Annotated in this window: 107 protein-coding genes and 1 pseudogene (2 of these 108 cut by a window edge); 74 read left to right on the top strand and 34 right to left on the bottom strand. The window is 73.1% G+C overall.

Annotation, left to right across the window (positions count from 1 at the left end; genetic code table 11):
* The 4 genes from KDN32_RS15065 to KDN32_RS15050 all read left to right on the top strand — a co-directional run.
* Positions 1–1,149 carry the 3' portion of a glycosyltransferase gene (locus KDN32_RS15065; protein WP_211733048.1) on the top strand. Its footprint begins 882 nt before the window's first position, so 1,149 of the gene's 2,031 nt are visible here — the last part of the coding sequence; its start codon lies beyond the left edge, outside the window; its stop codon occupies positions 1,147–1,149.
* Complete coding sequence (locus tag KDN32_RS15060; RefSeq protein ID WP_307854127.1) at positions 1,146–2,117, top strand: ABC transporter permease; 972 nt, start codon at positions 1,146–1,148, stop codon at positions 2,115–2,117. Before KDN32_RS15065 ends, KDN32_RS15060 begins: the two co-directional genes overlap by 4 nt.
* The gene (locus tag KDN32_RS15055) at positions 2,117–2,929 is read left to right on the top strand and encodes an ABC transporter ATP-binding protein (protein ID WP_211733047.1); all 813 of its coding nucleotides are present in this window, start codon (positions 2,117–2,119) and stop codon (positions 2,927–2,929) included. The genes KDN32_RS15060 and KDN32_RS15055 overlap by 1 nt, the downstream gene beginning before the upstream one ends.
* A gap of 252 nt (positions 2,930–3,181) precedes the next feature.
* Positions 3,182–5,950 (top strand): FG-GAP-like repeat-containing protein, encoded by a 2,769-nt coding sequence (locus KDN32_RS15050; protein WP_211733046.1) that lies wholly within the window; start codon positions 3,182–3,184, stop codon positions 5,948–5,950.
* 15 nt (positions 5,951–5,965) lie between these two features.
* Here the strand turns inward: KDN32_RS15050 and KDN32_RS15045 are convergent, their stop codons facing one another.
* Genes KDN32_RS15045 through cofD form a run of 4 tightly spaced genes read right to left on the bottom strand, consistent with a single transcriptional unit; the run spans position 5,966 to position 9,538 of the window.
* Complete coding sequence (locus tag KDN32_RS15045; protein WP_211733045.1) at positions 5,966–6,691, bottom strand: TIGR03089 family protein; 726 nt, start codon at positions 6,689–6,691, stop codon at positions 5,966–5,968.
* 18 nt (positions 6,692–6,709) lie between these two features.
* Positions 6,710–7,450, bottom strand: a complete 741-nt coding sequence (locus KDN32_RS22550; protein WP_211733044.1) for a DUF3105 domain-containing protein — start codon at positions 7,448–7,450, stop codon at positions 6,710–6,712.
* A 49-nt stretch (positions 7,451–7,499) separates the two neighbouring features.
* Positions 7,500–8,498, bottom strand: a complete 999-nt coding sequence (locus KDN32_RS15035) for a coenzyme F420-0:L-glutamate ligase (protein WP_211733043.1) — start codon at positions 8,496–8,498, stop codon at positions 7,500–7,502.
* Positions 8,495–9,538 carry a 2-phospho-L-lactate transferase gene (gene cofD / locus KDN32_RS15030; RefSeq protein WP_211733042.1) on the bottom strand — a complete coding sequence of 348 codons (1,044 nt, stop codon included), beginning with the start codon at positions 9,536–9,538 and terminating at the stop codon, positions 8,495–8,497. The genes KDN32_RS15035 and cofD overlap by 4 nt, the downstream gene beginning before the upstream one ends.
* A gap of 141 nt (positions 9,539–9,679) precedes the next feature.
* On the opposite strand from cofD, the gene KDN32_RS15025 reads away from it, so the two are divergent.
* From KDN32_RS15025 to KDN32_RS15015, 3 genes are read left to right on the top strand one after another with little or no spacing between them, the layout of a single operon-like run.
* On the top strand, positions 9,680–9,937 hold the full coding sequence (locus KDN32_RS15025) for a WhiB family transcriptional regulator (RefSeq protein WP_211733041.1): 258 nt from the start codon (positions 9,680–9,682) through the stop codon (positions 9,935–9,937).
* Between the two features lie 59 nt (positions 9,938–9,996).
* Positions 9,997–12,894, top strand: a complete 2,898-nt coding sequence (locus tag KDN32_RS15020) for a glycosyltransferase family 2 protein (RefSeq protein ID WP_211733040.1) — start codon at positions 9,997–9,999, stop codon at positions 12,892–12,894.
* Positions 12,887–14,278, top strand: coding sequence for a DUF5719 family protein (locus tag KDN32_RS15015; RefSeq protein WP_211733039.1), 1,392 nt, complete (start codon positions 12,887–12,889; stop codon positions 14,276–14,278). Before KDN32_RS15020 ends, KDN32_RS15015 begins: the two co-directional genes overlap by 8 nt.
* On the opposite strand, the gene KDN32_RS15010 is transcribed toward KDN32_RS15015, so the two are convergent.
* On the bottom strand, positions 14,275–14,721 hold the full coding sequence (locus KDN32_RS15010; RefSeq protein WP_307854126.1) for a metallopeptidase family protein: 447 nt from the start codon (positions 14,719–14,721) through the stop codon (positions 14,275–14,277). The two genes, KDN32_RS15015 and KDN32_RS15010, sit on opposite strands and share 4 nt — an antisense overlap.
* 49 nt (positions 14,722–14,770) lie before the next feature.
* On the opposite strand from KDN32_RS15010, the gene KDN32_RS15005 reads away from it, so the two are divergent.
* From KDN32_RS15005 to KDN32_RS14995, 3 genes are read left to right on the top strand one after another with little or no spacing between them, the layout of a single operon-like run.
* On the top strand, positions 14,771–15,139 hold the full coding sequence (locus tag KDN32_RS15005; protein ID WP_211733038.1) for a DUF3499 domain-containing protein: 369 nt from the start codon (positions 14,771–14,773) through the stop codon (positions 15,137–15,139).
* 14 nt (positions 15,140–15,153) lie between these two features.
* Positions 15,154–15,330: a Trm112 family protein gene (locus KDN32_RS15000; protein ID WP_307854125.1), complete on the top strand. Its 177-nt coding sequence runs from the start codon at positions 15,154–15,156 to the stop codon at positions 15,328–15,330.
* Positions 15,331–15,361: 31 nt separating this feature from the next.
* Positions 15,362–16,393 (top strand): SIS domain-containing protein, encoded by a 1,032-nt coding sequence (locus KDN32_RS14995; RefSeq protein WP_211733037.1) that lies wholly within the window; start codon positions 15,362–15,364, stop codon positions 16,391–16,393.
* Here KDN32_RS14995 and KDN32_RS14990 read toward each other — a convergent pair.
* From KDN32_RS14990 to KDN32_RS14980, 3 genes are read right to left on the bottom strand one after another with little or no spacing between them, the layout of a single operon-like run.
* Positions 16,390–17,256: a GNAT family N-acetyltransferase gene (locus tag KDN32_RS14990; protein ID WP_211733036.1), complete on the bottom strand. Its 867-nt coding sequence runs from the start codon at positions 17,254–17,256 to the stop codon at positions 16,390–16,392. The two genes, KDN32_RS14995 and KDN32_RS14990, sit on opposite strands and share 4 nt — an antisense overlap.
* A gap of 34 nt (positions 17,257–17,290) precedes the next feature.
* Positions 17,291–17,635, bottom strand: a complete 345-nt coding sequence (locus tag KDN32_RS14985) for an HIT domain-containing protein (RefSeq protein WP_307854123.1) — start codon at positions 17,633–17,635, stop codon at positions 17,291–17,293.
* 2 nt (positions 17,636–17,637) lie between these two features.
* Positions 17,638–17,976 carry a VOC family protein gene (locus tag KDN32_RS14980; protein ID WP_211733035.1) on the bottom strand — a complete coding sequence of 113 codons (339 nt, stop codon included), beginning with the start codon at positions 17,974–17,976 and terminating at the stop codon, positions 17,638–17,640.
* Between the two features lie 35 nt (positions 17,977–18,011).
* On the opposite strand from KDN32_RS14980, the gene KDN32_RS14975 reads away from it, so the two are divergent.
* Entirely contained in the window at positions 18,012–18,668 is a 657-nt protein-coding gene (locus KDN32_RS14975; protein ID WP_211733034.1) for a hypothetical protein, read from the top strand.
* Positions 18,669–18,705: 37 nt separating this feature from the next.
* On the opposite strand, the gene KDN32_RS14970 is transcribed toward KDN32_RS14975, so the two are convergent.
* A complete protein-coding gene (locus KDN32_RS14970; RefSeq protein WP_211733033.1) occupies positions 18,706–20,379 on the bottom strand; it encodes an HNH endonuclease signature motif containing protein in 1,674 nt (557 codons plus the stop codon).
* Positions 20,376–20,798: a hypothetical protein gene (locus KDN32_RS14965; RefSeq protein ID WP_211733032.1), complete on the bottom strand. Its 423-nt coding sequence runs from the start codon at positions 20,796–20,798 to the stop codon at positions 20,376–20,378. The genes KDN32_RS14970 and KDN32_RS14965 overlap by 4 nt, the downstream gene beginning before the upstream one ends.
* A 22-nt stretch (positions 20,799–20,820) precedes the next feature.
* Between KDN32_RS14965 and KDN32_RS14960 the strand changes: the two genes are divergently transcribed.
* The 11 genes from KDN32_RS14960 (at position 20,821) to secA (ending at position 34,774) form a co-directional block, all read left to right on the top strand.
* Positions 20,821–21,333: a GNAT family N-acetyltransferase gene (locus tag KDN32_RS14960; protein WP_211733031.1), complete on the top strand. Its 513-nt coding sequence runs from the start codon at positions 20,821–20,823 to the stop codon at positions 21,331–21,333.
* A 38-nt stretch (positions 21,334–21,371) separates the two neighbouring features.
* Entirely contained in the window at positions 21,372–22,430 is a 1,059-nt protein-coding gene (locus KDN32_RS14955; protein WP_211733030.1) for a DUF808 domain-containing protein, read from the top strand.
* Between the two features lie 90 nt (positions 22,431–22,520).
* Positions 22,521–23,963: an adenosylhomocysteinase gene (gene ahcY / locus KDN32_RS14950; RefSeq protein WP_211733029.1), complete on the top strand. Its 1,443-nt coding sequence runs from the start codon at positions 22,521–22,523 to the stop codon at positions 23,961–23,963.
* 71 nt (positions 23,964–24,034) lie between these two features.
* Complete coding sequence (gene mtrA, locus KDN32_RS14945) at positions 24,035–24,733, top strand: MtrAB system response regulator MtrA (protein ID WP_211733028.1); 699 nt, start codon at positions 24,035–24,037, stop codon at positions 24,731–24,733.
* 3 nt (positions 24,734–24,736) lie between these two features.
* Positions 24,737–26,362 (top strand): MtrAB system histidine kinase MtrB, encoded by a 1,626-nt coding sequence (mtrB, locus tag KDN32_RS14940; protein ID WP_211733027.1) that lies wholly within the window; start codon positions 24,737–24,739, stop codon positions 26,360–26,362.
* Positions 26,359–28,101 (top strand): LpqB family beta-propeller domain-containing protein, encoded by a 1,743-nt coding sequence (locus tag KDN32_RS14935; protein WP_211733026.1) that lies wholly within the window; start codon positions 26,359–26,361, stop codon positions 28,099–28,101. The genes mtrB and KDN32_RS14935 overlap by 4 nt, the downstream gene beginning before the upstream one ends.
* 64 nt (positions 28,102–28,165) lie before the next feature.
* On the top strand, positions 28,166–28,858 hold the full coding sequence (locus KDN32_RS23380) for a ComF family protein (RefSeq protein WP_307854122.1): 693 nt from the start codon (positions 28,166–28,168) through the stop codon (positions 28,856–28,858).
* 432 nt (positions 28,859–29,290) lie between these two features.
* Positions 29,291–29,905, top strand: coding sequence for a ribosome hibernation-promoting factor, HPF/YfiA family (gene hpf / locus KDN32_RS14925; RefSeq protein WP_211733025.1), 615 nt, complete (start codon positions 29,291–29,293; stop codon positions 29,903–29,905).
* A 112-nt stretch (positions 29,906–30,017) separates the two neighbouring features.
* Positions 30,018–30,653, top strand: a complete 636-nt coding sequence (locus KDN32_RS14920; protein WP_307854120.1) for a response regulator — start codon at positions 30,018–30,020, stop codon at positions 30,651–30,653.
* A 38-nt stretch (positions 30,654–30,691) separates the two neighbouring features.
* A complete protein-coding gene (locus KDN32_RS14915; RefSeq protein ID WP_307854118.1) occupies positions 30,692–31,921 on the top strand; it encodes a winged helix-turn-helix domain-containing protein in 1,230 nt (409 codons plus the stop codon).
* Positions 31,922–31,936: 15 nt separating this feature from the next.
* A complete protein-coding gene (gene secA, locus KDN32_RS14910) occupies positions 31,937–34,774 on the top strand; it encodes a preprotein translocase subunit SecA (protein ID WP_211733024.1) in 2,838 nt (945 codons plus the stop codon).
* A gap of 6 nt (positions 34,775–34,780) precedes the next feature.
* Here secA and KDN32_RS14905 read toward each other — a convergent pair whose 3' ends face one another.
* Both KDN32_RS14905 and KDN32_RS14900 read right to left on the bottom strand, forming a co-directional pair.
* Positions 34,781–35,311 carry an Rv3235 family protein gene (locus KDN32_RS14905; protein ID WP_211733023.1) on the bottom strand — a complete coding sequence of 177 codons (531 nt, stop codon included), beginning with the start codon at positions 35,309–35,311 and terminating at the stop codon, positions 34,781–34,783.
* Entirely contained in the window at positions 35,308–35,997 is a 690-nt protein-coding gene (locus tag KDN32_RS14900) for a LysM peptidoglycan-binding domain-containing protein (protein ID WP_211733022.1), read from the bottom strand. The genes KDN32_RS14905 and KDN32_RS14900 overlap by 4 nt, the downstream gene beginning before the upstream one ends.
* Before the next feature lie 96 nt (positions 35,998–36,093).
* Between KDN32_RS14900 and KDN32_RS14895 the strand changes: the two genes are divergently transcribed.
* Positions 36,094–36,651, top strand: a complete 558-nt coding sequence (locus KDN32_RS14895; protein WP_211733021.1) for a hypothetical protein — start codon at positions 36,094–36,096, stop codon at positions 36,649–36,651.
* A gap of 13 nt (positions 36,652–36,664) precedes the next feature.
* Here KDN32_RS14895 and KDN32_RS14890 read toward each other — a convergent pair whose 3' ends face one another.
* Genes KDN32_RS14890 through KDN32_RS14875 form a run of 4 tightly spaced genes read right to left on the bottom strand, consistent with a single transcriptional unit; the run spans position 36,665 to position 40,042 of the window.
* Positions 36,665–36,997, bottom strand: a complete 333-nt coding sequence (locus tag KDN32_RS14890; protein WP_211733020.1) for a sec-independent translocase — start codon at positions 36,995–36,997, stop codon at positions 36,665–36,667.
* Between the two features lie 30 nt (positions 36,998–37,027).
* The gene (locus tag KDN32_RS14885; protein ID WP_211733019.1) at positions 37,028–38,188 is read right to left on the bottom strand and encodes an Mrp/NBP35 family ATP-binding protein; all 1,161 of its coding nucleotides are present in this window, start codon (positions 38,186–38,188) and stop codon (positions 37,028–37,030) included.
* A gap of 31 nt (positions 38,189–38,219) precedes the next feature.
* Positions 38,220–38,753 carry a DUF1003 domain-containing protein gene (locus KDN32_RS14880; RefSeq protein WP_211733018.1) on the bottom strand — a complete coding sequence of 178 codons (534 nt, stop codon included), beginning with the start codon at positions 38,751–38,753 and terminating at the stop codon, positions 38,220–38,222.
* Positions 38,750–40,042, bottom strand: a complete 1,293-nt coding sequence (locus tag KDN32_RS14875) for a magnesium transporter MgtE N-terminal domain-containing protein (RefSeq protein WP_211733017.1) — start codon at positions 40,040–40,042, stop codon at positions 38,750–38,752. Before KDN32_RS14875 ends, KDN32_RS14880 begins: the two co-directional genes overlap by 4 nt.
* 169 nt (positions 40,043–40,211) lie before the next feature.
* On the opposite strand from KDN32_RS14875, the gene KDN32_RS14870 reads away from it, so the two are divergent.
* The 11 genes from KDN32_RS14870 to KDN32_RS14820 all read left to right on the top strand — a co-directional run bounded on the left by KDN32_RS14870 (position 40,212) and on the right by KDN32_RS14820 (position 55,262).
* Complete coding sequence (locus KDN32_RS14870; protein ID WP_211733016.1) at positions 40,212–41,393, top strand: exonuclease/endonuclease/phosphatase family protein; 1,182 nt, start codon at positions 40,212–40,214, stop codon at positions 41,391–41,393.
* Positions 41,390–41,806 (top strand): hypothetical protein, encoded by a 417-nt coding sequence (locus KDN32_RS14865; protein ID WP_211733015.1) that lies wholly within the window; start codon positions 41,390–41,392, stop codon positions 41,804–41,806. The genes KDN32_RS14870 and KDN32_RS14865 overlap by 4 nt, the downstream gene beginning before the upstream one ends.
* 175 nt (positions 41,807–41,981) lie before the next feature.
* Positions 41,982–43,367, top strand: a complete 1,386-nt coding sequence (locus KDN32_RS14860; RefSeq protein WP_211733014.1) for a phospholipase D-like domain-containing protein — start codon at positions 41,982–41,984, stop codon at positions 43,365–43,367.
* 1 nt (position 43,368) lies between these two features.
* Positions 43,369–46,437 (top strand): RCC1 domain-containing protein, encoded by a 3,069-nt coding sequence (locus KDN32_RS14855; RefSeq protein ID WP_211733013.1) that lies wholly within the window; start codon positions 43,369–43,371, stop codon positions 46,435–46,437.
* 60 nt (positions 46,438–46,497) lie between these two features.
* Positions 46,498–48,090: a LicD family protein gene (locus KDN32_RS14850; protein WP_211733012.1), complete on the top strand. Its 1,593-nt coding sequence runs from the start codon at positions 46,498–46,500 to the stop codon at positions 48,088–48,090.
* Positions 48,087–49,397 carry a DUF6752 domain-containing protein gene (locus KDN32_RS22540; protein WP_249217065.1) on the top strand — a complete coding sequence of 437 codons (1,311 nt, stop codon included), beginning with the start codon at positions 48,087–48,089 and terminating at the stop codon, positions 49,395–49,397. Before KDN32_RS14850 ends, KDN32_RS22540 begins: the two co-directional genes overlap by 4 nt.
* Entirely contained in the window at positions 49,394–49,624 is a 231-nt protein-coding gene (locus KDN32_RS14840; RefSeq protein ID WP_211733011.1) for a hypothetical protein, read from the top strand. The genes KDN32_RS22540 and KDN32_RS14840 overlap by 4 nt, the downstream gene beginning before the upstream one ends.
* Positions 49,621–50,673, top strand: coding sequence for a glycosyltransferase family 2 protein (locus tag KDN32_RS14835; RefSeq protein ID WP_249217064.1), 1,053 nt, complete (start codon positions 49,621–49,623; stop codon positions 50,671–50,673). Before KDN32_RS14840 ends, KDN32_RS14835 begins: the two co-directional genes overlap by 4 nt.
* Complete coding sequence (locus KDN32_RS14830) at positions 50,670–52,967, top strand: putative glycosyltransferase family protein (protein ID WP_211733010.1); 2,298 nt, start codon at positions 50,670–50,672, stop codon at positions 52,965–52,967. Before KDN32_RS14835 ends, KDN32_RS14830 begins: the two co-directional genes overlap by 4 nt.
* A 52-nt stretch (positions 52,968–53,019) precedes the next feature.
* Entirely contained in the window at positions 53,020–54,213 is a 1,194-nt protein-coding gene (locus KDN32_RS14825) for an acyl-CoA dehydrogenase family protein (RefSeq protein WP_211733009.1), read from the top strand.
* Positions 54,214–54,236: 23 nt separating this feature from the next.
* Positions 54,237–55,262 carry a hypothetical protein gene (locus KDN32_RS14820; protein ID WP_211733008.1) on the top strand — a complete coding sequence of 342 codons (1,026 nt, stop codon included), beginning with the start codon at positions 54,237–54,239 and terminating at the stop codon, positions 55,260–55,262.
* A gap of 1 nt (position 55,263) precedes the next feature.
* Here the strand turns inward: KDN32_RS14820 and KDN32_RS14815 are convergent, their stop codons facing one another.
* Positions 55,264–56,454, bottom strand: a complete 1,191-nt coding sequence (locus KDN32_RS14815; protein ID WP_307854113.1) for an ROK family transcriptional regulator — start codon at positions 56,452–56,454, stop codon at positions 55,264–55,266.
* 95 nt (positions 56,455–56,549) lie between these two features.
* Here KDN32_RS14815 and KDN32_RS14810 point away from each other — a divergent pair, with 95 nt between their 5' ends.
* The 7 genes from KDN32_RS14810 to KDN32_RS14780 all read left to right on the top strand — a co-directional run bounded on the left by KDN32_RS14810 (position 56,550) and on the right by KDN32_RS14780 (position 64,492).
* Positions 56,550–58,070, top strand: a complete 1,521-nt coding sequence (locus KDN32_RS14810; protein WP_211733006.1) for a sugar ABC transporter ATP-binding protein — start codon at positions 56,550–56,552, stop codon at positions 58,068–58,070.
* Positions 58,067–59,164, top strand: a complete 1,098-nt coding sequence (locus tag KDN32_RS14805) for an ABC transporter permease (RefSeq protein ID WP_211733005.1) — start codon at positions 58,067–58,069, stop codon at positions 59,162–59,164. The genes KDN32_RS14810 and KDN32_RS14805 overlap by 4 nt, the downstream gene beginning before the upstream one ends.
* A gap of 67 nt (positions 59,165–59,231) precedes the next feature.
* On the top strand, positions 59,232–60,305 hold the full coding sequence (locus tag KDN32_RS14800; protein WP_211733004.1) for a substrate-binding domain-containing protein: 1,074 nt from the start codon (positions 59,232–59,234) through the stop codon (positions 60,303–60,305).
* Between the two features lie 11 nt (positions 60,306–60,316).
* Positions 60,317–61,504, top strand: a complete 1,188-nt coding sequence (locus KDN32_RS14795; protein ID WP_211733003.1) for a Gfo/Idh/MocA family protein — start codon at positions 60,317–60,319, stop codon at positions 61,502–61,504.
* A gap of 22 nt (positions 61,505–61,526) precedes the next feature.
* A complete protein-coding gene (locus KDN32_RS14790) occupies positions 61,527–62,540 on the top strand; it encodes a sugar phosphate isomerase/epimerase family protein (protein WP_211733002.1) in 1,014 nt (337 codons plus the stop codon).
* A gap of 10 nt (positions 62,541–62,550) precedes the next feature.
* Positions 62,551–63,372 (top strand): DUF1707 SHOCT-like domain-containing protein, encoded by an 822-nt coding sequence (locus KDN32_RS14785; RefSeq protein ID WP_211733001.1) that lies wholly within the window; start codon positions 62,551–62,553, stop codon positions 63,370–63,372.
* 76 nt (positions 63,373–63,448) lie between these two features.
* Positions 63,449–64,492 (top strand): MaoC family dehydratase, encoded by a 1,044-nt coding sequence (locus KDN32_RS14780; protein ID WP_249217063.1) that lies wholly within the window; start codon positions 63,449–63,451, stop codon positions 64,490–64,492.
* Positions 64,493–64,546: 54 nt separating this feature from the next.
* Here the strand turns inward: KDN32_RS14780 and KDN32_RS14775 are convergent, their stop codons facing one another.
* Positions 64,547–65,668, bottom strand: a complete 1,122-nt coding sequence (locus KDN32_RS14775) for a hypothetical protein (RefSeq protein WP_211732999.1) — start codon at positions 65,666–65,668, stop codon at positions 64,547–64,549.
* Positions 65,668–66,681 (bottom strand): hypothetical protein, encoded by a 1,014-nt coding sequence (locus KDN32_RS14770; RefSeq protein WP_211732998.1) that lies wholly within the window; start codon positions 66,679–66,681, stop codon positions 65,668–65,670. The genes KDN32_RS14775 and KDN32_RS14770 overlap by 1 nt, the downstream gene beginning before the upstream one ends.
* A gap of 33 nt (positions 66,682–66,714) precedes the next feature.
* Here KDN32_RS14770 and KDN32_RS14765 point away from each other — a divergent pair, with 33 nt between their 5' ends.
* On the top strand, positions 66,715–67,536 hold the full coding sequence (locus tag KDN32_RS14765; RefSeq protein WP_211732997.1) for a class I SAM-dependent methyltransferase: 822 nt from the start codon (positions 66,715–66,717) through the stop codon (positions 67,534–67,536).
* Positions 67,537–67,612: 76 nt separating this feature from the next.
* On the top strand, positions 67,613–67,798 hold the full coding sequence (locus KDN32_RS14760; protein ID WP_211732996.1) for a DUF5302 domain-containing protein: 186 nt from the start codon (positions 67,613–67,615) through the stop codon (positions 67,796–67,798).
* A 15-nt stretch (positions 67,799–67,813) separates the two neighbouring features.
* Here KDN32_RS14760 and KDN32_RS14755 read toward each other — a convergent pair whose 3' ends face one another.
* The gene (locus tag KDN32_RS14755) at positions 67,814–69,001 is read right to left on the bottom strand and encodes an MFS transporter (RefSeq protein WP_211732995.1); all 1,188 of its coding nucleotides are present in this window, start codon (positions 68,999–69,001) and stop codon (positions 67,814–67,816) included.
* Positions 69,002–69,049: 48 nt separating this feature from the next.
* On the opposite strand from KDN32_RS14755, the gene KDN32_RS14750 reads away from it, so the two are divergent.
* Positions 69,050–69,619 (top strand): histidine phosphatase family protein, encoded by a 570-nt coding sequence (locus KDN32_RS14750; RefSeq protein WP_211732994.1) that lies wholly within the window; start codon positions 69,050–69,052, stop codon positions 69,617–69,619.
* A 1-nt stretch (position 69,620) separates the two neighbouring features.
* On the top strand, positions 69,621–70,469 hold the full coding sequence (locus KDN32_RS14745; protein WP_211732993.1) for a PHP domain-containing protein: 849 nt from the start codon (positions 69,621–69,623) through the stop codon (positions 70,467–70,469).
* Here the strand turns inward: KDN32_RS14745 and KDN32_RS14740 are convergent.
* Genes KDN32_RS14740 through KDN32_RS14730 form a run of 3 tightly spaced genes read right to left on the bottom strand, consistent with a single transcriptional unit; the run spans position 70,418 to position 72,047 of the window.
* On the bottom strand, positions 70,418–70,795 hold the full coding sequence (locus KDN32_RS14740; protein ID WP_211732992.1) for a hypothetical protein: 378 nt from the start codon (positions 70,793–70,795) through the stop codon (positions 70,418–70,420). The two genes, KDN32_RS14745 and KDN32_RS14740, sit on opposite strands and share 52 nt — an antisense overlap.
* Entirely contained in the window at positions 70,795–71,298 is a 504-nt protein-coding gene (locus KDN32_RS14735) for a GNAT family N-acetyltransferase (protein ID WP_211732991.1), read from the bottom strand. Before KDN32_RS14735 ends, KDN32_RS14740 begins: the two co-directional genes overlap by 1 nt.
* Positions 71,295–72,047, bottom strand: a complete 753-nt coding sequence (locus tag KDN32_RS14730; RefSeq protein WP_211732990.1) for an SDR family NAD(P)-dependent oxidoreductase — start codon at positions 72,045–72,047, stop codon at positions 71,295–71,297. Before KDN32_RS14730 ends, KDN32_RS14735 begins: the two co-directional genes overlap by 4 nt.
* Before the next feature lie 60 nt (positions 72,048–72,107).
* On the opposite strand from KDN32_RS14730, the gene KDN32_RS14725 reads away from it, so the two are divergent.
* Positions 72,108–72,956, top strand: coding sequence for a ParA family protein (locus tag KDN32_RS14725; protein WP_211732989.1), 849 nt, complete (start codon positions 72,108–72,110; stop codon positions 72,954–72,956).
* A 1-nt stretch (position 72,957) separates the two neighbouring features.
* Here the strand turns inward: KDN32_RS14725 and KDN32_RS14720 are convergent, their stop codons facing one another.
* Complete coding sequence (locus KDN32_RS14720) at positions 72,958–74,349, bottom strand: DEAD/DEAH box helicase (protein ID WP_372446546.1); 1,392 nt, start codon at positions 74,347–74,349, stop codon at positions 72,958–72,960.
* Positions 74,350–74,494: 145 nt separating this feature from the next.
* On the opposite strand from KDN32_RS14720, the gene KDN32_RS14715 reads away from it, so the two are divergent.
* On the top strand, positions 74,495–75,184 hold the full coding sequence (locus KDN32_RS14715) for a ferritin-like fold-containing protein (protein WP_211732988.1): 690 nt from the start codon (positions 74,495–74,497) through the stop codon (positions 75,182–75,184).
* Between the two features lie 9 nt (positions 75,185–75,193).
* Here the strand turns inward: KDN32_RS14715 and KDN32_RS14710 are convergent, their stop codons facing one another.
* The 3 genes from KDN32_RS14710 to KDN32_RS14700 all read right to left on the bottom strand — a co-directional run bounded on the left by KDN32_RS14710 (position 75,194) and on the right by KDN32_RS14700 (position 76,445).
* Positions 75,194–75,535, bottom strand: coding sequence for a GlsB/YeaQ/YmgE family stress response membrane protein (locus KDN32_RS14710; protein ID WP_307854111.1), 342 nt, complete (start codon positions 75,533–75,535; stop codon positions 75,194–75,196).
* Between the two features lie 25 nt (positions 75,536–75,560).
* Entirely contained in the window at positions 75,561–75,779 is a 219-nt protein-coding gene (locus KDN32_RS14705) for a DUF3107 domain-containing protein (protein WP_211732987.1), read from the bottom strand.
* A 78-nt stretch (positions 75,780–75,857) separates the two neighbouring features.
* Positions 75,858–76,445, bottom strand: a complete 588-nt coding sequence (locus KDN32_RS14700) for a TetR/AcrR family transcriptional regulator (RefSeq protein ID WP_211733197.1) — start codon at positions 76,443–76,445, stop codon at positions 75,858–75,860.
* 208 nt (positions 76,446–76,653) lie between these two features.
* On the opposite strand from KDN32_RS14700, the gene moeZ reads away from it, so the two are divergent.
* The 8 genes from moeZ (at position 76,654) to KDN32_RS14660 (ending at position 82,986) form a co-directional block, all read left to right on the top strand.
* Positions 76,654–77,853, top strand: coding sequence for an adenylyltransferase/sulfurtransferase MoeZ (gene moeZ, locus KDN32_RS14695; RefSeq protein ID WP_211732986.1), 1,200 nt, complete (start codon positions 76,654–76,656; stop codon positions 77,851–77,853).
* Positions 77,854–77,921: 68 nt separating this feature from the next.
* A complete protein-coding gene (locus KDN32_RS14690) occupies positions 77,922–78,722 on the top strand; it encodes a DUF4129 domain-containing protein (RefSeq protein ID WP_211732985.1) in 801 nt (266 codons plus the stop codon).
* On the top strand, positions 78,719–79,162 hold the full coding sequence (locus KDN32_RS14685) for a hypothetical protein (protein WP_211732984.1): 444 nt from the start codon (positions 78,719–78,721) through the stop codon (positions 79,160–79,162). The genes KDN32_RS14690 and KDN32_RS14685 overlap by 4 nt, the downstream gene beginning before the upstream one ends.
* Positions 79,155–80,144, top strand: coding sequence for an AAA family ATPase (locus tag KDN32_RS14680; protein WP_211732983.1), 990 nt, complete (start codon positions 79,155–79,157; stop codon positions 80,142–80,144). Before KDN32_RS14685 ends, KDN32_RS14680 begins: the two co-directional genes overlap by 8 nt.
* Positions 80,141–81,418, top strand: a complete 1,278-nt coding sequence (locus tag KDN32_RS14675; protein ID WP_211732982.1) for a DUF58 domain-containing protein — start codon at positions 80,141–80,143, stop codon at positions 81,416–81,418. The genes KDN32_RS14680 and KDN32_RS14675 overlap by 4 nt, the downstream gene beginning before the upstream one ends.
* Positions 81,415–81,924 (top strand): hypothetical protein, encoded by a 510-nt coding sequence (locus tag KDN32_RS14670; RefSeq protein WP_211732981.1) that lies wholly within the window; start codon positions 81,415–81,417, stop codon positions 81,922–81,924. Before KDN32_RS14675 ends, KDN32_RS14670 begins: the two co-directional genes overlap by 4 nt.
* 18 nt (positions 81,925–81,942) lie before the next feature.
* Positions 81,943–82,284: an MGMT family protein gene (locus KDN32_RS14665; protein ID WP_211732980.1), complete on the top strand. Its 342-nt coding sequence runs from the start codon at positions 81,943–81,945 to the stop codon at positions 82,282–82,284.
* 33 nt (positions 82,285–82,317) lie between these two features.
* Complete coding sequence (locus KDN32_RS14660) at positions 82,318–82,986, top strand: lysophospholipid acyltransferase family protein (protein ID WP_211732979.1); 669 nt, start codon at positions 82,318–82,320, stop codon at positions 82,984–82,986.
* 1 nt (position 82,987) lies between these two features.
* Here the strand turns inward: KDN32_RS14660 and KDN32_RS14655 are convergent, their stop codons facing one another.
* From KDN32_RS14655 to KDN32_RS14645, 3 genes are all read right to left on the bottom strand, one after another.
* Entirely contained in the window at positions 82,988–84,406 is a 1,419-nt protein-coding gene (locus KDN32_RS14655; protein WP_211732978.1) for a YlbE family protein, read from the bottom strand.
* Entirely contained in the window at positions 84,403–85,899 is a 1,497-nt protein-coding gene (locus tag KDN32_RS14650; RefSeq protein WP_211732977.1) for an AllF/FdrA family protein, read from the bottom strand. Before KDN32_RS14650 ends, KDN32_RS14655 begins: the two co-directional genes overlap by 4 nt.
* Before the next feature lie 95 nt (positions 85,900–85,994).
* Positions 85,995–86,768 (bottom strand): oxamate carbamoyltransferase subunit AllH family protein, encoded by a 774-nt coding sequence (locus tag KDN32_RS14645; RefSeq protein WP_249217173.1) that lies wholly within the window; start codon positions 86,766–86,768, stop codon positions 85,995–85,997.
* A gap of 83 nt (positions 86,769–86,851) precedes the next feature.
* Between KDN32_RS14645 and KDN32_RS14640 the strand changes: the two genes are divergently transcribed.
* On the top strand, positions 86,852–88,105 hold the full coding sequence (locus tag KDN32_RS14640; protein ID WP_211732975.1) for a PucR family transcriptional regulator: 1,254 nt from the start codon (positions 86,852–86,854) through the stop codon (positions 88,103–88,105).
* A 104-nt stretch (positions 88,106–88,209) separates the two neighbouring features.
* Here KDN32_RS14640 and KDN32_RS14635 read toward each other — a convergent pair whose 3' ends face one another.
* Both KDN32_RS14635 and KDN32_RS14630 read right to left on the bottom strand, forming a co-directional pair.
* Positions 88,210–88,395 (bottom strand): hypothetical protein, encoded by a 186-nt coding sequence (locus tag KDN32_RS14635; RefSeq protein WP_211732974.1) that lies wholly within the window; start codon positions 88,393–88,395, stop codon positions 88,210–88,212.
* A gap of 14 nt (positions 88,396–88,409) precedes the next feature.
* Positions 88,410–88,952 carry a GNAT family N-acetyltransferase gene (locus KDN32_RS14630; protein WP_211732973.1) on the bottom strand — a complete coding sequence of 181 codons (543 nt, stop codon included), beginning with the start codon at positions 88,950–88,952 and terminating at the stop codon, positions 88,410–88,412.
* A 162-nt stretch (positions 88,953–89,114) separates the two neighbouring features.
* Between KDN32_RS14630 and KDN32_RS14625 the strand changes: the two genes are divergently transcribed.
* The 11 genes and pseudogenes from KDN32_RS14625 to KDN32_RS14575 all read left to right on the top strand — a co-directional run bounded on the left by KDN32_RS14625 (position 89,115) and on the right by KDN32_RS14575 (position 103,902).
* Positions 89,115–90,539: a uracil-xanthine permease family protein gene (locus KDN32_RS14625; RefSeq protein WP_211732972.1), complete on the top strand. Its 1,425-nt coding sequence runs from the start codon at positions 89,115–89,117 to the stop codon at positions 90,537–90,539.
* Positions 90,536–91,402, top strand: a complete 867-nt coding sequence (locus tag KDN32_RS14620) for an FAD binding domain-containing protein (RefSeq protein ID WP_211732971.1) — start codon at positions 90,536–90,538, stop codon at positions 91,400–91,402. The genes KDN32_RS14625 and KDN32_RS14620 overlap by 4 nt, the downstream gene beginning before the upstream one ends.
* A complete protein-coding gene (locus KDN32_RS14615; RefSeq protein ID WP_211732970.1) occupies positions 91,399–91,923 on the top strand; it encodes a (2Fe-2S)-binding protein in 525 nt (174 codons plus the stop codon). The genes KDN32_RS14620 and KDN32_RS14615 overlap by 4 nt, the downstream gene beginning before the upstream one ends.
* Positions 91,920–94,304 (top strand): aerobic carbon-monoxide dehydrogenase large subunit, encoded by a 2,385-nt coding sequence (gene cutA / locus KDN32_RS14610; RefSeq protein WP_211732969.1) that lies wholly within the window; start codon positions 91,920–91,922, stop codon positions 94,302–94,304. The genes KDN32_RS14615 and cutA overlap by 4 nt, the downstream gene beginning before the upstream one ends.
* A gap of 121 nt (positions 94,305–94,425) precedes the next feature.
* Positions 94,426–94,794 (top strand): annotated as a pseudogene (locus KDN32_RS23555) (SRPBCC family protein); the annotation flags it as partial.
* A 268-nt stretch (positions 94,795–95,062) separates the two neighbouring features.
* Positions 95,063–96,454 (top strand): amidase, encoded by a 1,392-nt coding sequence (locus KDN32_RS14600; protein ID WP_211732968.1) that lies wholly within the window; start codon positions 95,063–95,065, stop codon positions 96,452–96,454.
* A gap of 503 nt (positions 96,455–96,957) precedes the next feature.
* Positions 96,958–99,060 carry a hydantoinase/oxoprolinase family protein gene (locus tag KDN32_RS14595; RefSeq protein WP_211732967.1) on the top strand — a complete coding sequence of 701 codons (2,103 nt, stop codon included), beginning with the start codon at positions 96,958–96,960 and terminating at the stop codon, positions 99,058–99,060.
* Complete coding sequence (locus KDN32_RS14590; protein WP_211732966.1) at positions 99,057–101,057, top strand: hydantoinase B/oxoprolinase family protein; 2,001 nt, start codon at positions 99,057–99,059, stop codon at positions 101,055–101,057. The genes KDN32_RS14595 and KDN32_RS14590 overlap by 4 nt, the downstream gene beginning before the upstream one ends.
* Position 101,058: 1 nt before the next feature.
* Complete coding sequence (locus KDN32_RS14585; protein ID WP_211732965.1) at positions 101,059–101,739, top strand: NAD(P)H-binding protein; 681 nt, start codon at positions 101,059–101,061, stop codon at positions 101,737–101,739.
* Between the two features lie 315 nt (positions 101,740–102,054).
* Entirely contained in the window at positions 102,055–102,897 is an 843-nt protein-coding gene (locus KDN32_RS14580) for a BTB/POZ domain-containing protein (RefSeq protein WP_211732964.1), read from the top strand.
* 66 nt (positions 102,898–102,963) lie between these two features.
* Entirely contained in the window at positions 102,964–103,902 is a 939-nt protein-coding gene (locus KDN32_RS14575; protein WP_211732963.1) for a hypothetical protein, read from the top strand.
* A gap of 3 nt (positions 103,903–103,905) precedes the next feature.
* Here KDN32_RS14575 and KDN32_RS14570 read toward each other — a convergent pair whose 3' ends face one another.
* Together KDN32_RS14570 and KDN32_RS14565 are read right to left on the bottom strand one after the other, a co-directional pair.
* Positions 103,906–104,550 carry a response regulator gene (locus tag KDN32_RS14570; RefSeq protein ID WP_211732962.1) on the bottom strand — a complete coding sequence of 215 codons (645 nt, stop codon included), beginning with the start codon at positions 104,548–104,550 and terminating at the stop codon, positions 103,906–103,908.
* A complete protein-coding gene (locus tag KDN32_RS14565) occupies positions 104,547–105,509 on the bottom strand; it encodes a sensor histidine kinase (protein ID WP_211732961.1) in 963 nt (320 codons plus the stop codon). The genes KDN32_RS14570 and KDN32_RS14565 overlap by 4 nt, the downstream gene beginning before the upstream one ends.
* A gap of 86 nt (positions 105,510–105,595) precedes the next feature.
* Here KDN32_RS14565 and KDN32_RS14560 point away from each other — a divergent pair, with 86 nt between their 5' ends.
* The 7 genes from KDN32_RS14560 to KDN32_RS14530 form a co-directional block, all read left to right on the top strand.
* Positions 105,596–106,147: a hypothetical protein gene (locus KDN32_RS14560; protein WP_211732960.1), complete on the top strand. Its 552-nt coding sequence runs from the start codon at positions 105,596–105,598 to the stop codon at positions 106,145–106,147.
* Positions 106,144–106,629 carry a TrkA C-terminal domain-containing protein gene (locus KDN32_RS14555; protein WP_211732959.1) on the top strand — a complete coding sequence of 162 codons (486 nt, stop codon included), beginning with the start codon at positions 106,144–106,146 and terminating at the stop codon, positions 106,627–106,629. The genes KDN32_RS14560 and KDN32_RS14555 overlap by 4 nt, the downstream gene beginning before the upstream one ends.
* Positions 106,626–107,918, top strand: a complete 1,293-nt coding sequence (locus KDN32_RS14550; RefSeq protein ID WP_307854110.1) for an ArsB/NhaD family transporter — start codon at positions 106,626–106,628, stop codon at positions 107,916–107,918. Before KDN32_RS14555 ends, KDN32_RS14550 begins: the two co-directional genes overlap by 4 nt.
* A 20-nt stretch (positions 107,919–107,938) precedes the next feature.
* On the top strand, positions 107,939–108,667 hold the full coding sequence (locus KDN32_RS14545; protein ID WP_211732958.1) for an SDR family oxidoreductase: 729 nt from the start codon (positions 107,939–107,941) through the stop codon (positions 108,665–108,667).
* A 99-nt stretch (positions 108,668–108,766) separates the two neighbouring features.
* Complete coding sequence (locus KDN32_RS14540) at positions 108,767–109,714, top strand: carbamate kinase (protein ID WP_211732957.1); 948 nt, start codon at positions 108,767–108,769, stop codon at positions 109,712–109,714.
* Between the two features lie 49 nt (positions 109,715–109,763).
* Positions 109,764–110,870 carry a barbiturase gene (bar, locus tag KDN32_RS14535; RefSeq protein ID WP_211732956.1) on the top strand — a complete coding sequence of 369 codons (1,107 nt, stop codon included), beginning with the start codon at positions 109,764–109,766 and terminating at the stop codon, positions 110,868–110,870.
* Positions 110,871–110,959: 89 nt separating this feature from the next.
* Positions 110,960–113,354, top strand: partial view of an ATP-dependent helicase gene (locus KDN32_RS14530; protein ID WP_307854107.1) — the 5' portion only. The gene runs 839 nt beyond the window's last position; the window shows 2,395 of its 3,234 coding nt (coding positions 1–2,395); it begins with the start codon at positions 110,960–110,962; the stop codon falls past the right edge of the window.

The following is a 113,354-nucleotide window of genomic DNA, read 5'->3' as shown; positions in this document are numbered from 1 at the left end:
GTCGTCTGCGAGCCCGAGGGCATCATCCGCGCCGTCACCTTCGGCGACCTGGCCAAGCGGCCGACCATCGTCGGCGGCCACATGTTCAACCTCTACAGCCGCTCCGAGCTGCACTCCTTCGGCGAGATCGTCCAGCCGTGGCGGTTCTGGTGGCAGACCCGTCTCGACGGTTACTCCCAGTGGGACTTCGGCGCCCGCAACCTGCGCTCCTCGCGCTGGTTGCACAAGCGCGCCGACGTCGACTTCAACGGCTGGTTCATGTGCCTGATCCCGCGGGTCGTGCTCGAGGAGGTCGGCCTGTCGCTGCCGGTCTTCATCAAGTGGGACGACTCGGAGTTCGGGCTGCGCGCCAAGCAGGCCGGCTACCCGACGGTGTCCTTCCCGGGCGCCGCGGTCTGGCACGTGCCGTGGACCGACAAGAACGACGGCCTCGACTGGCAGTCGTACTTCCACCACCGCAACCGGATCATCGCCGCGCTGCTGCACTCGCCCTACGAGCGCGGCGGACGGATGGTGCGCGAGAGCCTCAACCACCAGGTCAAGCACCTCGCGTCGCTGCAGTACTCCACCGCCGAGCTGCGCCACCTCGCGATGGAGGACGTCCTGCGCGGCCCGCACGCCCTGCACGGCGAGCTGGCCACCAAGCTCGCGGACATCAACACCTTCCGCAAGCAGTGGTCCGACGCGCAGCTGCACACCGACCGCGACGACCTGCCGCCGGTACGCCGCAAGAAGCCGCCGAAGAAGGGCAAGTCCGACATCGAGATCCCGGGCCGCAAGGCCACGCTCGTCGCCGCGGCCCTGGCGCCGCTGCGCCAGCTGCGCCCGGTGCGCGAGCTGGCGGGGGAGTACCCCGAGGCCGAGCTGAGCTCGATGGACGCCAAGTGGTGGAACCTCGTGAAGTACGACTCCGCGATCGTCTCGATGAACGACGGCAGCTCGGTGGCGCTCTACCAGCGCGACCCGGCCCACTACCGCGACCTGCTGAAGCGGACGATCGAGATCCACCGCCGCTTTCACCGCGAGTGGCCGCAGCTGGCCCAGCAGTACCGCGACGCCCTCGGTGAGATCACCTCGCCGGAGGCGTGGGAGAAGACCTTCGCCCCCTGGTCCGACGCGACCGACGCCGCCGACAGGGACGACGCGTGAGCCAGGCTGGCGCCGCGTCGGGCTCGGTCGAGGTGCGCCACGACCTCGCCCACGTCCCGCTCGCACCACCCTCGCGTACCTCGGGCGTGCTCGAGGTCTTCCGGCGCCGCTACCTGCTGCGCCTCATGGTGCGCCGCGAGATCCAGGCGCGCTACGCCGGCACCGCCTTCGGGCTGCTCTGGTCCTACATCAACCCGTTCACGCGGTTCCTGACCTTCTACGTCGTCTTCGGCCTGCTCCTCGGGCGCGGCCTCGGCATCCAGAACTTCGCCATCCACCTGTTCGCCGGGATGGTGCTGGTCAACTACTTCACCGAGTCGGTCACCGCCGGCACGCGGTCGCTGCTGTCCAACCGCGGCGTGATCACCAAGATGGCGTTGCCGCGGGAGATGTTCCCGGTGGCGTCGATGCTGGTGTCGCTCTGGCACGCCCTCCCGCAGCTGTTCATCCTCATCGCCGCCTGCATCGCCACCGGGCTGATCGGTGACGGTCCGGTCTGGGTCCCCGACGCGGTCGGCATGGGCGCGGCGCTGCTCGGCTTCGTGCTGATGATGATCTACGGCACGGCGTTCGGGCTGATGTTCTCCTGCGTCAACGTGCTCTTCCGCGACTTCCAGCGCATCGTGCAGACCTTCATCAACATGGTCCCGTTCACCGCGCCGATGATGTACCCGTACTGGATCAGCTACGACCGGTTCGGTGGCGGGGTCTGGCACGAGATCTACGTGTCCAACCCGGTGGCCGAGGCGGTCCAGCTCATCCAGCGGGGTTTCTGGTACCCGACGTGCGACGGCCCGTGCGCGATGATGCCGAAGTCGGCCACCGACCCGACGCTGGTGCCTGCCCCGGAGTTCGCCGACCACCTCTACACCCGCGGGTTCGTCATGCTGGCCGTCGGTCTGGTCCTGCTCGTCGTCGGCCAGTGGGTCTTCGCCCGGCTCGAGAAGTCGATCACGGAGCGGCTGTGATGACGACCTCGATCGTGGTGGACAACGTCACCAAGTCCTTCCGGTACCAGTACCAGCGCACCCTCAAGCAGATGCTGCGTCCCGACCGGCGCAAGCGGTCCGCCGAGGAGGCGGCCGACAAGCCGTCCGGCAAGGACATGTTCAAGGCACTCGACGGCGTGTCCTTCGAGGTGCAGCAGGGGGAGTCCATCGGCCTGATGGGCCTCAACGGATCGGGCAAGTCCACGCTGCTCAAGATGGTCAGCGGCGTGATGGTGCCCGACGAGGGGCAGGTGCTCACCCGCGGCCGGATCTCCGGGCTGATCGCCACCGGTGCCGGCTTCCACAACGAGCTGACTGGTCGCGACAACATCTACATGAACGCCGCGATGCTCGGCATGTCGAAGGAGGAGACCGACGCGAAGTTCGACGACATCGCGGCCTTCGCCGACGTCGGCCGCCAGCTGGACATGCCCGTCGGCAACTACTCCTCGGGCCAGTTCGCCCGCCTCGGCTTCGCGGTGGCCGTCCACGTCGACTGCGACATCTTCATCGCCGACGAGGTGCTGGCGGTGGGGGACCGGCCCTTCAAGCGCAAGTGCCTCAAGCGGATGAAGGAGATCCGCGAGTCCGGGATCACGATGTTCTACGTCTCGCACTCCGCGGGCTCGGTGAAGCGGATGTGCGACCGCGCCATCGTCCTGGAGAAGGGGCGGGTCGGCTTCGACGGCGACGTCGACGAGGCGATCAGGTACCTCCACTACGACGGTGACGAGGAGGACGACGGCGAGGAGGTCGACGAGCGCGACGACGCGCTCGCCAGCGACATCTGAACGCGTCACTCCCTGCGTACCCACGAGCGGTGCGTGAGGCGGATTCCGAGCTCCGGAAACCCTCCTCACGCACCGCTCGCGGCGTGTTGAGGGCCACAAACCGCGGCAATCGGTGAGAATTACACCTATGTAACGGCGTGTCGACTGGAAATTACACCGTTGTAGTTACTCAGAACCCCTTCCGTGACTGGTGTGACTGGTGTGAACTTCTGCCTGTGTGACCTTCCCCCACACAGGAACAGGTTTTGTCTCATGCGCCCTTCCCAGGCTCGTCTCGTCACGTTCTGCCAGCAGGTGCTGGCGCTCGGCGTCGTGCTCGTCGTGCTGACCCCGGCCTCCGGTGTCGTGTCCCTCGACATCATCGGCGACCGCTCGGCCGGGTCGTCCGGCACCGGCGCGGTCGGTCGGCCGCTGCCGGCCGAGCTGACGTCGGCGACCGTGCCGCTCAAGGCGGTCGCCCCGCACGTGACCGAGGTGCCGCTCACCGCGACCGGCGGTGGCTTCGCCGGGCTGCAGGGACGCACCGTCGCCGGTGGCGCCACGAGCTCCCGGGTCACCAGCAAGCCGCAGGCGGTCAGCGGCTTCGCCGCGATCGGTGTGACCTGGCAGCACGGCGAGGACCTCGACGAGGACCAGATCACCCTCCGCGTCCGCACCCGCGAGGGCGACGACTGGAGCGACTGGGAGGCGCTGGAGTACCACGACGAGCACGGCCCCGACGCCGGGAGCGCCGAGGCGGCGAAGGCCCGTCCGGGCACCGAGCCGATGTTCGTCGGCGAGGTCGACGACGTGCAGGTCCAGGCCCGCACCGATGGCGCGACGCTGCCCGACGACCTCTCCCTCGCTCTCGTCGACCCCGGGTCGGCGAAGGGCAGCGAGACCGAGGCGCCGGCCGACCGGGGCGACGACGCGTCCGGCACCGCCGGCTACGAGCAGGAGTACGAGGACCAGGGCGCCCTCGAGCAGTCGGAGGGCGACGACCTGATCTCCCTGCAGGCCGCCTCGACCAGCGGCCGGACCAGCGGCCGCATCGCCACCAGCTCGCAGCGCACCGCTGCCCAGCCCACGATCTTCTCCCGCGCCCAGTGGGGTGCCGACGAGTCCATCCGCGACAAGAGCTCGCTGCGCTACGGCTCGATCAACGCCGGCTTCGTGCACCACACGGTCAACGCGAACGACTACACCGAGGCCCAGGTCCCGGCGATCATCCGCAGCATCTACGCCTACCACGTGAAGTCCCGCGGCTGGAGCGACATCGGCTACAACTTCCTCGTCGACCGGTTCGGGCGGATCTGGGAGGGCCGCTACGGCGGCATCGACAAGCCGGTCGTCGGCGCGCACACGCTGAACTACAACGACTACTCCTTCGCGATGTCCGCGATCGGCAACTACGACGTCCAGGCGCCGAGCGACGCGATGCTGCGGGCCTACGGCCAGCTCTTCGCGTGGAAGCTCTCGATCTCCGGCGTCGACCCCGCGTCCATGTCGCAGAAGGTGGGCCGCTCGACGTTCGCCGCGATCAACGGCCACCGCGACGCGGGCTCCACGGCCTGCCCCGGCAAGTACCTCTACGCCCAGATCCCGCTCATCCGGACCTACGCCTCCCAGGCGGCTCCGACGACGACCGGTCCGACGCCGATCGCCGTGTCGGCCCCGAACCCGCAGAACAACCTCGACGCCTCGCCGTACCCCGACCTGGTCGTGCGGCGCGCGTCCGACGGTCGCGGCGTGGTGCTGCCGACCGGCGGCCTCACCTCGTTCCAGAAGCGCACGGTGGTGGGCAAGAAGGGCTGGGACAAGGTCGCCGACGTGCTCGTCTCGCCGGACCTGACCGGTGACGGCACGCCCGACCTGGTGACGGTCGACAAGCGCGGCACCGTCCGGATCCGCGAGGGCCGGTCGAACGGCAAGTTCGGCAAGACCGTCCGCAAGATGGACCTGCGCGGCTACTCGCTGTTCGCGGCCGCCGGCGACGTCAACGGCGACGGCCGCAACGACCTGGTGGCCCGCTACAAGGGCCGGCTCGTCGTCCTCACCGCGACCGGCAAGGGCGGCTTCTCCCGCAAGGTCACCCGCAAGGGCTACAGCAGCTACAAGCAGATCATCGGCGCCGGCGACCTCAACGGCGACGGGCGTGCCGACCTGCTGCTGCGCACCAAGAACCGGCTCTACCTCCAGACCGGCTACGGCACGGGGCTGTTCGCCCGTCCGCAGCGGGTCGCGGGGGCCTGGAGCAAGGTCAACCGGATCGTGACGGGTGACTTCAACCGCGACGGTCGCACCGACCTGGCGGCCCGCACCTCCACCGGACGCATGATGGTCTACCCCGGCCACGGCAACGGCAGCTTCGGCGCCCCGGTGGGTCCGGCGACGAACGTGCGGACCATGCGCGCCATCACGAGCGCCAACCTGGTGGGTGGCCCGGGCGCCGACCTGGTCGGCATCGCCGGCAAGCAACTCGTGATCGTGGCCAACCGCGACACCTTCGAGCTCGGCGCGCCGGTCGACACCGGCGTCTCGTTCGCCGGGATGGACCTGCTGCTCAACGCCGGCGACGTCAACCGCGACGGCTTCGGCGACGTGGTCACGCGCAACACCGCGGGTCAGCTGTGGCTCTTCACGGGCAACGGCACGGGCGCGCTGGCCCAGCCCACGCTGCTCGGCTCCGGCTTCGGCGCGGTCTCCGGCCTGACCGCCGTCGGCGACGTCACCGGCGACGGGGTGCCGGACCTGATCGGCACGACCGCCGGCAGGCTCGCGGTGTGGGCCGGCAACGGCCGGGGCTTCAACGACCCGGTCCCGGTGAAGGGCGGCGTCCCGTCCCGAGCAGGCCTGCCGAGCGACCTCTCCGGCTTCGACTGGGTGCTGGGCGTGCAGGCGATGACGCTCAAGGGCGGCGGCGACTACATCGTGCGCGACCGCGCCAGCGGAGTCGTCTACGTCTACGGCGGGCGCCGGTCCGGGGTCTCCCGGCCGCGCGTGCTCGGCGAGGGACTGGGGGGCTACGACCTGGCCGGGTAGGCCGGGGTCGCGCGGTCAGGACCGTGCGGTCGCCCGCTCCGCGTCGAAGACGGCGTCGAGGCGACCGGGGTCGGGGTTGCGCACGAGGACCAGCGAGCCTCCTCGTCTGAGGGGCTCGGTGAAGGTGGCCGTTCCTGGTGGGGAAGCCGGGTCGGCCACCGAGAGGAGACGGCCGCCGTCGGTGAGAGACCTCCCGACGGCGGCCGTCAGCTCGTCCGCGGGGCTCGCGCCGAACACCTCGTCGTGGGTGAGCGCGTCGGTGGCGGGGTCGGACCCGGACGGCGGGTCCCAGGCGGTGAACCTGTCGGGCTGCGACCAGATCTCCACGCCGACGTCGAGGACCCCGGAGGGGAGCGGCTCGGCGAACCGCACGCCCAGGGGGCGCAGGCTGCAGGCGAGGACGGGCACCGAGCCGGCGAGCGACGACCAGCGCTCGAGGCCGTCGGGTCCGCAGACCACGGCGTCCGGTGCGTCCGACGTCGTCACGCGCAGGCCGACCGTCCAGGCGGCGCCCAGGAAGACCGGCGACAGCCAGTGGGGCGGCAGGTCGATGCGCAGCGTCGCGCCGCGCTCGAGGTCGCACTCCTCGACGAGCAGCCCGGCCGCCTTGGCCACCCAGTTGGCGTACGTCGTCACGGACAGCTCGACCCGCTCGTCGGTGGCGTGGTCGTAGAAGGTCACCAGGGGGCGACCGGGGTCACGACGGAGCTGGGCGGACAGGACCTCGGCGAAGGTGGTCACGTGCGTCCCCGGCCGGGGTCAGACGACCGTCGGCTCCGGCGAGTCCATGTAGGGGTAGTCCTCCATGAACTGCTCGAGCGCGCTGCCGCTCAGGTCCGAGCAGTACTGCCAGACGCCCACCTGCTTGGAGGCGTCGGTCTGGCCGACACCGCCCACCGACCAGTGGGTGAAGGCGACGTGCTGGCCCTCGGGGAACGGGTCGCCGTCCTCAGAAGTCCACGGCACGGCCTTGAACTTGTCGCGCAGGTTGGTCGTGCCCTGGAGCTTGGAGGCGATGCCGCGCAGCTCGTCCATGGCCGAGGAGCTGTCGGCGATGGTCTCGTCGTACCAGAGGATCGTGTAGCCGTGCTCGAGGTTGTGGACCAGCTCGCCGAGCTCGGGACGGTCCGAGGTCGTGTAGAGCTTGCGGTCCATGCTGTCCCACATGTTCCAGTGCTGGCCGAAGGCCGGCGGCGAGTCCGGGTAGGTCATCGGCGTGCCGACCTCGACGTGGTCCTGGTTGCCCTCGGCCTTCTTGGTGGTGACCTTCTGGCAGGTCGAGGCCTTGGCGCCGATCTCGCCGAGCGAGTCGTTGGCGTAGGCCCGCAGGTCCCACCAGTCCCGGAGCGGCTTGAAGGCCGCGGCGCCGACGATGAGCACCGCCACGAGGACGCACACGCCCACGATCGCCAGGCCGCGCCGGTTCTCGGAGCGCGACTGCTGGGAGCGGATGGAGTCGATGACCGCCTGACGGTCGGTCTTCTTCGGCTGCTTGGCCACGGTGGTGGTGTCTCTCGTGAAGGGGCGTGCGGTGGGACGTCGGCAGAGTCTACGTAGTCACGGGTGACACGCGGCACACGACGCCCGATCCGGCGTCGACGACCCCGGGCTCCCAGGCGTCGAGGCGCCACCCGTGCGCGAAGAGCACCGCCGCGACGGCCGTCCGGTCGGCGTCGGCGGGCAGGGCCAGGCCGGCCGCGCCCGGCTCGCCGGTGACGGTGCCGACGACGGCACCGAGCGACGACCTCAGCTCGGCGGGCGTGGCGGGTGAGCCGAAGGGGGCGCGGTCGCCCGCGTCCCCGGCCAGGGCACGCACGACGGCCTCGCGCGCTCCGTAGCCGAAGAAGTCGGCACCCTCCGCCCGGACCAGCGACGTCGCCCCCGGTCCGTGCTCACCGGCCGGCAGCACCAGGTCGGCGCGTCCCCGCACGATCGCGAGGGGGCGGGCTGCGAGCTTGCCCTGGGCGAGCTCCGCGGCGCCGGCGATCTCGTCGGCCACGGCGGGGAGGGTGACGGCGAGCGGGTTGCCGTAGGGGTCGGTGCGACCGGCGTGGTCCTCGGCGACCACGAGGCCGGCGGCGCCGACCGCGAGGTCGGTCTGGCCCTCGCGCCAGGCCCGGCCGGAGGTGTCGGTGACGACGACGGCGACGTTGACCCCGGCCCGCTCGAGCAGCCCTGCGCGGAGGTCGCGCGCCGAGGCGTCGGGGTCGAGCGGCAGCAGCACCACCGAGCCGACCTCGACGTTGGACGCGTCCACCCCGGCCGCGGCCATGGTGAGACCGAGGCGGTTGCGCACGATGCGGGTGGCGCCGCGGCGGGCGACGACCCGCACGGTCTCCTCCTCGATCGCCTCGTCCCGGTCGCCCCGGCGTACCCGGCCCTCGGCCTTGCTGACGACCTTGCTGGTGAGGCACACGACGTCGCCGTCGGCGAGGTCGCTGCCGCCCCCGGTCGCGGCCAGGACGAGGGCGACGAGGTCGTCGCCGGCAGTGACCTCCGCGACGCCGTCGGGCGCCCAGACCTCGATCCGGTGCGCGCGCCCGCTCATGCGGGGCGCGGCTCGCGGGCCAGCGCGACGGCGGCCGCAGCCATCGCCGCGGTGGCGTCGTGGTCGGTCATCATCAGCGGGACCGCGCGCGCCCGGAGTCCGGCGGCCTCGAGCACGGCGACCTGGTCGGCGTCGCGCTCGTCGACGAGCCAGCCGTCGAGCACGCCGCCGGCGGAGCGGGCGCCGAGGTGGAGGCCGACCGCGGCTGCCGAGACCTCCACGCCGATGGCGGCCAGCACCTGGGCGGCCATGCCGCGCACGTGGTCGCCGCCGACGATGGGGGAGAGGCCCACGACGGGGGCGGGCGTCGACCGGAGCGCCTCGCGGACGCCGGGCACGCCGAGGATGGTGCCGACCGAGACGACCGGGTTGGACGGCGGCAGCACGACCAGGTCGGCCTCCGAGATCGCCTCCAGCACGCCGGGCGCGGGAGTCGCCTGGTCCTGCCCGACGACCAGCACGGCCTCGGCGGGGACGGCGGCGTGCATCCGCACCCAGTACTCCTGGAAGTGGACCACCCGCCGGCCGCTCGGGCTGTCGGGGTCGGCGACCGCGATGTGGGTCTCGACCCGGTCGTCGCTCATCGGGAGCAGCCGCACACCGGGCTGCCACCGTCGGCAGAGCGCCTCGGTGACCTGCGAGAGCGTGTAGCCCGCCTCGAGCATCTGGGTGCGGACGAGGTGGGTGGCGATGTCGCGGTCGCCCAGCCCGAACCAGGTCGGCTCGACGCCGTAGGCCTCCAGCTCGGTCTTCGCGCTCCAGGTCTCCTCGCGCCGGCCCCAGCCGCGCTCGTGGTCGATGCCGTCGCCCAGGGTGTACATCACGGTGTCGAGGTCGGGGCAGACCTTCAGCCCGTGGATCCACCAGTCGTCGGCCGTGTTGGCCACGACCGTGACCTCCGTCTCGGCCGTGCCGCCCGGCACCAGGCCGTTGCGCAGGCCGTGCAAGAGTCCCTGGAGGAAGCGGGCGCCACCCACCCCTCCGGACAGCACCGTGATGCGCCGGACGGCGCCTGCGGACGGGGGGTTCGGGGTGGGCATCGCGCCGGATGATGACATAGGTGACAGCCTGCCCGAAGGGGAATGGCCATATCAGATCCGGGCTTGACTTGCGGTGTACGACAGGCATGTAATTCCCACAGTGTCGTTCAGCTTCCACCAGGGTCGAAAGGGCGAGAAGACATGAGAGCAGAACTGTTTCTCCTCGAGCCCGAGGGCGAGGAAATCGGTTGGCAGGACCGCGCCCTGTGCGCGCAGACGGACCCCGAGGCGTTCTTCCCCGAGAAGGGCGGCTCCACCCGTGAGGCCAAGAAGGTCTGCCTGACGTGCGAGGTCCGCGACGACTGCCTCGAGTACGCGTTGATGAACGACGAGCGGTTCGGCATCTGGGGCGGCCTGTCCGAGCGTGAGCGCCGCAAGCTGAAGAAGCGCGCGGTCTGACCCGGGCGGCCCCCGCCGCCGTTTTCGGACCCCGCGGAGCCCCTCGCTAAGGTGCTCCGGTGTCCGTCGCAGCGCTTCTCGTCACCCATGACGGAGCGCGGTGGCTCCCCGCGGTCCTCGCCGGCCTGACCGGGCAGACCCTCCCGGTCGACCGCGTCGCGGTGGTCGACACCACCAGCCGCGACACCTCCGTCGAGCTCGTCCGTGACGGCCTCGCCGTCCTCGGCGAGCGGCTGGTCGTCGACGTCGTGCACGGGTCGACGAGCTATCCGGCCGCGGTGCGCCACGGCCTCTCGCTCCTCCCCCCCACGGGTGGGACCGACGAGTGGATCTGGTTGCTGCACGACGACAGCAACCCCGACCCCGGTGCCCTCGCCGCGCTGCTCGCGGCCGCGCAGGAGCACCCCGACGCCGCGGTCCTCGGTCCCAAGCTGCGCGAGTGGCCCTCGCTGCGCCGGCTGCTCGAGGTCGGCCTCACGATCTCCGGCACCGGTCGCCGCGAGACCGGCCTGGAGCGCGGCGAGTACGACCAGGGCCAGCACGACGCCGTGCGCGAGGTGCTGGCGGTCAACACCGCCGGCATGCTGGTCCGGCGCGAGGTGCTGGAGTCGCTGGGCGGGCTCGACGAGGAGCTGCCGATCTTCGGCAACGACCTCGACTTCGGCTGGCGCGCCGCGCAGGCCGGCCACCGCACCCTGGTGGTGCCGCAGGCCGTGGTGTTCCACGCCGAGGCGGCGCACCGCGGCGTGCGGCGCACCCCGCTGACGGGGCGGCACACCCACTACCAGGAGCGCCGCGCCGCGCTGTTCACCTCGCTGGCCAACGTCTCCTCCCGGGCCCTGCCGTGGCAGTACGTCCGGCTCTTCTGGGGCTCGCTGCTGCGGGTGCTCGGCTTCCTCGCGGTGCGGTCGGTGGGCGAGGCCCTCGACGAGCTCGCGGCGGCCCTGTCGGTGCACGGCCGGCCGCGCCAGGTGCTGGCCGCGCGCCGCGACCGGGCGTCGCGCCGCGACGGCGACCCGGCGGACGTACGCCACCTGCTGGCACCGCCCTGGCTGCCCTACCGGCACGGCCTCGACCTGGTGACCGACCTCGCAGCGGCGGCCACCAGCCAGGCCGCCGACGTCGCCGAACGGCGCCGGCAGGCCAGGGAGCCGGAGGCGGTGCGGGTGAGCGAGCAGCGCCGCTCCTCCACGGAGGACGACGAGGAGGCCTACCTCACCGACACCGGCCTGGTCGCGCGCTTCTTCACCAACCCGGTCGCCGTGGTGCTCGTGCTCTTCGGCCTGCTCGCGCTGCTCGCCGGCCGCGAGGCGTTCGGCTCGATCACCGGGGGCGCCCTGTCACCGGTGCCCGCCGCCGCCTCCGACTGGTGGTCGCTGCACGTCGCCTCCTGGCACCCCCTCGGCACCGGCACCGACGTGCCCGCCCCGGCCTACGTGCTGCCATTCGCGGTCGCCGCCTCGGTCCTGCTCGGCCACACCGGCGCGGTCGTCTCGGGGCTGATGCTGCTCGCGGTCCCGATCGCCGCGTGGGGAGCCTGGCGGCTCCTCGCCGTCGTCGGCCGCCTCGTCGACCCGCTCGGGCTGCCGCGCTGGCTGGTCGTCTGGGGCGCGCTGACCTACGCCCTCGTCCCGGTCACGTCGGGCGCGTGGAGCGAGGGCCGCTTCGGCACGGTGGCGGTCGCCGCGCTGCTGCCGTGGGCCGCCCGCGCCGCGCTCGGGTTCGTCGACCCCGACCGCGACCGCCGGTGGCGCGCCGCCTGGCGCACCGCCCTGTTCCTCGCCCTGGGCGCCTCGTTCGTGCCGGGACTCTGGCTGTTCGCCCTCCTCGCGACGGCCGTCGTGCTGGGGTCGGCCGCCTTCATCGCCCCGCGGCTGCTGCGCGACCGCGACAGCTGGGGCCCGCCGGTCGTGGCGGTCGCGGCCACCCCCGTGCTGCTGGCCCCCTGGCTGCTGCCGCTGCTGACCACCGGCTCGGCCGCCGGCCTGCTCCTCGAGGCCGGCCGGCTCACGGTCGACCAGGTCACCTTCCAGGGGCTGCTGACCGGCCGGCTCAACGACCTCGGCGCCCCCACCTGGCTCGGTGCCGTGCTGGTGGTGCTGGCGCTGGCGGCGCTGCTGCCCCGGCGCACCCGGGTCCCGGTGGTGATCTGCTGGCTGGTCGCCCTGGCCGCGGCGCTCGTGTCCGGCGTGGTCTCGCACGTCACCCTCGACCTGCCGTCCGTCTCCACCCGGCCCAGCCTGGGTCTGTTCGTGGTGATCCTGCAGGGCACCTCGATCGTCGCGGTCGTGCTGGGGGCCGACGCCTACCTCCGCCGCCTCGACGAGCACCACCCCGTCTGGCAGCGGTCCCTCGCCGGGGTGCTCGCCTTGGTGGCCGCGGCCGTGCCGCTCGGCGGGCTCGGCTGGTGGCTGACGACGCCCGAGAACGCGATGACGCGCGACGCCGCGCAGACCGTCCCGGCCTACATGGAGCAGAGCTCGCTGCTGGGGCAGGAGCACGGGGTGCTCGTGCTCGACGGCTCGGTCGACGACGGCATCACCTACCGCATCCGCCGCGACGACGGCACCACGCTGGGGGAGGACGAGATCCTCACCCTGGCCGACGAGGACACCGGGCTCACCGACGAGGTGCGCACGCTGGTCTCCGCCCCGACGCCCGGCGTCGTGGCCTCGCTGGGCGCCCGCGGCATCGAGTACGTCGTCCTCAGCTCGCCGGCCGACGGTCGGGTCTCGGCGCTGCTCGACGCGACCGCCGGCCTCGACCAGGCCAGCGCGGAGGACCGCTCCACGCGCGCATGGCGCGTCGACCGCCCGCTCGACGCCGACGCCGTGGACGGCTCGGGACAGTGGTGGCGGCCGGCCCTGCTGGTCCTGCAGGGCCTGGCCATCCTGGTGGCGCTCGTCCTCGCCGCCCCGACCATCCGACCGCGCAGGGGAGGCCGCGACGATGACTGACCCCACCGCTCCCGCCCCGAGGCGCCGCCGCGTCGCCGAGGTCCGCAGCCGCCGCCCCTCGCCGCTGACGCTGCTCGCCGTCGTGATCCCGCTGCTGACCGTCGCCGCCCTCGCTCTCGTGCGACCGGCCGACGTGCCGGCGAGCACCTTCGGACCGACGTCCGCGACGCTCGACCGCTCGACCGCGGTCTGCCCGGCGCAGCTCCCCGGCGCCGACGACGTACGCCTCGGCAGCACCTCCCTGGCCTCCGGCGAGCTCGCGCTGCGGATCGGTCGCGAGGACGACACCGAGGACCTGACCGACGGCGTCGCCTCGCGCACCGAGCGCGGGACGGTCGTCGTGTCCGGGTCAGGCGAGCTCGCGCCCGGCCTGGTCGCCACGCGATCCGGCTCCGGCTCGGCGTTCGGGTGCGACCAGCCGGCACCCGAACGCTGGTTCACCGGCGTCGGCGCCTCCGCCCAGCACGCCTCCACGCTCACCCTGGTCAACCCCGACAAGGGCCCGGCGGTCGCGGACGTCACCGTCTGGGACGGCACCGGTGTGGTCGACGTCCCCGCCCTGCGCGGCATCCGGGTGCCCGGCGCCCGGTCGGTCTCCTTCGACCTGGCGGAGGTCGCCCCCAACCGCGACGCGCTGGCGCTGCGCGTGCAGGTCTCGCGCGGCCGGCTCGGCTCCAGCGTGGTCGACGTGGTCGACCCCCTGGGTCGGGACCGCCCGGTCCGCGAGTGGCTGCCGGCCCAGGACGCCCCGGCCACCACGTCCTACATCGCCGGCGTCGGCACCGGCGCGGCCGACCGCACCCTGACCCTGGCCAACCCGGGTGACGACGAGGTCCGGGTCGAGCTCCGGCTGGTCAGCGACGAGAGCGAGTTCGCGCCGGCCGGGTTCGAGGAGGTCACCCTCGCGCCTGCCTCGGTCGCCGAGGTCGACCTCGGCGGCGTGCTGCGCGGACGCACGGCGGTCGGCGTGCAGGCGCTGCGCCTCGACGCGACGGGGCCCGTCACCGCAGGCCTGCGCACCCGTACGCCCCGCGACCTGGCGCTGTCGGTCGCCGGACCCGTGGTGGAGTCCTCGACGGGGGCCGCCCTGCCGGCCGGCTCCAAGCGGCTGGTGGTCGTCGGCGCCACGGCCCCGGGCGTCGTCGTCCTGCGGGCGTGGGACGCCGACGGCGCGGCGGTCGTGCGGGAGCGACGCGTCGAGGTCGATCCCGCGACCGCGGCGCGGATCCGTCTGCCGGACGACGCGGTGCTGGCCCAGGTCGAGCTCGAGCGCACGACGGCCGTGGTCTCGCTCGAGACCGACGACGGCGGGCTGTCGTTCCTGCCCCTGGGGCAGCTGGTCGACACCAGCGAGGTGCCGGACGTGCGGCCGGCGCAGCGCTAGTCGGCGTAGCGCTCGTCGATGTCGCCGGGGGTGAGGTCCAGCAGCTCGGCGAGCTGCTCGACGACGACGAGGTGCACCATCGCCCGCAGCTCGTCGTGGGTCGTCGCCCGGTGCTCGATCGGCCGCCGGAACACCACCAGGCGGGTCGGTCCGGTGCCCTTGCCGCGCACCAGCGACGACAGCGGGACGGTCTCGTCGCCCCAGTCGTCGGGGAGCATCGGCGTGTCCTCGACGGCGTACTCGACGAGGCCGAGGTGGCGCTGCCACCGCTCGTCGAGCGGGGCGACCACGTCGAGCACGAGCTGGTCGAAGCGCTGACGCGCCGTCCGGAGCGCCGGGGTTCCGGGGCGCTCGGGCAGGACGCCCGGGCCGCGCATCCCGCGCCCGCGCCGGTCGCGGGTGCGTCGGCGCTGTCCCTCTGCGGCGGTGCTCACGTCGTCCACGCCGCGAGCCTAAGCGGCGCGCGTGCGTGCGGCGGGTAGCGTCGGGGCCGTGAGCCTTGCCCGTCGTTGTTCGCGAACGGCGTGTGGCCGTCCCGCGGTCAACACGCTGACCTACGTCTACGCCGACCAGACCGCCGTCCTCGGTCCGCTCGCGACCTACGCCGAGCCGCACGCCTACGACCTGTGCGACGTGCACAGCGAGCGGCTGTCCGCCCCGCGCGGCTGGGAGGTGCTGCGCCTGGCGTCCGACCAGAAGGCGCCGGGCCCGAGCAGCGACGACCTGCTGGCCCTCGCCGACGCGGTCCGCGAGGCCGCGCGACCGGCCCCGACGCAGGCGGCGGTGCCGCTGCACTCGACCGACGACCCCACCCGGGGCGCGAAGCGCGGCCACCTGCGGGTGCTCACCCCGACCGACTGACTAGGATCCGGGACGTGAACATCGACCCGCAGCTGTTGAGCATCATCGTCTGCCCGGCCTGCCACGGCGAGCTGGTCGCGGCCTCCCTCGACGGGGCCGACGAGCTGGTCTGCCAGGGGTGCGGCAACGCGTACCCGGTGCGCGACGACATCCCGGTGCTGCTGGTCGACGAGGCCCGCAAGCCCGCCTGACGACAGGCCGACGACAGGGGAGGAGCTCGCCGTGGCGACCTGGTTCGACGAGGCCCGGCTCGACGACGCGGTGGCGCTCGAGTCAGCCGACCTGCGCCTGCGCACGCTCGCCGAGAGCGGGGCGCGGGTGCGGCGCGAGGCGCACGAGGCGGCGACCGCGACCGCGGAGCTGATCGCCCGCGGCCGTGACGAGGCGCGTCCGCGCGCGGTGATCGCCGCCGGCCCGGACTCACGCCTGCTGCGCGCGGTGCTCGAGCCGTGGTGCCCGGTGCCGTTCGTGGCGTGGCCCAACCCGGGCCTGCCCGGCTGGGCGGGGTCGCTCGACCTGGTGGTGATGCTCGCGCCGGAGGGCAACGACCACGGGTCCGCGTCGACGGTGGCCGAGGCGGTGCGCCGCGGCGCCCAGGTCGTGGTGGCCTGCCCGCAGAAGTCGCTGGTCGGCGAGCACGCGGCCGGGCGGCACGTCACGGTCCTCCCGACCGTCACGGGTGACCAGCTGGCCACGGCGGTGGTGGTGCTGGACTACCTCGCCCACGTCCACCTCGGTCCGCGGGCCGACGCCGAGTCGGTCGCCTCGTCGCTCGACGAGGTCGCCACCAGCTGCTCGCCGCACCGCGACCTCGCGGTCAACCCGGCGAAGATGCTCGCGATCGCGATGGCCGACACGAACCCGCTCGTGTGGGGCGGCTCGGTGCTCGCCGCCCGCGCCGCGCGCCGGCTCGCCGAGTCGCTGCGCCGGACCTCGGGTCGCTCCGCGATCGCCGGCGACGCCGAGCACCTGCTCCCGGTCATCGAGGCGACCCGCCCCCAGGACCTGTTCGCCGACCCGTTCTCCGAGGAGGGCGCGGAGCTCCGGCCGCTGCTGCTGGTCCTCGACGACGGCGCCGACGACCCGATGGTGCGCGAGCAGGCCGGCACTCTGCGGGCCGCGGCCGCGCGCCACGGCGTACGCGTGGAGACGCTGGAGACCGACGCGGACGCGGAGGTCGCGCGCTACGCGTCGCTGCTGCTGACCGGCACCTACGCCGCGGAGTACCTGCGGATCGGGCTGGTCGAGGACTAGCGCCCCGCGGCGAGCCTGGTGCCGAACACCAGGGCGTCGCCCCCGTGGACGTGTGCCGTCCGCTCGAGCTCCATGTCGAGGTTGCGGGCGACGCCCTGGCTCGCGACGTTGTCGGGTCGGATGAGGGCGACGAGGTGGTCGACGCCGTGGGCGGCGGCCCAGTCGCGCACGGCCCGGGCCGCCTCGGTGGCGTAGCCGCGGCCGCGCATCGGCTCGACGAGGTGGTAGCCGACCTCGACGTGGGGCGTGCCCTCGACGTCCTGGACGGTGAGGCCGCAGTCACCGACGAACTGGCCGTCGTGGGTCTCCAGCACCCACAGCCCGAAGCCGTGGTCGGCGTAGTTGCGCGCCTGCCACTCGATCCAGCGCTGCGCGTCGGCCGCCGAGCTGGGCGGTCGGTCGCCGCGGTAGGGGTCGAAGTCGACGAGCATCGCAGTGACGTCGTCGAGGTCGTCGGCGGTCATCCTGCGGAAGCGGAGCCGCTCGGTCGGACCGGGCAGGCGGGTGCCGGGTGGCGGGTCTTGGTCGACCTCGGCCCACACCTCGACGAGCTCGACGAGCAGGCCGTCGCGGACCTCGGCGAAGCTCGCGACGGCGAACAGCTCGTCGTCGCCGTTGCCGTCGGTCCCGACGACCGTGGCCCGGAGCACGCCGCGCCCGCCGTCGACCACCAGGTCCTTGAGGTGCATCCGCTGGAAGCCGGGGTAGTCGGCGTTGAACGCCACCCAGTCGTCGCGGTCGAAGACCTCGCCGGTGTGGACCAGGCGGCAGGTGAAGTCGGGGTGGAGCAGGCCGGGCAACGACGCCCAGTCGTGGGCGTCGATGACCTCGACCAGCCTGGTCATCACGGCGGTGGTGTCCATGCCCCCACTGTGCCGCGGGGGACCGACAACCGGTTCAGGGGCGCAGCGGCGGACCCGAGCTGACGTGCACGTGCAGGTGCTTGGAGTCCTGGTAGGTCCCGAGGTTGGTGAGCACCGCGGCCGCACCGCGGTCCCGCTCGACACTGGCCGCCACGTGCTGGACGACCTCGAGCACGGCCCGTACGTCGGACTCGTCGTGGGTCGTCACTGACGTCAGCGAGGCGATGTGTCGCTTCGGGACCACGACCAGGTGGACCGGCCAGAACGGCCGGGTGTGGTGATAGGCCAGCACCAGCTCGTCCTCGTGGACCACGTCGAGTGGCACGACTCGGGGGATCGCCACGTCGCAGTAGAAGTCGTTGCCCGTGTAGGTGTCCACTGTCAGGCCTCCAGGCAGAACTCGTTGCCCTCGGGGTCGGCCATCACCACGAGGTCGCCGCGATCGTCGAGCACGCGCGCTCCGAGCCCTTCGAGTCGCGCCCGCTCGTCGGAGACCGGACCCATGGCGCGCAGGTCGAGGTGCTGGCGGTTCTTCGCCTGCTTGCCCTCCGGGACGCGCTGGAACCAGATGCTCGGTCCGCCCCACCCGGCCGGCTCGACCCACGCCCGGTCGGGCGTGCTGTCCTCGTCGACGTCGGATCCGAGGGCGGCCGCCCAGAAGGCGGCGACGGCCAGCGGGTCGTGGCAGTCGAAGGTCAGGGACTTCACGAAGGAGGTCATGGAGGGGACGCTAGTGCGCGGCTACGGTGCGGTGGGTGAGGTACTACGTGCACGGCGCCGGCCGCTCAGGTCGAGCGGCGTGGCCCGAGCAGGATGGGGCGCGGGCCGTCTTCGCCGACCACGGCTCGGTCGCCCGGATGGCCGACAAGGCGGCGCGGTTGGCCGCGGGGTGCCCCGACGACGTGGGTGTCGTGGTGTCCCACTCGCTCGGCGCGGTGGCGGTCGCGCTGGCGCACGCGGCGGGATCCCTTCCGGCGGTGCCGCACGTGCTGGTGGAGCCGGCGCTCTACGACGTGGCCCGCGGGGACGCGGCGATCGAGGCGCACGTGGGGCCGATGGAGGCCGCCCGTGCCCGCGCCGCTGACGGCGACCTCCACGGCTTCTGGCAGGTCTTCGCGCCGATGATGATGGGACGGGACGCGACCCCCGGCACGTGGGCGGAGGACCGACCGGTCGCAGAGCGCTTCGCCGCGATGGAGCCGCCCTGGGGCCACGGCCTCGACGCGGACGTACTGGCCGACGTCCCGACCCTGGTGGTCACGGGGGCGTGGAACGAGGAGTACGAGGTGATCGCGTCCCGGCTCGCGCAGTCGGGTGCGCGCCACGTGGTGCTGCCCGGTGCCCGCCACCGGCCGCAGGACCTCCCCGGCTTCGAGGACGCCGTCGCGGACTTCCTCGCGACAGCCCGCTGACCCCGCTACCGGGTGGGTGGCGGGGTGTGGGGCGGGGTCATGGTCGGCTGTCGCTGGGCTCGCTGGGCTCGCCGGGCTCGTCGTGCTCGTTGGTCGAGGAGGGACGAAGTCCCGTCACGAGACCTGGTGGCCCGATCGTCACCGCGGGTGGGTCGAGGGCGGTGGTGCCGTGGTGGTCGCGGAGGTAGTGGTGGCCGTGGGGGCTGGTCCACTCGAAGACGCCGGGGCGCAGGTGCTCATAGCGCCAGAGGGTGTGGGTCTTGAGGCGGTGGTGTGACCTGCAGAGGGCGGCGAGGTTGGAGGTGGCTGTCGGTCCGGGCTGTGGTCGGCCGTCGGCATCCCCGTCGGCTGCAGCGTCGTGGTCGTACGGGATCACGTGGTCGATGTCGCAGGCCCGGGCGGGGCGGGTGCACCAGGGGAAGACGCAGGTGCGGTCGCGGAGGACGACTTGTTCGCGGATCCGGTCGGGGACGGGGTAGCCGGGGCTGGTGAGCTCGGCGTCGAGGTCGATGACGGGACGGATGGTCACCTTGGTGCGCGAGGTCGCGCACCAGGTCTGGACCTGCTCGAGCAGCGCGAGCCGCTGGCGGTTGTCGAGCCTCGCGGTGGGGCCGAACACGGTCTCGACGACCTGGCCGGTGTCGTCGGTGAGCAGGTGGGCGTCGAGGTGGACGTGGAGGACGACCTCACGCGCGGCGGGGAGGTCGTCGCTCGCCGGCTCGGTGGGCTCATGCTGGGTCGACTCGGGCTGCTCGCGCTGCTCGGGCTGCTCGGGCTGCTCGGTGTGCTCGGTCGGCTCGGGCTGGGCCGGCTGGTTCTGGGACTGCTCGGGCTGTGGGGGCCGGCCGGTGGCCTGGCTCTGGTGGTGGAGGTCGAGGGCGGTCTGGGTGCGGGCGAGGTCGCCGAGCGCGGCGGCGCGTCGGGCGTCGAGGGGTGCGGTGGAGCCGAGGGCCTTGAACACCTCGGCGCGGTGGGCGAGGGCTTGATCGAGGTCGAGGGCGTCGGCGAGGTCGAGCATCGCCTCCATGCGCATGAGGCCGTCGTAGTGGAGGTGGCGGGAGTCGATGGTGGCGTGGCGGGCGTCGGTGGCGAGGTGGCGGTCGGCCGCGAAGTCGGCGTCGTCCTCGCCGTGGGCGGTGTCGGGTCGAGACGCCGGGTCGAGGTCGTGACGCTTGATGGCCTCGGCGACGAGGCGGTCGAGCTGGGCGGTGCCGAGTTTCCCGGCGACGGCCGCGACCTGGGTGTCGACCCACCCGGCGGCCTCGCGGGTGAGGGTGGGGACGGCGTGGATGGTGGTCTCGGCGACCATGCGGGCACGCCAGGCGGGGACGTGGCCGGCGTGGACGAGTGCCCAGAGGCGGGGGAGTCGGTGGCGCAGCTCGAGGGCCTGTCCGATGAGCCGCTTGGCGGCGGTCGTGGAGATGCCGAGGACGGCGCCGAGCTCGGGGATGCAGAACTCGGCGACGAGGGGGCAGCCGTCGCCGGCGATGGGTTCGCTCTGCTCGGTGCCGGCGCCGGAGCTGGTGAAGGTGGCGGCGTGGTGGATCGACTCGGGTGGGTGGAGGTCGGCCCAGCGGGCGGCGAGGGCGAGCTGTCGGGCGGCTTCGGCGTGCTCGTGGCGGCGGGAGTCGCGGATCGAGGCGAGCAGCGTCGAGGCGTCGAGGTCGTCGACGGTGACCTCTTCCTCGGGTGCTGCCAGCGTCTCGCTCATGTGTTCGATTGTATCGGCGGGCACCGACACTCGGCCACGGTCGGACGGGGATCTGTGGACAGCCCGGCGACCCGGGGTGGGCGGGTCTCGTGACGGTCGCTGCGCGACCTCCTCGACCAACAGGGTGGGCGGGTCTCGTGACGGGACTTCGTCCCTCCTCGACCAGCGAGTGGCGCGACCTCCTCGACCAACAGGGTCGCGGCCGCCAACGCGTTGACGCGCGGCACGATGCCGCGGACGTAGGCCGACTCGCGCACGAAGAACGGCACCAGGTCGACCACGACGAGTGCGGTCCGGCCGGGGTCGAGGCGCTCGTAGGCGTGCCTCCGGCCGCGCCGCGCCTCGTGCCGGGCGTACTCCCGCTCCTCGACGAGCCACACGTGGTCGGCGGTGGACGTCCGGTCGGCGGCGGGCGGCATCCCGCGAGGCTACTGTCCGCACATGACCACCTCCGGGAGGCTGCTCCGCGACATGCGTCCCGACGACGTCGCCGCGGTGATGGCGGTCCAGGAGCCCGCGTCGATCGCCGGGCTCTCCGTGGTGTTCCCGCAGGACCGGTACCCCTTCCCGCGCGAGGTCCTCGCCGAGCGGTGGCGGTCGGAGATCGCCGAGCCGGGGATCGAGTGCTACGTCGTCCTGCGCGAGGACCGGGTCGCGGGCTTCGCCGCCACTCGCGGGTCGGAGGTCATGCACTTCGGCATCGCGGTCGACGAGTGGGGGAGCGGCCTCGCGGTCGCCGCCCACGACGAGCTCGTGCGGCGCCTGCGTGCTGCCGGTGCGGAGCGGCCCTGGCTGTGCGTCTACGCCGCGAACCCGCGGGGCCGGGCGTTCTGGGAGAAGCTCGGGTGGGTCCACACGGGCGAGCGTCGCCGCGGTCCCCTGCCGCCCCACGCCGAGCTGCTGACGTACGCGCTCGACGACGTCGCGGCCAGGAACCGCGACGCACGCCGATAGGCTGCCCCCTCACCGACCCACGACCCGGAGGACCACCCATGGCCGGCGGACTGTTCGCCCTCCTCGACGACGTCGCCGCCCTGGCGCGGATCGCCGCCGCCAGCGTGGACGACGTCGGTGCGGCCGCCGGCCGCGCCAGCGCGAAGGCCGCGGGCGTCGTGGTCGACGACACCGCCGTCACGCCGCAGTACCTCCACGGCTCGGCGGCGGAGCGCGAGCTCCCGATCATCAAGCAGATCGCGATCGGCTCGCTGCGCAACAAGCTGCTCTTCATCCTCCCGGCCGCGGTGCTGCTGGGGCAGTACCTCCCGCAGCTGCTGCCGGTCATCCTCATCTTCGGCGGCGCGTTCCTCGCCTACGAGGGCGCCCACAAGGTCCACGAGCGCCTCAGCGGCCACGGATCCGAGGCGGAGGCGGCGGTCTCCGAGCAGGGCGAGTTCACCCCGGAGCACGAGAAGCGCACCGTGGCGCAGGCCGTCCGCACCGACTTCATCCTCAGCGCCGAGATCATGGTCATCGCGCTGAAGGAGGTGGTCAGCTCCGACGCCGACGCCAGCATCTGGATGCGGGCGATCGTGCTCGCGGTCGTCGCCGTGCTCATCACCGTCCTCGTCTACGGCGTCGTGGCGCTGATCGTGAAGATGGACGACGTCGGCCTCCACCTCGCGGAGAAGCCGTCCAAGGGTTCCCAGCGGGTCGGGCTCGCCCTCGTCGCCGCGATGCCGCGGCTCCTCGCGGCCATCTCCTTCATCGGCACCCTTGCGATGCTCTGGGTAGGTGGCCACATCTTCCTGGTCAGCCTCTACGAGATCGGTGGCCACGACGGCCTGCTCGAGGGCACCGGGATCGGCCACGCGCTGCACGCGCCGTACGACCTGGTCCACCACTGGGAGGTCGCCGTCCACGACGCCGTCGGCGGGGCCCTCGGGGCGCTGACCGGGTGGCTGCTCAACACCGTCCTGTCCGCGGTCGTGGGCCTCGTCGTGGGCTTCGCGATCCTCTTCGCGCTCCGCCCGCTGGGCATCGGTGGGCACGGCGACGAGGGGCACCACGAGCAGCCGACCGACGAGCTTCCCGAGGATTCTCCGAAAGCCTGAGGATCGACCTACCCTCGATGTGTCCGCGCGGGAGATCCCGACAGCGCACAGATGTGCGGCGCAGACGTCCTCACCACCAGGAGACATCCGATGGACTTCAAGGTCGCTGACCTCAGCCTTGCCGCGTACGGCCGCAAGGAGATCGAGCTCGCCGAGCACGAGATGCCCGGCCTGATGGCGATGCGGGAGCGCTACGGCGCGGACCAGCCGCTGAAGGGCGCCCGGATCGCCGGGTCGCTGCACATGACGATCCAGACGGCGGTGCTGATCGAGACCCTCGCGGCTCTCGGCGCGGACATCCGCTGGGCCACCTGCAACATCTTCTCCACCCAGGACCACGCCGCCGCGGCGGTCGTCGTCGGCCCGAACGGCACCCCCGAGGACCCCCAGGGCGTCCCGGTCTTCGCCTGGAAGGGCGAGAGCCTCGCGGAGTACTGGGACGAGGCGGAGAAGGTCTTCGACTTCGCCGAGGGCGGGCCCAACATGCTGCTCGACGACGGCGGCGACATCACCATGCTGCTGCACCTCGGTGTCGAGTACGAGAAGACCGGCGAGGTCCCCTCGCAGGACTCGACCGACAACCACGAGTTCAAGGAGGTGCTGCGCGTCCTGGCCCGCTCGCTCGAGGCCGACCCGCAGCGCTGGACCAACCGCGCGCCGATGATCAAGGGCGTCTCCGAGGAGACCACCACCGGTGTGCTGCGCCTCTACGAGCGCTTCAAGGAGGGCACGCTCCTCTTCCCGGCGATCAACGTCAACGACTCGGTCACCAAGTCGAAGTTCGACAACAAGTACGGCTGCCGCCACTCGCTCGTCGACGGCATCAACCGCGCCACCGACGTGATGATCGGCGGCAAGGTCGCGGTCGTCTGCGGCTACGGCGACGTCGGCAAGGGCTCGGCCGAGTCCCTGCGCGGCCAGGGCGCCCGCGTGATCGTCACCGAGATCGACCCGATCTGCGCGCTGCAGGCCGCGATGGACGGCTACGAGGTCCGCCGCCTCGAGTCGGTCGTCGAGACCGCCGACATCTTCATCACCACGACCGGCAACTTCGACATCATCACGGTCGAGCACTTCCACAAGATGAAGCACCAGGCCATCGTCGGGAACATCGGCCACTTCGACAACGAGATCAACATGGCCGGCCTGGCCAAGATCCCGGGCATCGTCAAGGACGAGATCAAGCCGCAGGTCCACCAGTGGATCTTCCCGAGCGAGGACGGCAAGCCGGGCAAGAAGATCATCGTGCTGTCGGAGGGTCGCCTGCTCAACCTGGGCAACGCCACCGGCCACCCGTCGTTCGTGATGTCGAACTCCTTCACCAACCAGGTGCTGGCGCAGGTCGAGCTGTTCTCGAAGGCCGACGACTACGAGCTGGGCGTGCACGTGCTGCCCAAGCACCTCGACGAGGAGGTCGCCCGGCTGCACCTCGACGCCCTCGGCGTCGAGCTCACCGAGCTGACCAAGGAGCAGGCCGCCTACCTCGGCGTCCCGATCGAGGGTCCCTACAAGTCGGACCACTACCGCTACTGAGCCAGCCAGCGCTCCCGGCCGGGGCCCCGTTCCACGTTCGTGGGGCGGGGCCCCGCCCTACACTTGGCGCCATGACTGACCTGGTCGAGCCCGCGCGCGGCAGCGTGCTCGTCGTCGACGACGACGCCTCGCTCGCGGAGATGCTCTCCATCGTGCTCCGCCAGGAGGGTTTCGACAGCCGGATCGTGGGACGTGGCGACCTCGCCATGGACGCGTTCCGCGACTACAAGCCCGACCTGGTCCTGCTCGACCTCATGCTGCCGGGCAAGGACGGCATCGACGTCTGCAAGGAGATCCGCGCCGAGTCCGGCGTCCCGATCGTGATGCTCACCGCGAAGGGCGACACCGTCGACGTCGTCGTCGGGCTGGAGTCCGGCGCCGACGACTACGTCGTGAAGCCGTTCAAGCCCAAGGAGCTCGTCGCCCGGATCCGCGCCCGCGTACGCCGCAACGACGCCGCGCCGGCGGAGGGCCTGACCATCGGCGACGTCAGCATCGACGTCGCCGGCCACACCGTCACCCGCGACGGCGAGCCGATCAACCTGACGCCGCTGGAGTTCGACCTCCTCGTGTGCCTGGCCCGCAAGCCGTGGCAGGTCTTCACCCGCGAGGTGCTGCTGGAGCAGGTCTGGGGCTACCGGCACAGCGCCGACACGCGGCTGGTCAACGTCCACGTCCAGCGCCTGCGGTCCAAGGTCGAGCACGACCCGGAGAACCCCGAGGTCGTGGTGACCGTGCGCGGCGTGGGCTACCGCGCCGGCAAGTCCTAGGACATGGCCAGGATCCCGGTGGCCCCGGGAGGCCTGCTCGACCGCCTCCCACCGATCCTGCGCCGCGGCCCCGCCTTCTGGCGCCGCTCGGTGCAGGCCCGCGTCGTGGTGAGCACGGTCCTGCTCTCCGCGGCGGTCGTGGGCGTCGTGGGCTGGTTCCTCATGCAGCAGACCCGCGACGGCCTGCTCGACCAGCGCGTGGACGCGGTGGTCGCCGAGGCGGAGAGCGAGACCGAGGCCGCGCGCGAGGCGCTGGCGGCCACCTCGGGCCTCGACGCCGACGAGTCGCGCCAGCAGCAGGACCTGGTCGAGCCGATCATCGCGCGCGGCGCCACCCGCGGCTTCGCCGTCGTGCTCTCGCCGCCGGTCGGCGAGGGCAGCAGGCTGGCCGACGGTGGCGCGAAGTTCACCCAGGGCCTCGACCTCGCCAGCGTGCCCGAGAGCCTCGAGGCCCGCTTCGACGAGGTGTCGCCCACCGCCTGGACGTTCACCGACATCAGCACCCGCCGCGACATCCCGGGCCTGCCGAACGGCCCCGGCATCGTCGTCGGCAGCCAGGTGCGGCTGCCGGCCGACGACAACCTCTACACCCTGTACTACCTCTACTCCCTCGACGAGCAGAGCGAGACCCTCGCGCTGGTGTCGCGGGCGATGCTCGTCGCGGGGGTGCCGCTGCTCCTGCTGGTCGCCGGCCTGACCTGGCTGGTGACGCGTCAGGTCGTGACGCCGATCCGGATGGCGCGACGCGTGGCGGAGCGGCTGGCCGCCGGGCAGCTCCAGGAGCGGCTGCGGGTGCGCGGCGAGGACGACCTCGCGCGCCTCGCGACGTCGTTCAACCAGATGGCGTCCAACCTGCAGAAGCAGATCCGCCAGCTCGAGGAGCTCAGCCGGCTGCAGCGCCGCTTCGTCTCCGACGTCTCCCACGAGCTCCGCACGCCGATCACGACGGTCCGGATGGCCAGCGACGTCATCCACGACGCCAGGCCGTTCCTCGACCCGGTCACCGGGCGCGCGGCCGAGCTGCTGCAGAAGGAGCTCGACCGCTTCGAGACGCTGCTCGCGGACCTGCTCGAGATCAGCCGGTTCGACGCGGGCGCAGCGGTCCTCGACGCCGAGGACGTCGACCTCGTCGACGTCGCCCACCGGGTCGTCGACATGACCTCGGTGCTGGCCGCCCAGCGCGACACCCGCGTGGTCGTCCACGACCCCGGCCGGCCGTGCGTGGCGGAGGCCGACGTGCGCCGGGTGGAGCGGATCGTCCGCAACCTGGTCACCAACGCCATCGACCACGCCGAGACCCGCGACATCGAGGTGTTCATCGCCTCCGACCAGCAGGGTGCGGCGATCGCCGTGCGCGACCACGGCGTCGGCCTCGGCCCGGGGGAGTCCGCGATGGTGTTCAACCGGTTCTGGCGTGCCGACCCCGCGCGTGCGCGCACCAGCGGCGGCACCGGCCTCGGGCTCTCGATCTCGCTCGAGGACACCCACCTGCACGGCGGCTGGCTCCAGGCGTGGGGCCGGCCGGGGGAGGGCGCGCAGTTCCGGCTCACCCTGCCCCGTCGCCTCGGCACCCAGCTGCGGCACTCACCGCTGCCGCTGGTCCCCGACGACGCCCGGGAGTCGGCGTGAACGCCCGGGCACGCGGCGTACGCGCGGTGCTGGTCGTGGCGGTCTGCGGGCTGCTCGCCGGCTGCGTGCAGATGCCGACCAGCGGTCCGGTCGTGGAGCCGCCGGTCTCCGCCGACGTCGACGACGCGCCCGGCATCTCCTTCGACCCCCGGCCGCCGCAGGCGGGGGAGACGCCGGCCGAGATCGTCGCCGGCTTCCTGGAGGCGATGAAGGCCACCCCGATCAGCACCACGGTCGCCCGGCAGTTCCTGTCGCGGGACGCGGCCGAGGGCTGGACGCCCGAGCGCCAGATCATCACCTACGCCGAGCTCGGCACCGAGCAGGGCGAGTCGTCCGTGCGGATCCCGATGACCGACGTCAACCTCTACGACGACCGCGGCGCCTGGCAGCGCACGCGGGCCAGCCGCGACCTCGACCTCGGGCTGGTCGAGGAGGACGGTGAGTGGCGCATCGACGAGGTGCCCGACGCGCTGGTCGTGCCGGACTCGTGGTTCGACGACTGGTACGAGCGGGTGTCGCTCTACTTCTTCGACCCCACCTCGCAGGTGCTGGTCCCCGAGCCCGTCTTCGTGCCGCGCGGCGAGCAGTTCGCCTCCTCGCTCGTGCGCGGGCTGCTGGCCCAGCCGACGGGGGAGTCCGCCGACGTCGCCCGCACCTACTTCCCGCCCGGCACCACCCACGGGCTGTCCGTGCCGATCAACGCGGCGGGCATCGCCGAGGTGTCCCTGTCAGGCGACCCCGACTCGGTCGACGACCAGACCGCCCGGCGGATGCTCGCCCAGCTCACGTGGACCCTGCGCCAGGACGCCAGCATCCGTGCGGTCCAGCTGAGCATCGGTGGCCGGATGATCAGCTACCAGGGAGGCTCCACCCAGGTCGGGCTCGACGCGGGCAGCGCCTACGACCCGAGCGGCCCGGGCACGACCCGCTCGCTCTACGCCCTCGACCGCAACCGGGTGATCGCCGGCGACATCGGCCAGCTCGAGCCGACCGTCGGCCCGCTCGGTGCGACCGACTACGGGCTGCGCTCGATCGGCGTCTCGCTCGCCGGCACCCGGGTGGCCGCCGTCACCGGCGACGGCACCCAGGTGGTCGTCGCCCCGATCGACGCGCCCGAGGGCGACGTCGCCACCGTGCTGTCCGGGGCGGTCGACCTCGCGGCGCCGACGTTCGACGCCCGTGACCGGATCTGGGTCCTCGACCGCGCTGCCGGGCGCTCCCGCGTCCTCACCGTGGTCGACGGCGTCGCGAGGGAGCAGGTGGTTCCCGGCGTGACCGGACGCTCCGTCACCAAGCTGCTCGTCTCCCGCGACGGCACCCGCCTGGTGGCGGTCGTCCGCGGCGCCTCGGCCGACCGGATCGTCGCCACGCGGGTGCGGCAGGCCTCCGACGGTGCCGTGCTGGGCTTCACCCCGGTGCGTACGCTGCCGCTGCCCGCCGAGGGCAGCACCCGGATCCGGGACGTCGCGTGGCGCTCGCCGACCACCGTCTCGGTGCTCGGCGACATCACCGACGACTTCTCCCAGGTGCGCACCCTGTCGGTCGACGGCGCGCCCGGACTGATCGCCACCGGCGGCACGACCCGCCTGCGCGGACGGTTCCGGGCGCTGGTGTCCGCTCCGGTGGAGGACCCCGAGGTGTTCGCGCTGGGCGGTCGCGAGGTCAGCGACCTCAGCCGACCGGAGCGCACGGTGCCGGACCTGCCACCCGGCGTCACGTCGGTGACCTACGCGGGCTGACCGGTCGTCCACAGCCGCGACCGGGGGCGTTGCCCGTCGAGGTCGGCGCTGGTGCGATGGGCGGGTGCTCGACGCGGCGCTCGACCTCTTCCTCGGCAGCCGGTGCGTGGGCTGCGACGCTCCCGGGCGGATGCTGTGCCACGCGTGCCGGGCGGGGCTGTCGCGCGGTGCCGGCATCGCCTGGCCGACCCCGACGCCGCCGGGACTGGCCACCCCCTGGGCGTGCGAGACCTACGACGGCGCCGTGCGGGCGCTCGTCGTGGGGCACAAGGACCGCGGCCAGTGGGGCCACCGGCGGGTCCTCGCCGGCCTGCTGGCGACCGCCGTGCGGGCGGCGACCGAGGGCCTCGACCCACGGGTGCCGCTGCTGCTCGTCGCGGCGCCGTCCCGTCCCGGGGCGGGCCGGCAGCGGGGCTACGAGCCGACCGCGGCCCTGGTCCGCACGGCTGCACGCCTCCTGCGCGACGAACGGGCGGTGCTCGCCGCACCGCTGCTCGTCTCGCGCGGCGCCCGCGACCAGGCGGGGCTCGACGCGTCCGGTCGCGCGGCCAACGTGCGGGGGTCGATGCGCTGCTCGGGCGCGGCCCTGCGGCGGGTCGCGCGGCGCCGGCGGGTGGCTCACGTCGTCGTCTGCGACGACGTCCTGACGACCGGGGCGACCGCGCGCGAGGCCCAGCGCGCCCTCGCCGCGGTGGGCCTCGACCCGGTGGCGATCGCCGTCGTGGCGGCCACCCGCAGGGCGTCGGCGCCGGCGTGAGCGACCAGACCCGCCGACAGGCGGTCCCACAGTTGGCCCGGAGCCGTCGAGGGGCTAGCGTCTTGTCATGGAGTCCGCCCGGGTCCGTGGTTGCGTCACGGAGAGGGGTGTGCGACGTGCCGATCGGCTCGTCGCCCGGTCCGAGCCGTGGCTAGCCGATGCCAGTCGCAGGCGAAACGGTCCACGTAAGTCCCCGGGTGCTGCCCGCGGGACGATCACGGTGCGGCTTAGAGGTAAGTCCTGCCCCGTCCCCGGCACCAGATGTGCCGGACGCCGGGAGAAGGCCAGTAGTGGCGGAGAAGCTGCGAACGCTTCAGCAGGCGGTTGTGGGGTCGAAGACCAGGTCGGCCGGGCGGACTCCATCCCACCCTGCCCCGGTTCGCTCCGGGGCCCATGGACGGGTGCGGCCGCTCGCTAGTTGAGGAGGTTCACATGGAGGTTGTGGTCACGGGACGGCACTGCGAGGTGTCCGACCGGTTCCGCGAACATGTCTCGGAGAAGCTCAGCCGCCTGGAGAAGCACGACCACCGGATCATGCGTGTCCAGGTGGAGGTGGAGCTCGAGAAGAACCCCCGTCAGGCCGACCGAGCGACACGGGTCGAGCTCACCGCGTTCTCCAAGGGGCCGGTGATCCGCGCCGAAGCGGCAGCCGAGGACAAGATGGGCGCGCTGGACCTCGCGCTGGACAAGATGCAGTCGCAGATGCGACGTGCCGCGGACCGGCGCCGGGTGCACAAGGGGCGCAACGAGCACGTCTCGGTCGGCCAGGCTCTGGCCGGCCTGGAGACGGCCGAGGAGACGGCCGAGGACGACGACGTCATCGAGCGCAAGGTCGGGCCGACCACGGTGACCGGTGACGGACCGCTCGTGGTGCGGGAGAAGTCCTTCGCGGGGGCGCCGATGACCCTCGACCAAGCGCTCTACGAGATGGAGCTCGTGGGCCACGACTTCTTCCTGTTCGTCGACAAGGAGAGCGAGCGCCCGTCGGTCGTCTACCGCCGCCGCGGCTACGACTACGGCGTCATCTCGCTCGACGTGAACGACTGATCCACGCGACCACCACACCTCGGTCACGCGCGCATGACATGATGCGCGCGTGACCGAGGCAACTGGAAGTCCAGCTGGCGCACCAGGTGGCAGCGAACCCGTCCGAGTCCTGGTGGTCGACGACCAGGAGCTGTTCCGTCGCGGCCTGATCATGCTGCTCAGCGGTGACGCCGACATCGAGGTGGTCGGCGAGGCGGCCGACGGCGTGACCGCCACGGAGCTGGCGGTGAAGACCGCCCCCGACGTGATCCTGCTCGACGTGCGGATGCCGCGACGCACCGGCGTCGAGGCCTGCTCGGCGATCAAGGAGGTCGTCCCGTCGGCCAAGATCATCATGCTGACGGTCTCGGACGAGGAGGCCGACCTCTACGAGTCGGTGAAGAACGGCGCCTCCGGCTACCTCCTCAAGGACTCCTCCATCGAGGAGGTCGCGCAGGCGATCCGCGTGGTCAACGAGGGCCAGTCGCTGATCAGCCCGTCGATGGCGGTCAAGCTGATCGACGAGTTCAAGCAGATGTCCAAGCCCGAGCGCGAGCAGGGCCCGGGCCTGCGGCTCACCGAGCGCGAGCTCGAGGTGCTGCGGCTGGTGGCCAAGGGGCTCAACAACCGCGAGGTCGCCAAGGAGCTCTTCATCTCCGAGAACACCGTGAAGAACCACGTGCGCAACATCCTCGAGAAGCTCCAGCTGCACTCGCGCATGGAGGCGGTCATGTACGCGATGCGCGAGAAGCTGCTCGACCTGCCGTAGGGCCGCGGCTGTCGGCCGTCTCTGGTTGAGTGCCACCCGTGACGGAGACCCTCACCCAGCTCCAGGCGCGCCGCATCGCGCTCGCCGCGCAGGGCTTCACCGACCGTGCGCACGCCGTGCCCTCGATGAGGACGCTCGAGCGCACGGTCGCCCGCACCGGCGTGCTGCAGGTCGACTCGGTCAACGTCCTCCAGCGCGCCCACTTCATGCCCCTCTACTCCCGGATGGGCCCCTACGACACCGACCTGCTCCGTCGCGCCCAGGACCCCGGGGGGCGTCGGCCGCGTCGGGTCGTGGAGTACTGGGCCCACGTGCAGGCCCTGATGCCGGTCGAGCTGTGGCCGCTCATGCGTCACCGGATGGAGCACTACCGCTCCGAGCGGGGCAAGTGGGGCTTCACCGCCGACGCGACCCTCGAGCCCCGGGTGCTCGACGCGGTCCGCGAGCGCGGCCCGGTCACCGCCCGCGACCTCGAGGCCGAGTTCGCCACCGGTCCGCGCACCAAGGAGCACTGGGGCTGGAACTGGTCGGAGGCACGCAAGGTCCTCGACTACCTCTTCCTCGTCGGTGACGTGGCGATCGCCGGTCGCACCAGCCAGTTCGAGGTGCGCTACGACCTCGCCGAGCGGGTGCTGCCGCGCGCGGTGCTCGACGCGCCCACCCCCACGCCCCAGGAGGCGGTCACCGAGCTGGTCCGGCGTGCCGCCCGCTCCCACGGCGTCGCCAGCGCCGCCTGCCTCGCCGACTACTACCGCCTCCGGCTGCAGCCGGCGCCCGGGCGGGCCAGCACCAAGGTCGCCGTCGACGAGCTGGTCGAGTCCGGCGAGCTGCTGCCGGTGCGGGTGCAGGGCTGGCAGCGCCAGGCCTACCTCCACCGCGACGCCCGGCTCCCGCGCCGGGTGGGCGCCCGCACGCTGCTCAGCCCGTTCGACCCGGTCGTCTGGGAGCGCGCCCGGGCCGAGGCGCTGTTCGACTTCTTCTACCGCATCGAGATCTACGTCCCGGCCGACAAGCGGGTCCACGGCTACTACGTCCTGCCGTTCCTGCTCGGCGACCGGCTGGTCGCGCGGGTCGACCTCAAGGCCGACCGCGGGAGCGGCACGCTCCTCGTCCCGGGGGCGTTCGCCGAGCCCGGAGCACCCGAGGAGACCGCCGACGAGCTGGCCGCCGAGCTGCGCCGGCTCGCCGGCTGGCTGGGCCTCGACGACGTCGTGGCGGGGCAGAAGGGTGACCTGTCACACGCATTGGGAGCAGCGTTGGCGAGGTAGGTACAGTTACCACTCGTGCCTGCCATCATCGACAAGTTGCTCCGCATCGGCGAGGGGAAGATCCTCCGCGAGCTCGAGGCCATCTCCAAGGCCGTCAACGCCATCGAGGACGACTTCGTCGCGATGAGCGACGACGAGCTGCGTGGCATGACCGCGGAGTTCCGCCAGCGGCTCGAGGACGGCGAGACCCTCGACGCGATCATGCCCGAGGCGTTCGCCACCGTCCGCGAGGCGAGCAAGCGCGTGCTCGGCATGCGTCCGTTCGACGTGCAGGTCATGGGCGCCGCCGCGCTCCACCTCGGCAACATCGCCGAGATGAAGACCGGTGAGGGCAAGACCCTCGTCGCAGTGCTCCCGTCCTACCTCAACGCGCTCGCCGGCAAGGGCGTGCACGTGGTGACGGTCAACGACTACCTCGCGAAGTTCCAGTCCGAGCAGATGGGCCGCGTGCACCACTTCCTCGGCCTCACCACCGGCGTGATCCTCCCGTCGATGCGACCTGCCGAGCGCCGCGAGGCCTACGCCTGCGACATCACCTACGGCACCAACAACGAGCTCGGCTTCGACTACCTCCGCGACAACATGGCCGACTCGGTCGAAGAGTGCGTCCAGCGCGGCCACAACTTCGCGATCGTCGACGAGGTCGACTCGATCCTCATCGACGAGGCCCGGACCCCGCTCATCATCAGCGGCCCGACCCAGGACGAGGTCAAGTGGTACGCCGAGTTCGCGAAGCTCACGCGGACCCTGGTCAAGGACACCGACTACGAGGTCGACGAGAAGAAGCGCACGATCTCGGTGCTCGAGCCCGGCATCACCAAGGTCGAGGACCACCTCGGGATCGACAACCTCTACGACTCGGTCAACACCCCGCTCATCTCGTTCCTGAACAACTCCATCAAGGCCAAGGAGCTGTTCCGCAACGACAAGGAGTACGTCGTCATGGACGGCGAGGTGCTCATCGTCGACGAGCACACCGGCCGCATCCTGGCCGGTCGCCGCTACAACGACGGCCTGCACCAGGCCATCGAGGCCAAGGAGGGCGTGACCGTCCGCGAGGAGTACCAGACCCTCGCCACGATCACCCTGCAGAACTACTTCCGCCTCTACGAGAAGCTGTCCGGCATGACCGGCACGGCCATGACCGAGGCCTCCGAGTTCGACAAGATCTACAAGCTCGGCGTGGTCCCGATCCCGACCAATCGGCCGATGCAGCGCATCGACAACGTCGACCTGGTCTACCGCACCGAGGAGGCGAAGTACGAGGCCGTGGCCGACGACATCGCCGAGCGCCACGACCTCGGCCAGCCGATCCTGATCGGCACCGTGTCGGTCGAGAAGTCGGAGTACCTCTCCAACCTGCTCAAGAAGCGCGGCATCCCGCACACCGTCCTCAACGCCAAGCAGCACGCCGACGAGGCGAAGGTCGTGGCGCTGGCCGGTCACAAGGGCGCGGTCACCGTCGCCACCAACATGGCCGGTCGAGGCACCGACATCATGCTCGGCGGATCCGTGGACTTCCTGGCCGACCAGGAGCTGCGCAAGCAGGGCCTCGACCCGGTCGAGGCGCCCGAGGACTACGACGCCGCCTGGCCGGCCATGGTCGAGCGGATCAAGGCCCAGGTCGCGGCCGAGCACGACGAGGTCCGCGAGCTCGGCGGGCTCTACGTCGTCGGCACCGAGCGCCACGAGTCGCGCCGCATCGACAACCAGCTGCGCGGTCGCTCCGGCCGTCAGGGCGACCCGGGCGAGTCCCGGTTCTACCTGTCGCTGCAGGACGAGATGATGCGGCTGTTCAAGTCCGAGTGGGTCGACCGGATCCTGACCGTCCTCAAGGTCCCCGACGACGTGCCGATCGACGCCAAGCGCGTGAGCAACGCGATCGCCGGCGCCCAGGCCAACATCGAGTCGCAGAACTTCGAGTCGCGCAAGAACGTCCTGAAGTACGACGACGTGATGAGCCGCCAGCGCGAGGTCATCTACGCCGAGCGCCGCCGCGTGCTCGAGGGCGCCGACCTCGGTGAGCAGATCCGCGGCTTCATCGACGACGTGGTCGCCGGCTACGTCCGCGGCACCACCGAGGGCTACGCCGAGGACTGGGACCTCGAGGGCCTCTTCACCGCGCTCAACCAGCTCTACCCGGTCGGCCTCACCCAGGACGGGATCGTCAAGGAGGCCGGGGGACTGGCCAACATCAGCCGCGAGAAGCTCGTCGAGGACCTGCAGAAGGACGCGCAGGAGGCCTACGACCGCCGCGAGGCCGAGATGGGCGAGGAGGTGCAGCGCGAGCTCGAGCGTCGCGTCGTCCTGTCGGTCCTCGACCGCAAGTGGCGCGAGCACCTCTACGAGATGGACTACCTCCGCGAGGGCATCTACCTGCGTGCCTACTCCCAGCGCGACCCGCTCGTGGAGTACCAGCGCGAGGGCTTCGACATGTTCGCCGCCATGATGGACGGCATCAAGGAGGAGTCGGTCGGCTTCCTGTTCAACCTCCAGGTCGAGGTCGACGAGGAGGAGCAGGCCCCGGCCCCGCAGATCTCGGTGGCGACGCCGCAGATCGACTTCGCCCAGGCTGCCGCGCACGCCCCGGGCGCCGACGGCGAGCCGCAGCAGGCGCAGGGACCGACCATCCGGGCCAAGGGGCTCGACAAGCCGAAGCGCCCCCAGAACCTGTCCTACAGCGCGCCGTCGGAGGACGGCGAGGCCGAGGTGGTCACCGCGGCACCCGCCGAGGACGACGAGTTCGCCGGCGTGGGTCGCAACTCGCTGTGCCCGTGCGGCTCGGGCCAGAAGTTCAAGCGGTGCCACGGGGCGCCGGGCGGGGCCACCGGCCGCGCCACCATGGGCGGCTGAGGCGGCTCAGCCCCACACGAGAGCGACGCACTGCCAGCGGTCCCGCACGAGCTCGAAGCGTGCGGCGACCGCTCGGGAGCGCCGTCCGTAGCGCACGTGGGCGCTGGCCTCGACCGCGTCGTCGCGGATGAGGGCGGTCCGGACCCCGACCACGACCGGGCGGGCGGGATTGGGCGAGCGGACCACGCCCTGCGCGGGTCCGGCGACGGTCGCGACGGCGCGAGCGCGCTCGGCCAGCCGGTCGTAGACCTCCGGCACCGTGTGCCGCAGCACCTGGGTGACCGGACGGTCGCCGGCCGCCACCTCGACGGCCGCCTGGAGGTAGCGCCCGACGAACGCGTCGACCTGCGCGCGGGTCGCGGTCGCCACGACCACGAGGTCGTTGGTGCGCGCGCTGCGCAGGCGGGGTCGCGGCGGGGCGCTGCGCGGGGTGAGGTCGAGGGCGAGCGACCCCTGGACGCTCGCCACCGGGACGGTGGGGCGTCCGGTCGCGCGCAGCGCGATCACCTCGGCTCGGCTGGGCTGCGGGCTGGTCATCGTCGGTCTCCGTCCTGCTGGGTGCGCTCGGTGCTGTCGGGGCTGGCCGCGGGCAGGCGGAGTGCCTGCCCGGGGTGGATCAGGTCGGGGTCGTCGCCGACGACGGCGCGGTTCGCGCGCCAGAGGGCACGCCAGCGCGCGTCGGTGTCGGTGTCCGCGGGCGCGGCGTCGGCGGGGTGGGCGAGGGCGATCGACCACAGCGAGTCGCCCGGCTGCACGACGTAGTCCTCGGCGGGGGCGGCCGCAGGCGTGGACGGTTGCCCGGGCGGCTGCGTGGAGGCGGGTGCCCCCGCGACCGGCCGCTCCGGCAGCGCGAGGCCGGCGACGACCTCGCGCCCGTCGTCGCCGGCCGCCGCGGCGGGGGTGGCCACGCCGGCGGAGACCGCCACCCCGCACGCGAGCAGGACCAGGCGCCGGGTGGTCCCGGGGTGCCCGCGCACGGCGCGCGCCGACCCGGCGACCACCTCTGCGACGGTGACCGTGGTGACCAGCCAGATCCGCACCAGCGCCAGGGCCAGCACCACCGCGCAGAGCGCGACCAGGACCGCGGACACCCCCGCGGCGCCGGTGCCGGGCGGTGCGGCATCGCGCACCAGCCCCTCGGCCGCCCGCACCGCGCCGGCCGCCACCGCGCTGGCCAGCAGCCAGACAAGGCCGGCGCGCACCGTCGTGATCCCCCGAGACATCTCGAACCTTTCGTTTGCGTCCGTTTGCATCATCAAACGAACATTTGCGGCAGGTGTCAACGCTTTCTCCACAGCCGGGGTCGTAGGCTCGCGCCCATGTCCTGGGAGCACGAGCTGTTCGCGCTGTTCGACGACCTCGAGGGGCAGGCCGCCGCGCTGTGGGAGGCCGACCGCGAGGCGGAGCTCGCGGACCGGGCCCGGGCGGAGTACGCCTCGGTGACGCTGGCCAGCCGGCTGATGGCCTCGCGGGGCGGGGAGGTGCGCCTCGACCTGCCGCACGTCGGACGGGTCGAGGGACGTCTGGAGCGGGTGGGGGAGTCCTGGTGCCTGCTGGGCGGTCGCGGGCAGGACTGGATCGTGCCGCTGCGCCACGTGGTCGCGGTGCACGGCGCGTCGTCGCGCTCCGTCCCGGAGGTGGCGTGGTCGCCGGTGGACCGGCTCAGCCTGCGTGCGGCACTGCGCCGGCTGTCGGAGTCGGGGTCACGCTGCGTGCTCCACCTGGCCGACGGTGCGTGGCACGCCGGTCGGGTCGAGCGCGTCGCGGACGACTTCCTCGAGTGCCGGCCCGACGTCGAGCCCGGGGCGGTGGACGCCGGAGCGCCGCTCCTGGTGCCCTACGCCGGCCTGGTGGCCGTGCAGAGCCGCGAGGAGTAGGGGCGTCGCCGGGTCAGGTCGCCTCGACGTCGTAGGGCGGGACCTGGCCCTCCGGGAGCTGGGACCGACGCGCCGCGCGCTCGGCCTCCTCGCGGTCCACCTCGGCCATCGCCTCGGTGATGTGCTTGCGCACGATCGTGCGCGGGTCGAGGTCGCGCAGCTGGAGGTCGGAGTACTCCGGGCCGAGCTCGTTGCGCAGCTCGTCGCGGGCGTTGTGGGCCAGGCCCCGGGCGCGATGGAGCAGCTGGGCGGCCTGCCGGGCGAGGTCGGGCAGCTTGTCGGGTCCGAGCACCACGACGGCCACGAGGGCGATCACGGCCAGCTCCATGAACCCGATGTCGAACATGACGCAGAACCTACCGGGCGCCCGCGGAGGTCAGAACCGGTTCGCCGGGGTGAGGCCCAGCTGCATGCCCGCCAGGCCTCGTCCGCGGCCCGACAGGGTGCTGGCGACGCCGGCCAGCTCACGCGCCGCGGGGGCGGTGGGGTCGGCCTCGACGATCGGCTTGCCGACGTCGCCGCCCTCGCGGAGCGAGACGTCGAGCGGGATCCGCGCGAGGACCGGCACGTCGTAGCCGAAGCGCTCGGACAAGGTGGCCGCGACCCGGTCGCCGCCACCGCTGCCGAACACCTCGAGGCGGTGGTCGTCCTCGGGCGGGCAGTGCGGGCAGGGGAGGTAGCTCATGTTCTCCACGACGCCGACGACCCGCTGGTGCATCATCGAGGCCATCGTGCCGGCGCGCTCGGCGACCTCGGCGGCGGCCTCCTGCGGGGTGGTCACGACCACGACCTCGGCGCTCGGCAGGTGCTGGCCGAGGGAGATCGCGACGTCGCCGGTGCCGGGCGGGAGGTCGAGGAGCAGGGCGTCGAGGTCGCCCCAGTAGACGTCGGCGAGCATCTGGACGAGGGCCCGGTCGAGCATCGGGCCGCGCCAGGCGACGACCTGGTCGCGACGCGGCTTGAGCATGCCGATCGAGATCACCGAGACGCCGCTGGCGGTGGGCACCGGCATGATCAGGTCGTCGACCTGCGTCGGCCGGGCGTCGGCGATGCCGAGCATGGCCGGGACGGAGTGGCCGTAGATGTCGGCGTCCACGATGCCGACCTTGAGGCCCTGCGCGGCGAGCGCGAGGGCGAGGTTGACCGTGACCGACGACTTGCCGACGCCGCCCTTGCCGCTGGCGATCGCGTAGACCTTGGTGAGCGAGCCCGGCTGCCCGAAGGGGATCTCGCGCTGGGCGCGCCCGTCGCTGAGGACCTCCTTGAGGCCCGCGCGCTGCTCGGCGGTCATCACCCCGAGGGTCAGGTCGACCGACGTGACACCCGGGACCGCCGACACCGCGGCCGTCACGTCGCGGTTGATGGTGTCCTTGAGCGGGCACCCGGCGACGGTGAGCAGCACGTGCACCGCGACGGCGCCGTCGTCGGCGACCTCGACCGAGTCCACCATCCCGAGCTCGGTGATGGGGCGCTTGATCTCCGGGTCGTTGACGGTGGCCAGCGCGTCCGTCACCTGCTGCTGCGTGGGGGTGCTCATGATGCCCCAGTCTACGAGCCGCCCCGCGAGGTCACGGCGCCGGCCGTGGCTCCTGCAGCCCCTGCTCGTCCGGGGCGTCGGGACGCGCGAGCTGCTCGATGTCGCCGAGCAGTCCGCGCAGCTCCGAGCGGAGGAAGTCGCGCGTGGCGACCTCGCCGACCGACATGCGCAGCGAGGCGACCTCGCGGGCCAGGAACTCCATGTCGGCGTGCGCCCGCGCGTTGGCCTGGCGGTCCTGCTCGGCGACCACCTTGTCGCGCTGCTCCTGGCGGTTCTGCGCCAGCAGGATCAGCGGTGCGGCGTAGGACGCCTGGAGGCTGAGCATCAGGGTCAGGAAGATGAAGGGGAACTCGTCGAAGCGCAGCTCGCGCGGCGCGAGGACGTTCCACACGATCCACGCCGACACGAAGAGCGTCATCCACAGCAGGAACTTCGCGGTGCCCATGTAGCGCGCGAACGACTCGGCGAAGACGCCGAACGCGTCGGCGTCGAGGGCCGGACGGCGCACGATCTGGCGGCGGGTGTCGCGAGGCGTGTCGAGGCGGGTGCGGCGGCTCTCGCTCATCGCGCACCCCCGGACCGGGCGCCGGTGATCGGTCCGGGACGCGGGGCGCGGTCACGCCATCCCTCGGGGAGCATGTGGTCGAGCAGGTCGTCGACGGTCACGGCGCCGATCAGCCGGCCCTCGTCGTCGACGACGGGCGCGGCCACGAGGTTGTAGGTCGCGAGGTGGGCGGCGACCTCGTCCATCGACGCGTCGGGACGCAGCGGGTCCATGGACTCGTCGAGCGCGGCCGCGACGAGGGTCGAGGGCGGCTCCCTGAGCAGGCGCTGGATGTGGGCCGCCCCGAGCAGCTTGCCCGTCGGCGTCTCGAGGGGCTGACGGCAGACGTAGACCAGCGCCGCGAGCGCCGGGGTGAGCTCGGGGTTGCGCACGTGCGCCAGCGCGTCCGCGATGGTGGCGTCGGGGGACAGGATGATGGGCTCGGGCGTCATCATCGCGCCGGCGGTGTCGTCGTCGTAGGACATCAGCCGCCGCACGTCCTCGGCCTCGTCGGGCTCCATCAGGCCCAGCAGGGTCGCCGCGGTCTCGGGGTTGAGGTCGGCGATCAGGTCGGCGGCGTCGTCGGCGGACATCTCCTCCAGCACGTCGGCCGCGCGCTCGGAGTCGAGGTGCTCGAGGATCTCGACCTGGTCCTCCTCCGGCAGTTCCTCGAGCACGTCGGCCAGCCGCTCGTCGTCGAGCGCCGCGACCACGGCCGTACGCCGCTCCGGTGGGAGGTCGTGGATCATGTTGGCCGCGTCGGCCGGCCGCATGTCGTTGAGCGCGGCGATGAGGTGGGTCGCCCCCTGGGTGGGCTCGGGGCGGGTGAGCCCGACGACGTCGCGCCACTCGACGACGTGGGTCTGGCCACGCCGCCGGAAGCCCTTGCTCGGCTCCTGCACCGCCACGCGCGACAGCACCCAGTCCCGGTTGCGGGCCTGCTCCATCGCCACGTCGTAGACCACGCCGGTGACGTCGGCGTCCTTGCCCGGGTCGTGGATGGTGACGGTCCGGTCGAGCACCTGGCCCATCACGAGGGTCTCGGTCGAGCGCTGCTCGAAGCGACGCATGTTGAGCAGGCCGGTCGTGTGGACCTGCCCGCTGTCGATGTTGGTGATGCGCGTCATCGGCACGAAGATGCGGCGCCGGCCGAAGACCTCGGCGACCATGCCGAGCACGCGCGGCTGGCTCGTCTCGGTGCGGATCGCGACGACCAGGTCGCGGACCTTGGCCACCTGGTCGCCCTGGGGGTCGAAGATCGGCAGTCCGACGAGCCGGGCCACGAAGACGCGGGTCGGCGTGGTGCTCACGGCCGCAACGTTAGCGTGCGGTCCGCTCCGTCGGCGTGGCCGCCGGGGCGGTGGGCCGGTTCCGCCGAAGACATGAGGGCGGGGCCGCTGATGGGTTACCCTCGATCCGGCCCCGCACGCCCCCAGGGGCCTCGCTCACGCTGTCGACGTCGAAGGGTCCCCCTCCTCCGTGTCCTCCCACCGCGCTGCCCGACGCCGGGCGACGCCGCCGCGCCAGGCCGGTGCGGCGTGGTCGACCTGGCGCCTCCTCGTCCCCGCCTGCGTGGCGACCGGGGCGCTGGTGGCGTCGCTCTTCCTCGTCCCGTCCGGGGGTGACGACACCCAGGACGTGAGCGGGACGACCAGCATCGCCGCGGCCGAGATCGCCGCGACCCACACGCCGCAGGCGTCGCGCGCCCGCACCCGCCCCGACCGCGTGGCCGGGCTGGGCAAGGTCGGTGTCCGCCGCGCGGTGCCGATGGACAACGCCGCCGCCCGCGAGGCGGTCAGCACGCTCCACGAGCGCGAGGTGAGGGCGAAGGCCCGCGCCCGGGCGGCGAGGCTGAAGGCGAAGAAGCTGCGCATCGCGGCGCGCCGCGAGGCCCGCCTGGCCGCGATGCAGAAGACGTCGAACTTCCGCGTCGGCGCCCTCAACATCCTCGGCAGCCAGCACACGGCCGGCCCCGGTGGCTACGGCCCCGGCACCGAGCGCGCAGCGATCAGCGCCGGCATCATCATGTCGCGCGGTGTCGACGTGGTGACCCTCTCCGAGGTCCAGGACGACCAGCTCGGCGTGCTGAACGCCCGCCTCGGCGGCTACTCGATCTGGCCCCAGCAGTCGCTCGGCAACAACGGCCAGCGGCTCCAGATCGCCTGGCGCTCATCGCGCTTCGAGATGGTCGACGGTGGCTCCGTCACCTTCACCTTCGCCAGCCAGGCGATCCCGATGCCCTACGTGCTGCTGCGCGACCTGCAGACCGGCGCGGAGTTCTGGGTCATCTCCATCCACACCTCGGCCGGCAACCTCGAGGGGGAGCGCGACTCCGGCACCGCCATCGCGATCTCGCTGATGCAGCGGCTGATGGCCGAGTCGGGCAAGCCCGTGATCATCGGCGGCGACGTCAACGAGCACGAGGAGTTCTTCTACAAGGTCTGCCAGGCCACCGGCTTTCTCGGCGCCAACGGCGGCGGCGCGGGCTGCACGCTCCCGCCGCCCCCGCTGCGGGTCGACTGGATCATGGGCGGCGGTTCCGGTGGTGCCGGCGTCGGGTTCTCGGGCTACATGCAGGACGGGTCTACGCTGGCCAGAGCCAGTGACCACTACTTCATCCACGCGGATGCCAGTGTCGTCGACCCGGGGGACCAGCCATGACACGCACCAGCCGAGCACCACTCATCGCCGCACTCGCGCTCGTCGGCCTCGCGCTCACCGCCTGCGGTGACCAGGAGCCCGACGCGGCCGCCGACCCGTCGCAGGACCCGAGCACCAGCACCAGCGAGAGCCCGTCCGAGAGCCCGTCCGAGACCTCCTCCGAGGCGCCGGGACCGGACTGCGCGAGCGTGTGGGTCGCGGGCCAGACCCTGCCCCAGAACTACCAGGGCTGCCAGGACGCCGAGAAGGGCAGGTGGGTCCAGGCGATGGTCTACCGCTGCTCCTCCGACCAGCAGCTGGTGACCTTCGGCACCACCTTCTACGCGGCCAAGGGTGAGGTCGTGAACGAGTCCGACGTACCGTTGCGTCGCAACAAGGACTTCCAGAAGGCCCTGGCCTCCTGCGGGGCCTGACCCGTCCCGTCCGGGACGGTCGTTCGGTCACGATCCAGCCACAAACCCGCTGTGTGACTGGTGTGACTGATGTGAAAACTGAGATACAGTCGACAACCAATCGTCACGGGGAGCGCCCCGGCATGCCCACGCAGGCCGCGCCGCGCCCGTGACACACACCATGTGGGGAACTGCCGTGCGCAAGATCATCATGCTCGTCGCGACCGCCCTGGTCGCCGTGACGCTCACCGGGGCTCCGGCCTCGGCGAAGGGGACGCCGGACAAGTACGTGCCCAAGGCCGGGCCGGCCTTCAACAACCCCTACGGCAGCAAGTCCGCGGTGCGCCGGCTGATCAGCCAGGTCAACCGGACCGTCGACTCGGTCCCGCGCGGCGGCAAGATCCGCATCTCCGCGTGGAACGTGCGCAGCGCCGCCATCACCAACTCCCTCATCCGCGCCCACCGCCGCAACGTCAGCGTGCAGGTCGTGATGGACCGCGCCAACTGGAACCCGAACAACCCCAACGTCGACGCCGCGCGCCTCAAGGCGGCGCTGCGGGTCGGCAACAAGGACCGCGCCAAGGAGAAGAAGAGCTTCCTGCGGCGCTGCATCGGCTCGTGCCGCGGCAAGCACGGCATCCCGCACTCGAAGTTCTTCCTCTTCAACAAGGTGAAGACCAAGAAGGGCAAGAAGGTCAAGACCGTGCGCTGGGTGACCATGTACGGCTCCTACAACGCCACCGAGCTCGGCGCCACGATCCAGTGGAACGACCTGTTCACGATGAAGAACGACGAGGCGCGCTACGACCAGTTCCTGTCGGTCTTCGACGAGATGGTCAAGGACAAGCCGATCAAGAACGCCTACACCGGCTACTACGACGACGGCGCCGTCGCCACCGCCTTCTACCCCTACGTCGGCAAGAACGCGGGCAACGACCCGATCATGGACGTCCTCAACCAGGTCACCTGCAAGGGCGCCACGACCAACAAGAACGGCACCACCCGCATCCGCATCGCCCAGACCGCGATGTACGGCGACCGCGGCCTCGCGCTGGCCCGCAAGATCGCCCAGCTCCAGCGCTCGGGCTGCAACATCCGCCTCGTCTACGCCATGTTCGGCGGCGAGGTGCTGCGGATCCTGCGCGCTGCCAAGGTGCCGCTGACCCACCTCGCCTACGACAACAACGAGGACGGGCTCTACGACCGCTACGTCCACATGAAGTCGATGGCCATCTCCGGCTACTACGGCGGCAACCCCGGCGCCCGGATGGTCTGGAACGGCTCGGCCAACTGGACGTCGGTCGCCCTGGCCAGCGACGAGGTCGTCGGCGTGGTCAACAAGAAGTGGGTCACCAACAAGTACATGCAGTGGATCGACTACATGTTCACCCACCGTCCCGCCGCGTGGGGCCCCGAGCACCCCGGCAACAACGTCGCCGCCCCGACCGGTCGGTTCGCGGTCGGCGCGATGGACACCTACGAGGCCCGCGCGGCCGCGCAGGACCAGTACGACGCCCAGGTCGAGGCCCGCGCCCGCAAGCGCGGTGTCGACCCCTACGCCCTCATCAAGGAGGAGAACTGACATGACGCTGCTGCGAACCCGGTCCCGAAGAATCCGCGAGGACTCTCCACCAGCCGGGTTCGCGGTGGCGTCGTCGTCGCGCATCGCCCGCATCGCCTCGGTCGGCCTCGTCGCCGGCCTGCTGCTCGCGGCCAACGGCCAGCAGTCGCCGGCCCCGGCTGACGCCACCGCCTCGGGCGACCTCGTCCCGGCCGCCGCCCAGGCGCGCCGCAGCGGTGCCTGCACCGACCTGCTGGTGGTCGCGATCGACGGCAACGGGCAGGGCAAGGGCGGCAAGCCCGGCCAGGTGGTCTCCGCCATCACCAACAAGGTGGAGAAGAAGGCGAAGCGTCAGGGACGCACCGTCACGCTCAAGCGTGTGCGGCTGAAGACCCCCGGCGCGGTCGTGACGCTGCGTACGAAGCGCGGGCCCGCTGCGGGGGCGGTCTCGCGCGCTGGTCTCACGCGCTGGAAGAAGCCGGTCCGCTCGGGCATCAAGGCGACCCGCAAGCAGGTCAACCGGCAGCTGTCGGCCTGCCCCGAGCAGCAGGTGCTGCTCGTTGGTTACGCCCAGGGCGCCGCGGTGGCCCACCAGGTCGCCCAGGACCTCGACAAGCGCGACTCCCTCGGTGGGGTCCCCGCGGTCGTGACGATCTCCGACCCAGCCCGCACCAAGAAGTCGTCCGCGGGCCGCCCGCTCGGCAACCCGGGCGCCGGGCGCGCCTCGGAGGGCATCCTGACCCGCTTCACCCGCTCGGCGGGCGACGTCCCCGCCGCCACCGGCACGTTCCGCGTGATCTCGGTGTGCCACAAGGGCGACCTGGTCTGCAACCCGGGCAAGACCGCGGCGCGCAAGGCGCTCGGCCTCTCCCTCTCCTACGCCTCGAAGAAGTCGCGTGCCGCGATGCGCACCGCCGCGAGCCGCGCCTTCGACCAGGTCTCGCTGTGGCCGGTGGTGTCGACCGAGCAGGTCGTCGCCGGCATCGGCGAGCCGATCGCGACCCAGGTCGCCGTGCAGGGTGGCTCGCCGACCGGACAGGCCGCGCGCTTCACGCCCGTCTCCGTCCCGGCGGGTCTCACCCTCAGCGACACCGGCGCCCTCACCGGCCGGATCGACGCCGCCGGCATCTACGAGCTGCGGTTCACCGTCGCGGGCGTCTCGCCGGCGACCTCCGCGCGGACCGCGAGCGTGCTCGTCAACGTCCGTGCGCCGTCGGGCGGCTCGGCCGCCGGCGGCCAGTCGTCGTGCGGCGTACGCGCCGACACCACGCTGTGGTGCCAGGGGCGCAACGACTTCGGCCAGCTCGGCGACGGCACGACGACCCTGCGGATCAACCCGGTCCAGGTCGCGGGCGGTGCGGGGTGGGCGAAGGTCGCCACGGGCGGCAGCTTCACCTGCGGCGTCAAGACCGACGGCACCCTGTGGTGCTGGGGCCTGAACAACTTCGGCCAGCTCGGCGGCGCCGACAAGGCCACCTCGATCCTGCCGCGCCAGGTCGGCACCGGCACCACCTGGCGCGACGTGTCGGCCTCGTGGCAGCACGCGTGCGCCACCCAGACCGACGGCTCGGCGTGGTGCTGGGGACAGAACCAGCGCGGCCAGCTCGGCGCCGGCAACCAGACCACGCGCAGCAACGGCCCGGTCCGCGTCCTCGGGACCGTGCAGTGGACGTCCGTGTCGGCCGGCGGCTGGCACTCCTGCGGCACCACCACGTCCGGCACCGCGTTCTGCTGGGGTGACAACGCCTTCGGCCAGGTCGGCGACGGCACCATCACCAACCGCAGCGCCCCGACCGCGGTCGGCGGCGGGCTCCAGCTGGTGCAGGTCTCGACCACGTGGGGCCGCAGCTGCGGCGTCACCGCCGGCGGTGACGCGTGGTGCTGGGGCGAGAACGCCAACGGAGAGCTCGGCAACGGCACCCGTACGAACTCCGCCAAGCCGGTCCAGGTCAGCGGCGGCAGCTTCACCTCGGTCGGCACGGCCGTCACCGCCACGTGCGGCACGCGGTCCGACTCCGCGGTCGTGTGCTGGGGCGACAACCGCTACGGCCAGCTCGGCCCGGCCGCCTCGGGCTCCGGGTCGGCGACGCCGGTCGGCTCCGGCCTCTCGGCCACCGGTCCCGTGACCGGCGGCTGGCTGCACCTGTGCGCCGAGGGCGCCGGGTGCTGGGGCGCCAACGACGCCGGCCAGCTCGGCGACGGCACCATCGTGGCGCCGCGGATGCCGGCCGAGGCGGCCCCCTCGTGGGGTCCGGGCACGGCCGTCACCACCAAGCAGGTCAAGCAGTGGTCGGCCAGCAAGGTCGCCCAGAAGGCCATCTCCTCGCGTCCGAGGACCAATGGTCGGGCGAAGCGCGGCTCGACCGCGGTGCAGGTGATGACGTTCAACGTCCTCGGCAGCCAGCACACCGCGCCGGGCGGCGCTCGTCCGAACTTCGCCCCCGGCCGGGTCCGCGCGGAGTGGGCCAAGACGCTGATCAGCCAGCGGGGCGCCACCCTCGTGGGGCTGTCGGAGCCGCAGCCGGACCAGATCACCGCGCTCGACGTGGCGACCAACGGCGACTTCTCCTTCTACCCCGGCAACACCATGGGCTACGACGCCGCACCCCAGTCGGTGATGTGGAAGGACTCCGAGTGGTCGTTCGTCTGGGGCAACACGGTGCAGATGCCGTTCATGGGGTCCTCGCGTCCCCAGGCCCTCGTGCGGCTGCGCAACACGTCCACGGGCCAGGAGGTCTACTGGATCAACGCGCACCTGTCGCCCGGCAAGATGCAGGCCGACCGTGACAAGGGCATGGAGATCATCAAGCAGGTGGTCAAGAAGCTGAACGGCGACGGCCTGCCGATCCTGGTGACCGGTGACCTCAACGAGCACGCCAAGGCGTTCCGCCGGATCGCCTGCCCGACCGACATGGCCGCCGCGGTCGGCGGTCGCTCGGCCGGCAAGGCGTGCCAGCTGCCCAAGGCGATGCGCGTCGACTGGATCTTCGGCAAGGGCGGCAGGTTCGACACCACCGAGGTCAACCAGGGCGCCCAGGTCCGCCGCACGACCGACCACGCCGTCGTCTCCTCGCGCTTCAGCGTGCAGTAGTGTCCCGGCTGCCCGCCCCGTGTCCCGGGGCGGGCGGTCAGACGCAGGGGAGGAGTCGAGATGCTGCCGGTCGTGCACCGCGTCGACGACGCCGGTCTCCACCTCCAGCGCGGCGCCGACTGCTCGCTCGACGTGCACTTCGACGGGTGGCGCGGCTGGTCGGTGGCGGTCGAGGACGGCCCGGACCCCGTGGTCGTCCCGTGGCCCAAGCGGCTCAGCGCGCGGCTCGACGGGCGCTCGCTCGTGACGGTCACCGTCGACGACGACGAGGTGTTCCGCGACGAGGTCGTCTTCGGCTCCGGCGAGGGCCGGGTCGAGATCGTCGACCGGTTCGGCAACCCCGTGATCATCGACAAGTGGGGCCTCACCCAGCGGATCTTCGAGACCCGCCGCGAGACCGGCGCCGTCGAGGCGATGACGGCGATGGCCGAGCGGGTGCTCGCGGTGATGCGCGACTCCTGCGGGCTCGACGGCTGGATCTCCTTCGGCACCCTGCTCGGCGCGGCCCGCTCCGGCTCGGTCATCGGCCACGACAGCGACATCGACCTGTGCTTCCTGTCCGAGAAGCAGACGCCCGCCGAGATGGCCGTCGAGATCTGGGACGTGGCCCGGGCGCTGGTCGACGCCGGGATCTCGGTGAAGCACAAGACGGCCAGCTTCATCACCGTCGTCTACGACGCCCCCGACGGCGGCGAGGACGGCATCGACATCTACACCTGCTTCTACGTCGGCGACCTGCTCCACGAGACCGCCACGGTCCGCGAGCGGGTGCCGCGATCGGCGATCCTGCCGCTGCGCGCCCTCGAGTTCGAGGGGCGCGACATGCCGGCACCGGCCGACCCCGACCGGATGCTCGCGGTCTCCTACGGCCCCGACTGGCGGGTCCCGGACCCGTCCTTCCGCCACCTGCCCTCGCGCGAGGTCACCGACCGCTTCGACGGCTGGTTCAGCTCGGTGATGACGCACCGCCGCGACTGGACCCAGGTCAACGGCCAGCGGGGCGCCGCCGGGATGCGGCCGAGCCCGTTCGCCCGCTGGGTCGTCGACCAGCTCGGTGACGCGGTCGGCGAGGGCCTCCGGGTCCTCGACGTGGGCTCCGGCTCCTCGGCCGACCTGCGGCTCTACGACAGGGTCGGCTGCAAGGCGATCGGCTACGACTACGCCCACCCCGGCAAGCACGCGCTCGGCGGCAAGGAGATCGACCTCCCCGCCAGCGTGGGCCGACGGGTGCTGAACCTCCTCGACGAGCGCGACGTCCTCACCGTCGGCGCCCTCGCCGCCCGCCAGAAGGGCGCCAAGGTGGTGACCGCGCGGCGGCTGCTCGAGGCGGTGCCGCCCCGGAGCCGCGCGCAGCTGTGGCGCTTCGCGTCGATGGCGCTCGCCGAGGGCGGCCGCGCCTACGTCGAGGGCGTCAGCCGCTCGCCGCGGGCGTGCCGCGAGGCCGAGGAACGCACCGGCGCGCCGCGGCTGTGGCCGGTCGACCCCGCCGACGTCGAGGCCGACGTCCGCGCGAGCGGAGGTCGCGTCGTGCACCGTGAGGGCTTCGCCGCCGCCTCGCGCGCTGCCCGTACCGGCAGTCCCGCGACGTGGCGGATGACGGTCGAGTACCCCACCCCCCAGACGTCGGCTCGAGAGGTTCGGACGCACCGATGACGCAGGTCCTGCATCTCCACGTGGGAGGCCCGAAGTCGGGCACCACGTTCGTCCAGCACGTGCTGGAGCACAACCGCGCCGTCCTCGAGGAGGCCGGCGTGCTGGTGGCCGGTCCCCGCCTGGACCTGATCCACGCCGCCATGGCGATCCGTGGCGACCGACGCCTGGCCGACCTCCCGGAGTCCGCGGCCGGCGCCTGGGAGCGGGTCGTGGACCAGGTGCGGGCGTGGCCCGGGCGCTCCGCGGTGGTGAGCTACGAGCTGTTCGCCAACGCTTCGGCCGACCAGGCGCGCGCCGCGCTCGCGCTCCTCGACGGCGTCGAGGTGCACGTCGTGGTCACGGCCCGCGACCTCGGCACGGCGATCGCCTCGTCGTGGCAGGAGCAGCTCAAGTTCGGGCTGACCCGGCCGCTCGAGCAGTGGTCGCCCCCGCAGGAGTCCGCCGCCGACAGCGAGTGGGGCTGGCGCACCATGCAGCCCGCCAACGTCGCCGCACGCTGGGGCGCCGACCTGCCGCCCGAGCGGGTGCACGTCGTGACCGTCCCGTCCGGACCGGTCGGGCCGGACGAGCTCTGGCACCGGTTCGCCGAGGCCACCGGGCTCGACGACGTCGCCGACCTCGACCTCGCCGTCGAGCGCGCCAACGAGTCGCTCGGCGTGGTCGAGGCCGAGCTGCTGCGCCGCGTCAACACGGCCGTCGACGGCCGGATCCGCGGCGCCCGGCAGAAGTCCCTGTGGCAGCGCGACCTGCTCGCCCACACCGTGCTCGCCCCCATCGGACGCGAGCCGATCGGCCTCACCGCCGCCCACCTCGACGAGGCCACGGCCCAGGCCGAGGAGGCGGTCGCCGCGATCACGGCGGCCGGCTACCGCGTCCACGGCGACCTCGGCGACCTGCGCCCCACGACCCGCGACGCCCGCCTGCCGGGCGAGGTGACCGACGAGGAGGTGGCTGGTTCCGCCGCCCTGGCCCTCGCCGACCTGCTGGTCTGGGCGCGCGACGCCGGCGCCGACGTCCACGCCCGGCCGGCGGCCGAGGAGGACGTGGCCGGAGGACGGGCCGCCCGGGTCAAGGGGGCCGTGCGCGGCTCCCTGGAGCGGGTGACCGCCCCCGTGCGCGACCGGCGGGTGGCGCGGCTCGAGCAGCGGATCGCCGAGCTCGAGGAGCAGGTGGCGCAGTCGCGCGCGCTGCACCTGCGGGTCGCGACGCTGTCCGACGTGGTCGCCCAGCTGCTCCTGCCGGCCGCGCAGCAGGACGAGGAGATCACCATGCAGGCGCTGCGGACCTACCGGGACCGGTCGCTGTGAGCCGTGTGGAGCGGCTGCGCCACGCCGCCGGTCACGCCGCCGGCCGCGTCGCCGGCGCGACGGGCCTGGCCGACGTCGCCGGTCTCGAGGCGTCGGTCGAGTCCCTCGCCGTCGCGGTCGCGGAGAACGCGGCGCTCGAGGTGCCGCTGGCGGCGCTCGTCGCCGACCTCGAGCGCGACGTGGCCGAGGTGGTGGCCCGGCGCGCAGGTGGGGGGATGGGAGCATGAGCGCCATGCCTGCCGTCCCGGACCCCTCCCCGCACCCCGCCCCGAGCGAGCGCGTCGAGCTCTCCGTGGTCGTGCCCTGCTACAACGAGGAGGAGTCCCTCCCGCGCCTGGTGGAGGTGCTCACGCAGGAGCTGTCGGCGCTGACGCCGCACTTCGAGGTGATACTCGTCGACGACGGCAGCCGCGACCGCACGCTCCCGATGCTGCGCGAGGTGCACCGCGCGCACCCGCGCTTCCGCTACCTCTCGCTGAGCCGCAACTTCGGCAAGGAGTCGGCGATGCTGGCCGGGCTCAGCCACGCACGCGGCGAGAAGGTCGCGATCATGGACGCCGACCTCCAGCACCCGCCGACGCTCCTCGCAAAGATGTTGCCGCTGCTCGACACGGGCGACTACTCCCAGGTCGTCGCTCGACGCACCCGGGCCGGTGACCCCGCGCTGCGCACCGCGCTGTCGCGGCTCTACTACCGGATGATGAACCGCCTCGTCGACGTCGACCTCGAGGACGGCGTGGGCGACTTCCGGGTCCTCGACCGGCGCGCGGTGCGGGCGCTGCTCACCCTCGGCGAGAGCAACCGGTTCTCCAAGGGGCTCTTCGCGTGGATCGGCTTCCCGACCGCGGTCGTCGACTACGAGAACGTCTCGCGCGAGGCCGGCGCCACGAAGTGGAGCATGCGCAACCTGTTCAACTACGGCATCGACGGCGTCGTGTCGTTCAACTACCGCCCGCTGCGGATGTCGATCTGGTTCGGCATCCTCGCCACCGTCGTCGCCGTCGGCTACGCCCTGTGGGTGCTCGTCGACGCGATCGTGCACGGCAACAGCGTCCCCGGCTACGTCACCACGATCTGCGCCGTCACGGCGTTCGGCGGCGTGCAGCTGATCGTGCTCGGCGTGATCGGCGAGTACCTCGGTCGCATCTACGCCGAGACCAAGCAGCGCCCGCTCTTCCTGCTCAAGGAGAGCAGCGAGTCCGACCTCCCGGTGACCACGGTCCTGGGACGCGAGCACGAAGCCCTCGAGCCCATCGAACGGAGCATCCCGGAGTGAGCGACTCCACCCCCTCCCGCACCCGCGGCGCCCGACGCGGACCGGCGTCCCGGTCCAGCTGGATCTGGCCGGTGCTGGTCGTGGTCGTGACCGCGGTCTACACCGCGATCCCGTACCTGGTCACCGGCTGGTTCTACCAGCGGGGCGACACCGCCGCGCAGTTCGCGCCGACCTGGTGGCACTTCGGCGAGCTCATCCGCTCGGGGCAGTGGCCGATCTGGCTCGACCCGCAGTCGTGGGCCGGCGGCAACTACGTCGCCGAGGCCCTCTTCGGCACCTACAACCCGCTCAACGTGCTGGTGTGGCTCGTCGTCTCGCTCGGGCCGGACCTCGCCGTGACGACGTACCTCGTCAAGGCGAGCGTGATGGTGCTGCTGGCACTGGGCACCTACCTGCTGGCCCGCGAGTACGACGCCGTCCCGGCCGCCGCGGCCGCCGTCGCCGTCGCCCTCCCGTTCTCCGGCTTCACGCTCTTCTGGGACGCCGGCTCCTGGCCGTCGGGCCTGATGTCCTTCGCCTACGCCCCGTGGGTCTGGGTCACCTTCCGGCGCGCGCTGCGCGGCGCGGGTAGCCCGTTCTGGGCGTTCCTCGCCGGCCTGCTCGCGGTCCTCAACGGCAACCCCTACGGCACCCTCGCCGTGATCGTGGTCGGCGCGGCGATGCTCGTCGAGGGCGCCGTCCAGCGCGCCTGGGGCGGCGTGCTGCGCATCGTGCTGGTCGGCGTCGGCGTGGCCGCGTTCCTGCCGCTGGTCTACCTCCCGCTCCTCGAGTCGTCCGACCTCGCGGTCCGCTCCACCGGGGCGCTGTTCGAGAACAGCGGCAAGCTGCGCCCGACGGCCGGCGACCTGCTGGCGGCCAGCTCGCCGCTGCACACGCCGCCGATCCGCGCGATCACCGGACCGATGATGGTGCCGGCGACCTTCCTCGCGTGGTTCGTCCTCCCGCTGCTGCCGTGGCTGCGCTACGACGTGCTGCGCCGGCGCTCGCGCGAGCTGGTCGGCCTCGGCTTCGTGACCGTGGTCTACCTCGCGCTGACCCTCGGGCCCAGCAAGCTGTGGCTGTTCCGCTGGCCGCTGCGGGTCATCGAGTACTTCTACCTCGGCGTGATGGTCGTCTTCGCGGTCCTGCTCAGCCAGGGCCTGGCCCGCTCGACGATGCGCCCGCGCCTGGCCGCCACCGGGATCGTCCTGGTTGCGCTGGGCTGGCTCACCTGGTCGCAGGACCCGCAGGCGCTGCGCCGCGCCGCCATCGGCACCGCCGTGGTCGCCGCGCTGACCGTCGTCGCGCTGGCGGCCCACCTCGTGCTGCGCCGCACCGCCCTGGTCGCGCTGGTCGCGATGGGCGGCGTCGGCGCCGTCCTGGCCCTCCAGGTCGGGGTGTTCGGCGAGAACGCGAGCTCGCGGCTGTGGCACGTGCCGAGCAACGTCTCGGCCCTCCAGGCCAGCTTCTCCGACCTCGACGGCCGGGTGATGCAGTTCGCCGACCTCAAGCCGCTGCAGAACAAGGGCCAGACCCGCAAGCTGGAGCAGCAGTGGGAGGGCGCGTTCCTGCCCGGGAGCATGTACCACCCCGCCGGGGTCGAGGCGGTCAACAACTACACCGGCATGGGGTTCGTGCCCTTCACCCGGAACTTCTGCATGGAGTACGACGGGCTGACCCAGCCCTGTGGCTACCGCAACCTCTGGAAGGTCGGCGGCGCCGGCCAGCCGCCGCTGGCGGACCTGATGAAGCTCGACACCATCGTCGTCCAGCCGGAGATCGCCGAGGGCGTCACGCCCGGCGCGGGCTGGGTCGAGGACTACGAGGACTCCCGCGTGGTCCGGCTGCGCCACGAGGGGGAGCAGCCCTGGGCCGGCTCCGAGCTGTCGTGGGCGTCCGACGGGGTCGAGGTCGCCTCCGCCGAGACCCGCGGCGAGCTGCACCAGGCCGTCGAGGTGTCGGCGGCTGAGGAGGGCGGGCGGCTGGTGTTCTCGATGCTCGCCTGGCCGGGCTGGTCCGCGGACCTCGACGGCACGGCGCTCGACGTCAGCCGCAGCGACATCGGGCTGCTCACCGTGACGCTGCCGCCGGGCGCCAGCGGCACCGTCGACCTCACCTACCGACCGCCGGGCCTGGCGACCGGTCTCGCCGGCGCCGGCGTCGGCGCCCTGGTCGGCCTCGGCCTGGCGCTCATGGGGTGGCGCTCGCGCCGTCGCCGGCGCGCCGAGGTCGAGCGCGAGGACGTACCGGAGACCGCGCTGGAGCCCCGCGACGATGTGACATCAGTCTCGGACGACGCCCCTGCAAAGCCGTAGTACCGCTCACTAGACTCCGAGCGATCCTCCCGCGAGCGCAAGGAGCCCCCGCATGCCCCGCCTCTGCCAGACCGACGGCCTCTCCGAGGACCAGACCGAGATCCTCAAGGCCGTGCGCCAGTTCGTGGACGAGCAGATCATCCCGGTCGCGCAGGAGCTCGAGCACGCCGACGATTACCCGCAGGAGATCATCGACGGGCTCAAGGAGCTGGGCGTCTTCGGCCTGACCATCCCCGAGGAGTTCGGTGGGCTGGGGGAGTCGCTGCTGACCTACGCCCTGGTGGTCGAGGAGATCGCCCGCGGCTGGATGAGCGTCTCGGGCGTGATCAACACCCACTTCATCGTGGCCTACATGCTGATCCAGCACGGCACCGACGAGCAGAAGCAGAAGTACCTCCCGCGGATGGCCACCGGCGAGGTGCGTGGCGCGTTCTCGATGTCCGAGCCGGGCCTCGGGTCCGACGTCTCGGCCGTCTCCACGAAGGCCGTGAAGCAGGACGACGGGTCCTACGCCATCACCGGGCAGAAGATGTGGCTGACCAACGGCGCCACCTCCACCCTCGTCGCGGTGCTCACCAAGACCGACGAGGGCGCCGACTCGGTCTACAAGAACATGACGACCTTCCTGGTGGAGAAGGAGGCCGGCTTCGGCGAGACCGCCCAGGGCGTCACCGTCCCGGGCAAGATCGAGAAGATGGGCTACAAGGGCGTCGAGACGACCGAGCTCATCCTCGAGGGCCACCGGATCGGTGCCGACCAGGTCCTCGGCGGCGAGCCGGGCAAGGGCTTCTTCCAGATGATGGACGGCGTCGAGGTCGGCCGGGTCAACGTCGCCGCGCGCGCGTGCGGCCTGGCCTGGCGCGGCTTCGAGCTCGGCATCGCCTACGCCCAGCAGCGCAAGACCTTCGGCAAGCCGATCGCCGAGCACCAGGCCGTGCTGTTCCGCCTCGCCGAGATGGCCACCAAGGTCGAGGTCGCCCACACGATGATGGTCAAGGCCGCGCGCCTCAAGGACACCGGCCAGCGGATGGACGTCGAGGCCGGCATGGCCAAGATGGTCGCCAGCGAGTACGCCAACGAGGTCGTCGAGGACTCCTTCCGCATCCACGGCGGCTACGGCTACTCCAAGGAGTACGAGATCGAGCGGCTGATGCGCGAGGTCAAGTTCATGCTGATCGGCGAGGGCACCTCCGACATCCAGAAGATGATCATCGGCCGCAGCCTGCTCAAGGACTACCGGCTCTGACCTGCTGACCTAGGATCCCGGGCATGTCCGGTGGTCGTCTCGTCCTGCACGTCGGGGCGATGAAGTCCGGCACCACGTTCGTGCAGTCGCGGCTCTTCGCGCACCGCGACCTGCTGCGCGAGCGCGGGGTGCGGGTGCCGGGCCAGCGCCGCCGCAGCCAGGTGCTGGCGGTCCAGCAGCTGATCCGCGGCGGTGGTCCGATGTGGGACCGCCAGGCCGCTGCCGTCTCCCGGCACGACGGCACGTCCGTGATCTCGATGGAGCTCCTCGGGCCGGCGCCGGCGGAGGTGCTGGAGCGGCTCCGGACGTCGGTCGACGGCGAGGTCGAGGTCGTCGTCACGGCCCGCGACCTCAACCGGTGCCTGCCGGCGATGTGGCAGGAGACGCTGCAGAACGGTCGTTCCTGGAGCTGGCACGACTACGTCGCCGGGGCGCGCACGGACCGGCCCAGCGCCCGTACCGGTGCGGCCGCCACGGCGGCCGGCCGGGCGTTCTGGATCCAGCAGGACCTCGTCCGGATGGTGCGGTCGTGGCAGGCGGTCTTCGGCGCCGACCGGGTCATCGTGGTCACCGTCCCACCGCCGGGCGCTGACCCCGACCTGCTGTGGTCGCGGTTCGCGTCGGTCACCGACCCGGCGCTGGAGGGGCTGACGTCCGAGCCGGACCCGAACGAGTCCCTGGGCGCCGCGTCCGCGGTCGCGGTGCGTCGGCTCAACGACCTGCTCGAGGGCGCCGGCCTGGAGTTCCCGCAGGGCCACCGGCTGCGCAAGCGGCTGCTGACCAAGCAGGTGCTGGCCGGACGTCGGTCAGCGGAGCCCGCGATCGGCCTCGGGGTGCTGCCGTGGGTGGTCGAGGAGGCCGCGGCGCAGCGCCACGGGCTCGAGGACCTCGGCGTGCGGCTGGTCGGTGACTGGGCAGACCTCACCCCCGTCGACGTCCCGGGCATCGACCCGGACACCGTCGACGAGCGTGCGGTCACGGACGCGGCGCTCGCCGGGCTCGCCGGTGTGCTGCTCGCGCTCGCGCACGAGCAGGACGACCAGCCGTGAGCTAGGTGCCGGAGGCCTCGGCCGCTGCGTCGGCCGCTGCGAGTGCCTCGCCGGCGGCGTCCACGACGTCGGGGGACAGGACGTGCTCGATCGCGAGCGCGGCAGCACCCAGCACCGCGGCCTGCCCCCCGGCCTGCGAGGTCACGATCCGCAGGTGCTCGGTCGCGAGCGGGAGCGAGCGCTGGTAGACCGACTCGCGGATGCCGGCCAGGAGGTGCTCGCCGGCCTCGGCGACCTGACCGCCGATGACGACGACCGACGGGTTGATCAGGTTCACCATCGTGGCGACCACCTCGCCGATGTCGCGACCGGCCTGGCGCACCACCGCCATCGCGGGGCGGCTGCCGTGCCGGACCAGGTCGACGACGTCGCCGCCGTCCTCCGCCTGCTCGCCCTGCGCGCGGACCGCGGCGGCCAGGGCCGGTCCGGCAGCGACGGCCTCGAGGCACCCGGAGTTGCCGCACCGGCACGCAACGGCGTCGGCGCCCGGCACCCGCACGTGGCCGAGGTCGCCAGCGGTGCCCTGCGCGCCGCGCTGGAGCACGCCACCCGAGACGATGCCCGCGCCGATGCCGGTGGCGACCTTGATCAGGACCAGGTCGTCGACGTCGCGCAGGTGCCGGCGGCGCTCGCCGAGCGCCATGATGTTGACGTCGTTGTCGACCAGGACCGGCACGGCGTGGGCGCGCTGCAGGTGTCCGGGCACGTCGTAGCGGTCCCAGCCGGGCATGATCGGCGGGTTGATCGGGCGCCCGGTCGAGTGCTCGACCGGCCCGGGCAGGCCGATGCCGATCGCGGCGAGGTCGGACGCGGGCCGGCCGGTCGCCGCCACCAGGTCCCGCACGGAGTCCTCCACCCAGGTGAGGACCCGCTCGGGACCCTCGGCCACCGCCAGCCGGGCGTCCGCCTCGCCGAGCACGGTGCCGTCCAGGTCGGTGAGCGCGGCCCGGACGTGCGTCGCGCCGACGTCGACCCCGACCACCAGACGTGCCGTCGGGTTCATCGCGAAGAGCGCGGGCGGGCGGCCACCGGTCGAGCGCGCACCGCCGAACGGCGCGACCAGCCCGAGCCGCGTCAGGGTGTCGATCCGGGCCGTGATCGTCGAGCGCGCCAGCCCGGTGGCGTCGGCGAGCTGGGCACGCGTCCACGGCCGCCCGTCGCGCAGCAGGTCGAAGAGCTCACCGGTACGCACGGCGGGAGTCAAGCACATCGGGACCTTTACGCAATAGAGGGGAGACTTTTGCGTGACTATCGACAAAAGCGGGTGACGCATGCCACAGTCCTGCCGTGGCCCCCTCCCAGACCCCGCCGCTCCTCGAGGTGCGCGGCATCGTCAAGCGCTTCCCCGGCGTGCTGGCGCTCGGCGGCGTCGACCTCGACGTCCGCGCGGGCGAGGTGCACTGCCTGCTCGGCCAGAACGGCGCGGGCAAGTCGACCCTGATCAAGGTGCTCTCCGCGAGCTACCAGCCCGACGAGGGCGAGGTCCTGTGGGAGGACCGACCGGTCACCCTGGGCACGCCGCAGGCCGCGATGCGGCTGGGGATCTCGACGATCTACCAGGAGCTGGACCTCGTGCCGGAGCTCAGCGTCGCGGAGAACATCTTCCTCGGCCACGAGCTCAGCCGGGCCGGCGTGAGCCGGGTCCCCGAGACCAACCGCCGGGCCCGCGAGCTGCTGGCCCGCCTGGGCCACCCCGAGATCTCCGCCACCCGCGCGGTCGGGCGGCTCTCGCCCGCCGGGCAGCAGGTCGTCAGCATGGCCCGCGCCCTCTCCCAGGACACGCGGCTGCTGATCCTCGACGAGCCGTCGGCGGTGCTCGACCAGGGCGAGGTCGACACGCTCTTCCGGACCATCCGCGACCTGACCGCCCAGGGCGTCGCGGTCGTCTACATCTCCCACCGCCTCGAGGAGATCCGCCAGATCGGCGACCGGATCACCGTGCTGAAGGACGGCAGGACCGTCGCCAGCGGGCTGCCGGTCGACCAGACGCCGACCGCCGAGCTGATCAGGCTGATGACCGGGCGGTCCATCGAGTACGTCTTCCCGCCGCGCGGCGACACGCCCGCCGTGACCGGCGAGCCGGTGCTGGAGGTGCGGGGGCTCGCGCTGCCGGGCGTCTTCTCCGACGTCGACCTGACCGTGCGCGCGGGGGAGATCGTCGGGCTCGCGGGCCTCGTCGGCGCCGGCCGCTCGGAGATCCTGGAGACCGTCTACGGCGCCCGCCGCGCCAGCGCCGGCACTGTGCGCGTCGACGGGCGCGACCTGCGTCGCGGGTCCGTCCCGGCCGCCGTCAAGGCCGGGCTGGGGCTCGCACCCGAGGAGCGCAAGAGCCAGGGCCTGTTGCTCGACCAGGCCGTCTACCGCAACGTGACCGTGTCCACGATGGGCCGGTTCGCCCGCCTCGGCTTCCTCGACCGGGGTGCCGAGCGGCGCCGCGCCGCCGAGGTCACCGGGTCCCTCGACGTACGCCCCGCCGGGGTGGACCGCCTCGTGCGGCTGCTCTCCGGCGGCAACCAGCAGAAGGTGGTCCTGGCGCGGTGGCTGCTGCGCGAGTGCCGCGTGCTCCTGCTCGACGAGCCCACCCGCGGCGTCGACGTCGGCGCGCGGGCCGAGATCTACGCCGTGGTCCGCGCGCTGGCCGGCTCCGGGGTCGCCGTCGTGGTCGTGTCGAGCGAGGTGGAGGAGGTGCTCGGCCTGGCCGACCGGGTGCTGGTGGTCCGCGAGGGCCGGGTCGTGCACGAGGGCCCCGCGCACGAGATCGACGAGTCCCGGGTCCTCGACCTGGTCATGGAAGGAAGCGCCGCATGAGCGAGCACCACACCCATCCCTCCGTCGAGAACCCGGTCGCCCCGTCCGGCGACACGGTCCGGGTGGAGCGCGCGGCCGCGGAGCCCGAGCGGGCGTCGCGGGGCAGCGGGCTGATGGGCGGGTCGTTCGGGCGCAACCTCGGCCTCGTGCTCGCCCTGCTGGTGATCTGCGCCGTCGGCGTGGTGACGGCCGGCGACCGCTTCGCCAGCGTCGACAACCTGGTGACCATCCTGCGGCTCGCCTCCATCACGGGCGTGGTCAGCATCGGCATGACGTTCGTGATCACCGGTGGCGGCATCGACCTGTCGGTGGGCGCGATCGTCGCGCTCGCCTCCGTGTGGGCCACCACCTACGCCACGCAGAGCATGGCCAACGACACCAGCTGGCTGCTCCTGGTGTTCGCGGCGCTCGCGGTCGGAGCGGCCTGCGGCCTGGTCAACGGGGTGCTGATCGCCTACGGCAACGTCGTCCCGTTCATCATGACGCTCGCGACGCTGGCCTCCGCCCGCGGCCTCGCCGAGATCATCTCCGAGCGCCGCACCCAGATCGTGCCGTCCCCGGACCTGCCCGACACGGACGGCATCCAGGGGTTCCGGGACTTCTGGACCGCCGACGTCCTCGGCGTCCCGCTGCTCGTCGTCATCTTCGCCCTCGTCTCCGTGGCCGGCTGGTTCCTCTTCAACCGGACCACCTTCGGGCGCCGGACCCTCGCCGTCGGTGGCAACCCCGAGGCGGCGCGGCTCGCCGGCATCGACGTCAGGCGGCACACGGTGCTGCTCTACGTCCTGGTCGGCCTGTGCTGCGGCCTCGCCGCCCTGATGTTCATCGCCCGCACCTCGACCGGCAGCTCCACCCACGGCACCCTGCTGGAGCTCGACGTGATCGCCGCCGTCGTCATCGGCGGGACCCTGCTGACCGGTGGCCGCGGCACCATCGTCGGCACCGTCATCGGCGTGCTGATCTTCAGCACCCTGAGCAACGTCTTCGTCCTCAACAACCAGGACGCCTCGACCCAGGCCGTCGCCAAGGGCCTGATCATCGTCGTCGCCGTGCTGCTCCAGCAGCGCCTGGCGCGTCGCTCGACGACGACCTGACCTCGTACTCGGACCACACCCGGCACCACCCGCGCACCACCCATCCCGCACCCAAGGAGCACACCCCATGCGTCTGCCCACCACCTCACGCCCGCACGGCCGCCGCCTCCCCGGTCTGGTGGCCGGCGCCGCCGCCGTCCTGGTCCTCTCCGCCTGCACCGGCAGCGCCGAGGACGCGGCCAACGACGAGGAGGGCTCGTCGGACTCCGCCCCGGTGGCCGCCGCGGGCAGCAACGACGAGTCCGGCGACACGGTCACCATCGGCTTCTCGGCCCCCGCCGCCGACCACGGCTGGATGGCGGCCATCACCGACAACGTCCGTGACCTCGCCGACCAGTACCCCGACCTCGACCTCAAGGTCGCGACGGGCACCAACGACGTCAGCCTGCAGATCAGCCAGGTCGAGACGTTCATCAACGACGGCGTCGACGCCATCGTGCTTCTCCCGTTCGACGGCGCGGCGATGACGCCGGTGGCGCTCAAGGCCATGGAGGCCGGCATCCCGGTGATCAACGTCGACCGCGAGTTCGACGACCCCAACGCCGCGCGCGTCACCGTGCTCGGTGACAACTACGGCATGGGCGTCTCCGCCGGCCAGTACGTCTGCGAGCAGGCCGACGGCAACGAGGACGCCGTCGTCGCCGAGATCGCCGGCATCGACTCGCTGCCCCTGACCCAGGACCGCAGCCAGGGCTTCGAGGACGCGCTCGCCGAGTGCGGCCTCGACGTCGACGCCCGCCAGGCCGCCGAGTTCACCGTCGAGAGCGGCGAGGAGGTCGCCTCGCAGCTCCTGCAGGCCGAGCCGGAGATCGACTTCCTGTGGAACCACGACGACGACCAGGGCGTCGGCGTCCTGGCCGCCATCGAGAGCGCCGGCCGCGACGAGTTCACCATGATCGGCGGCGCCGGGTCGGCCAACGCCATGCGCGCCATCCAGGACGACTCCGGCGTGCTCAAGGCGACCGTCATCTACCCCTCCACGCAGGGCGCCGACGGCGTCAAGCTCGCCCGCCTGCTCGTGCAGCAGAAGGCGATGGGCGACCTGGTCGAGGTCGAGGTCCCGCGTGAGGTGCAGCTCTACGCGCCGGTCGTCACCGCCGACAACGTCGACCAGTTCATCGACACCGCCTTCGAGTCCTGAGGCCGCGCCGGATGACGCACGAGCACGACACGCTGTCCGTGGGGATGGTGGGCTACGCCTTCATGGGCGCGGCCCACTCCCAGGCCTGGCGCACCGCCCCCCGCTTCTTCGACCTGCCGCTGCACCCGCGCATGACGGCGGTGGCGGGCCGGGACGAGGCCCGGGTCGCCGAGGCCGCCGCCCGCCTCGGGTGGGAGTCGACCGAGACGTCGTGGCGGGCGCTCGTCGCCCGCGACGACATCGACCTCGTCGACATCTGCACCCCCGGGGACACCCACGCCGAGATCGCGGTCGCGGCGCTCGAGGCCGGCAAGCACGTGCTCTGCGAGAAGCCACTGGCCAACACGGTCGAGGAGGCCGAGGCGATGGCGGAGGCCGCCGAGCGCGCGGCGGCGAACGGCGTACGCTCGATGGTCGGCTTCACCTACCGCCGGGTCCCCGCGATCGGCCTCGCGCGTCAGCTGGTCGCAGAGGGCCGGCTGGGCCAGGTCCACCACGTCCGCGCGCAGTACCTCCAGGACTGGATCGTCGACCCCGAGGCGCCGATGTCGTGGCGCCTGGACAAGTCCCGGGCCGGGTCGGGCGCGCTGGGTGACATCGGTGCCCACATCGTCGACCTCACCCAGTTCATCACCGGCGACACGATCGCCACCGTCTCGGGACGGCTGGAGACCTTCGTCAAGGAGCGACCGCTCCCGGCGGAGGCCCACACCGGCCTGGCCGGTGCCGCAGCGGGGGGCTCCACGGAACGTGGGCTGGTGACGGTGGACGACGCCGCCGCCTTCCTGGCCCACTTCCGTGGAGGTGCGCTCGGCGTCTTCGAGGCCACCCGGTTCGCCAACGGCCGCAAGAACGCGATCCGCATCGAGGTCAACGGCTCGCGCGGCAGCCTCGCGTTCGACTTCGAGGACATGAACGTCCTGCACTTCTACGACGGCGACGACGACCCGGCGACGGCCGGCTTCCGGCGGATCGTCGTGACCGAGCCCGAGCACCCCTACGTCGCCGCGTGGTGGCCGGCCGGGCACGGCCTCGGCTACGAGCACGGCTTCACCCACCAGGTCGTCGACCTGGTGACCGACATCGCCGCGGGCACGGACCCGACGCCTTCGTTCGCCGACGGACTCCAGGTCCAGCGGGTCCTGGCCGCCGTCGAGACCAGCTCGAACGACAACGCCTGGCAGGACGTACCGGTATGACCGACCCGAGGAAGGACACCTGATGACCCGCCCCGTCACCCTGTTCACCGGCCAGTGGGCCGACCTGCCGTTCGAGGAGGTGTGCCGCCTCGCCTCGGGCTGGGGCTACGACGGCCTCGAGATCGCGTGCTGGGGCGACCACTTCGACCCCTGGGCGGCGGTCGAGGACGACGGCTACGTCGCCGCCAAGCGCGCGGTGCTCGACGAGCACGGCCTGCAGGTCTTCGCGATCAGCAACCACCTCAAGGGACAGGCGGTGTGCGACGACCCGATCGACGCCCGGCACCGCGACATCCTGCCCGACCGGATCTGGGGCGACGGCGACGCCGAGGGCGTGCGCCAGCGGGCCGCGGAGGAGATGCGGATGACCGCCCGGGCGGCGCGCAGGCTCGGCGTGGACACCGTCGTGGGCTTCACCGGCTCCTCGATCTGGAAGTACGTCGCGATGTTCCCGCCGGCCTCGCAGGCGCTGGTCGACGCCGGCTACCAGGACTTCGCCGACCGCTGGAACCCGATCCTCGACGTCTTCGACGCCGAGGGCGTCCGTTTCGCCCACGAGGTGCACCCGTCCGAGATCGCGTACGACTACTGGACCACGGTGGCGGCGATGGAGGCCATCGGGCACCGCGAGGCGTTCGGCCTCAACTGGGACCCGAGCCACTTCGTGTGGCAGGACCTCGACCCCGTCGGCTTCCTGTGGGACTTCAGGGACCGGATCTACCACGTCGACTGCAAGGACGCGAAGCGTCAGGTCGGCAACGGGCGCAACGGCCGGATGGGCTCCCACCTGGCGTGGGCGGACCCGCGCCGCGGCTGGGACTTCGTCTCGACCGGCCACGGTGACGTCCCGTGGGAGCAGTGCTTCCGGATGCTCAACACCATCGGCTACGACGGCCCGATCTCGGTCGAGTGGGAGGACGCCGGGATGGACCGTCTCGTCGGGGCACCGGAGGCGCTGGACTTCGTGCGCCGCCTCGCCTTCGACGCACCGACCGCGGCATTCGACGCGGCCTTCAGCACGCAGCCGGGGGCCTAGACTCCCGCCCGTGCGGGGATTCGGGGTCAAGGACGCGGAGCGGGACGGCTACGTCGAGTGGATCGAGGCGGCCCACGCCGAGGGACAGATCGGCGAGGCCGACCGCGACCTGCGGGTGGCGCGCGCCCGCGGCGCCGAGACCCGCGACGAGCTGGTGACGCTCACCCGCGACCTGCGTCCGGTGACGACCCGGCCGGTCGCTGCCGGTGCACCGCTGCCGCCGATGGTGCGAGTGCGACGAGGCCCGTCGCGCCGCACCGGCGGGGTGCTCCTCGGGGTGAGCATCTTCCTCGTCCTGGTGGGGGTGGGCGTCGCCGGGATCGTCGCCCTCTTCGCCCTCGCGGTGGGACCGACCACCGTCGGCCAGGCCGAGTCGGGTCGGGCGACCCCGGTCGAGGTGGTCGACGAGGGCGGGCTCGACGCGCGTCAGCTGCGGGCGTTCCTGCGCGCCTACCCCGAGCGGTTCGGCACCGACGAGGCCCTCCAGCTCGTGGTGGCCGACGGCCGGGTCACCGTCAGCGTGCCGCTGCCGGGGGACCGTCCCGGCGCGCAGATGTGGGCGTGGGACGGCTCCTGGGCGCAGCTGACGGGACGTACGCCCGTGCCCGAGGGCGTCAGCACGGTCGACCTGCGCGCCCTCGACGTGCGCGCCCTCGCCCGCAACGTGGAGGTCGCCCGGTCGGCGCTCGGCCGGGACGCCCGGGTGACCAGCACCGTCCTGTCCGACGCCGGGTCGGGCCCGCGGGTGCGGGTGGAGCTGGTCGGGCGGGACACGGCCGGCACCCTGGTCACCACGCCGGCCGGGGAGGTCGTCCGCGGCGTCTGGTCGTGAGGCCCCGCCGTCCCTGTGACCGAGTCCACGTGGCCGGACCCACCCGGACGCCCGCCGCTGCGGCACGATGACCCGCATGAGCCACGCCGCCAAGACGAACCCGGGCAACTTCTTCGAGGACTTCACCCTCGGCCAGGTCATCGAGCACGCCACGCCGCGCACCGTCACCGAGGGCGACCGGGCGCTCTACGGCGCGCTCTACCCGACCCGCTTCGCGATCTGGTCGTCGGCCGAGTTCGCCGCGTCCGTCGGCCTCGCTCCGCACCCGGTCGAGGACCTGATCGGCTTCCACGTCGCCTTCGGCAAGACCGTGCCGGACGTCTCGCTCAACGCCGTGGCCAACCTCGGCTACGCCGAGTGCCGCTTCCACGTGCCCGTCGTCCCGGGCGACACGCTGCGCACCCGCTCCGAGGTGATCGGGCTCAAGCAGAACTCCAACGGACGCACCGGTGTCGTGTGGGTGCGGTCCACCGCGACCAACCAGCGTGGTGAGGTCGCGATCGACTGGGCGCGCTGGGTGATGGTGCACAAGCGCTCCGCCGACGCCCCTGCGCCGGAGACCGTCGTCCCGGATCTCGCGCCGGCGGTCGCTGCCGCCGACCTCGTGGTGCCGGCGGGCCTCGACCTCACGGCGTACGACACCGTGGCGGCGGGCTCGCCGCACCTGCTCGACGACTACGAGGTGGGCGAGCGCATCGACCACGTCGACGGCGTCACGCTCACCGACGCCGAGCACATGATGGCCACCCGGCTGTGGCAGAACACCGCGAAGGTGCACTTCAGCACCGACGCCCGCCCCGACGGCCGGCGGCTGGTCTACGGCGGCCACGTCATCTCGCTGGCCCGCGCGCTGGCGTTCAACGGCCTCGCCAACGCCCAGCTGGTCGCCGCGATCAACGCCGGCGCCCACGTGGCGCCCGCGTTCGCCGGCGACACGGTCCACGCCTGGTCCGAGGTGCTCGACACCGCCGAGCTCGACGCCCCCGGCGTCGGTGCGCTCCGGTTGCGCCTGGTGGCCACGCGCGGTCGCGACGAGTCGATGACGCTGCGGGGCGACGACGGGGCGTACGCCGACGGCGTGCTGCTCGACCTCGACCACTGGGTGTTCGTGCCCCGCTGACGCTCCTACGAGCGGTGTCCCACCCACCTTCTGCGCACGCGGAAGGTGGGTGGCTCACCGCCCGCCGGTGAGTCGGCGCAGGACACGCCCGAGAGCGGTGGCGGAGCCACGTTCCTCGTCGGAGGAATGTGGGTGGGACACCGCTCGGGCGGCGGCGGCAGGCGGCTCGGCGCGGGCCAGCAGCTCGGCGGCGAGGAACTCCTCGGCCACCGCCAGCACGTCGGCGGTCGGTACGGCGTCGGGGTCGACGCCCGCGCCGGGCTCGGGGTCGGGGCGCAGGTCGTCGAGGTCGCCGACGACGTCCCACGGCGCGGCCGCCAGCTCGTCGACCATCCGGTCGCCGCGCTCGACCAGCCAGGCGTGCATGTCGGGCGCGAGCGCGATCGGCTCCCCGGCGGCCCCTCCGAGGCGCGGCTCCATGAACGACTTGACCCGGCGCGAGAGCGCCACGTCGAGGTGGGCGTTGCGGAAGTGGGCGTTGACCGCACGGTGGAAGGCGATCTCGGCCGGCGCGAGGGTCTCGTTGGCGACCGGTGCGTCGAGTGCGAGGCCGGTGTCGTCGATGCCGATCAGCGCGCACGTACGCCGCCACAGCAGGTCGCGGTCGGCGCCGGGGCGGGGGAGCGGCACGACGTGCACGTGCTCCGGCGCCAGCCCGTCGCTCCAGCGCTCCAGGATCCGCGGCACGTCCTGGTGGTGCCAGAAGTTGAAGTCGGGGTCGTCCTTGGCGAGGCGGCCGAAGAACCTCCGCAGCGTGGTCGGCGACCCGTGCTTGACCCGCTGCTGCCAGGCGCTCGGGACCTGGCGGACGAGGTCGCGCGCGGTGACCACCACGTGCACCTCCTCGGCCGCGCCCCGCAGCCGGGCGAGGGCCGCGGCGGCGTCCTCCCGGGAGGCCTCGACGAGCTGCTCCTGGCTGACCAGCGCGTCGCCGTCGGACGCCGCGACCTCGTCGACGACCCGGTCCCACGCACCGCGCTGGTGCTCGGTCATCGTCGCCAGCACCCCGGCGTTGGCGCGCACGACGGCGGACGCCCGGAACTGCTCGTCGGCCGAGCCGCCGGGCAGGAGCAGCCGCTGGTCGGCCAGCGCCTCGCGGTTGTGCCACCAGAGGCTCTGCAGGTAGGTGGTCCCGGACTTCGGGGTGCCGATGTGCACCCACACGCGCCGCGCCATCAGCGCTCCTGCTCGATCATCCGGGCCACGACGGCGGTGGCTGCGGCGAGCAGCTCGTCGTCGCCGGCCTCGTCGGGCGTACGCCCCTCCTTCGGGTCGGCGGGGAGCAGGTCGTCGAGGTCGCCCACGACGTCGAAGGCGCCCGCGCGCAGCTCCTCGACCATCCGCTCCGATCGCTCGCGGACCCACCCGGCATGGGCGGCGGGCAGGACGAAGGCCTCGCGGGGCGCGCTGTCGGCGAGGAGGTCGCGCGCGAACGAGCCCTTGGTGAGCCGGGTGAGCGCGAGCGAGCGGCGCTCGCGCGGGATGCGGCGGTTGACCCGCCGCAGCAGCTCGGCCTCCACGAGGGACAGCGAGTCGTTGGGCAGGCGGGGGTCGGTGTCGAGGCCGGTCACGTCGACGCCGAGCACCCCGGCGGTGCGCTGCCAGAGCTCGTCGCGCGCGGCGCCCGGGCGCGGCACGACGACGAGGTGCACCCGCTCGGGCGGCAGCCCGGCGCCCCAGCGGGCGAGGATGCCGGGGACGTCCTGGTAGCGCCAGAACTTCTGGTCGTCCTCGTCGCGGCGGACGGTGGCGAGGAACTTCCGGTAGGACTGGCGGGCCCCCTGCTTGACGCGCTGCTGCCAGGCCGACGGCAGCACCCGCCCGAGGTCGCGCACGGTCACCACGAGGTGGACCTCGTCGGCGGCGGAGGCGAGGTCGGCGAGCGCCGCGGCCGCGGCCTCGGCGCTGGAGTCGGAGAAGTGCTCGTGGCTGATCAGCGCGTCGTGCGGCCAGTCGCGGGTCTCCGCGACCAGCCGCTGCCACACCTCGCGGTCGTCCTCGTCGAGGTCGTCGACGATGACGTCCATCCCCTTGACCAGCGCCGCCGCGTGGAAGTGGTCGCGCAGCGCGTCGCCGGGCAGCAGGAGGCCGCGCTCGCGCAGAGCGTCGCGGTGGTGCCACCAGAGGTCCTGGAGGTACGTCGTGCCGGACTTGGCGGTTCCGCAGTGGAGGAACACGCGCCGGGCCATGGAGTGATCCTAGGGAACCGGCAGACTCCTCCCATGGCCTGGGACCGGGAGTTCTTCTACGACACCTACCCGCGGGTGGAGGAGGCGTTCGCGGCGCGGCTCGACGAGAGCCTCGCGCCGCGGGACCCGTCGGTGCTGCTGCAGGTGGTGCGCGAGCTCGACCTGCCGCCGGACAGCCGTGCGGTCGACGTCGGCTGCGGCGAGGGGGCGTACGCCTTCCGGCTCGCGACCCACTTCGGCCTGCGGGTGCTCGGCATCGACCCCGTGCAGCGCCACCTCGACCTCGCCCGGGAGGCGCGTCGCGACCTCGCGCCGGACATCGCGTCCCGGGTGTCCTTCGAGCGCGGCACCGCGACCTCCGTGCCGGTGCGCGACGGGTCGCTCGACCTGGTGTGGTGCCGCGACGTGATGGTCCACGTCGAGAGCCCGGCGGAGGCCTTCGCGGAGGCGGCCCGGGTGCTGCGCCCGGGCGGTCACGTCGTGTCCTACCAGGTCGTCGCCACCGACCTGCTCGGCCGCGAGGAGGGCGCGTGGCTCTTCGACGTGATGGGGGTGGTGCCGTCGTCGGCAGACCCGGCCGTCCTCGACGACGCGGTCGCGCGCTCGGGCCTCGAGGTGGTCGCCACCCTCGACCTCGCGGCGGAGTGGGGCGAGTGGTCGGAGGAGCAGGAGGGCGCCGGCTCCCGGGCGCTGCTCCACCTCGCCCGGCTGCTGCGCGACCCCGACCGCTACCGCGCCGAGTTCGGCGACGCGGCCTACGACGTCATGCTCGGCGACTGCCGCTGGCACGTCTACCGGATGGCCGGCAAGCTCGCCGGGCGGGTGGACGTGCTCAGGCGACCGGGTCGCGGTTAACCCCTCGACCCGGTCGGGTCGGCTTTGGCAGGGTGGCAGTCCGGAAGCCCGACCCACCGCGATCCCAGGAGGACCCATGGCCGACCAGGACCCGAACGCCGACCTCAAGGCGAAGATGCGGGAGGCCCTGGACCGCAAGAAGGGCCACGACCACCCCGACGACACCGCCGGGTCCCGCGAGAAGGCACACGGCTCGGAGGTCAGCAACGCCAACGTCGCCAAGCCGATGCACCGACGCAAGGCCGGCGGCGGCGGGGTCTGAGCCCCGAGCGCCACCTCACGCGCCGGCGGACGAGCGTCCCGACAGGTCGTCCGCCGGCGCGAACGCACGGGCCAGCCAGAACAGGGCCACCACGAGCACCAGCGGGACGGCGAAGCCGATCCGCAGCGATCCCGCACCGACGGCGCCGGTCATCACCGCGCCGAGCAGCGCTCCCACGTAGTTGAACTGGTTGAAGCGTGCCACCACCGCGTCGACCCGCGCCTGCCGGGTGGCCGGGTCGGCGTCGCGACCGGCGAGGGCGGCCGCGGCGGAGAAGCTCAGCGGCGCCACCACGGCCACCCCGCAGCCGAGACCGGTGAAGCCGACCACGGCGACCGGCCACGACGGCGCCGCGACCACGACTGCGAGCGACACCAGCGCGAGCGCCGCGCCGACGCGCAGCAGGCGTACGGCCCCCACCCGCTCGGTGAGCCCGTCGCCGACCAGCCGCACCAGCCCGCTCGCGAGCAGGTAGGGGAGCGTGGCCAGCGCCACGAGGCCCTCGGGGGCGGAGAAGGTGTCGTCGAGGTAGACCGGTCCCCACGTCGCCGCCGCCGTGTCGACGGTGTAGAAGACGACGAGCGCCAGCCCGACCAGGACGATCGGGCGCCACGGCACGTCGGTCTCCGTGGACGTCGCCGCCTCGCCGTGGTCGCGGGGCAGGTACGGCGCGAACGACGCGGCGAGCGGCAGCAGCGCCACCAGCGCCACGGCGCCCCACGGCACGCCGGTCGTGGCGAGGGTGAGGACCGCGCCGATCACGCCGCCGAGGGTCCACGCGCCGTGGCAGGACGGCAGCACCACCCGGCCGAGCCGGTGCTCGAGGGCGACGGCCTGCATGTTGCCGGTCGCGTCGACGATGCCGAGCCCCACGCCGTACGCCGCGAGGCCGAGCACGAAGACCGCGGTGGTCGGCGCCAGGATCGCGACGGTCACCGACACCGCGACGGCGAGCAGCCCGGCGCGCAGCACGCGTGCGCTGTCGAGGCGGGGCGCCAGCCGCTCGGCGAGCAGGGAGCCGGCGCCGGCGAGCAGCACCATCATCAGCAGCACGCCCGAGAGCGCGAGCTCGTCGAGGTCCCACCGGTCCTGGATGCGCGGCAGCCGGGTGGTGAGGCTGATGAACACCAGCCCCTGGGTGAGGAAGGCGGCCGCGATCGCGAGCCGCGCACGGCGGAGATCCGGACTGTGGTCGGCGCCCATGCCGAGCATGGTGGCAGCCCGGCGGCCCGTGCGTGGCAGACTCGCGGCATGGCATCGGTGTCGGGTCCTGAGCTCTGGGTGGTCCGGCACGGCGAGACCGAGTGGAGCCGCGACGGGCGGCACACCTCGGTCACGGACCTGCCGCTCACCGAGAAGGGCGAGGACGCGGCCCGCGCGCTGGCCCCGCGGCTCGCCGACGTGGCGTTCGACCTCGTGCTGAGCAGCCCCCGGCAGCGCGCCCGACGCACCGCCGAGCTCGCCGGGTTCGCCGACCCCGAGCTCGACGAGGACCTCGCCGAGTGGGCCTACGGCGACTACGAGGGCATCACCACCGAGGAGATCCGCGAGACCGACCCGGACTGGACGGTCTGGACCCACCCGACGCCCGGCGGCGAGAGCGCGGCGGACGTCGCCGAGCGCCTCGACCGCGTGGTCGCGCGCGCCCGCGAGCACGAGCGCACGATCGTCTTCGCGCACGGCCACTCGCTGCGGGTGCTCACCGCCCGCTGGCTCGAGCAGACGGCCGCCGAGGGACGGTTCTTCCGCCTCGACACCTCGACCGTCTCGGTGCTCGCCTTCGAGCGGGAGACGCCCGTGCTGCTGAGCTGGAACAGCTGACGTGCGCATCGACCTGCACACCCACTCCGCGGCGAGCGACGGCACCGACACCCCCGGCGACCTGGTCCGCGCGGCCGCCGCGGCCGGTCTCGACGTCGTCGCCCTCACCGACCACGACGCGACGTCGGGCTGGGACGAGGCGCGGGAGGCGGCCGCCGACGCCGGCATCACGCTCGTCCCGGGCCTGGAGATCAGCACGACGTTCCACCACCGGGGCGTGCACCTGCTGGCCTACCTCCCGGACCCGAGCCACCCGCCGCTGGCCGCGGCGCTCGACCGGATCCTCGCCGGCCGCACCGAGCGCACGCCCGCGATCGTCGCGGCCCTGCGCGAGCACGGCATCGACATCACCGAGGACGACGTGCGCCGCGAGGCGGGCGGCTCGGTCGCCGCCGGACGACCGCACGTCGCCGACGCGCTGGTGCGGATGGGGGTGGTGGGTGACCGGACCCAGGCCTTCACCGAGCTGCTCGACCCGGGCCGGCCGGGCTACCGCAACCGCTACGCCGCTGAGCTGGAGGACATGGTCCCGCTGGTCGTCGGCGCGGGCGGGGTGCCGGTGATCGCGCACCCGTGGGGGCGCCGCGGCGGCACCGTCCTCGACGCCGAGGCACTCGCGGGCCTGCAGGACCTCGGGCTCGCGGGCATCGAGGTCGACCACCAGGACCACGGCCCCGACCAGCGCGAACGGCTCCGCGCGATCGCGGCCGACCTCGACCTCGTCGTCACCGGCAGCAGCGACCACCACGGGCTCGGCAAGGTGGACCACGACCTCGGGGTCAACACCACCGACCCGGCTCAGTACGAGCGCCTGCTCTCGCTCGCCACCTCCGGCGTCCGGCTGGGCTGAGGAGGGGTCGACCTCCGCCGGTCGACCGCGGCCAGCCCCGCGAGCGCGACCGCGCCACCGAGGCCCATGACCGCAGCGACCCACAGGCGTGCCTCGCGCAGGACGGGCGCGCAGGCCTCGGCCCGCGCCTGCTGCTCGGTGCCCGCTGTGCCGGGTCCGTCGCCGGGGGCGCGGGTGCCGGTGAGCAGCGACCACGCGGGGATGGCGCTGCCGCAGTCGTACGCCGCGCCCGCGGCATCGACGGACAGGGTGCGCTCGGTGCCGACCCCGAAGCCGAGCAGCAGCACCAGCACCCCGCACGCGACGACGACCCGGGCCCGATTCATCACCCCATCATGGACGACGACCGCACCATCCGTCGCTCGACACCGACGTCCTCGACCTTGGTGACCCCGTCGAACGCGAAGCCCTGCCGCTCGTAGAAGCCGATCGCGCGCGCGTTGCCGTCGAGCACCCAGAGGTAGGCGTCCCGCGACCCGAGGGCCGCGGTCAGCAGGGCGTGCCCGACGCCGGTGCCGTAGACGGAGGCCCGGACGTAGAGCGCCATCAGCTCCAGCGCGGGCAGCCCGTCAGCAGGGTCGTCTCGGCCGGTGCTGGTGCTGGAGAAGCCCACCAGCGTGCCGTCGGACGACCACGCGAGCAGGTTGTCGCTCGAGCCCGAGGCGATGATGGTGCGCCAGCTCGCCACCCGCTCGTCGCGGCGCGCGCGGCGCTCCTCGAACACCGAGGCGGGCATCAAGCCCGCGTAGGCCTCCTCCCAGACGTCGAGGTGCAGGTCGGCCAGCGCCTCCGCGTCCTCGACGCGCGGCGCGGCGACCCGCAGGCTCACCGGCGGCCCATGTTCTGGGTCAGCCGGAGCACGCGGTTCGGGATGGCGCGGGTCAGCGCGATGATCGTCTTGTACTGCGCGCCCGGGATCGAGTACGCCCGGCCCTTCGCGAAGTCCTCCAATGACGTGCGGACCAGGAACTCGGGCTCGAGCCACATGAAGCCGTCGCCGCGGGTGACCTCCATCCGCTGGTGGAACTCGGTCTTGGTGAACCCGGGGCACAGCGCCATCACCGTCACCCCGCGCGAGCGGTACTCCAGGTGCGCCCACTCGCTGAAGCTGTTGACCCACGCCTTGGCGGCCGAGTAGCTGCCGCGGGGGAGGAACGCCGCGACGCTGGAGACGTTGATGATGCCGCCGTCCCCGCGCTCGGCCATCGCGCCGAGCGCGGCGTGGCTGAGCCGCAGGACCGCCGTCACCAGCACCTCCTGCATCGCGGTCTCCTCCTCGACGGTGTTGTCGAGGAACCGCTTCTTGAGCCCGAAGCCGGCGTTGTTGACCAGCAGGTCGACCGGCCGGTCCCGGTCGGCGAGCCGGGCCTCGACGCCCGCCAGCTGCGCGCGGTCGACCAGGTCGGCGACCAGGACCTCGACGTCGACCCGGTGGGTGCGGCGCAGCTCCTCGGCCACGGCCTCCAGGCGTGCCGCGTCGCGGGCGACGAGCACGAGGTCGTCGCCGCGCGCGGCGAGCTGGTGGGCGTACTCGAGGCCGATGCCGGCGGTCGCGCCGGTGATCAGGGAGGTGGTCATGCCGCCAGCATTTCAGGACGGACCTCCCGGGCGCGACCCGGTCCGGCACAATGGCGAGCGATGAGCACCCAGAAGCCCGGCCCCGTGGCCCTCGCCGTCGCCAACCAGAAGGGCGGCGTCGCGAAGACGACGTCCGTCGCCTCGATCGGCGCCGCGCTCGCCGAGCTCGGGCACCGGGTGCTGCTGGTCGACCTCGATCCGCAGGCCTGCCTGACGTTCTCCCTCGGCATCGACCCCGAGGACCTCGACACGTCGGTGCACCACGTCCTGACCCAGGGCGTCGACCCGCTCGAGGTCGTGATCGAGACCGAGGACGGCGTCGACCTGCTGCCCGCGACGATCGAGCTGGCCCGCGCCGAGGCGGACCTGCTCACCCGCACCGGCCGCGAGCACGTCATCAAGGGCGCCCTCGAGCAGCTCGCCGAGGACCTCGCGGACTCCGAGGAGGGGGCCTACGACTGGGTGCTCCTCGACTGCCCGCCCTCGCTCGGCGTGCTGACCGTCGCCGCCCTCACGGCCGCCGACGGCGTCCTGGTGCCGCTGCAGTGCGAGACGCTCTCGCACCGCGGCGTCGGCCAGCTGCTCGACACCGTCCACGACGTGCGCCGCTTCACCAACCGGGGCCTCGAGGTCTGGGGCGTGCTGCCCACCCTCTACGACGGCCGCACGACCCACGCCCGCACGGTGCTGGAGACGATCAGCGAGACCTACGACCTCGAGGTCGTCGGCCCGCCGATCCCCAAGACGATCAAGTTCGCCGAGGCGCCGGCCGCCGGCCGGTCGATCCTCGCCACCAGTCGCAGCAGCAAGGGTGCCCGGGCCTATCGCGAGGTCGCGGAGAACCTGGTCGAGCGGGCGTCGCGGCCGCGGGTGAAGAAGACGGCGAAGAAGGCTCCGAAGAAGCGCTGACTCACGACGTCGGGGTCTCGGTGGACGCGACCGACTCGCCGCCGCGGGTGCGGCGACGGTTGCGGTTGCGGCGGCGCGGGGCGTCTCCGGACTTCTCGGACCGGTCGGAGGAGCCGCCGCCCGAGCGGTCGGAGGAGCGGCGCTCGCGGGGCGCCCGCTCCTTCTTCTCCACCGGGGCGGGGTCGACGACGCGACCCTTGGTGCCGGCCGGGATGCCCTGGTCGTGGAAGAGGTGCTCGGACGTGGAGTACGTCTCCTGCGGCTCGTCGAAGGGCAGGTCGAGCGCCTTGTTGATCATCTTCCAGCGGTGCAGGTCGGCCCAGTCGACGAACGTGATCGCGGTGCCCGTCGCGCCTGCGCGGCCGGTGCGGCCGATGCGGTGGACGTAGGTCTTGTCGTCCTCGGGGCAGGTGTAGTTGATGACGTGGGAGACGCCGCGCACGTCGATGCCGCGGGCCGCGACGTCGGTGCACACCAGCACCTGGATCTTGTCCTCGCGGAAGCGCGCCAGCGCCTTCTCGCGGGCGACCTGCGCCATGTCGCCGTGCAGCGGGGAGGCCTTGAAGCCACGCTCCTGCAGGTCCTCGGCAACCCGCTGCGCCTGGCGCTTGGTGCGGGTGAAGACGATCATCTTCTCGGCGTCCTCGGCCTGGAGCACTCGGCCGATGATCTCGGTCTTGTCGAGGTCGTGGGCCTGGTAGATGAACTGCGCGGTCGCGGGGACGGTCGCGTTCTCGTAGGACGACTCCGCGCGGATGTTCATCGGGTGGCGCATGTGGGTGCGGGCGAGCGCGACGATCGCGGACGGCATGGTGGCCGAGAAGAGCATCGTCTGGCGGGTCTCGGGCGTCTTGGAGATCAGCGTGATGACGTCGGGCAGGAAGCCGAGGTCGAGCATCTCGTCGGCCTCGTCGAGGACCAGCGCGTGGACGTGGGAGAGGTCGAGCGCGCGGCGGTTGGCCAGGTCGATGAGGCGACCCGGGGTGCCGACGACGATGTCGACGCCGGCGTCGAGCGCCTCGAGCTGCGGCTCGTAGCCCACGCCGCCGTAGACGGTGAGCACGCGCAGGCCCATGTCCTTGCTGGCCAGCGCGAGGTCGCCGGAGACCTGGAGCGCGAGCTCGCGGGTCGGGGCGACGATGAGCGCCTGCGGCTTGCCCTGCGGCAGGTCGGCGTAGGCGGGGTCGGTGACCGCGACGGAGCGCTGCAGCACCGGGATGCCGAAGGCGAGGGTCTTGCCGGTGCCGGTGCGGGCCTGGCCGATCAGGTCGGTGCCCATCAGGGCGACGGAGAGGGTCATCTCCTGGATGGCGAACGGGGTGGTGATGCCGGCGCGCTCGAGGGCGTCGCAGATCTCGGGCAGCACGCCCAGGTCGCGGAAGGTGGTGGTCACGGGTGTCGCTCTCTTCAGTGTCGGATGTCCCACGCGTATGCGGTCGGGCACTCCGGAAAGGCACTCGGACCGCGCACATACAGGCGGCCGCCACACGGGTTCGTCGGCGGCTCGGTCGCCTCGATGCTATCGCTAGGCTGCGCGCATGAGCGCATCGGCCGAGAACGCGTCGTCGGACGAGGACTACCGACGGGCCGCCGTCGACCTCCTCGGAGCCATCGCCTACGGCGAGCTGTCCGCGTTCGAGCGGCTCGTGGAGGACGCCAAGCTGGCCCCGGGCATCGCCGACAAGATCGCCATCGGGGCGATGGCCACGGCCGAGTTCGGGCACCTCGAGAACCTCGTGCACCGCCTCGAGGAGCTCGGCGCCGACCCGGCCGAGGCGATGCAGGCCTTCCGGGAGAGCTTCGACAGCTTCCACGAGCACACCGCGCCGTCGGACTACTACGAGGGTCTGATCAAGGCCTACGTCGGTGACGGGCTCGCCGCCGACTTCTACCGCGAGATCGCGGCCTACCTCGACGTCGAGACCCGCGAGGTGATCATCGCGTCGCTCGAGGACTCCGGGCAGACCGCGTTCATCGTCGAGCGGGTGCGGGCGGGCATCGCCGAGGACCACCGCCTCGGCGGCCGGCTCGCCCTGTGGGGCCGCCGGCTCATGGGCGAGGCGCTCACCCAGGCCCAGCGCGTCGCGGGCGACCGGGACTCGCTGACGGCGCTGCTCGCCGGGGGCGTGGACCGGCCCGGTCTCGACCTGGCCGCCCTCGGGCGCATGTTCACGCGGCTGACCGAGCTGCACGCCGACCGGATGGCCCGGCTCGGCCTGGAGCCCTGAGCGGGGCGTTCAGGCGCGACGGTCGCGCCGCTCCCGGCGCTCGCGCCGGTCGTGGCGGCCCGTGATCGTGGCCGCGACGACGACGAGCACCGCGGCGGTCCCGACCTGCCAGGCGTGCCGCCACCAGTCCGGTCCGGGGCTGGTGTCATTCATGTCGCCACCCGGGTTGTCGGGAGCGACGCCGAACACCAGGTAGTAGAGCCAGCTGCCGATGAAGGCGCCGAGGATGCCGCACACCACCGTCAGCCACAGCGGGATGTTGTCCCGCGAGCCGGGCGCGACGGCCTTGCCGAGGAAGCCGATGACCAGGCCGACCACGAGCGTGACGACGACGGTCCAGATCAGCCCCACGGCGAGGTCCTCGCGCAGTCCGGGGTCAGCGGAAGCCGACCGTGCTCGCGTTGGGCGAGCCGATCTCCAGGTAGGCGACCGCGGCGGCCGGGACGACCACGGTGCGGCCCTTGGTGTCCTGCAGGCGCAGCACGCCGTTGCCGGCGATCGCCTCGGCCAGGCGCGCCTCGATGTCCTCGGGCGTGGCGTCGGTGTCGAGCACGAGCTCTCGCTGCGCGCGCTGCACGCCGATCTTGACCTCCACGGTGGTGCTCCTTGCTGGTTGTCGAGCGGGGTGTCTGGGGGTGGTGCTCGGGGGTGGTGCTGGGACGATCGTGCCCGGTCAGTGGTCGTCGGTCATCGGGTACCCCCGGATGCCGCGCCACGCCAGGCCCGCGACCAGGGCGGCTGCGTCGTCCTGGGTGATCTCGCCGTCGCCCGCGAGCCAGAACCGTGCGGACACCTGGGCCATTCCCACGAGCGACACCGCGAGCAGCTCGGAGGCCTCGTCGGGCAGGCCGGTGTCGGTGCGGATCACGTCGGCGATCATCGACGCGCACTCGACGGTGACCCGGTCGACGCGGGCGCGGACCTCGGGCTCGCTGGTGAGGTCGGACTCGAAGACGAGGCGGAACGCGCCCTCCTCGGAGGCGACGTAGCTGTAGAAGACCTTCATCGTGGCCGCGACCCGGTCGCGGTTGTCGGTGGTCGAGGCCAGCGCGGCGCGACAGTTGTCGATGATGGTGTCGCAGGAGGCGTCCAGCAGCGCGACGTAGAGGTCGAGCTTGCCGGGGAAGTGCTGGTAGAGCACCGGCTTGGAGACGCCCGCGCGGTCGGCGATGTCGTCCATCGCCGCGGAGTGGTAGCCCTGGGCGACGAACACCTCGAGCGCCGACTCCAGCAGCTGGGCGCGACGCTCGCGCCGCGGCATCCGGCCGCCGCGCGGTCGCGGTGAGCCTGTGTCCAGAGGGCCTGCAGTCACGTCGTACTCCTGGGTAGTGCGGTCGGGGGGAGCCTAACCGCCTCCTCGCCCCCGCCTCGGTCCGCATCGCGGGACGTGGCGCCGCGTGTCCCGCGACCGCGGGGAACATGGGCGCTGTCGGTGCTGTTGCACCCACACCCGAGTCAAGGAGAAGTCCGTGTCGTTCCCGCCACTCGTCGAGCCGGCCGCCGAGCTCACCACCGACGAGGTCCGCCGCTACAGCCGCCACCTGATCATCCCCGACGTGGGCATGACGGGTCAGAAGCGGCTCAAGAACGCCAAGGTGCTCGTCATCGGCGCCGGCGGTCTCGGATCGCCCGCGCTGCTCTACCTCGCCGCAGCCGGAGTCGGCACCCTCGGCATCGCCGAGTTCGACGAGGTCGACGAGTCCAACCTGCAGCGCCAGATCATCCACGGCATGTCCGACGTGGGCCGGTCCAAGGCGGTGTCGGCGAAGGAGTCGATCGCCGAGGTCAACCCCTACGTCGAGGTCGTCGTCCACGACGAGCGGCTCGACAACGACAACGTGATGCGCGTCTTCGAGGGCTACGACCTCATCGTCGACGGCACCGACAACTTCGCGACGCGCTACATGGTCAACGACGCGGCGTACTTCCTCCAGATCCCCTACGTCTGGGGCTCGATCTACCGCTTCGACGGCCAGGCGTCGGTCTTCGCGCCGTCGCTGTCCGACGACGCCCCGTGCTACCGCTGCCTCTACCCCGAGCCCCCGCCGCCCGGCATGGTGCCGAGCTGCGCGGAGGGCGGCGTGCTGGGCGTGCTGTGCGCGAGCATCGGCTCGATCCAGGTCAACGAGGCGATCAAGCTGCTCACCGGCATCGGCGACCCCGCCATCGGCAAGCTCGTCATCTACGACGCCCTCGAGCTGGAGTGGCGCAAGCTCAAGGTCCGCAAGGACCCCAACTGCGCGCTGTGCGGCGAGAACGCCACCGTCACCGGCCTGATCGACTACGACGCCTTCTGCGGCGCCGTCTCCGACGAGGCCGCCGAGGCGGCCGCCGGCTCCACCATCTCGGTCACCCAGCTCGAGCAGATGCTCAAGGAGCGCGACAACGGCGAGCGTGACTTCACGCTGATCGACGTGCGCGAGCCCAACGAGTACGAGATCAACAAGATCCCGGGCTCGGTGCTGATCCCCAAGGGCGAGTTCCTCAACGGCAACGCGCTCGGCGACCTGCCCTCCGACAAGCCGATCGTGCTGCACTGCAAGTCGGGCGTGCGCTCGGCGGAGGTGCTCGCGGTGCTCAAGGGCGCCGGCTTCGGCGACGCGGTCCACGTGGGCGGCGGCGTCGTGGCGTGGGTCAGCCAGATCGACCCCAGCCAGCCGGCCTACTGACCCACTCCACCCACCCGGAACCTCGCACCTCCTCGCGTGGCGCGGACCCTTCGCCTAGGGTTCGCGCCATGCGTGCGTTCGGGGAGCTCACTGCAGGCGTGCGCGCCGCGCTGGCGGTGGTGGCGTGCAGCGCCTTCGTGGTGCTCGCCGCGTGGGCGACCCTCGTCGGCCCCGACCAGGTCTTCACCGGACCCGGGCCGCGTCCGGCGACGGCACTGACACCGACCACGTCGTGCATCCCGCTGCCGGTGCGCACCGCAGCCGACGGCAGCGAGACCGTCGTGATCCCGGACGACGTCGACCAGCGTGACTACTGCGAGCCGCCCGACACGAGTGTCGAGGACGCCCGCCGGATGGTCGAGGGGACCGACGTGCCGCTCGTGCTGAAGATCCTGGTGTGGACGGTCGAGGCTCTGATCGTGCTCGGGATGCTGGCGTTCGTCGGCTGGGTGCTGCTGGCCCTGCGGGACGCCTGGCAGCGCCGCGCCGGCCGCGAGCGGGAGCCCGCGGACCTGGACTTCGAGACCCTCTCGGAGCCCGCGCGGCTGGCCGCGGCGATGACCGAGGACGCGCGCGGACAGGACGAGCTGCTGCGCGACGGGGAGGCCCGCAACGCGATCGTGGCCGCATGGGCGCGCTTCGAGGTGCAGGGCGCGCGCGCCGGGTCGCCCCGACAGGCGTGGGAGACGTCGGCGGAGTACACGCTGCGGATCCTCGACCTGGTCGAGGCTGACGCCGGCGCGGTGCACCGGCTCGCCTCCCTCTACCGCGAGGCGCGCTTCTCCGAGCACCCGATCACCGAGGAGCACCGCGAGGCCGCTCTCGACGCGCTCGCCGAGATCCGCCGCACCCTCGGGGTGCGAGCGTGAGGTCGTGGACACGGGGCATCGATCCCCGGTGGCGCGGCCGCGTGCTGGGCGCCACCGCCCTGGCTGCCATCGGCTACGGCGTGGCGCTGCTGCTCGACTTCGAGCCGCACCCGTTGCCCTACGCGCTGTGGTGGACCATCGCGACTGCGATGGTCTGGCTGGTCGTCGACACCGCGAGCGTGCCCCGGACGGTCTGGCGCAACGGCATGCCGCGGGGCGCGGACCGCGTCGACCAGGCCAGCAGCGACCTCCGGGTGCTGAGCAGTCATCTCCAGGCCAACGAGCCGACGGGTGCGCTGCGTGACCGGCTGGTCGGGCTCGCCCGTGCTCGCGATCCAGACCTCGCGGACGAGCTCCGTCTCGAGCTCGACACCGTCCGCCGGCTCTCGCCGGCCGACATCGACCGCATCCTGACCCGAATCGAGGAGATCCGTGACTGACGCAGCTGCCACCCCGACCGAGGTGGCGCCGTTCGCCGAGCAGGTGCTCGACGAGGTGGGACGGGCCGTCGTCGGCAAGCGCGAGGTGCTGGCGCTGGTCCTGGCCGGCGTGCTGGCCAAGGGGCACGTGCTGCTGGAGGACTTCCCGGGCCTGGGCAAGACGCTCGCCGCGCGGTCGTTCGCCGCCGCGCTCGGGCTCGACTTCGCGCGCGCCCAGTTCACCCCCGACCTGCTGCCGGCGGACCTCACCGGGTCCTACGTCTACGACCAGCGGCGCGCCGAGTTCGACTTCCGCCCGGGTCCGGTGTTCACCGGTCTGCTCCTCGCCGACGAGATCAACCGGACGCCGCCCAAGACCCAGGCGGCGCTGCTCGAGGCGATGCAGGAGGGCCAGGTGACGGTCGAGGGCCAGACCCACCGGCTGCCTCGACCGTTCCACGTCCTCGCGACCGCCAACCCCGTCGAGTACGAGGGCACGTACCCGCTGCCCGAGGCGCAGCTGGACCGGTTCCTGCTCCGCGTCGGCTTCGGCTACCCGAGCGCGGGGGAGGAGTACGACGTGGTGCGCCGCCGGCTGGACCGCCAGCGCGAGGAGGTCGACGTCGCGCAGGTCACCGACGCGGCCGGGCTGGCCCGCATGCAGGCCGCGGTCGAGCAGGTCGGCGTCGACGAGTCGGTCGGGCGCTACTGCGTCGACCTGGTCACCGCCACGCGCCGCCACCAGGACGTGCTCACCGGAGCCTCCCCGCGCGGCAGCCTCGGGCTGGTCCTCACCGCGCGGGCCTGGGCGGCGATCCGTGGCCGCGACTACGTCGTGCCGGAGGACGTCAAGGCCGTCGCCCGCGCCGTCCTCGCGCACCGCGTGACGGTCAAGCCCGACCTGTGGATGACCCAGGCGTCGGGAGTGCGGGTCGTCGACGCGGTGCTCGGGCTCGTCGAGGCGCCGCGCACCCTCGATGCGCCGTCGGGGTCGCGCAGGTGAGCTCGTGGCGGCCCACCGCGGGGCTGGTCCGGGCGTGCCTGCTGGCGTTCGGTGGCGCCACGGGCGGGCTCGTGCTCGGGCAGGAGGTGCTGCTCGTGCTCGGGGCGCCGTTCGTCCTCCTCGCGGTGATGGGGGTGCTGCACCGGCCGGTGCGGCAGCCCGCGGTCCGCACGGTGATCGACCACGGTCGGCTGCACGAGGGGCAGGGCACCACGGTCCGCGTCGAGGTCGACGACCTCGCCGGCGTGGAGCACGTGGCTCGCGTCGCGTCACCGCCGGCCCACGTCGGCACGCGCCCGCGCTACGGCGCCGTGGGGTCCCTCGTCGCCGACGGCCTGCCCGTGCTGGAGGTCAGCCCGCGCCGCTGGGGACGGCGCGAGCTCGGCGTGGAGCGCGTGGCGCTGACCAGCCACTGGGCGGGCTGGCGCTGGGGACCGGCGGACATGCCCGAGCACGGCGTCCTGGTGCTGCCCCAGGCGACGCCGTACGACAGCCGTGCCGAGGTGCCGCAGCCCGACGGGCTGGTCGGCTCCCACCGGTCGCGGCGGCTCGGCAGCGGCACGGACTTCGAGGGCATCCGGCACTTCACGGCGGGCGATCGGCTCAAGCGGATCACCTGGCCGGTGTCGCTGCGCACCGGCGAGCTGCACGTCGTCACCACGCGCGCCGAGCAGGACGCCGGGGTGTGGCTGGTGGTCGACGCGCTCCGCGACATCGGTGAGTCCGGCGGGATCGACGGCGCGGCGAGCACCCTCGACCTCACGGTCCGTGCGGCGAGCGCGCTCGCCGAGCACCACGTCCGCACCGGCGACCGGGTGGGGCTGCTGGTGCTCAGCTCCGACCCCGTCCGGATCGGTCTCGGCTCGGGGCCGCGCCACCTGCAGCGTCTGCAGGGCACGCTCGCCCGGGTCCGCGCCGATGCGCGCAGCGAGCCCCCGGAGCGGCTCGACCTCGGCGCGGGTGCGGGCAGCGTGGTCCACGTGCTGTCACCGATGCTCTTCACCCCGCTCGTCACCGCGACCGCCGGGCTGCTGCGCGGTGGTACGGCGGTGGTGGTCATCGACACCCTGGGAGGGCACGGCAGCGCGCCGGACCCCGACCCGCTGGCGCTGACGAGCCTGGCCGGGCGGATGCAGCGGATCGAGCGGGACGACCGGTTGCGCCGCCTCGCCGAGCTCGGCTGCCCGGTCGTCGCGTGGCGCGGCCCGGGGACGCTCGACACCGTGCTGCGCCAGCTCGCGCGGCGTGGCCGGGTGCCGAAGGTGCGTGCGTGATGGGCCTCGTCGCGCCCGGCACCGCGAGGTCGGTGCTCGCCCTGCGCGCGCTCCTCGTGGTGCTGCCGTTCGCCGCCCTCGCGCTCGCCCTTCCCGCGGTGCCGCACTGGTTCGTGCTGGTCGGGGTGGCCGTGTGCTCGCTCGTGTGGGCGCAGGCCCCGGACCACGCCGCAGGCGTCGGAGCGATCGGGCTCGTCGCCGGCTGGTGGAGCGCGCACGACGTCCTGGACTGGCGGGTGCTCGTCGTCGGCCTGCTGCTCGTGCTGGCCCACGTGACGGCCGTGGTGCTGGCCCACGGGACCGGCGCCCTGCCGGTCGACCCGCACCTGGTCGGGCTCTGGGGACGCCGCAGCCTGCTGACGCTGGTGCCGATGCCGTTGGCCTACGTCGCCCTCCGCGGCCTCGACAGCGTCGCTGCGCCGCCGTGGTTGTGGGCCTCTGCGGGGCTCCCCGTCGCCGTGGCGCTCCTCGTGACCGCGCGGCTCACCCAGGCGCGGCCGGAATGACACCGGAGTGACGACGCCATGACGACGGGGGAGGAGCGCGAGCTCTACGCCGAGCTGGTGCTGCAGTGCGCCGAGTCGGTGCCCCGGGGGCGGGTCACGACCTACGGTGCCATCGCCGACGTGGTCGGGCACCGGCTCGGCCGCGGCGGTCCCCGGCTGGTCGGCAACGTGATGGCCACGCAGGGTGCGGCCGTCGCGTGGTGGCGGGTCGTGCGCTCCAACGGCTCGCTCCCGCCGTCGCACGACGAGGAGGCGCGCCAGGCCTACCTCGAGGAGGGGACGCCGCTGCGTCCCGGGGGTGCGGTCGACCTGCGCGCGGCGTTCGTCGTCCCGACGCTCCGGGGCGCGGACGCTCCCTGACCCGCGGCGACCGGGGGTGGCAGGATCAGCGCCATGCTCTACACGGTCGCGCACGGCGTCATCCCTCCAGTGGCCCGTGCCGTGTGGCGCCCGACCATCGAGGGCCTGCGCCACGTGCCGACCACCGGTCCGGTCATCGTCGCGAGCAACCACCTGTCGTTCTTCGACAGCGTGGTGATCCCGGTCGTCGTGCCGCGCAAGGTCGTCTTCCTCGCCAAGTCCGACTACTTCACCGGCACCGGCGTCAAGGGAGCGCTGCAGCGGGCGTGGTTCGAGGGGCTCGGCATGCTGCCCGTCGACCGCGACGACACCAAGGCGGCGATCGCCAGCCTCGACACCGCGCTGGAGGTGCTGCGCCGGGGGGAGGCGTTCGGCATCTACCCCGAGGGCACGCGCTCGCGCGACGGCCGGCTCTACCGCGGTCGCACCGGCGTCGCCCACCTCGCGCTGACCGCGGGGTGCCCCGTCGTGCCGGTGGGGCTGCAGGGCACCGAGGACATCCAGCCCGTCGGCGAGAGCCGTCCCCGCCGCGCGAAGGTCACGGTGCGCTTCGGCGAGCCGATCACGGTCGCGGGGGAGTACGACGGCGTGCCCAGCGGCCGGGCGCGCCGCGAGCTCACCGACCGCATCATGGCGGCGATCGGTGAGCTCTCGGGGCAGGAGCCGGCGGGCGTCTACAACGAGCGGCCCGCGCGGGCCTGAGTCAGCGCGCCGCCCGCGCCGCGTCGGCGAGCGCGGCCAGGGCCTGCGGGAAGATCTCGGCCGGCGGGGTGACCAGCCCGGCACCGACCTGTCCGACGCCCGCGACCGCACCGGCCATGCCGGTGTTGATCTGCGGCAGGATCCCGGTCCGGCACACCTTGGTCACGTCGATGCCGGTGGGCGTGCCCTGGAACTCGAGGACGGGGACCGACCAGCGCGGGTTCTCCGCGAGCGTGATCTCGTGCATCCGTCGGGTGGTGGCCAGCGCGTCGGGGACGGTGCCACCGACGAGGCGCACGATCGCGGGCGCGGTCGCCATCGCGAAGCCGCCGATGCCGGCGGTCTCGGTGATCGCGGAGTCGCCGATGTCGGGGTTGGCGTCGTCCGGGCCGTAGTCGCCGAGGAAGAGCCCCTCGGCCACCTGCGCCGGCCCGGTGAACCACTGGTCGCCGGTGCCGGAGACCTGGATGCCGAACTCGGTGCCGTTGCGGGCCATCGCCACCACCATCGTGGAGCCCGGGATGTCGCGGCCGGCGTCGAGCGCGAGCTTGCAGGCGGGCATCGCGAGGTTGAGGAAGAAGTGGTCGTTGCCGCCGACGAAGCGCAGCGCCTCGCTGACGTCCTTTGCGTCGAAGCCCGACGTGACCATCGCGGGTGAGAGGTCACGCAGCAGCATCAGCGTGCCGGCACGGTTGCGGTTGTGCGCCTCGTCGCCCATCTGCAGCATCTGGGTGAGGATGCCGGTGACGTCGGAGGCCTCCGCGGTGCCGCGTACCGCGGCCTGCAGCAGCGGGCCGAGCACGTCGCCCATCCAGCGCAGGCGGGTCAGCACCTCGTCGTTGTACGCGCCGTAGCGCAGCACCTTGCCGAGGCCCTCGTTGAGCGAGCAGTACGTCCGGCGACCCGTGGCGCGGTCCTCGAGGACCCACATCCACATCGACGGCGTGACCACGCCGGCCATCGGGCCGACGGCGCTGCGGTGGTGGCACGGCTCGAGGCTGACGTTGCTGCCCGACTCGAACAGCGCGACGGCGTCCTCGGGGTCGTCGACGAGACCCTCGAGGGCCGCACCACCCATGAGGGCGCCGCGCAGCGGCCCCGAGGCCTGCTCCCACGCGATCGGCGGGCCGGCGTGGAGGAACTGGCCCCGCTCGAGGCCGAGCACCTCGCTCGCCGGGGCGACGTCGACGAGGTGGGCGGTGACGCCCAGCATCGCCTCGACGGCGCGGCGGTTGGCCTCGGGGCGGCGCGGGTCGGTGGCGACGGCGGCCAGGTCGGCCTCGGTGCCGGGCATCGGCGGGCGCCAGTCGACGCGCTCGACGTCGACGGCCTGGCCGGCGACGGCGTCGGCGAACATGTCGGCGCCGCAGGCGACGACCGTGGGGCTCGTGGCCCCGACAGTCACGAGGGGGGTGCTCATGCGCGGGCTCCTTCGAGAAGCTGGATCGCGCGGCGGGTGGCCGCGGCGTTGGACAGGTGCACCTCGGCGCCGGCGGCCACGAGGGCGTCGCGCTGGGCGTCGAGGCCCTGCGGGTCGAGGTCGGTGCCGACCAGGCTGACGATCACCGGGATCGCGCGGTCGGCGCGGGCCTCGCGGATCGCCGGCGCGAGCAGCGACGCCGGGTCGGGCTCGGCGCCGTGGCCGAGGACGAGGTCGAGCAGGATCACGCCGGTCCGCGGGTCGGCGGCGGCGCGCGCGAGCTGCTCGTTGCGCAGCGTCGGGTCGATCATCGGGTGGGCGCGGCCCTGGGTGAGCGCGTCGTCGCCGAAGTCCACCATCGTGTGGGTGTCGGCGAGCAGGTCGCCCGGGTCCGTGGAGTCGAGGGCCAGCTCGGGCGACAGCGGGATGTTGCTGCGGACCGGGCCGAGCACCTCCGACGCCATCAGCATCGACTCGTCGCACAGCGTGCCGCCGACGAAGAGGCCGCGCAGCAGCGGGCCGGTCGCCGCGCCGGTGTTGTCCTCGCCCGCGACCGGCCAGGCCGGCGCGGTGTGGCCGAGCCGCTCAAGGACCGCCTCGGCGACGGTGGTGAGGTCGCGCTGGCCGCGTCCGAGCAGGCCGAGCTCGACCGGGGTGGCGAGCGCCTCGGCGTCCTTCGCGAGCGCCTCGGCGACCTCGGGGGCCGGGGGCTTGGAGACCACGACGACGAGGTCGACGTCGGGGTCGGCGTCGAGGCGGCGCAGCGCCTCGCGCGTCGACAGGCCGCCCACGGCGGCGGACAGGTCGCGGCCGCCCACGCCGAGCGCATGGGTCACGCCCACGCCGTCGAGGCCGGCGCCCGCGTGGTGGAGCAGCACCAGCAGCTGCTGGCAGCCGGTGCCGGACGCGGCGACGAGGCCGATGCGTCCCGGGCGGGTGGTGTTGGCGAACCCGAGCCCGACGCCGTCGATGACGGCGGTGCCGCAGTCGGGGCCCATCACCAGGGCGCCGCGGGAGGTGGCGTACGTCTTGAGCGCGACCTCCTCCTCGACCGGCACGTTGTCGCTGAAGACCATCACGTCGCGGCCCGCCTCCACGGCGTCCATCGCCTCGACGGTCGCGCTCGCGCCGGGCACCGACACGAGGGCAACGGCGTCGGCGCCGGTGCGGCGCAGCGCGGACCCGGTGGTGCGCGGGGGTGCGACCTCGCTCGCGCCCGACGCGGGGCGCGCCGGCACGAGGGCGGCGTCGACCGCGGCCAGCGCGGCGGCGAGGTCGGCGTCGTCGTCGAGGCGCAGCGCGACGACCATGTCGTTGGGCGAGGAGGCCGGCACGTCGAAGCCCATGCCGGTGAGCACCTCGAGGTTGAGGCCGGTGGCCATCGCGACCTGCGCGGCGACGACACCGGGCGCGGCCTGCACCGCCCGGCTCACCTGCAGCAGGGTGACGGAGTCGGCGTAGGCGCCGCTCCTCAGCTCGACGTGGTCCTTCATCGGCGCTCCTCCTGGGAGATGGGGCTGGGAGATGGGGCTGGGAGATGGGGGTGGGGGATGGGGGTGGGAGATCGGGTGGGGGATCGGGGTGGGACCTACGCCGCGGAGGGGCAGGGCTCGCGCAGCGAGGCGAGCGCGAGGCCGGCGCCGGTCGCGAGCCCGGCGCCGGAGGTGGCGCCGACGTCGAGCAGGGCGGCGAGGGTGGCGGGGCCCGGGGCGGCGAGCCACGCGCCGAGCTGGGGCAGGGCCTCGCCGTGCAGCGCGCAGTCGAGCAGCGTGCCGGACAGCAGGGTCGTGACGGCGCGGCGGCGGCGTACCGCGCCGGTGACCGCGACGTCCGGACGACCTGCCGCAGCCCGTACGACCAGCCAGCCCGCGAGGACGTCGTCGCCGAGCGGCGTCAGGCCGGGGCCGCGCCCGAGGAGCGCGTCGACGTGGGCCGCGGTGAGCCGACCGTCGGCAGGGAGGTCGAGCCCGTGGGCGGTGACGACCTGGCGCGCCGGCTCGATGGCGGGCACCTCCGGGGGGAGCACGGTGACGCGGGTGTCGACGACGCGGGCGATGCGCAGGCGGCGTCCGGCCACGACGAGCCCGCCGCCCTCGACGCGTGCCGTGACCGTGGTCGGGCGGCGCGACGCGACCTCACCGGAGAGGTCGGTCAGGTCCGGCTCGGACGACCACAGCGCGCACGGGACGCGGCTCGCCGACGCGGCGACCAGCCCGAGGCACCAGCCGTCGACGTCGACGTACACCGCCGAGGCGCTGGCGTGGACCACCTCGAGCGGGCCGTCGGGCAGCGCTCCGAGGTGCACGAGGACGCGCGCGGGCGCCGCCACCGGGAGCGGGGTGGAGACCGAGCCGGCGAACATCACCGGACAGACGCTAACGGCTCGTGGCACACTCGCGAATGTGAGTTCCTGACAACGAAGGACAGCAAGTGGGCCAAGACTTGATGAACGACCCCGAGGCGGTCGCCGCGCTGGAGCGGGCGGACGCGCTGCACACCGCGCTGACGCACATCGTGCTGGAGGGCGGCGACCTCGCCGCGATCGCGGAGGCGGTGGGCGACGCGCTGGGCTGCGGCGTGGTGTTCACCTCGACCGACGGGCGCGAGCGCGCCGCGCACCTCGACGAGGCGGACCGGGCGGCGCTGTCCGACGCGGGGCTGCTCGACCCCACCGGGCGGGTCCGCGTGGAGCGGATCGACACCGGCGGCACCGCCGTGGGCGAGGGGCAGGCGCTGCTGCGCCGCGTCGTGGCGGCCGGCGTCGACCTCGCACGCCTCGTGGCGCTGCGCACCAGCGGCACGATCCACGAGTCCGACGTGCACGCGCTCGAGCGCGCAGCGATCGTCGCGGCCCTGCTGGTGACGCGCGTCGAGGCGATCACGGCCGTGGAGAACAAGTACCAGGGCGACTTCCTGCGCGACGTCTTCCTCGGCCGCGCCGGCGAGGAGGACTACGTCGCCGAGCACGCGCAGGCGTTCGGCTGGGTGCTCGACCGGCCCGTCGTGGTCGTCGTCGCCGTGCTCGACCCCGACGCGCTGGCGGCCCAGGGCGCCGCCGACGACCGGCGCGCGTGGCACGACCGGTTCGCCCAGGCGTGGCGCCAGGTCGCCGTCGGCGGCGACCCCACGGTCGCCTCGGTCGCGTTCAGCCGCGAGGTCGTGACGCTCGTGCCCGTCGACCCCGAGGCCGGTCCGGTGGCCGCGCGCGCCGCGGTGGACCGGATGATCGAGGGCGTGCGCGGCGACCGTGGCGGCGGGCGGATCTCGTTCTCGGCCGGCGTCAGCCGCGTCGCGCGCGACGTGGGCGAGCTCCCCGAGGCGTTCCGGCAGGCGCAGCGCTCGGTCGAGATCGGACGGCGCGTGCACGGCGGCGGGTCGGTCACCCGCTTCGACCAGCTCGGCCTGCACCGCCTGCTGGCGCTGGTGCCGGACAGCGCGGAGCTGTCGGCCTTCGCCGCCGACGTGCTCGGCCCGCTCGCCGAGCGGACCCCGGAGGCCGCCGACCTGCGCGAGACCCTGCAGGTGCTGCTCGACACCAACTTCAACGTGGCCGAGGCCGCGCGGGCGCAGTTCTTCCACTACAACACGATGCGCTACCGCGTCGGCAAGCTGCAGCGCATCCTCGGTCCCGTCGCCTCCGACCCGCACCTGCGCCTCGACGTCGCCGTCGCGCTGCGGGCCCTCGAGATCGCGGAGTGAGGCCCGGCATCTGAGGACGTGGCGCAGTCCGACGGCCTCGATCTCGCTGCAGGCCGTCCTCAGATGACCCGCGGCGGGACGGCGGGACGCCCGGGTGCACCCGGCTAGGACTGTCGTTCCGCCATGCGCTGGTGCCAGGCGAGGTGCTGCTGGGGGTGGTCGCCCCGGTGCGCCACGAGGGCGTGGCACTCGCGGCACACGAGGCCGGCCGTCGAGCTGCCGCTGAAGGCGTCGCGCCAGTCGCCGTACCGTCCGACAGGGCGGGGCTCCCGCGTCGCGTCGTCGTCCATGGCGCCACCGTAGGTCACCGCGATCGCGGGTGGCGCACGCCGAACCACTGCTCGGCCCCGAACTCCTCGAACCGGTCGGCCTCCACGAACCCGAGCCGGGCGGCCAGGCGGCGCGACGCGCGGTTGGCGACCTGGGTGCACAGCACGACGGGCTCGTCGAAGCGGGCGTCCACCCAGTCGAGGACCGCCGTTCCGGCCTCGGTCGCGAATCCGCGGCCCCAGGCCGCGGCCGGGGTGACGTAGCTCAGCTCGAGCTCGCCGCCGTCCGGCAGCACGCGTCCGGGTCGGTCGGGGTCGTGCCGGGAGACGCCGAACCAGCCCACGAAGCCGCCCTCGTGCTCGACGATGAACTGGCCGGGTCGGTCGGCAGGAGTCGCCGGCATGTCCGCCTCGAGCTGGGCGCGGTCGCGACCGCCGCCGGTGTAGCGGTTGACCTCCGGGTCGCAGCCCAGGTCGATCACCAGGGGACGATCGCGCGCCTCGGGAGGCCGCAGCACCAGGCGCTCGGTGCGGATCGGGGCCGGCGGCCAGTCGCCGACGGTGAGAGGCAGCGCCATGCAGGGGAGGGTAGCGACCGCGTCGACCCGCCCGAGAACTTGCCATCGACTGCGGCGTTCCTTCGGCGGATGTCGCCAGTGAGGGTGTGTGATGTGGCGCACTAGTTTGAGGCATCTCGGGCACACACCCCTGCGAATCTGCTGCGAAACCTGGAGGCCTGCATGTCGATGTTCAAGTGGGACGTGGTCGATCCCGCTCCCGGCGAGGCGGTGCTCCCGCACCAGCGGCTGCCGTGGGGCAAGACGATCGGTCTCGGCGCCCAGCACGTGGTCGCCATGTTCGGCGCCACCTTCGTGTTCCCGCTCGTGATGGGCCTGGACGCCAACCTGGCGATCATGTTCTCGGGCCTGTGCACGATCCTGTTCCTCCTCATCGTCCAGAACCGGGTCCCGAGCTATCTCGGCACCAGCGCGTCGTTCGTGGCCTCGGTCGCGGCGATCCGCCTGCTCGACACCAACAACGACTCGTCCTACGTCACCGGCGCGATCCTCGTCGGCGGCCTGGTGCTCGCCGCGGTCGGCGTGCTCGTCCACTTCGCCGGTGCCCAGCTGATCCACCGCGTCCTGCCGCCGGCCGTGACCGGCGCGGTCGTCATGCTGATCGGCTTCAACCTCGCCCCGGTCGTGGCCGGCATCTACTGGCCCCAGGACCAGTGGGTCGCGCTGCTCACCGCGGCGTTCATGGTCTTCGCCTCCGTCGCGCTGCCCGGCTTCTGGTCGCGCATCGCGGTCTTCCTCGCGCTGATCTTCGGCTACGTCCTGTCGTTCTTCGCCGACGTCGTGTTCGGACCGATCACCTCCGTCCTCGGCGGCGCCACCGAGGCCACCGAGCACGACCGCGTGTCGTGGGCCGGTGTCCAGGCCGCCGACTGGATCGGCCTGCCGAGCGGCACCCTCGCCGACGGCGTCTCGGTCGTCCACGCCCCGTCGTTCTCGCTCACCGCGATCCTCCTCGTCCTGCCCGGCGTCATCGCGCTCGTCGCGGAGAACACCGGCCACGTCAAGGCGGTCGCCGAGATGACCGGCGAGAACCTCGACCCCTACATGGGTCGCGCCATCGGCGCCGACGGCATCGCCACCGCCTTCGCCAGCGCGTTCGGCGGCTCGCCCACCACGACGTACGCCGAGAACATCGGCGTCATGGGCGCCACCCGCGTCTACTCCTCGGCCGCCTACTACGTCGCCGCGCTCGTGGCGATCCTGCTCGGCCTGTGCCCGAAGTTCGGCGCCATCGTCAACGCGACCCCGGGTGGCGTCCTCGGCGGCATCACGGTTGTCCTCTACGGGATGATCGGTCTGGTGGGTGCGAAGATCTGGGTGGAGAACGGCATCGACTTCGGCAACCCGGTCAACATGGTCGGCCTGGCCGGTGGCCTGATCGCCGGCATCGGTGGCGTGACGCTCACCTTCGGTGACGACTTCGAGCTCGGCGGCATCGCCCTCGGCACGATCCTGGTCATCGTCTTCTTCCACATGGTCAAGGGGCGCGGGGGCCACGGTGCCGGCACCGTCACCCGCAACCTGAGCCACCCCGACTACGACGGCGGCGTCGACGACGCGGCCTCTGGAGGCAGCACCACCCGATGAAGCCCGCACCCTTCGCCTACCTGCGACCGTCCGGCCTCGAGGAAGCCCTCGCGGCGCTCGCGAGGGAGCCGGGGGCGAAGGTGCTGGCCGGCGGTCAGTCCCTGGTCCCGCTGCTCTCCATGCGGCTGGCCGCACCGTCGATGCTCATCGACATCAACGCCCTGCCGGACCTCGGCCACGTCACCACCTCCCGCGAGGGGGACGGGGCCGGGGTCCGGGTCGGGGCACTCGCCCGGCACGCCGAGGTCCTGGCCGACCGGGCGGCCGGCGAGGTCCAGCCGCTCCTCGCGCTGGCCCTGTCCCACGTCGCGCACGCGACCATCCGCAACCGCGGCACGACGGTCGGCTCGCTCGTCCACGCCGACGCGGCCGCCGAGATGCCGATGGTGCTCCGGCTGCTGGATGGCTCGGTCGACGTCGCGTCGGTGCGCGGACGTCGTACGATCCCGGCCGCCGAGCTGTTCGTCGGTCCGCTGGAGTCGACGCTGGCCCACGACGAGATCGCCGTCGAGGCGTTCTTCCCGGCACTGCCGGCCACCGCCGGCGTCGCGTTCCAGGAGATCGCCCGCCGCCACGGCGACTACGCCCTCGTCGGCGTCGCCGCCGTCGTCGAGCTCGACGGCGACCGGGTGGGGCGGGCCCGGATGGGCTTCGTGTCGGTCTCCGACGTGCCCGCCGTCGTCGACGTCACCGACGCCCTCGACGACCCCGCCGCGAAGGCGCTGGCCGAGCTCGAGCCGGCCGACGACATCCACGCGACCGCCGCCTACCGCGCGCACCTGGTGAAGGTGCTCGCGCCCCGCGTCCTGGCGGCCGCGACCGACCACGCCCGCGCCCGGGCAGGAGAGGTGACCCCCGCATGACCACCGAGACCACGGAGCAGCTCCACGACGTGCGGCTGCACGTCAACGGCGCGGTCCACGAGGTCCGGGTGCCCGCACGGCGCCTGCTGTCCGACGCGCTCCGCCACGACTGCGGCCTCACCGGCACCCACGTCGGCTGCGAGCACGGCGTCTGCGGCGCGTGCACGGTGCTCGTCGACGGGTCGCCGGTGCGCTCGTGCCTGATGTTCGCGGTCTCCGCGGTCGACGCCGAGATCACCACCGTGGAAGGGCTCACCGAGGACGACGGCACGGAGCAGGGCCGGCTGAGCCCGGTGCAGCAGGCGTTCTCCGACTGCCACGGCCTGCAGTGCGGCTTCTGCACGCCCGGCTTCCTCACCACGATCACCGCCGGCCTGCGCGACAACCCCGAGCCCACCGAGGACGAGGCGCGCGAGATGGTCGCCGGCAACCTGTGCCGCTGCACCGGCTACCAGAACATCGTGAAGTCGGTCCTGCGAGCCAGTGAGATCGCCGCCGAGCGCGAGGGGGAGTCCGCGTGACCACCAAGATGTTCGGCGCCAAGGTCCCCCGCGTCGAGGACCAGCGCTTCCTGCGCGGCCAGGGCCGCTACGTCGACGACCTGCTCACCGACGACCCCCGCCTGCTGCACTCCGCGGTGCTGCGCTCGCCGCACGCCCACGCCCGAATCGTCGACATCGACGTCTCCGACGTCCTCGACCTCGACGGCGTCGTCGCGGTCTGGACGTGGGACGACCTCACCGACGCGATGGCCGAGCCGCTGCCGCTCCTCATCCCGCACCCGACGCTGACCCACGGCCGCACCCAGTACGCGCTGGCGAAGGACGAGGTCAACTACGTCGGCGAGGCGATCGCGTTCGTCGTCGCCGTCGACCGCTACGTCGCCGAGGACGCCGTGTCGCGGATCCGCGTCGACTACGAGCACCTCCCGCCGGTCGTCGGCATCGCCGCCGCCCGCGCCGCCGAGCGCGCCGTCCACGACGACGTGCCCGACAACATCGCGGCGCGGATGGAGCAGGAGAACGGCGATGCCCGCGCGGCCATCGCCGCGGCTCCGCACACGCTGCACCTCGACCTCGACATCGAGCGCTCGGCCTGCACGCCCATGGAGGGCCGTGGCACGGTCGCGCGCTGGGACCCCGACACCAGCCGGCTCACGGTCTGGTCGTCGACCCAGACGTCGACCGGCGTGCGCGGCTGCGTGGCCGCCAAGCTCGGCCTCGACCTGGTGCAGGTCGACGTCGTCACCCCCGACGTGGGCGGCGGCTTCGGCGTCAAGGTGGTCCACCCGTGGCCCGAGGAGCTGCTGGTCCCGCTGGCCGCGAAGACCCTCGGTCGGCCGGTGAAGTTCACCGAGGACCGCCGCGAGCACTTCATCTCCTCGGCCCACGAGCGCGCGCAGCAGCACCAGGTCGACGTCGGATTCGACGACGAGGGCCGGGTGCTGGGGCTGAACGTCGAGTTCTGGCACGACCACGGCGCCTACACGCCGTACGGCCTGATCGTCCCGATCATCACCTCGACCCAGCTGCTCGGCCCCTACAAGCCGCAGAACTACCGCGTCGTCTTCGAGTCGCTCTACACCAACACCGTCATCGTCACGCCCTACCGCGGCGCCGGCCGCCCGCAGGGCTGCTTCGTCATGGAGCGGACGATGGACGCGATCGCGGCCTACCTCGGCAAGGACCGCACCGAGGTGCGCTCGGCCAACTTCATCCAGCCCGACGAGTTCCCCTACGAGCACGGGCTGACCTTCCAGGACGGCCGCGAGCTCACCTACGACTCCGGCGACTACCCGGCCTCGCTCGCCAAGCTCAAGGAGCTGGTCGGCTGGGACGAGTTCGAGGACTTCCGCGCCGAGATGGCCGCCCAGGGCAAGAAGGTCGGCATCGGCCTGGCGTGCTACGTCGAGGGCACCGGCGTCGGCCCCTACGAGGGCGCCCACGTCCACATCGAGACCTCCGGCAAGGTCAAGGTCGCCACCGGCCTCACCACCCAGGGTCAGGGCCACCAGACCGCGTTCGCCCAGATCGTCGCCGACACCCTCGGGGTGCGCTTCGAGGACGTCGAGATCACCACCGGCGACACCCGCAAGATGCCCTACGCCGTGGGCACCTTCGCCTCGCGCGCCGCGGTGATGAGCGGCTCGGCGATCCACCTCGCGGCGCTGCGCGCCAAGGAGAAGGCGCTGCGGATCGCCGCCGAGGCGCTGGAGGCCGACGAGGCCGACCTCGAGATCGTCGACGGCGTCGTCGGCGTCAAGGGCACCGACACCACCATCGACCTCGGCACGGTCGCGGTGCTGTCCAACCCGCTGCGCTACGCCTTCGACGAGGCGTCGAAGGCCGCGACCCAGTTCTCCGTCGGCGACCCCGGCAAGCCGCCGGTCGCCGAGGACGACGAGCCGGGCCTGGAGGGCAAGGACTTCTACTCCCCGCCGCGCTCGACGTTCGCCAACGGCATGCACGCCGTGATCGTCGAGACCGATCCCGACACGGCCGAGATCACCATCCTCAAGTACGCCGTGGTCCACGACTGCGGCCACCTGATCAACCCGATGATCGTCGAGGGCCAGATCCACGGCGGCGTCGCGCAGGGCGTGGGCGGTGCGCTCTACGAGCGGATGGCCTACGACGAGTCCGGACAGCTGCTCAACGCCTCGTTCATGGACTTCCTCATGCCCTACGTCACCGAGGTGCCGACGTCGATCGACATCGACCACCTCGAGACGCCCTCGCCGCTCAATCCGCTCGGCATCAAGGGCGCCGGCGAGGCGGGCGTGATCCCGTCCGCCGCCGTCTTCGCCGCCGCGATCGAGGACGCGGAGGGCTTTCCGATCACCGCCATGCCCATCTCGCCGTCCGAGCTGTTCGAGCTGCGCCTCGAGCACACCGACGCCTGACCACCCACCGCACACACCTGACCTGACCCCCGGTATCTGGGGACGTTCTGGTGGTCCAGAACCCCCCTTTCGCCCACCAGAACGTCCCCAGATACCCAGCCACCCTCGGAGGAGACACCCCGTGAAGTTCACCGGAGAGAACGTCCTGAACGCCCCCGTCCACCAGGCCTGGGACGCGCTGCTCGACCCGGCCGTGCTCGTGCGCACCATCCCGGGCTGCGAGAAGCTCGAGGCGACCGGCGAGAACGCCTACGCCATGACCGTCACCGCGGGCGTCGCCTCGATCAAGGGCACCTACGCCGGCTCGTGCCAGCTCGGTGACCTCAAGCAGCACGAGTCGCTGGTGATGAAGCTCGACGGGGCCGGCGCCCCCGGCACGATCGGCGCGACGGTCAACGTGCGCTTCACGCCCGAGGGCGATACCACGCGCGTCTCCTACGACGCCGACGCGACCGTCGGCGGGATGATCGGCGGCGTCGGGCAGCGGATGCTGACCAGCGTCTCACGCCGGATGGCGGGGGAGTTCTTCGGCAACGTGGACTCCGCGATCGCCGGCGGCCCGGTCGCCGCCACCGTCACCGCCCCCGCCGGCGCGACGGTCGAGCCCGGCGCCCCGGCCCCACCGGCGCGGTCTTCACTGCCCCGGCCAAGGCGTCGTCGCCGGTCGGCTCGCAGCAGGACTTCCTCACCGGCGTCGCCGTCGGCGCCGGCCTGGTCCTGCTCGGCGCCGTGGTCGGCGGCCTGCTCGGTCGTCGTCGATGACCGACGTCACCGTCGACTCGACCGCCCGCGACCAGGCCGCGGCGGTCCGCTCGGGGGCCATCTCGGCCGCCGAGCTGCTCGAGCTGCACCTCGACCGGATCGAGGCGCGCAACCCCGAGCTCAACGCGATCGTCTCGCTCGACGCCGAGCGCGCCCGGTCCGCGGCCGCCACCGCCGACCAGGCGCAGGCCTCGGGCGAGGAGACCGGGCCGCTGCACGGCCTGCCGTTCGCGGTCAAGGACACGCACGCACTCGGGGGCTGGCCCCACACCTTCGGCTCCCCGGTCTTCCGCGACCACGTCGCCGACCACGACGAGCTGCTCGTCGAGCGCGTACGCCGCGCGGGCGCGGTCTTCGTCGGCAAGACCAACGTGCCGGAGTTCGCCGCCGGCTCCCACACCTTCAACACCGTCTTCGGCGTCACCCGCAACCCGGTCGACCCGTCCCGCTCGGCGGGTGGGTCCAGCGGGGGAGCGGCCTGCGCGCTCGCCGCCGGCATGGTCCCGCTGGCCGACGGCTCCGACATGGGCGGCTCGCTCCGCAACCCGGCGTCGTTCTGCGGCGTCGTCGGGATGCGGCCCTCGCTCGGCCGGGTGCCGGAGTGGCCGCTCTACAACCAGTGGGAGACCACGTCGGTGGGCGGCCCGATGGCCCGCAACGTCGGCGACCTCGCGCTGCTGCTGTCGGTGCTCGCCGGCCCCGACCCCCGCGCCCCGCACGCGCTCGGCGAACCGGGCGCCACGTTCGCGCCGCCCCTGGTCCCCGCCCCGCTCGCCGGCCTGCGGGTGGCCGTGTCGGTGGACCTCGGCGGTGCGTTCGCGGTCGACCACGCGGTCGCCGACGTCGTACGCGCCACCGCCGCGCGACTCGCCGACGCGGGCGCGGCGGTCGCCGAGGCCCACCCCGACCTGTCGCTCGCCGACGACACCTTCCGCACCCTGCGCGCGTGGCACTTCCAGGCCAAGCTCGGCCGGCTGCTCGCCGAGCACCCGACGTCGTTCAAGCCGTCGCTGGAGGCCAACATCCGCGCCGGCGAGCCGCTCACCGGCGCCGACGTGGCCCGCGGCTACGCCCAGCGCACCGCGCTCTCGGAGACGATGCGGCTGTTCTTCGGCGACCACGACGTGCTGCTGCTGCCGACCTCGCAGGTGCCGCCGTTCCCGGTCGACCAGGAGTTCCCGGCGACCATCAACGGCGAGGAGATGCCCGACTACCTCGCGTGGATGCGCTCGGCCTACTTCGTCTCCGTCACCGGCTGCCCGGCCATCTCGGTGCCGGCCGGCACGACGCCCGACGGCCTCCCCGTCGGCGTGCAGCTGGTCGCCCGCCACGGCGCCGACCGCCGCCTGCTCGAGGTGGCCGCGGCGCTCGAGGAGCTGCTCGGCTGAGCCGTCGGCGGTCCAGACCGGACTGTGCACACAGCTGTGGACAACGGTGTGGAACGTGACGCGCGGCTGGGGACGACCGGGCCGCTCCTGTGCAGGACGCGCCGGAACCCGCGGTATGTCGGACGAGCTCGCCCGAACCCCTTGTGGCGACGGTCACAGGCGGCGTAGAACTCTCCCTACGCAGCCCCGCAAGGGGAGGCGGGATGGCTCCGGATGGAGGGTCCAGCACGACGCGGAACCGGTTCGCCGGGGAAGCGGCGCAGGCACCAGGTGATGAGGTGGCTGAGGACCCGCACGAGGGAGCGATCGACCGCGAGCATCACCACGACCGGTCACCCCGATGCCCGTCCGCCGAGGCGGACCGACATCACCCGAAGGGCCCTTGCCGCTCATACCGGCGAGGGCCCTTCACCTTTTGTAGGCAGGAGTTGCCGGAGAACCGGCGATTCGTCGGCAATCGCTGCCGTGGCCGCCGCCACGCCGCCCCGAGTTGAATCGTCCCCATGAGCAACCGGCGGATCAGGATCGGCATCGACACCGGAGGCACGTTCACCGACGTGGTCGCCTTCGACGAGGACTCGGGGGAGCTGGTCACGACCAAGACCCCCTCCACGCCCGGCAACCCGGCCGACGGGTTCATCGCCGGCATCGAGAAGATCCTGGGGATCGTCGGCGCCGCGGGCGAGGACATCACCGCGGTCTCGCACGGCACCACCGTCGCGACCAACAAGCTGCTCGAGGGCAAGGTCGAGGCGCTCGGCTTCATCACGACCGAGGGCTACGAGTTCATGCTCGAGATCGCCCGCCAGTCGGTGCCCGACGGCTACGGCAACTCCTACTTCTGGGTCAAGCCCGACCGGATCGTCCCGGCCGACCGGGTCCGCACCGTCGGCGGCCGCCTCGACTTCACCGGCGCCGAGGTGCGCGCGTTCGACGAGGAGTCCGCGATCGCCGCGGCCCGCTGGTTCCGCGACCGGGGCATCACGACCATCGGCGTGTGCCTGCTCCACGCGTACGCCAACGACGAGCACGAGCTGCGGCTGCGCGAGATCCTGCGCCGCGAGCACCCCGACGCCATCGTGTCGATCTCCAGCGAGGTGCTGCGCGAGTACCGCGAGTACGAGCGCTCGATGACCACGCTCGTCGACGCCGCGGTCAAGCCCAACGTCAGCCGCTACGTGAACAACATCTCCGAGCGGCTGCACGCCTTCACCGGTGGGCCCAGCACGGGCAACGAGATCCCGTTCTACGTGATGAAGTCCAACGGCGGCGTGCTGTCGGCCGACGAGGTGGTCCACCAGCCGATCACGACCGTGCTCTCCGGTCCGGCCGCCGGCGCCCTCGGCGCCGCCCTGATCGCCAAGGTGGCCGGCTTCCCGAAGATCCTCACCTGCGACGGCGGCGGCACCTCGACCGACGTCTCGGTGGTCCTCGACGGCGAGCCCACCCTCACCACGGAGGGCACCGTCGGGGCGTACCCCAGCAAGATCCCGATGATCGACGTGGTCACCGTCGGCGCGGGCGGCGGCTCGATCGCCTGGCTCTCGCCCGAGGGCACGCTCAAGGTCGGGCCCCACTCGGCCGGCGCCGACCCGGGCCCGCTCTGCTACGCCAAGGGCGGCACCCAGCCGACCATCACCGACGCCCACGTGACGCTCGGCCGGATCCCTCTCCACCTGCTCGGCGGCGAGATCCCGCTCGACGTGGAGGCGGCCCGCGCCGGCATCGAGGACCTCGCAGGCAAGCTCGGCGTCGACTTCGAGCGCTGCGCCACCGGCATCCTCGAGATCTCCGCGTGGAACCAGGCCAACGCCCTGCGCCAGGTCTCGGTCAAGCGCGGCCTCGACGTGCGCGACTTCATGCTCACCACCTTCGGCGGCTCCGGCTCGCTGCTGGCCTGCCGTCTCGTCGACATCCTCGACCTCGCCGGTGTCGTCGTGCCGCCCAACCCGGGCAACGTCAGCGCCTTCGGCCTGCTGACCGTCGACGTGAAGAACGACTACGTCCAGACCCACGTCGCCAAGGAGTCCGCGCTCGACCACGCGGCCGTGCAGGGCATGCTCGACGACCTCACCGACCGGGCCCGCGAGGCGCTGGCCAAGGAGGGCTTCGCCCCCGAGCAGCACCGCTTCCAGCGCACCATCGACGTGCGCTACGTCGGCCAGGCCTTCGAGGTCCGTGTCGCGGCCCCGGACGGCGCCGTGGACGAGGCGTACGTCGCGGAGGTCGCCGAGACCTTCCACGCCGAGCACCGCCAGCTCTACGGCTACGACTTCCGCGGCGACGCCGACCAGCAGGTCGAGTGGGTCAACCTGCGCGTGACCGGCATCGGCCCGATCACCCGCCCGGAGATCCAGACCCTCGACAAGGCCGACGGCACGGTCGAGGAGCGCGCGGTGCGCGGTCGCCGTCCGGTCTGCTTCGACGCCGACCACGGCTACGTCGACACCCCCGTCATCTGGCGCGGCGACCTCGGCGCGGGGGACACCTTCAGCGGTCCCGCGATCGTCGAGGAGTTCGGTTCCACCATCCCCGTCCACCCCGGCTTCGAGGTCGTGGTCGACGACTGGGCCAACCTCGTGATCCGGAAGGAGTCGGGCCGATGAGCACCGACGTCAGCACCCGCCCCGTCGCCCCGGCCTACGTCACCGCGAAGCCGGTGAACCCGGCCGGCCTGCCCACGGCGTACGACCACGGCGGCCGGCTCACCGCCGAGGGGTCGAGCGTCGACCCGATCCTCGTCGAGATCGTCCAGGGCACGCTCGCCAGCGTCGAGATGGAGGTCGAGACGGCCATCGGCCGGACCTCGCGGAGCCCGATGATCCGCGACGCCCACGACTTCCGCGCCGGCATCCACGACCGCCAGCTGCGCAAGCTCACCGGCCGCTCCTACAGCGCGCTCGTGCACCCGATCGTGCGCGACTTCCCGCTCGAGGAGATGCGCGAGGGCGACGTCTTCTTCCACAACGACGTCTACGAGTCGGAGGGCGGCATCGGCCACCTGCCCGACCTCTGCGTCACCGTCCCGGTGTTCCACGAGGGCGAGGTGGTCGCGTTCGTGCAGGCCTTCGGCCACCACGACGACATCGGCGGTGCCTGCCCGGGCTCGATGCCCAGCGGTGCGACGACCGTCTACGAGGAGGGCCTCGCGGTCCCGCCGATCAAGCTGTGGGACGCGGGCGTGCCCAACAAGGCGGCGCTGCGGATCATGACCCGCAACTCGCGGATGCCCGACAGCCTGGCCGCCGACCTCGACGCCGAGTGCTCGGCCTGCCTGATGGGCGCGCGCCGGCTCAGCGAGCTGTTCGCCCGCTACGGCCGCGAGGCGATCGAGACGTCGTTCGACGCGATCCTCGACGCCACCACCGAGACCTACCGCCGCGAGATCCTCTCCAAGATCCCCGACGGCACCTACGTCTGGGAGGACTACGCCGAGCACGACGGCGTCGACGAGCCGCAGCTGCACACCCAGCGGATCACCCTGACCAAGGTCAGCAACGCCCCGGCCGACCCCGAGAACGGCCGGCCCGCCGGGCCGCGGCTGATCATCGACTTCACCGGCACCAGCGCGCAGGCCAAGGGCCCGATCAACCACTGCGGCGACTACGTCGGCGGCAACTTCCTCAAGAAGTGGCTCGCGCCGATCCTCCGCAACCTCGCCGACACCCCCGAGCGGATGGCCGAGCTCGACGTCAACGAGGGCATCGTGCCGCTGATCGAGATGCGCTTCCCCGAGAAGGGCACGCTGCTCACGCCGATCCACCCCGGCCCGACCAACGCCCGCACGTTCGTCATCCTGCGACTGCTCGGCGTGCTGGCCGGCGTGGTCGCCAAGGCGGTCGACGGCAAGATGCCGGCCGACCAGGAGACCATCCGCTACACCGGCGTCTACGGCAAGGACCTCGAGGGCAACGACTACCTCATGCGCGAGGTGCTCGGCGGCGGCTCGGGCGGCCGCTACTACGCCGACGGCGAGGACACCATCCACGTCGTGCCCGACTCGCGGAACCTGCCGACCGAGTTCACCGAGTCGCGCTTCCCGTTCATCGTCGAGCGCCTCGGCCTCGCGGTCGACTCCGGCGGCGCGGGCGAGTTCCGCGGCGGCCTGGGCTACGAGAAGCACATCCGGATGCTCAAGGACGCCCACTTCATGTCCATCGCCGACCGCTCGATCCTCGCCTGCTGGGGCGTGCGCGGCGGCAAGGCCGGCGCGCCGTTCCAGGTCGTGATCGACCCGGGCGGCCCCGACGAGCGCGAGGTCGACGCCCTCGCCGACGCCGAGGTGGTCCGGGCCGGCCAGGTCGTGCGGATCCGCACCACCGGTGGCGGCGGCTGGGGCGACCCGCTCGCCCGCGACCCCGAGCTCGTCGTCCGCGACGTGGTCTGGGGCAAGGTGTCGGCCGAGGCCGCGCTGCGCGACTACGGCGTCGTGCTGACCGGTGCCCGGGAGAGCGACGACCTGGGCTTCGACGCCGACGCGACGGCCGCCGAGCGCGGCTCGCGGGCCGCGTGGAGCAAGGACGACGACGCGTTCTTCGACCGCGGACCGGGCTACGCCACCCTCGCCGAGGGCGCGTCGTCCGCCGAGGTCGACCGGGTCTGAGGTGTCGGTCCAGCGCGTCGCGGTGATCGGCGGCCACGGCAAGACCGGCCGCGCGGTCACCGCCGCGCTGGACGCCCGCGGCGCGGTGGGCGTACCGCTGGGACGGGCCGACCAGCCGGACCTGGCGGCGGCCGTCGCGGGGTGCGACGCGGCGTACGTCATCGCGCCGAACCTGCACCCCGACGAGCCGGCGTACGTCGCCTCGGCCCTGTCCGCGCTGCGGTCCGCCGGCGTCGGGCGCGTGGTCTACCACTCGGTCGCCTCGCCCTACGTCCCGTCGATGCCGCACCACCTCGGCAAGGCGGTGTCGGAGGACCTGGTCCGGCGCAGCGGGCTGGCGTGGACCGTGCTCCAGCCGGGGGCGTACCTGCAGAACCTCGACCTCACCGCGCCGCTCGACCTGCCCTACTCGCCCGACGCCCGCTTCGGCTTCCTCGACCTCGCCGACCTCGGGCGCGCCGCGGCAGTCGTGCTCACCGAGCCGGGCCACGAGGGCGCAACCTACGAGCTCGCGACCCGCGTCGCGACCGTCCGGGAGCTCGCCGACGAGGCCGGCGTGCCGGTGCGGCAGGTCCCCGACCCGGGCACCCACCCCTGGCTCTCGGCGATGTTCGCCTACTACGACGACCACGGGCTGCCGGTCGCGACGTTGGTGCTGGAGGCCCTGCTCGCCCGCGACTAGCGTGGCGCCGTGACCACGTCCGTCGGCGCCGACGGGCTGGGTCGGCTCCGGTTCGCCGATGCCCGCGAGTCCGACGACGTGCTCGTGGCCGACCGTCTGGTCGGGCTCCATCCAGGTCCCCAGACGCTCCTGCGGTGGCTGGGCGGCGACGACCTGACCGGGTGGTCCGGATGTGTCACACCACCTGCCGCGTCACGTGACCGCGTGGTCCCTGTTGTGTCACGGCCTGGGCCACATCGCGGTCGACCGCACCGCGGGACCTGACCAGCGCTGTGACACCACGCGACCGTCACCGCAACCGCTAGGGTCCCCGGCGTGCGAGTCCTCGGCATCGACGTGAGCCCCGACCTCGTGGAGCGGTGGGCGGGGTGGTTCGCCCCGGAGGTGCAGCCGTTCCTCGCCGACGAGGAGCTGGCGAGCGCCGTCGGTGGGCGTGAGGAGCCGCTGAGCGACGAGGTCCGCGACACCTTCTGCCTCTACGGCCCGCCCGACGGTCTGCGGCACGTCTGGCTCGACGAGCAGCAGCTCGCCGCCCTGCCGCGGGTGCTGCGCGTACGCCTGGTGCGCGAGCAGCTCGCCCACGAGCGCGAGCAGGTGCCGAGCGTCCGTGCCTGGGCGGGCCTGGTCCCGCGGGTGCGCGAGCAGGTCGACGGGCACCGGTTCGTCTGGTGGCCCTCGCTGCTCGCCGGCCACGAGGAGGACGTGCTCACCGCCTACGTCGAGGAGGGGCGCCGGCCGAGCCGCCACGACGAGGTCGCGGAGGAGGAGTGGTCGCGGAGCGCCGACCTGCTGCCGCAGGCGCGCCGGATCGCCGGCACGTTCCCAGCCGCCAGCGGTCCGAACTGCTTCGGCGCCGTCATGGCCGCCGCGGGCGTCCCCGGGGCGGACGAGGTCTGGATGCTCCGCGAGCCCTTCGAGGAGTGGCTGGCCGCGAAGACCCGGCCGGGAGGGCGGGGCCACGAGCCCGGCACGGTGCTGGTCTGGCGATCGCCCGACGGGCTGGTCCAACACGCCGCCGTCACCCTCGGCGGGGGCTGGGCGCTGCACAAGCCGTCGCAGGGCTGGATGAGCCCGACCAAGGTGCTGACGGTGGTCGAGTGCCGCGCCAGCTCGCGCGCGACCGGTCGCCGGCTCGAGCGGCGCACGCTCGCTGGCTGAGCGACCCGCGTCACGATCGCGCAACGACCGTTGCGCGGCGCCACCGGCCGCCACGACGATCCCGGCATGGAACGGGGGACGCGACGGGGGAGCGTGCTCGCACTGGTGCTGACGGCCGCACTGGCGGGCTGCGGGGAGCAGACGACGGCGAGCCGCGAGGACGCTGCCGCGCCAGAGGTGCCGGCCGCCTCGCCGACCGCGATGCTTCCCGCCGATGGCCCGGTGCGCGCGGTCGCCACCGTGCTCGACGACGGTGACGGACCCGAGCTCTGTCTCGGCGGCGTCGCGATGTCGCTCCCGCCGCAGTGCTCCGGGCCGTCGGTCGCGGGCTGGGAGTGGGACGCCCACCCCGACCACGAGTCGGCCGGCGGCGTGCGGTGGGGCGAGTACACGATGACCGGCGCCTGGGACGGCACGACCTTCACGCCTACCGACGTGCGGGCGTCCGAGCCCGGGGACGTCCCGAGCGAGGACGTGGGCGCGCTCTTCGCGAGCCGGTGCGCGGAGCCCGAGGGCGGGTGGGTCCCCGTCGACCCGGCGACGACGACGGACCAGGCGCTGTCCGCTGCCCACCGGGTGGCCGAGAAGCTGCCCGGCTACGCGATCTCGTGGCACGACCAGACCATCAACCCGATGTGGGAGGCCTCCCAGCGCCTCGACGGCGGCGAGGGATCGCTCGAGGTCGAGCTCGCGATGAACGACCCGCGCTACACCGTCCTCAACGTCGGCGTGACCGACGACGTCGCGGCCGCCGAGGCGGCCGTGCGAGAGGTGTGGGGCGGGCCGCTGTGCGTCTCCGACTTCGCGAACACGGAGGCTCGGCTGCGCGAGGTCTCCGAGGACGTCGCCGACCTGCCGGGTCTGCTGACCCGGGGCTACGGCAGCATCAGCAACACTGTCGAGGTCGGCGTCGTCCTCGACGACGGCTCCATCCAGGCCTGGGCCGACGAGGAGTACGGCGAGGGGGTCGTCACGGTGACCTCGGCGCTGGTCCCGGCGGAGTGAGGCTCAGGGCTCGATGAGCCCGGCCCGGATGGCGTACCTCGTCAGCTCGACGCGGTCGCGCATGCCGAGCTTGGCGAGGATGTTGGCGCGGTGCCCCTCGACCGTCTTCGGGGCGATGTGCAGGTCGCGGGCGATCTCGCGCGACGAGCGGCCCTCGGCGATCAGCTTGATCACCTGGTCCTCGCGCGCGGTCAGCACCGACTCCGGCACCCGCTCGCCGCGCCGCAGCCGGTCGAGGTAGTCGCGCACGAGCGTGCTCTCGACGCCGGGGTAGAGGAACGTCTCGCCGCGCATCGCCGCCCGGCAGGCGCCGACCAGGTCCTCGTCGGCCACCGACTTGAGGACGTAGCCGCTGGCGCCCGCCTTGAGCGCGCCGAAGAAGTACTGCTCGTTGTCGTGCATCGACAGCATCAGGATCCGCGGCGGCACCCGTCGCCGTGCGATCTCCGCAGCCGCCTGCAGGCCGGTCATCCGCGGCATCGCGATGTCGAGCACCACCAGGTCGACCTCGGTGTCGCGCAGCGCGGCCACCGCCTCGGCGCCATCGGCGGCCTCGGCGACCACGGTCAGGTCGGGCTCCTGCTCCAGGATGAGGCGTACGCCGCGGCGCACGAGGGTGTGGTCGTCGGCGAGCAGGATCCGGATCACGACGCCTCCACCGGGACCCGCAGCCGCACGGTGGTGCCGTGCCGCGGCCGGCTCACCACCGACAGCTCGGCGCGCACCAGCGCCGCGCGCTCGCGCATCCCCATCAGCCCCGATCCGTCGGCGAGCCCCTCGAACCCGCGCCCGTCGTCGCGCACCTCCAGCACGACGGCGGCGCCCTGACGCCCGAGCGAGAGCTCGACCTCGCGCGCGTCGGCGTGACGTGCGGCGTTGGTGAGCGCCTCCTGCGCGACGCGGTAGACCACCACCTCGGCCTCCGGGCTGAGCGCCGGGAGCCCCGGCGCGAACGAGCGCCGGACCGACGCGGTGCTGTGGTCGGCGAAGTCGGTGGCGAGGGCCGCGAGCGCGCTCGTGAGGCCGAGGTCCTCCAGCACCCCGGGGCGCAGCCGCCGCGCCACGCGGCGTACGTCGTCGAGGCCCGCGCGGGCGCTCTCGCGCACGGCGGCCAGCTCCGGCACGAGGGCGGCGGGTGCCGACGCCTCGAGCTGCTTGAGGCCGAGCAGCACGACGGTCAGGCTTTGGCCGACCTCGTCGTGGAGCTCCTGGGCGATCCGGTGCCGCTCCGACTCCTGCGCGGCGAGCGCCCGCGCGTCCCCGGCGCGACGCTCCTCCGACAACCGCGCCAGCAGCGCGTTGACGGTGCGGGCGATCCCGCGCACCGGGCCGGACCCTTCCTCGGGGAGGTCGGTCGGCGCGAGTCGCTCGATGTCCTCGAGGCGCCCGATCAGCCGCTGCAGCGGGGCGAGCGCCCAGCCCACCAGCAGCGCGTTGGTCAGCAGCATCACCAGCAGGCCGGCCGCGACGACCAGCGCCTCCGTCGCGCCGGGGTCGGGCGACACCCGCACCGGGGTGAGCAGGAGCAGGAGCGCGGCGACGACGAGCACGGACCCGTTGATCAGGAAGATCGTCCAGGAGAGGGTGAGGTGGCCGGGCGAGCGCATGCCCCACCCTCCCACCCGCAGCCGGCACCGGCAGATGGGGTCGCGACCCCATACCCGTGCGGCGGTGGGCTCCGAAGACTGGGCGCATGCCTCCGCCGGACGAGAACACCACTGCCGACCCGACCGGTGCCGCCTGGGTCGTCTGGCTCGTCGTCGCGGTGCCCGGCCTCGTCCTGCTCGCCCTCACGAGCATCCGGCGGGCCGGACCCGGCGAGCTGGTGCTCGTGGTCCGCGGCGACCGCGTCGTCCGCGCCTGCCGCGGCGGCCTGGTCGCGCGCCGACCCGTCGCCGAGCGGTTCGAGGTCGTCGCGACCGAGCCCCGCGTCCTGCCGATGGTGGTGCGGGCCCGTACGCGCGACGGCGTCGACGTCGTCGTGCTCGCCGACCTGTCGCTGGTGGTCGAGGACGTCGAGCCCGGCGCGACGTGGCAGCCGGCCGCGGAGGCCGTGCGCCACGCCGAGGACACGGTGGCCGCCGAGGTGACGCAGGTCGAGGTGGCCGACCTGGTCGCCGAGCTCGACCGGCGCGAGGACGCCTGGCCCGTGGCGGTCACCCGGCTCCTCCCGATCGGCACCCGTGCGACCGCGGTGCGGGTCACCGAGGTCGAGGCCCGGCTCACCCCGCAGGACCCGTCGTGAGCCCGGTCGAGCACCTCCTCGAGGTGGCCGTCTCGGTCGCGCTGGTCGCGTCCGCCGTGGGCTTCGCGGTCGGCCTGGCCGTCGGCCGCGGCCGGCAGCCGCGCTGGAAGGAGAAGGGCAGCTTCGTGCACAAGGTGTCGATCGGCTTCGCCACGCTCGACCGCCTCGACGCGGTCCTGCTGCGCTTCGAGGTCGAGGCCGGCTCACGCCTGGCCGGGGTCGAGGTGGGCGAGCTGCGGCTCCCGGCCGGCTCCCGCGTCGCGCTGGTGACCCGGGACCGCGAGGTGCTGGTGCCCGAGGGGCGCAGCGTGCTGCGCCGTGGCGACCAGGTGCTGGTCGTCTCCGCGCTCGGGCAGGTGTCGACGGTCGAGGACCGGCTGCGCTCGGTCAGCCGCCACGGCCGGCTGGCCGGGTGGGCGGAGTCGCTGGAGACCGGGGGCGCCTCCGTCCACGCGCTGGGCGTCCCGCGGAGGACCGCGTGATCGCCACCTCGGCCGCGATCGCGGTCTTCATCGTCGCGTACGCCCTCATCGCGACCGAGCGGGTGCACCGGGTCGCGGCCGCTCTCGGCGGCGTCGCCGGCATGGTGGTCATCGGCCTCGTCGACGCCGAGACCGCCTTCTTCCACGAGCACACCGGCATCGACTGGAACGTCATCTTCCTGCTCTTCGGGATGATGATCATCGTCGGCGTGCTGAAGCAGACCGGGCTCTTCGAGTTCCTCGCGCTGTGGGCGGCCAGGAAGTCCGGCGGCCACCCCTACAAGCTGCTCGTGCTGCTCGTCCTCGTCGGTGCGGCGGTGGCGCCGATCCTCGACAACGTCACCTGCGTGCTGCTCGTCGCGCCGGTCACGCTGTCGGTCTGCCGACGCCTCGAGCTGCCCTCCGCGCCCTACCTGATCTCGCTGATCCTCGCCTCCAACATCGGCGGGATGTCGACCCTCATCGGCGACCCGCCCAACATCATCATCGGCAGCCGGGCGGGCCTGAGCTTCACCGACTTCCTGGTCCACTCGCTGCCGCTGACGGTCGTGCTGCTCGCCCTGTTCGTGGTGATGGCGCGCTGGCTGTTCCGCGCCGACCTGCGCGTCCACGGCAACGTCCACGGGCTCGACGACCTCCGCCCGGCCGACGCCATCACCAACGTGCGGATGCTGGTGCGCTGCCTGGTCGTGCTGTTCCTGGTGATGGTCGCCTTCAGCCTGCACACGGTGCTCCACCTCGACCCGTCCGTCGTGGCGATGATGGGAGCCGGTGCCACCGTGCTCGTCTCGCGCACCGAGCCCGAGGAGTTCCTCGGCGAGGTCGAGTGGGACACCCTCGCCTTCTTCATGGCGCTCTTCGTGCTCGTCGGCGCGCTCGTGCAGGTCGGCGTGATCGGTGCGATCAGCGCCTGGGCGGCGGAGGCGATGGGCGGTCGCGAGCTGCTCGGCGCGACGGCGCTGCTCTTCGGCTCCGGAGTGATCGGCGCCTTCGTCGACAACATCCCCTACACCACGGCCACGGTGCCGGTCGTCGAGGAGATGGTCGCCAGCACCGCCTCGTCCGGCGCCGACAGCCCGCTGTGGTGGGCGTTCGTGTTCGGCGCCGACCTCGGCGGCAACGCGACCGCCGTCGCCGCCGGCGCCAACGTCGTGGTGCTCGGCATCGCGGCCAAGGCGGGGGAGCCGATCAGCTTCTGGCAGTTCACGCGCTACGGCGTGGTGGTGACGGTCGCGACCCTCGCCGTCGCGTGGGTCTGGGTCTACCTGCGCTACTTCGCGCTGGCGTGAGCATCCGGTAGACAGGCCGCATGCGCACCCTCGTCACCGGCGGCACCCGCGGCATCGGCGCCGCGGTCGCGCGCCGCCTGTCCGCCGACGGCCACGACCTTGTCCTCGGCTACGCCCGCGACGACGCCGCCGCGGAGCGCACGGCGCAGGCCTGCCGCGCGCTCGGCGTCGCCTGCTCCACGGTCCGCGCCGACCTCACGACCGACGCGGGGGTCGACGCGGTGGTCGGCGCGGCCGACAGGCTGACCGGGGTGGTCAACAACGCCGGCGCGACCCTCCACATCGCGCCGCTCGCCGACACCCCCACCGACGTGGTCCGCGCCTCGGTCGGGCTCAACCTGACCGCGGCGATCCTGGTCGCGCGCGCTGCGGTCCGCGTCATGGCCCGCTCCCGCGGAGGGTCCGGCGGCGTGCTGGTCAACGTCGGCTCCGGGGCGGCGACCCTCGGCTCACCGGGGGAGTACGTCCACTACGCCGCCGCCAAGGCCGGCGTCGACGCGCTCACCCTCGGGCTCGCCCAGGAGGTCGCCGACGAGGGCATCCGGGTGGTCGGGGTCGCGCCCGGCATCATCGACACCACGATCCACGCCGACGCCGGGGAGCCGGGCCGGGTGGCGCGTGTCGGCCCGCTCGTCCCCCTCGGCAGGGCCGGTCGGGTCGAGGAGGTGGCCGACGCCGTCGCGTGGCTGATGTCGGCCGAGGCGTCCTACGTCACCGGCACGACGTTGCGGGTCGCGGGTGGCCGCTGACGGGATCCGCGACGACTGGCACACGTTGCCAGTGAACGGCGCCGTCGTTGGCCGAATCTGCCGTGACGACCCTGTGAGCGCCGCCACTACGGTTGCGGCATGAGGGTCCTGCTCGCACTCGGCGGAAACGCCATGACGAACGCCGACGGCCGTGCCCGGCCCGAGGACCAGATCGCCGCCGCGCAGGTCGCGATGGCCGCGGTCGCAGGCCTGATCGAGCACGACCACGAGGTCGTCGTCACCCACGGCAACGGCCCCCAGGTCGGCAACCTGCTGGTCAAGAACGAGCTCGCCGCGGCCGTCGTCCCGCCCGTCCCGCTCGACTGGTGCGGCGCCCAGACCCAGGGGACCCTCGGCTTCGTCCTCATGGACGCCCTCGACGACGAGCTGGCCCGCCGCGGCGTGCAGCGGCGCAGCGCCGCGATCGTCACCCGCACCCGCGTGGACGGCGACGACCCGGGCTTCACCACCCCCACCAAGCCGATCGGCCGCCACCTGCCCGAGGCGGAGGCCAAGGTCCTGGTCGAGCACGGCGAGACCTGGGAGGACCGCGGCGAGAAGGGCTGGCGCCGCGTCGTCGCCTCGCCGGAGCCGCTGGAGATCCTCGACGCCCCGGCCGCGCTCGCGCTGATCGAGGCCGGCTTCGTCGTGGTCGCCAACGGCGGCGGCGGCATCCCCGTCGTGCGCCGCGAGGACGGCACCCTCCACGGCGTCGAGGCGGTCATCGACAAGGACCTCGGCGCCGCGCTGCTGGCCCGCACCACGCAGGCCGACGCGCTCGTCATCGCCACCGACGTGCCCCACGCCGTCATCCGCTGGGGCACGCCCGAGGCGGAGGACGTCGGCACCGTGACGCTCGAGCAGATGCGGGCGTACGCCGCCGAGGGACACTTCGCCTCCGGCTCGATGGGCCCGAAGGTCGACGCCGTCTGCCGCTTCGTCGAGCAGACCGGCCAGCGCGGCATCATCACCAGCCTCGACCAGATCACCGCAGCGGTCGCCGGCGACGCCGGCACCGTCGTCGTACCAACGCCCCCCGGTGGTTGAGGAGGTCGCGCAGCGACCGTCTCGAAACCCCTCACGAAAAGGAATGCAGATGCCCAGTGCCATCGAAGTCCGCAAGGTCCCCATCCACTCCGTGGCCGACGCCTCCGAGCTCACCAAGCTCATCGACGAGGGCGTGATCGCCGCCGACCGCGTCTTCGCGATCATCGGCAAGACCGAGGGCAACGGCGGCGTCAACGACTACACCCGCATCATCGCCGACCGCGCGTTCCGCGAGGCGCTCGTCGCCAAGGGCGCCGACCCCGAGCAGGTCAAGGGCGTGCCGATCGTGTGGTCCGGCGGCACCGACGGCGTGATCAGCCCCCACGCCACGATCTTCGCCACCACTGACGTCCCCGAGGACGACCCGTCGCGCGAGGAGATGCGGCTCACCGCCGGCTTCGCGATGAGCGAGGCGATCCTGCCCGAGGAGATCGGCTACACCGCGATGATCGAGAAGGTCGCCGCGGGCGTGAAGGTCGCCATGGAGCGCGCCGGCATCACCGACCCGGCCGACGTGCACTACGTCCAGACCAAGACCCCGCTGCTGACCATCCACACCATCCGCGACGCCAAGTCGCGCGGCAAGACCGTGTGGACCGAGCACACCCACGAGTCGATGGACCTCTCCAACGGCGTCACCGGCCTCGGCATCGCGGTCGCCCTCGGCGAGATCGAGATGCCCACCGACGAGGACGTCATGCACAACCGCGACCTCTACTCGTCGGTCGCGTCCTGCTCCTCGGGCGTCGAGCTCGACCAGGCCCAGATCGTCGTCGTCGGCAACGCGAAGGGCGTCGGCGGCCGCTACCGCATCGGTCACTCGGTCATGAAGGACGCGCTCGACGCCGACGGCATCTGGGAGGCGATCCGCTCCGCCGGCCTCGACCTGCCCGAGCGTCCCCGCACCGACGACCTCGACGGCAAGCTGGTCAACGTGTTCCTCAAGTGCGAGGCCAGCCAGGACGGCATGGTCCGCGGTCGCCGCAACGCCATGCTCGACGACTCCGACGTCCACTGGCACCGCCAGATCAAGTCCTGCGTCGGCGGCGTCACCGCCTCCGTCACGGGCGACCCGGCCGTGTTCGTCTCCGTCTCGGCCGCCCACCAGGGTCCCGAGGGCGGCGGCCCGGTCGCCGCGATCGTCGACCTCGGCTGAGCCCGTACCCACCACCGCAGCACCACCCACGACACCCCGTCCGCGGGGCCGGCAGCGCGATGTCGGTCCCGCGTGATGGGGTGTCCTGCGTGAGCACCCCGACCACCCGCTACCGGCTCGTCGCCCCCGACCGCGAGGTCGTGGTCCCCGAGCTCGACGAGCACCAGCAGCGCGTGGTCGACCACCCGGGCGGTCCGCTGCTCGTGCTCGCCGGTCCCGGCACCGGCAAGACGACCACCCTCGTCGAGGCGATCGTCGACCGGATCGAGCACCGCGGCGCCTCGCCCGACTCGGTGCTGGCCCTCACCTTCTCCCGCAAGGCCGCCGAGCAGCTGCGCGACCGCGTCACCGCGCGGGTCGCCCGGACGACGTCGGCGGCCGCGTGCTCGACCTTCCACTCCTTCGCCTACGCGCTGGTCAGGAAGTACGCACCCGCCGAGCTCTACGAGGGCGCCATCCGCCTGCTGTCGGCCCCGGAGGCCGACGTCGTGCTGCGCGAGCTGCTCCGTGACAACCCCGAGTCGGTCACCTGGCCCGACGCGCTGCGCCGCGCGGTCGGCACCCGCGGGTTCGTCCGCGAGGTGCAGGCGGTGCTGGCCCGCGCGCGGGAGAAGGGCCTCGACCCGGCCGGCCTGCGCGCGCTCGGCATCGAGCACGACCTGCCCGAGCTGATCGCCGCCGGGCTGTTCCTCGAGCAGTACCTCACCGTCCTCGACAACCTCGGGGCCACGGACTACTCCGACCTGATCCGTCGCGCCGTCATCGAGGCGGAGGCCCACCGCGACGAGCTGCGGGCGCGCTACGCGCACGTCTTCGTCGACGAGTACCAGGACACCGACCCGGGCCAGGTCGCGCTGCTGCGCGCGATCGCCGGCGACGGGCGCGACCTCACCGTGGTCGGCGACCCGCACCAGTCGATCTACGGCTTCCGCGGCGCGGACGTGCGCGGCATCCTCGACTTCCCGGCGAGCTTCCCGACCGCCGCCGGCAGCCCCGCGCCGGTCGTGGTGCTCCGCCGCACCCGCCGCTTCGGGTCGCGCATCCTCCTCGGCGCCGGCCGGGTCGCCGGCCGGCTGACGCTGACCGGCAGCATCGCGCCCGACGCGCGCGAGGCGTTCCTCTCGCCCGAGGCGGTGCCCGGACCGCAGGGCGAGGGCCGGGTCGAGGTCCACACTTACGACACCGAGCGCGCCGAGGCCGAGCGCCTCGCCGACCTGCTGCGCCGCGCCCACCTCGAGGACGGCATCGCCTGGGACCGGATGGCCGTGCTGGTGCGCTCCGGTCGCGCCAGCATCCCGCCGCTGCGCCGGGCGCTGGCCGCTGCGGGCGTGCCGGTCGAGGTGGCCACCGACGACCTCCCGCTGGTCCACGACCCCGCGGTGGTGCCGCTGCTCGACGCGCTGCGCGCGGTGGCCAACCTCGACAACGACGACCCCGACTCGCCCGGGTTCCTCGACCCCGGACGGATCGAGTCGCTCCTGCTCTCGCCGCTCGGCGGCCTCGACGCCTCCGACCTGCGCGCGCTCGTCCGACGGCTGCGCACCCGCGAGAAGGCGCTGGCCGACGCGACCACCCGGCGCACCAGCCGCGAGCTGCTGCGCCTCGCCGTCGTGGAGGAGGGCTTCCTCGACGGCGTCGAGGGCCCCGACGTCGACCGCGCGGTCGCCCTCGCCCGGCTGCTGCGCTCGGGCGCGAGGATGCTCGCCGACCGCGCGAGCGTCGAGGACGTGCTGTGGCACTTCTGGTCCGAGACGAGCTGGCCGCAGCGGCTGCGGCGCCAGGTCGACCTCGGGGGAGCGGGCGCCCGGCGCGCCCACCGCGACCTCGACGCGATCGTCGCCCTCTTCGACCTGGCCGCGCGCGTGGTCGAGCAGCGCGAGCACATCGGCGTCCAGGCGTTCTTCGCCAACGTGGTCGACCAGCAGCTCCCCGCCGACACGCTCGCCGAGCAGGGCGTACGCGGCCAGGCCGTGCGGCTGCTCACCGCCCACCGCTCCAAGGGCCTCGAATGGGACCTCGTCGTCGTCGCCCACGTGCAGCAGGAGGGCTGGCCCGACCTGCGCCGGCGCACCACCCTGCTCGGGGCCGACCGGATCGGGGTCGACGCCTCGGGCCACCCCGACCTCGTGCCGCCGGTCAGCGCCCGGTCGCTGCTGATGGAGGAGCGCCGCCTGTTCTACGTCGCCTGCACGCGCGCCCGCCGCCGTCTCGTCGTCACCGCCGTGCGCTCGCCCGACGACGACGGCGAGCAGCCGTCGCGGTTCCTCGAGGAGCTCGGCGTCACCATCGACCACCAGGACGGCCGGCCGCCGCGACCGCTGTCCCTGGGCGGTCTGGTCGCCGAGCTGCGCCGCCACGCCGCCGACCCGCACGTCACGCCCGCGCTCCGCGAGGCGGCCGCCCGTCGCCTCGCCGCGCTCGCCCGCGAGGAGGTCGACGGCCGCCAGCTCGTCCCGACCGCCGACCCCTCCACGTGGTGGGGCA

Origin of the sequence: Nocardioides palaemonis (assembly GCF_018275325.1) — a bacterium.
Lineage (GTDB): Bacteria > Actinomycetota > Actinomycetes > Propionibacteriales > Nocardioidaceae > Nocardioides > Nocardioides palaemonis.
Note: the sequence above shows the minus strand (reverse complement) of the source record. Positions and strands in the feature narration are given on the sequence as shown.

Bases quoted from the DNA above. Each gene is read 5' to 3' on its own strand.
- KDN32_RS14905 (WP_211733023.1), bottom strand. From the start codon at position 35,311: ATGACCAGCCCGCAGCCCAGCCGAGCCGAGGTGATCGCGCTGCGCGCG.
- KDN32_RS14725 (WP_211732989.1), top strand. From the start codon at position 72,108: ATGAGCACCCAGAAGCCCGGCCCCGTGGCCCTCGCCGTCGCCAACCAG.
- KDN32_RS14640 (WP_211732975.1), top strand. From the start codon at position 86,852: ATGAACGACCCCGAGGCGGTCGCCGCGCTGGAGCGGGCGGACGCGCTG.
- KDN32_RS14730 (WP_211732990.1), bottom strand. From the start codon at position 72,047: ATGACCACCTCCCTGATCACCGGCGCGACCGCCGGCATCGGCCTCGAG.
- KDN32_RS15035 (WP_211733043.1), bottom strand. From the start codon at position 8,498: ATGAGCGGGCGCGCGCACCGGATCGAGGTCTGGGCGCCCGACGGCGTC.
- cofD (WP_211733042.1), bottom strand. From the start codon at position 9,538: ATGCCCACCCCGAACCCCCCGTCCGCAGGCGCCGTCCGGCGCATCACG.
- KDN32_RS14755 (WP_211732995.1), bottom strand. From the start codon at position 69,001: ATGGGCGCCGACCACAGTCCGGATCTCCGCCGTGCGCGGCTCGCGATC.
- mtrB (WP_211733027.1), top strand. From the start codon at position 24,737: ATGGCCAGGATCCCGGTGGCCCCGGGAGGCCTGCTCGACCGCCTCCCA.
- KDN32_RS14650 (WP_211732977.1), bottom strand. From the start codon at position 85,899: ATGAAGGACCACGTCGAGCTGAGGAGCGGCGCCTACGCCGACTCCGTC.
- KDN32_RS14775 (WP_211732999.1), bottom strand. From the start codon at position 65,668: ATGGCGCGGCGCGTGTGGGTGCACATCGGCACCCCGAAGTCCGGGACC.
- KDN32_RS14855 (WP_211733013.1), top strand. From the start codon at position 43,369: ATGACGCTGCTGCGAACCCGGTCCCGAAGAATCCGCGAGGACTCTCCA.
- KDN32_RS14715 (WP_211732988.1), top strand. From the start codon at position 74,495: ATGAGCGCATCGGCCGAGAACGCGTCGTCGGACGAGGACTACCGACGG.
- KDN32_RS15015 (WP_211733039.1), top strand. From the start codon at position 12,887: ATGACTGACCCCACCGCTCCCGCCCCGAGGCGCCGCCGCGTCGCCGAG.
- KDN32_RS14820 (WP_211733008.1), top strand. From the start codon at position 54,237: ATGTCCGGTGGTCGTCTCGTCCTGCACGTCGGGGCGATGAAGTCCGGC.
- KDN32_RS14750 (WP_211732994.1), top strand. From the start codon at position 69,050: ATGGCATCGGTGTCGGGTCCTGAGCTCTGGGTGGTCCGGCACGGCGAG.
- KDN32_RS14890 (WP_211733020.1), bottom strand. From the start codon at position 36,997: ATGTTCGACATCGGGTTCATGGAGCTGGCCGTGATCGCCCTCGTGGCC.
- KDN32_RS14800 (WP_211733004.1), top strand. From the start codon at position 59,232: ATGCGTCTGCCCACCACCTCACGCCCGCACGGCCGCCGCCTCCCCGGT.
- bar (WP_211732956.1), top strand. From the start codon at position 109,764: ATGCCCAGTGCCATCGAAGTCCGCAAGGTCCCCATCCACTCCGTGGCC.
- KDN32_RS14660 (WP_211732979.1), top strand. From the start codon at position 82,318: ATGCTCTACACGGTCGCGCACGGCGTCATCCCTCCAGTGGCCCGTGCC.
- KDN32_RS14540 (WP_211732957.1), top strand. From the start codon at position 108,767: ATGAGGGTCCTGCTCGCACTCGGCGGAAACGCCATGACGAACGCCGAC.
- ahcY (WP_211733029.1), top strand. From the start codon at position 22,521: ATGGACTTCAAGGTCGCTGACCTCAGCCTTGCCGCGTACGGCCGCAAG.
- KDN32_RS14960 (WP_211733031.1), top strand. From the start codon at position 20,821: ATGACCACCTCCGGGAGGCTGCTCCGCGACATGCGTCCCGACGACGTC.
- KDN32_RS14850 (WP_211733012.1), top strand. From the start codon at position 46,498: ATGCTGCCGGTCGTGCACCGCGTCGACGACGCCGGTCTCCACCTCCAG.
- KDN32_RS14895 (WP_211733021.1), top strand. From the start codon at position 36,094: ATGTCCTGGGAGCACGAGCTGTTCGCGCTGTTCGACGACCTCGAGGGG.
- KDN32_RS15055 (WP_211733047.1), top strand. From the start codon at position 2,117: ATGACGACCTCGATCGTGGTGGACAACGTCACCAAGTCCTTCCGGTAC.
- KDN32_RS14690 (WP_211732985.1), top strand. From the start codon at position 77,922: ATGCGTGCGTTCGGGGAGCTCACTGCAGGCGTGCGCGCCGCGCTGGCG.
- KDN32_RS15050 (WP_211733046.1), top strand. From the start codon at position 3,182: ATGCGCCCTTCCCAGGCTCGTCTCGTCACGTTCTGCCAGCAGGTGCTG.
- KDN32_RS14655 (WP_211732978.1), bottom strand. From the start codon at position 84,406: ATGAGCACCCCCCTCGTGACTGTCGGGGCCACGAGCCCCACGGTCGTC.
- KDN32_RS14635 (WP_211732974.1), bottom strand. From the start codon at position 88,395: ATGGACGACGACGCGACGCGGGAGCCCCGCCCTGTCGGACGGTACGGC.
- KDN32_RS14965 (WP_211733032.1), bottom strand. From the start codon at position 20,798: ATGCCGCCCGCCGCCGACCGGACGTCCACCGCCGACCACGTGTGGCTC.
- KDN32_RS14880 (WP_211733018.1), bottom strand. From the start codon at position 38,753: ATGAGCGAGAGCCGCCGCACCCGCCTCGACACGCCTCGCGACACCCGC.
- KDN32_RS14620 (WP_211732971.1), top strand. From the start codon at position 90,536: ATGAAGCCCGCACCCTTCGCCTACCTGCGACCGTCCGGCCTCGAGGAA.
- KDN32_RS22540 (WP_249217065.1), top strand. From the start codon at position 48,087: ATGACGCAGGTCCTGCATCTCCACGTGGGAGGCCCGAAGTCGGGCACC.
- KDN32_RS14990 (WP_211733036.1), bottom strand. From the start codon at position 17,256: ATGGACACCACCGCCGTGATGACCAGGCTGGTCGAGGTCATCGACGCC.
- KDN32_RS14970 (WP_211733033.1), bottom strand. From the start codon at position 20,379: ATGAGCGAGACGCTGGCAGCACCCGAGGAAGAGGTCACCGTCGACGAC.
- KDN32_RS14900 (WP_211733022.1), bottom strand. From the start codon at position 35,997: ATGTCTCGGGGGATCACGACGGTGCGCGCCGGCCTTGTCTGGCTGCTG.
- KDN32_RS14600 (WP_211732968.1), top strand. From the start codon at position 95,063: ATGACCGACGTCACCGTCGACTCGACCGCCCGCGACCAGGCCGCGGCG.
- KDN32_RS14575 (WP_211732963.1), top strand. From the start codon at position 102,964: ATGGAACGGGGGACGCGACGGGGGAGCGTGCTCGCACTGGTGCTGACG.
- KDN32_RS14790 (WP_211733002.1), top strand. From the start codon at position 61,527: ATGACCCGCCCCGTCACCCTGTTCACCGGCCAGTGGGCCGACCTGCCG.
- KDN32_RS14740 (WP_211732992.1), bottom strand. From the start codon at position 70,795: ATGAATCGGGCCCGGGTCGTCGTCGCGTGCGGGGTGCTGGTGCTGCTG.
- KDN32_RS14625 (WP_211732972.1), top strand. From the start codon at position 89,115: ATGTCGATGTTCAAGTGGGACGTGGTCGATCCCGCTCCCGGCGAGGCG.
- KDN32_RS14805 (WP_211733005.1), top strand. From the start codon at position 58,067: ATGAGCGAGCACCACACCCATCCCTCCGTCGAGAACCCGGTCGCCCCG.
- mtrA (WP_211733028.1), top strand. From the start codon at position 24,035: ATGACTGACCTGGTCGAGCCCGCGCGCGGCAGCGTGCTCGTCGTCGAC.
- KDN32_RS14590 (WP_211732966.1), top strand. From the start codon at position 99,057: ATGAGCACCGACGTCAGCACCCGCCCCGTCGCCCCGGCCTACGTCACC.
- KDN32_RS14795 (WP_211733003.1), top strand. From the start codon at position 60,317: ATGACGCACGAGCACGACACGCTGTCCGTGGGGATGGTGGGCTACGCC.
- KDN32_RS14955 (WP_211733030.1), top strand. From the start codon at position 21,372: ATGGCCGGCGGACTGTTCGCCCTCCTCGACGACGTCGCCGCCCTGGCG.
- KDN32_RS14980 (WP_211733035.1), bottom strand. From the start codon at position 17,976: ATGACCTCCTTCGTGAAGTCCCTGACCTTCGACTGCCACGACCCGCTG.
- KDN32_RS14825 (WP_211733009.1), top strand. From the start codon at position 53,020: ATGCCCCGCCTCTGCCAGACCGACGGCCTCTCCGAGGACCAGACCGAG.
- KDN32_RS14645 (WP_249217173.1), bottom strand. From the start codon at position 86,768: ATGTTCGCCGGCTCGGTCTCCACCCCGCTCCCGGTGGCGGCGCCCGCG.
- KDN32_RS14630 (WP_211732973.1), bottom strand. From the start codon at position 88,952: ATGGCGCTGCCTCTCACCGTCGGCGACTGGCCGCCGGCCCCGATCCGC.
- KDN32_RS14545 (WP_211732958.1), top strand. From the start codon at position 107,939: ATGCGCACCCTCGTCACCGGCGGCACCCGCGGCATCGGCGCCGCGGTC.
- KDN32_RS14665 (WP_211732980.1), top strand. From the start codon at position 81,943: ATGACGACGGGGGAGGAGCGCGAGCTCTACGCCGAGCTGGTGCTGCAG.
- KDN32_RS14595 (WP_211732967.1), top strand. From the start codon at position 96,958: ATGAGCAACCGGCGGATCAGGATCGGCATCGACACCGGAGGCACGTTC.
- KDN32_RS14770 (WP_211732998.1), bottom strand. From the start codon at position 66,681: ATGGCCCGGCGCGTGTTCCTCCACTGCGGAACCGCCAAGTCCGGCACG.
- KDN32_RS14700 (WP_211733197.1), bottom strand. From the start codon at position 76,445: ATGCCGCGGCGCGAGCGTCGCGCCCAGCTGCTGGAGTCGGCGCTCGAG.
- KDN32_RS14780 (WP_249217063.1), top strand. From the start codon at position 63,449: ATGAGCCACGCCGCCAAGACGAACCCGGGCAACTTCTTCGAGGACTTC.
- KDN32_RS14615 (WP_211732970.1), top strand. From the start codon at position 91,399: ATGACCACCGAGACCACGGAGCAGCTCCACGACGTGCGGCTGCACGTC.
- KDN32_RS14560 (WP_211732960.1), top strand. From the start codon at position 105,596: ATGCCTCCGCCGGACGAGAACACCACTGCCGACCCGACCGGTGCCGCC.
- KDN32_RS14565 (WP_211732961.1), bottom strand. From the start codon at position 105,509: ATGCGCTCGCCCGGCCACCTCACCCTCTCCTGGACGATCTTCCTGATC.
- KDN32_RS14760 (WP_211732996.1), top strand. From the start codon at position 67,613: ATGGCCGACCAGGACCCGAACGCCGACCTCAAGGCGAAGATGCGGGAG.
- KDN32_RS14865 (WP_211733015.1), top strand. From the start codon at position 41,390: ATGACACGCACCAGCCGAGCACCACTCATCGCCGCACTCGCGCTCGTC.
- KDN32_RS14885 (WP_211733019.1), bottom strand. From the start codon at position 38,188: ATGAGCACCCCCACGCAGCAGCAGGTGACGGACGCGCTGGCCACCGTC.
- KDN32_RS14835 (WP_249217064.1), top strand. From the start codon at position 49,621: ATGAGCGCCATGCCTGCCGTCCCGGACCCCTCCCCGCACCCCGCCCCG.
- KDN32_RS15025 (WP_211733041.1), top strand. From the start codon at position 9,680: ATGAGAGCAGAACTGTTTCTCCTCGAGCCCGAGGGCGAGGAAATCGGT.
- hpf (WP_211733025.1), top strand. From the start codon at position 29,291: ATGGAGGTTGTGGTCACGGGACGGCACTGCGAGGTGTCCGACCGGTTC.
- KDN32_RS14765 (WP_211732997.1), top strand. From the start codon at position 66,715: ATGGCCTGGGACCGGGAGTTCTTCTACGACACCTACCCGCGGGTGGAG.